Below are 87,308 nucleotides of genomic sequence, written 5' to 3' on the forward strand. Positions count from 1 at the left end.
CAAGAAGCGCGAATGCGAAGCATCGAGGAGCGTAGCGACTCCACCAGGCGATGCAGAGGCATCGGCGATGGAGCGCGACGCCGCAGCGGGTGGCCGTAGCCGGTCGCAGGCCGCGACTTTCGTTCACCAAACAGTTTCTTAGTCTCCGCCCCGTAGAACCCGCCTCTAGGTCCCCCGTACCACCGCCCCGCTTTCGACTCCGCCATGCCCTCTGTCGCCGCCACCGCCATCGGCTTTCCGCCGCACTTCTACTCGCAGGAGACCATCAGCGACGACCTGCAGATGCTCTGGCGCGAGTACGGCGTCAACGCCGAGCGCGTCGCGCGGATGCACGAGAACACGACCGTCGAGGGCCGCCACATCGCCGTCCCGAAGGAGGAGTACTACGACCTCCGCGGCTGGGAGGCCCCGAACGCGATCTTCGGCCGCGTCGCCTACGAACTCGGCCGCGAGACGCTGACCCGGCTCTTCGACGAGAGCGGCCTCGGGGCGGAGGACATGCGGATGCTCGCCTTCGCCACAACGACCGGCCTCGCTATCCCCACGATCGACGCGCTCCTGCTCAACCGGATGCCATTTCGGGCCGACACGAAGCGGATGCCTCTCTTCGGGCTGGGCTGCGTGGCGGGCGTCGCTGGGCTGGCCCGCGTCACCGACTACCTGCGCGGTCACCCTAGCGAAGCCGCCGTGCTACTTGCCGAAGAGTTCTGCTCGCTCACGATCCAGAAGCACGACGTCTCGATCGCCAACCTGATCGCGTGCGGGCTCTTCGGCGACGCCGCCGGGGCCGTGCTCCTCGTCGGCGACGAGCACCCGCGCGCCGGGCGCGGGCCGGAGATCGTGGCGACGCGCTCGGTGCTGTTCCCGGACTCGGAGCACTTCATGGGCTGGGAGATCAAGGAGTCGGGCATGCAGATCGTCCTCTCGGCCGACGTGCCGGACGCCGCGCGCGGACCGCTGAGCGACGAGATCGCCCGCTTCCTCGGCGACCACGGCCTGGCCGTCGGCGACGTTGGGCGGTGGCTCTGCCACCCCGGCGGGCCAAAGGTGATCGAGGCGCTCGAAGACGGCCTCGGGCTGAACGGGACGACGTTGGAGCGCAGCCGCGACGTACTGCGCGAGGTCGGCAACGTCTCGTCGGTCTCGGCGCTCCTCATCCTCGACGGCGTCCTCCGCGACGACCCGCCGCCCGCAGGCACGTGGGGCCTGATGCTCGCGATGGGCCCCGGCTTCGTTGCCGAACTGGTCTTGCTGAAGTGGTAAGGCAGGCGCTGCGGTCGCGCTTGGAACCGATGGCAATAGTTGCCAATTGGATGCAACTCATGTTGGGATAGCTGAACCGAAGTAATGGCAACGATGAACGTATCGCTACCGCCGAGTCTGGAGAGCTTCGTGAAAACGCTCGTCGAGACCGGGCGCTACAGCTCCGCGAGTGAGGTCTTTCGGGACGGCCTGCGCCTGCTTGAGGAGCGAGAGCACCGCCGCCGTTACACGCTGGAAGAGCTGCAGGACCTGATGCGGGAGGCTAAGCAGAGCGGTCCTTCGGTGCCACTCGATATGGAAGAGATCAAGCGCGAGGCCCGCCAGGCGTTCGAAGCACGTCGCCCCGGTACGTCCTGAACACCGCATGGGCCGCGTCCTTCAGACACCACCTGCTCGACGGGACATCACCGACATCTGGCTCTACCTGGCCGAACGATCCCCGGCAACGGCAGATAAAACCCTCGACCGCCTCAATGACGGTCTCGGCCTGCTGGCGACGCAGCCGTTCATGGGTCGAGCCAGACCGGAGATAGGTACAACGGTGCGGAGCTTCGTGATCGGCAGCTTCACTGCGTTCTACGAGCCGCTTGACGACGGCATCGAACTGCTACGCGTCATCCACGCAGCCCGAGACCTGAACCGAGCGTTTGACCTCGGCGACGAATAGCAGAGCGTGCCGATGCCAACCTCGACTCTATTGACTGAGTGGCTTTTCTTCGGCCTCGTCGCGCTCATCGCGGTGCAGCGCGTGGCGGAGCTTCGGCTGAGCAGGCGCAACGCAGAGGCGATCCGGGCGCAGGGCGGGGTCGAGGCGGGCGCGGGGCACATGCCGTGGATGAAAGCGATGCACACGGCGTGGTTTGTCGCCATGCTCGCCGAGGTGTTTCTGCTGGGCCGGCCCTTCGTCCCGTGGCTGGCCGTCGTCGGTTTCGTCGGGCTCGGGGTCGGGCAGGCGCTCCGCTACGCCGCGATCCGCACGCTCGGCCCACGCTGGACCACCAACATCATGATCCTGCCCGGTGCTCCGCCCGTCACGAGCGGACTCTACCGCCGCATCCGCCACCCGAACTATCTCGGCGTGATCCTCGAAATCGCCGCCGTCCCGCTCATCCACACGGCGTGGGGCACGGCGCTCGTGTTTACGGTCCTCAACGCGCTCGTCCTCCGCGTGCGGATCCGCGCCGAGGAAGCCGCGCTCCGCGAGGCGAATGCCTACGACGCGAGCGTCGGGCAGCGGCCTCGGTTTATTCCGAGCTGACCTCGCCGAGCGTCCGCCGCGCCATCCAGCGGTTGAGCGCGACGAAACAACCGAGCGCGACGGCCCACTGCACGAGGCAGGTCATCGGGCTGAATGGGTCGAGCGGGTTGTACCAGGTGTCGGGCGCGTAGACCGTCGCGGCGAGGCCGAGCCACCAGACGAGAAGGACGACCGCTTCGAGCGGGATCAGGTAGCGGATCATCCCGTCCCACGCCGGGTGGAGCCGCCAGTCTTCGGGCGTGGCGAGTTCGCTCCGCAGCCGCGCCGCGCCGTGGCGGATGACGGCGAAGGCAACGAACGCGCCCGATATCATCAGCGCCACGCCCCAGACGAAGTCCTGGTTGGCGAAGAAGTTGAGGTTCAGCGCACTGGGCACGCCGAGGACGAACCCGACGCCCGCGACGGTCCCCACGGCGCGGGTGCGCGGCAGCCCGAAGTCGACCAGGGCGCGGCTCGCCAGTTCGATCATCGAGATCAGCGACGAGAGCGCGGCGAACGAGAGTGCGAGGAAGAACAGCACGGCGAGCGCCTTGCCGAAGGCCATCTGCGCGAAGAGCTGCGGCATCCAGATGAACGTCAGCCCCGTCGAGGCTGGCCCGCTCGTCCGCATCACGTCGAGGATCTCGCCCCGGCTCATCTCGGCTCCGAGGACGGCGAAGACGGTCCCGAAGATCATCGTCGCCGCGAGGATGGAGACGGTGTTGTTGCCGATCCCGGTGAGGAAGGCGTTGCGGACGACGCCGTGCTCGCGCTTCATGTAGGCGGCGTAGGTCAGGATCAGGCCCCACCCGGCCCCGGTGTCCCACGCGTTCTGGGTCAGCGCCTCCAGCCACAGGCGAGGCTGGCTGAGCTGGCTCCACTCGGGCGTGAAGAGGTAGGCCAGCCCCGCGCCCGACCCCGGCAGCGTCAGCGCCCGCACGACCGCGAGCACGACGATCACGAGCAGCGTCGGGACGAGGACGCGGTTGACGCGCTCGATGGAGCGGACGCCCTGCCAGCACGCGAGCGCGCCGAAGACCATCGCCGCGGCGTGGAAGACGAGCGGCCACCCGCTCGACTGGAACCCGTCCCAGGCCGTCATGGCCGACTCGGTCGTGAGCGGCAGCCCGGCCAGGAGCGACTCGGTGGTGTAGTAGAAGCACCACCCGGCGACGACGGCGTAGTAGAACATGATCGCCGTGGCGACGAACCCGACGAAGGCCCCCATCCAGGCGAACCGCTCCCCCGCTAGCTTCGCAAACGTCCCGACGACCCCCTGCCGCCCGCGCTGCCCGAGGGCGTACTCGGCGATGATGAGCGGGACGCTCCAGACGAGCAGGAAGACGAGCCACGCGAAGAGGAACGCGCCGGCCCCGTCGTCCCCGCCGTTTTGCGCTGCGATGCGCGGGAAGCGCCAGATGTTGCCCGTCCCGACGGCAATGCCGAGCACGCTCAGCAGCAGCGCCCAGCGCGAGGAGAAGCGTTGCTCGGAGGCGTTCGACACAGAGTTTCTGGTTTGGCGTTTCTGGTTTCTAGTCTAGGGTTGCCTGTGGCGAGTCCTTGCGTTCTACTCGGTGCCCCCGTCGCCCTCAACCAACCGGAAACTAGGAACCACGAACGAGAAACGTTCCTACAGGCGGTTCAGCGTCATCCACATGCCGCCGCTCAGCATGCTGGGGTCCGGGTCCGAGGACAGCGTATTGGCCGGGGCCTGCGCAGGCTCAACCTGAGACGCCGGTGGGGCGCTGGCAGCCGCGCCGGGAAAGAGGTGGCGGTGCAGTTCGTCGGCGGCGTTGGCGTAGTCGCGCGCCCCGCGCGAGGCGATGTCGCGGTCGAAGACGGTCTCGCCGCCGTGCGTGCTCTCGGCAAGCGCCGCGCTCGTGCGGACCTCGGCGCCGAGCACCCGGTCGCCGTAGCTCTGGCGGACGTAGCGGCCGTAGCGGTCGTGGTCGCGCTTGCGGGCGTCGACCTGGGTCAGCAGGAAGAGGGGCTCGGCGAGCGACGGGTTGAGCTTGTCCTGGACGAGCTTGGCCGTGTCGTAGGTCTGCTCGGCCCCGACGACGGGCTGGTACTCGGGCGTCACCGGAATCAGCACGGCGTCGCTCGCCACGAGCGCGTTGAGGCTGAAGACCGTCATCGCGGCAGCGGTGTCGAGGAGGACGAGGTCGTAGTCGTGCCCCTGCTCGAGCGCCTCCTTGATCCAGAGCACGTCGGTCGGGCGGCTCAGCTTGCGCGCCGCCTTCGTCATGCTGTAGGAGGCCGGGAGCAGGTCAAAGCCGTGCAGCCGCGCCACCTCCAGGTCGCGGGGCTGCACCTCGGGGTCGAAGAGCGCGAGCGAGGACCGGGCCTCAGGCGGCTCGTCAACGCCGAGGAGGCGCGTGAGGAAGCCCTGCGGGTCGAGGTCTACGGCGAGGACGCGGTGCCCACTTAGCCCGAACGCTGCGGCCGTGTGGATCGTCGTCGTCGTCTTGCCCGTCCCGCCTTTGTGGTTGCAGATGCTGAGAACGGGCATGGGGAGCGTCGAGAGGAGAAGGTGAGCCGCCCGAAAGTACCCGCAAGGGCTTTCCGAATCAACCCGGCACCGCGTGAATCGGCCGCCCTTTAGTTCGGCGCTGGACTAACCGATACATGCCCAGTGGACTCCAGAGCTTGCCCCACCACTCCTCGGCAGGCTCTGGTCATTTTTGCCCTCCCTCGCCCCACCACGCTGCTTTGAACGCCCTCCCTCGCCACCGCTTCGTCGACCAGTTCAGCAGTTCGATCTGGGTGCTGATCTCGGGCGTGATGCTCGGGCTCAGCTTTCCACCGTTCCCTTTTTGGTGGCTGGCCTACGTGGCGCTCGTCCCCCTGCTGGTTCGCTGGAGCCGGCTGCCGCTCGGCTGGATGCTGCTGCGCGAAGCCTATTCCACGTTCCTCATCATGGCGGCGATCGCCGGGCACTGGGTGCTGTTCCACGAGCAGGTGCTGACGGCGCTCACCTCGGGCCTCGGCCTGCTGCTCCTGCCGGTCCCGATGACGCTGCCGGTCGTGGCGGCCGGCCTGGCGAAGCGGAGGTTCGGGTTCAACGCCGGCTTCGTCGTGCTCGTCACGTTCTGGCTGGCGATGGAGTTCGCGCTGATGCACGGCCCGGTGGCCATGCCCTGGCTGCTGCTGGGCAACACGCAGGCAGCGGCGACCCCGTTCAACCAGTTCGCCGACCTGACCGGCGTGGGCGGCCTGACGCTGTGGGTGTGGCTCGTCAACGGCTTCATCTTCTGGACGCTGGAGTCGCGGGTCGTGCTGGCGCGCGTGGGGCTGGCTGCGGTGGTCATCGCGCTCGTGGCGGCTCCGGTCGGCTACGGGTGGTGGCGCGTGGACAACCTGGAGACGTCCACGGCGTCGCTCGAAGTAGGTATCGTCCAGCCCGCCGTGTCACCCCGGAGTTGGTCGGACGTGACGAACGGGGCGCGCGTGGACCTCATGGCCTCGCTCTCGGTCCAGCAGCTCCAGGAGAGCGAGCGCGGCGCGCGGCGCCCGGGCCTGCTCGTCTGGCCGGAGACTTCGCTCCCGGTCTACGCTGACGCCCGGCGCCAGCGGGCGCTCTACAACCGCCTGAGCCGGTGGACGCTGCAGCACAACGTCGCGCTGCTGACGGGTGCCATCACCCGGTACGACTCGGCCCCTTCGCTGACCGTCGATGCGGTCGATGCCGAGAAGTTTGCCCAGGTCACGCCCTACTACAACAGCGCGCTGCTCTTCCAGGGGCACGGGCGCACCCAGCAGATCGACAAGATCCACATGGTTCCGTTCGCCGAGCGCGTGCCACTGGTAGAGTGGCGTCCGGCGCTCGCGGCGCTCGGCGTGGCCTCCGGCGGCGTCGGCGCTTACGGCCTCGGACGCCGCATCCGCACGATGGAGGCCGGCCCGACGCAGTTCGGCACGCTGATCTGCTACGAGTCGATCTTCGGCGACCACGCGCGGCAGTTGGCAAAGAAGGGGGCCGAGTTCCTCGCCGTGCTCTCGCAGGACGGGTGGTGGGGCCAGTCCGCGGGCTACCGCCAGCACTTCGAACTGTCGCGGCTCCGCGCGGTCGAGACCCGGCGCGCCGTCGTGCTCGGGGCCGTGACGGGCCAGAGCGGCCTCATCGGGCCCGACGGCGGCGTCCACGAGTCAACGGGGTGGATGGAGCAGACGGTGCAGCAGGTATCGGTCCCGCTGCTTCACGAGCAGACCTACTACACGCTCCACGGCGACTGGCTAGGGCGTGCTGCGCTCGTGCTCGCGCTCTTACTGACCGTCACCTGGGGGTTCGTGACGCTCTTTTTCCCGAGGTGGCGCGTGCCCTCGGAGCGGACCAAGCGGGCTCAGCCGCCACGGAAGGTCTTCGGATTCCGGCGCTCCCCGTCCTAGCGCCCGAGGCGCGGTGAGAAGGCCTATCTTGCGCCCTCGTCTCGGTCCCGCCGCTCGTGCTTCGTCTTCGCGTCCCGCTCGTCCTCGCCTCCCAGTCGCCCCGGCGGAGGCAACTTCTGGAGCGCCTCGGCCTCCCCTTCGTGGTCCATCCGAGCGATGCCGACGAGACGATTCCCCCGGGCACGGCACCCGCTGACGCCGTGGGGCTGCTCGCCGAGCGCAAAGCGCGCGCGGTCGCACCGCACCACGCCGGCGCGCTCGTCCTCGGAGCTGACACCCTCGTCGTGGTTGACGGCGACGTACTCGAGAAGCCGGCCGACGAGGCCGAGGCCATGGCGATGCTGGGCCGGCTGAGCGGGCGTTCGCACACGGTCTACACGGGCCTCGCCCTAGTCCGCGCCGAGCGTGCGGTGGCGGTGCGCGAGGCGACCGAGGTCACCTTCGCCGACCTCAGCCCCGAGGAGATCGCCGCCTACGTACAGACCGGCTCGCCGCTCGACAAGGCCGGGGGCTACGGCATCCAGGACGACCTGGGCGCGCTCTTCGTGGCCGGCGTCCGGGGCGACTACTACAACGTCGTGGGCCTGCCGCTGCACCGGCTCTACCGGACGCTTCGCACCTATTTCGCCGATCTTCTCGTCCCGCCCGGCGTTGAGGGCGCTTGACTCCTCCCCCCTCCCCGCCATGGCTCCCAGCTACGACCATCTCCGCGTCCGTCTCATCCAGGTCCGCGAGCGCCCTGCCGTCATCCAGGAGGAGCAGCAGACGTTCCTGGAGCGCTGCCACATCCGCCCCGAGCAGCTCCTGACGACGAGCGCGCTCGCCGAACCTCTCGAAGAATCTATTCTCGACGACGTGGACGCCGTCATGATCGGGGGGGCCGGGGCGTACTCTGTGACCCACACGTACCCCTGGACCGGCGACCTCATCCGGCTCGTCGAGGCGTGCTACGAGCGTCACCTGCCGCTCTTCGGGTCGTGCTGGGGGCACCAGTTCATCGCGCGGGCGTTCGGAGGCACGGTCATCAAGGACGTGGCGCGCAGCGAGATGGGCACGCAGGAGGTGAGCCTCACCGACGCCGGTGCGGACGACCCGCTGTTCCACGATTTCCCGCACCGCTTCTCCGCCCAGATGGGACACCAGGACCGCGTCAGCGTGCTGCCGGACCAGGCCGTGGAGCTTGCCCGGAACGACACGGCCCCTTTCCAGGCGTTCCGCATCAAGGGGCGTCCGATCTACGGCACGCAGTTTCACAGCGAGCTCGACGCGGAGCGCGAGCGGCAGCGCCTCGTGGCCTACCGGGCCTACTACACCGAGACCCAGAGCGAGGCCGAGTTCGAGCGGACCGTAGCCGAGCTCCGGGACACGCCGGAAGTGGACGGCCTCCTCTCGACGTTTCTCCGCCGCTTCGCCGTGGCCGAGCACGCGGTCTAGGGCGGTCGGGTTTCAGGCTCGCAGGCTGGCCACGCTGCGGAGCGCGTCGAAGAGGTCGTCCCTGACGAACGGCTTGCTGACGTAGCCCTCGAAGCCTGCGTCGAGGAAGTCCTCGCGGTCACCGGGCAAGGCGTAGGCCGTGCACGCGAGCGCAGGCAGGGTGCGGTGCTGCGGCATCGCGCGGATCGCCTCCAGCACGTCGATCCCCGTGCGCGACTCGCCGAGGTTGATGTCCAGCAGGGCCACGTCGAACGTGTTGGCTGCGGCGGCCTCCAGCGTCTCGTCCACCCCACCGGCGAGCGTGGCGTCGAACTCCTTGCGCAGCAGGTGGCTCAGCAGCAGCCTCGACTCGGTGTTGTCTTCCAGCACCAGAACGCGCACCCTCCCGGTCGAGGCCTGCGCGTCGTCGGCAGAAACGGCGGAAGGCGTGTCGCGCGGCTGGCGCATAGAAGCTGGGGGTGGGCGAAACAGAGCAAGGGGCACGCCTCGTCAGCGACGACGGGACTGCCCGGGCGACCAGTCTCTTTATCGGCGACATGCCCAATTTGTGTAAGCCGCACCGTGCTCGCTGCCTCTTCTCTCGGTGGACTTCGCCGACGAGCGGCACGCCGCCAGCGCCCCGCGAGCCCGGCTCCGAAAGAAGCGCGCCTGGCCTCCGATAGACCAGGCGCGCCTCTGCCAAGCGAGAGCCGGTGTGCCCTACTTGATCAGCACTACGCGCGTCGAGCCGCGCACCGAGACTCCTTCGAGCACGACGGTGTAAGTCCCGCTCGGCAGGCTGCGCCCGTCGATCTCGACCGACCGGAACTGGTCGGCGTCGACCGTGCCTTCGTAGAGCACGGCGACGCGCCGGCCGAGGGCATCGTAGAGCGCGACCGTCACGTCCTGCGCTTCGGCGACCTGGAAGCGGACGCTCGTCGTGGCGTCGAACGGGTTCGGGCGGGCTCCTTCGAGGACGTAGCCTTCGGGCAGCGTGCTCGCCTCAGCCGCGGCGCGGAGCGGAGCGGTCGACATGAACTCCTCGACCGTCGGCTCAGCGCCGGAGCGCGAGCGCCCGTCGTTGCGGAAGGGCTCCAGCGTGGGTCCGGCGACGTCGCACTGCCACGGGGTGCCTGCCTCCTTGCCCGCGCTGGCGCGGTACCAGAGCACGACGTCCTCGCCCACGAGCGATTCGCCGCTGACGAGCTGCGGCCGGTCCGGGTCGATGGCACACCCCGGGCTATCGTCGTCGAACTCGCCCGGCACGTATTTGACCGCCATCATGTCGAGCTTCGAGAAGCTATCGACCGGCAGCGCGAGGTCCGACGGCGACGGGATGATCTTGTACCCCGCCCGGAGGCTGGCGTCGCGCACGGCCCAGAAGACGCCGTCGGCCGGATCACCCCAGGTGCGCTGGGCCTCCTGCGCGAGGCGCTTGACCTGGTTGGTCGCCGGGTTGACCTCGTAGATCTGGTCCTCGCCGTTGTTCGGCTGCCCTTCGAGGAGGTCGAAGTCGAAGCGGTAGTAGACGTGGTGGCGGCGGCTCTGATCGGTGCAGACGGCGGACGCCGAGGCGAAGGAGTACTCCGGCCGGACGCGCCCGTCGCGGTAGAAGTGCCATTTCATCCGGTAGCGGTACCAGCCCGCGTTCATATGGGTCGTCAGCACGAGTTCGTCGTCGTACTCCTCGATGGCGACACCCCGGAAGCTGCCAGTGTCGCCGCCCATCCCGCCGTCCTGGTTGCTGTCGCAGGTGGTCTGGACGGTGCCGGGAGTGGCGTCGGCAAAGCAGCCCCCTGGACGGATGCCCGTCACGGCGAAGCCGGCCTCGGAGTAGTTCCAGTCCCGGAAGCAGCCGCACCCGCTCCCGTCGTACTCGACGTTGAGGATGGGGGTGTGGGCGCGCTTGAAGACGAGGTAACCCCGGTAGTACGCGTTGAGGATTTCCAGGCCCGAGCCGTCGGTGCCCGAGCTTTCGGTGGGCCGGACGTAGTCGAACGACCAGACCGGGTTGTCGGCAGGCCAGTCCACATGCCCCATGATGGGCGCGTTGCAGTCTGCCGTGGCGCTGTAGGTGGGAGGGGCGGAGAAGGTGAAGTCTTGGGCGTGCGCGGGTGCCGTGACGAGCAGGAGCCCCAGCGCCGCGATAAAGCCAGGTGATACGTGTCGCATGGTTGAATAGGTTGGCGTTGGGAAAGGGTTAGCGGCTGTCGGTACGCCGGTCGCGGTTGAACCGGGTCTCGTTGCTGTCCCGGGCCGGGTCGAAGTCGCGCGAGACGATCGTGTCCGTGCCGAGGTCGACGACGATGAACCGGATGCGCTCCGCGCTCCGGCCCTCGACGTCGTACATGTCGAACATGAGGCAGCGCGAGCCGGGGGCGCAGGCGTGGCCCTTTTCCCGCACCAGCACGAACCCGCCGGAGAGCGTCGGGTTGTCGGCCCGGTCGTAGAGCGCGCCAAGCTCAGCGTCGCCGAGGATCAGGGCGCGGGCGCGGGCAATCTCCTCGTCGCTCGGCGCGACGACGGCCGTGTCGGTGGTCGTCTGCTTGACGACGGCTCCCGACGCATCGGTAATCGTGCGGGTGTACAGGCCGCTCGACGCGTCGTAGACGATGGTGGTGGTCCACGCTGCCGTGGCTCCGTTGTCGAGCTTGACGTCGCTCGTCCACGAGCGAACGGTCTCCTGGGCGGCGGCGTCGGGCGCTCCTGCAGCCAGCGCGAGGAGGGCGAGGACGCACAGGCCACCGCGTAGGAAAGAAGAGGGTTGCATAGGGCAAACCGGTTTAGTGAGGGAAGAGGCCGAAGGTCGTATCGATACACGCTAAGCGCAAGTCTTCCGGTGCACGTATCCGAAACCCCAGGCGGTCACGTACCCGTTACAGACGCCGGCAGCGAGGCCGCGCGGCCTCGCGTTTGCCCCGGCTGCTGGGTAAGCACGCGGCCCTTTCGCCTCGTCTCTTTACTAATCCTCTGGACTGCCCGATACCTCTGCTACGGTCGGTCTCCTTCCGCCTTCGCCTTCCGTTCGCTATCGAGTCTCACACTATGGGTGCTCAACCACTCCGCTTCACGCTCGCGCACGACGCTACCCCCACACCGCCCGATCTGCCTGACAAGCGGCACGACCAGATCCAGGAGCGCCTAGACAGCGGCTTCTACCAGCGCCCCGACGTGCTGCTCGAGACCGCCGAACGCCTCTACGCTGACCTCATGGAAGGCGAGCCCCTCGACGAGATCGTCCATGCTGAAGCTCGCGATCAGCCTACCGGATACACACCGCAAACGGAACTCTCCTCACGGCTCCAGAAACGGGTACTCTAGCACAATTAATTGGTTGGGCACGTTGGGGACGACAAAGTCTTTACCTGGAACCCAAAACGCCTGTATTCCAGCCCCGTACCCCTCCATGTAGGCGAGCCCATCGATAGGCAAGTACCCTATCGGTCCTCCCCCTAGCTGGAATAAGGCATTGATCGTCGCTGTCGTTCCGTCATCGTAGTATGCGACTACCCTAGAGAAAGACCTACTATCAGTAGGTTCGTAAGCAAACAAAGCATACGACGACGAGACTTCCAGCATGACTTCGCGGTCTCGCCCACTGCTGAGATCGACTAGACCGGACCAGAGCACCTGCGGATCCGGCCTCGCAGCGTTCGGATAGAATCTAGCTGTAGCAGCCTCGTACGAAAGAGACTCTTGGCCTGCCTCTGAGTACATGAGAGTCTCATTACTGCTCAGGCGGACTGTTTGACCACCGTTGAGCACCACTTCTACCGTACTTCGGGCTGTGTTGACGATAGACACCCTGGAGACGTTTGCGATGTCCATGCTCACAGGCGCAGTGGAAGCCTCGTTGCCTACCCCGTCAAACGCTTTAACTGAGAGAAGCACCGTACCGTTATCGTAGTTCTTTGTGTCCCACGCGAGACTCCACGGAGCCTCTGGGTCTGTTGCTTCTAACGCTCCGTCAATCCAGAGTTCGATGCGTTCTACCCCACTCTCGTCCGTTGCGTCCACGTCAACAGTGACTGTGCTTTCTACCGTAGCCCCGGATAGAGGACTCAGCACTGTCACTTCCGGGGGCGTGGTGTCCACGGAAGAAGCGGGTGACTCTGGAGACCCGGCATCGCAGCCAGCCGTAATCAACGCTCCGAACACGAAGCAAGTAAGACGATGAATGACTGCTACGCGCATTTGTGAAATGAGCTTGGTCAAAGAGATAGTGTCCCGGGAGCTACTGACTGCCGCATCTGGACAACCCGCTAACGGCTAAGATACAGATTCCTCATCTCGTAGGGGCGTCTGAAAGGCAATGATCGGTGAGGTCGGCGACGAAGGCGGTGTCTGTAACTACGCCGCCTCAGCAGGCTCTCCATCGAAGTAAAGCCGATTCGCGGAGAGGTCAGGACCGGCAGCCCACTCGACGCCGCCGCCGCCTTCCACGATGCTGATTGCTGCAAAGGCATCGGGAACGGCAAGCTGCCGGAACACCCCTCGCGTCAGGAGCGGTGCTACATCGAAGGTCCGCACCTCAGCGTCTTCGAACGCAACACGAATCGTCGCGCCTCCAACCGCCGACACGGCGACAACACGCGGGGCCAGCGGCTCAGGGCCTACGACGACTTCTGGCTCAGTTTGGACTTCAGGCATGGTCAGCGAAGCGGTTCGATGGTTCCGGGAGGCTCCATGTTCAACGCGCGACTCCACGCCTGTTCCAGTTCGGCTTCGCGCAGGGCCGCCCACGCTTGCACGAGTCGCCGCTGTCGACGCGGAAGGGTGCCTGCTAGCAAGTCGCTGTCGGGAATGCTGAAGACGGCCCGGTGCTCGGCGTACTGCGCGTGAAAGTGCGGCTTGCTGTGCTGGCCCGCATCGTCGTAGTAGATCGCTATAACGATGCCGAAAAACTCGGAGATGCGCGGCACGGCGGCTACCGGCTGAGGTAGAGGTTGCGCATCTCGTAGGGGCGGCTGAAGTGCTCGTCGGTCAGGTCGGCGACGAAGGCGATGGCTTCGCCGGTCGACTTCATCTCGGGACCTAGCTCCTTCGCCACCTCGGGGAATTTGGTCCACGAGAAGACCGGCTCCTTGACGGCGTAGCCTTCGAGCGTGCTCTCGAGCTCGCCTCGCTCGCGGAACGTCGCCAGCTTCTCGCCGAGCATGACTTTCGTCCCAATCGCGGCGTAGGCGATGCCGGTCGCCTTGGCGATGAACGGGACCGTCCGACTGGCACGCGGGTTGGCCTCGATCACGTAGACCGTCTCGTCTCTGATGGCGAACTGGACGTTCATCAGGCCCTGGATCTCCAGACGCCGGGCGATGCGCTCGGCGTAGTCGCGGATCGTGGCCTGGACCTCGTCGGAGAGCGAGTACGGCGGGAGCACGGCCGTCGAGTCACCTGAGTGGACCCCGGCGGGCTCGATGTGCTGCAAGATGCCGCAGACTTCGAGCTCGTCGCCGTCGAAGATCACGTCGCAATCAACCTCGATGGCGTTCTCCAGGAAGAGGTCGAGGAGGATGTCGTTCTCGGGGAGCATCTGGAGGATGTCGGCGACGTAGCCCGAGACCTCTTCTTTGTTGATCGCGATCCGCATCCCCTGGCCGCCGAGGACGTAGCTCGGGCGGATCAGGATCGGGTAGCCGATCCCCTCGGCCACGTCGACCGCCTCGTCGACGGTCTGTGCCATGCCATATTCGGGGAATGGGACGCCCAGCTCTTCGAGGATTTCGGAGAACTTACCCCGGTCCTCGGCGAGGTCCATCTTGGGGTACGGCGTCCCGAAGATGTGGATGCCGTGCTCCTGGAACCCGCCCGCGAGCTTGAGCGCGGTCTGCCCGCCGAGCTGGAGGATGACACCCTCGGGCCGCTCGTGCTCGATCACGTCGAGGACGCGCTCCCAAAAAACGGGCTCGAAGTAGAGCTTGTCGGCCACGTCGAAGTCGGTCGAGACGGTCTCGGGGTTGCAGTTGATCATGATGGCCTCGTAGCCGAGCTCGCGCGCGGCGAGGACGCCGTGGACGCACGAGTAGTCGAACTCGATGCCCTGCCCGATCCGGTTCGGGCCGGAGCCGAGGATGAGGACTTTCCGGCGGTCCGTCGCCTCGCTCTCGGTCTCGCCCTGGTCATAGGTCGAGTAGAAGTACGGCGTCTCGGCGGCGAACTCGCCCGCGCAGGTATCGACGACCCGGTAGGTCGGCGTGAGGCCAAGCTCCTTGCGATGCGCCCGCACGTCGTCTTCGGTGACCTCGTCTTTGAGGAGGAAGGCAATCTGGCGGTCGGAGAAACCGTGCTGCTTGACGCGCAGCAACAGGTTGGCCTCGAGTTCGTGGAGGGCGAGGGTGCTGATCTCGCGCTCGGTCTCGACGAGGGCCTTGATCTGGTGGAGGAACCAGGGGTCGACGCGGGTGATGTCGGCGATCTCCTCGACGCTCGCGCCGTGGGTGAAGGCGTTGCGGATCTGGAGCGTCCGGTCCCAATACGACTTCTTGAGCCGCTCGCGGACCCTCGTCCGGTGGTCCGGGTCGCGGTCGGCCCCGAGGCCGGCGTAGCCGAGTTCGAGACTCTGCCAGGCTTTCTGGAGGCTTTCGGTGAACGTCCGCCCGATTGCCATCGCCTCGCCGACGGCCTTCATCTGGGTCGTCAGTTCCTCGTCGACGCCCTCGAACTTCTCGAAGTTGAAGCGCGGGACTTTGGTGACGACGTAGTCGAGGGCCGGCTCGAAGCACGCGCTCGTCGTGCCGGTAACTTCGTTCGGCAGTTCGTCGAGCGTGTAGCCGACGGCGAGGCGGGCGGCGACTTTGGCAATCGGGTAGCCCGTCGCCTTCGACGCGAGCGCCGAACTCCGGGACACGCGCGGGTTGATCTCGATGACGACCATGCGCCCGGTCGCGGGGTCGAAGGCGAACTGGATGTTGCACCCGCCGGCGAAGGTGCCGATCGAGCGCATTGCCCGGATCGCGGCGTCGCGCATCTGCTGGAACTGCTTGTCGGTGAGGGTCTGCTGCGGGGCGATGGTCACCGAGTCGCCCGTGTGGACCCCCATCGGGTCCAGGTTCTCGATCGAGCAGATGATGATGACGTTCTCGGCCGCGTCGCGGAGAAGTTCGAGCTCGTACTCTTTCCACCCGAAGAGGCACTCCTCGATCAACACCTCGTGGATGGGCGAGAGCTCGAGCCCGCGCGTGACCTTGCGGTCGAACTCGTCGGCCGACCACACGATGCCGCCGCCGGCCCCGCCCATCGTGAAGCTCGGCCGGATGACGATGGGCTGGAAGCCGAGCCCGCCGCCTAGCTCCTGGGCGATCTCGTTGGCTTCGAGGAGCGACTTCGCCACACGGCTCCGCGCCTGGTCGAGGCCGATCGACTCCATGAGGTCGCGGAAGCGCTGGCGGTCCTCGGTGATGCGGATCGCGTCGATGTCGACCCCGATCACGTCGACGCCCATTGTCTTCCAGTACGCCTCCTCGTGGAGCACCTCGGCGAGGTTGAGCGCTGTCTGCCCCCCCATCGTCGGAAGCACGGCGTCGGGCCGTTCTTTTTCGACGATCTCTTTGATTGACTTCGGCGTCAGCTCCTGGAGGTAGACCGTGTCGGCCATGACCGGGTCGGTCATGATGGTCGCCGGGTTGGAATTGACGAGGACGACCTCGTAGCCCTCGGCGCGGAGCGCCTTCGAGGCCTGGCTGCCGGAGTAGTCGAACTCGCACGCCTGCCCGATCACAATCGGGCCGGAGCCGATGAGGAGGATTTTGTTGATGTCGGTGCGTTTGGGCACGGCGGTGTGGGTGAAGCGTAGCGGTGGCGCAGACGTGGGGGCGGGTCTGAGACCCGCCCGTACAGAGCGTTGCTCCGGTTGCTCTCGTCAGCTGCCGAAGCCGCTGACGGTGTAGTCCTTCGGCCGTTCGAGGACGACGAGCGCGGCGTACCCGGCGCGGGGCGCGAGGTCGGAGTCGATGCCGGTCGAGGCCCCGCCCATCGCGGCGACGTGGAGCGGGAGCCAGCCGTCGCCGAGGAGGTCGTTGAGCGCGGCGAGCGAGGCGGACTCGCCCTCGGCGTCGGGGTCGTAGTAGACGATGTGTGCTTTGCGTTCGGTAGCCATCAGGAGGCCGGAGGAAGGAGTTTAGGAGGAGGCGGACGACCGACACGCTTGCGAACGTGTCCATCGGGGTTGGGTGGGAGGAGGCCGAGCGCCTTCATCTCGCAGCGCAGCCGCCACGCGACTTCCATCGGCGGGCGCGGTACGGCGCGTCCGACAACGCGGCGGATGCGAGCGCGAGGGTCAGCCATCGGTCAGGCGGTTTCGGGGTGGGTCTCGGCGATGAGGTCGAGGAACTGGTCGAAGAGGTAGGCACTGTCGTGCGGGCCGGGCGACGCCTCGGGGTGGTACTGCACTGAGAGCCCGGGGAAGGCGACGAAGCGCAGGCCCTCGACGGTCCCGTCGTTGAGGTTGCGGTGGGTCACGCGGGCAACGGCATCGGTGACCGAGTCTTCCTCAACGGCGAAGCCGTGGTTCTGGGTCGAGATCTCGACGTCGCCTCGGTCGAGGTTCTTGACGGGCTGGTTCGCGCCGCGGTGGCCAACCTTCATCTTGTAGACCTCGATCCCGTGCGCGAGGCCCATGAGCTGGTGGCCGAGGCAGATGCCGAAGGTCGGCAGCCCGCTCTCGGAGGCGGCCTTCGCGGTCTCGACGGCGTCCGGCATCGCGCGCGGGTCGCCGGGGCCGTTGGATAGGAAGAGGCCGTCGGGGTTCCAGTCGAGGACCGTTGCGAGCGGGGTCGATGCGGGGAAGACGCGGACGGTGCAGCCGCGCCGGGCAAACGAGCGGAGGATGTTGCGCTTGACGCCGTAGTCGTAGACCGCGACCCGAGGGCCCTCCCCTTCGGCGAAGTCGTAGGCCTCGCTGGTGGTGACGCGGCTGGCGAGTTCGAGCCCGGCCATGCTCGGGTGCGCCTTCGCTTTCGCCACGAGGCTGTCGTCGTCGAGGTCCACCGACGAGATGACGGCGTTCAGGACGCCGCCCTGTCGGATGCGCCGGACGAGCCGCCGCGTGTCGACCCCGGTGATGCCGACGAGTTCGTGCCGCCGCATCCAGGCCTCGAAGCTCTCGTCGGCAAGCGTATTGGAATACTGATCGACGAAGGCGCGCGTGACGAGGCCGGCGACCATCGGGCGGTCGGCTTCGAGGTCGGCCTCGGCCGCGCCGTAGTTGCCGATGTGCGGGTAGGTCATCATCATGATTTGCCCGACGTAGCTCGGGTCGGTCATGATCTCTTGGTAGCCGGACATGCTCGTGTTGAAGCACAGCTCGCCGGCCGTCTCGCCGAGGTGGCCGACGGCCAGGCCGGTGACGACGGTCCCGTCTTCGAGGGCGAGCTTCGCCGGGGCGCGGTCAGAGGTAGAGTCAGGCGTCATGGAAAGCAGGGGCCAATGGAGACTGACGTATCGTCGGGCGTGGAGGGTCGATATAAAAAAAGCCTCCCCAAAACGGGAAGGCTAGGGAGCGAGTCGGCTCCGGTCAGGGTCGGGCAGAACGAGGCGTGCGTCGGGCACAGGTAGTGGAGGCAGGGTGCGCAGCAGACGGAAGCTACGCCGCGCGCCGAGGTCCGGGCAAGCCGTGCGCGCCGGCCCAGGCGCGGCGACTCGCCTTTGTGCCTCTTTTCACACCCGACCCCGCGCTATACTTCCACCCCGACACGCTGCGTTTCTCCCTCGTGCCCGAGCCCACCTCCCCGCATCCCCGACGTCTCCGCTCCGAAGGCCACAACCAGGCCTACCGGGCGCGCATCCTGGGCGCGCTCGCGCTGAGCCTGCTCGTGCTGACGCTGGCCTTCCGGCTCTGGCCCGCCGAGCGGCCGGCTCCCGAGCGGCGCTACGTCGCCACGCCGCAGGAGCGGATCGAGCTCGAACTGATCGAGCCGACGGCGCAGACGCGCCGGGCCGCCCCGCCCCCGCCGCCGACGCTCCCGCCCGTCGAGGTGCCGGACGACGTGGAAATCCCCGAGGAGGTGATCGAACTCGACGTGCCCGACCTTAGCCCGGACGTCGCGCCCGTCGAGATCGACGCGCCGCCGGGCTTGGAGGAACTCGACGGCGAACCCGAAGGGCCGGTCTTCGTCGAGCGCGCCGACCGCCGGCCGCGCACGGTGACGCCAGTCTTCCCAGACTACCCGCGCGAGGCTGAGCGACGCGACATCCGCGCCCGCGTCCGCATCCGCGCCCTGATCGACGAGCGCGGCCGGGTGCAGGAGACGGTCATCCTCGAACGGGTGCTGCTCGACAAGCGCGACCGCGAGGAGCGGGTCGCCGAGATCGGCTACGGCGTCGAGGAGGCTGTGCTCGACGCGGCCCGCCGCACACGCTTCCGCCCCGGCCGCCACGGCGGTCGCCCCGTGCAGACGTACACGACGCTGACGCTCAGCGTCGGCGTTTGAGGCTGCTGTGCGCCCGTACGACCAGATCGCCGACTGGTACGCCTTAGCGCGCGACCCCGAGGCCGGCCTGGATGATCTCGCGGCGTTCGCCTGCCCCCTCCCGGCCGGCGCGGCCGTCCTCGACCTCGGCTGCGGCAACGGCGTCCCGGTCTCCCGCTTCCTGCTCCAACAAGGCTTCGCCGTGACCGGGCTGGACTCGTCCCCAGCGATGCTGGCGAGGTACCGCACGCACTTCCCCGCCGTGCCCGCCCGCTGCGAGCGCGCCCAGGACGCCCGCTTCGAACCGGAAACCTTCGACGCCGTCGTCGCCTGGGGCGTGCTGTTTCACCTGTCAGAGACCGAGCAGGCCGCCGTGATCGGGAAGGTGGCACGGTGGCTCCGACCCGGCGGGCGCTTCGTGTTTACCTCGGGCGAGGCGAAGGGCGTGACGGAGAGCAAGATGGACGGCGTGACGTTTGGCTACACCTCGCTCGGCCGCGATGCGTACCGCCGTCTCGCCGAGGCGTCGGGCATGCGCTGGGTCCGGGACTACACGAACGCCTGGGACAACCACGTCTACGCCGTCCAGAAACGCCCTCTCCAAAATGAGTTGCTGCGGCTAGCTACCTAACGCATTCCGGTACAGAGGAAAGTCGCACCCTCTCCTCGATGAGCGCTCGACGGAGGTGGCAACCAAAGCGGGTGGCTGGCCCAGCCTCAGTCGCTGCTCCAGCTGCGGCCAGCACTGGCAGATCGACATCGGCATATCTGGGTGGGATGCGAGGCATAGGGTGCAAGGCGTCGTGTATTGCCCGGTTCACCTCCACGAAATAGGTGCCCGGCGCTTCCCGGCCCGTACCCGCGAGAAGGTACTCGGAGAGTCCCGCGCTCGCAGGCCAACGTCGGGCTGAACGGCTCCGCGTTCGCCGTGCTACCGCCAGTCGCTATCTTCGACCGGAACGCTCCGTCCCCGGCACGGCTGAAGCGCCGCTCCGTTGTGCCGCACTCGCGCCGTTGATGCCGCTCAACCAAGTTCTCTCCTTTACCGACCGTATCACCCGCTCCCCTTCCGTCGTGCCCCTACTCCTGGCCCTCGCAGCAGGCTTTGGCCTCGTTCGACATCCCGAGTGGGCGATGTCGGCCCCGTTCGCAGCGTCAGGGCGCTGCCCGAGTAGAGAGGATGGTCGGACCGCTCTCGCTCGGGGCGCGGCATAGCCGCACGCTGTTCTACCGCACTCCTGGTTCTCCGTACTCCCCCGCTATGTCTAGGAAGCTCGATCATGCAAAGGCTCTCTACCTCGAGGGCATCCGGGATGGACGCGCACGAGAAGCCGTCACTCGCTACACAGGCGACCGCTATACCCAGCACTCGACCGGTGTACGCGACGGTGTCGAGGGCTTCGTCGCCTTCTTCGAGCCATTCATTCAGCGAAACCCGATCCGAGACATCGAGATCGTTCGCGGCATCGAGGACGGTCGCTACGTCTTCGTCCACGCCTATCAGAGCCTGAACAACGGTGCGGCCGAATGGGTCACGACGGATTTTTTCGATACTGACTCCGACGACCTAATCGTCGAGCATTGGGACGTGATCGCACCGTACGTCGCGGAGACGCCGTCGGGCCACACGTCGGTCGACGGGCCAACGGAGATCGAGGACTTGGATCAAACCGAAGCCAACAAAGCCCTCGTCCGGTCCATGACCGAGGACTTGTTGACACCGGGTGAGCGTTCCCCGAGGGCAGCAGACTACATCGCGCAGGACATCGTGCAGCACGATGCAGACCTAGCAGACGGTCTCGACGCTTTCCGGGCGATGCTCCGCTCTCCCGACCGCTTGCAGTACCACGAGATCTTTCTGCTTGTCGGCCAGGGCAATTTCGTGGCGACGCTCTGCCGCGCGTCGCGGGGAGACCAGGAGGTCGCGCAGGTGGATCTGTACCGGATCGATGGCGGGATGGTCGCCGAGCGGTGGACCAACGCCGAGGACGTCCCGGCCGCAGCAGACTCCGTCAACGGCGGCAAGTTCTAGCCCAGCCCCAGGTGCGGCTGTACAGAGGCCGATCGCGTCGTAGCCGGAGCCGTCGACGGGGTCTTTCCTGACCTCGATGCGGACGGGGAAGAAACTTATGGGGCACACCAATGTTTAGCACTATACTATGACCACTCGCTCGCTCCCCGTCCGTACGTGGCTCCGGCTCGTTCGCGTAGCCCAAAAGGTAGGCCGCGCGGCCGAAGGCCCACTCGCAGACCTCGACCTCACGGCGGGACAGTTCGCTCTGCTCGCGGCGGTCGGCGCAGCCGAAGGGGCGCTCCAAGATGACCTGGCCGGCCGGCTCGCCACCACGAAAGGGAACGTGAGCCAACTCCTCGCCAAGCTGGAAGCGAAGGAATACGTCCACCGGGTCCCCAACGGGCGGACGAAGGCGGTCCATCTCACGCAGGGTGGGCGTGCGCTGCTCGACCGCGAGGTCCCCGCCCACGACACCTTCATCGAAGACCGTCTCTCAGCCCTGTCCGCTGACGACCTCGACCGCCTCCACGGTCTCCTCGTCAAGCTCGACCGAAGCCTGGACTGACCCGTTACCCAGCCAACGGAAGGCGACCCCCTACTTACAGTTCACCACTAAACACTCACACTCATGAAGCTCATCCTCTTCGTCCTCACCGGCGCGGTCTTCGCTGCCTTCATCAACGCTCTCCTCTTCGCCATAGCCTCCGCGCTCGGCGGGTTCGGCCCCGGCGTAGTCGCCATCTCCGCCGGACAGCCCCTGACGCTCGCGCCCGTCGTCGTGGCGAGCGTGGGGGGCGTGGCCGGGGCTGGGCTCCTCCGGGCCGGGCTCGGCGTCGTCTTCCAGCGGTCGCGGGCGCGGTGGGTGTTCTTCGGGGTCGCGTTCGTGGTCCTGCTCCTCTCGTTCGCAACGCCACTCACTGGACTGGAAGGGGCGGGAGCTGCCGACGTCCTCGTTCTCGAACTGATGCACGTTCTGACGTTCTTGGCGGCTGTTGTGGCCGTCGAGCATGGAACCCGGCCGTCGTGGGGATGGGGACGCGAGGCCTACGCCGAGCGCGAGGTACCGGAGCCCAAAGCTGCCTTCGTGACGGGGGCAACGGGCGGGATCGGGGCCGAGGTCGCCACCCAGCTCGCAGAGCGGGGCTGGCGCGTCGTCGGGCTGGGGCGGAGCGAGGCGAAGGCTCGCGCTGTCGAGCGCCGTGCTGGCAGCTTACCGGGCCAGGTCACCGTCCTCACGGGCGACCTCTCGCTCGTAGCCGAGGCCGACCGGCTAGCAGCGGAGGCCAGCACGCTCGCTGGGACGGAAGGGTTCTCGGCCATCGTTCACGCGGTCGGCACGCTCAAGCCAGCGTCACGGCCGACGGCCGAAGGGATCGACGAGAACATCTCCACGTCGTGGCTCGCGCGCGTCGCCACGAACGAGAGCGTCGCTCTCGCGGACGGAGCCCGCGTCGTCAACGTCGCCGCAGCCGAGAGCGGACGCCTCCCAAGTCGTTTCGGAGCAGTCCCATCTGAGCCTGCCGACCTCGGGACCGGCATGGCGGCTCACGGCCAGGCCCAACTCACCAACGACCTGTGGGCGGCGGACCTCGCCCGGCGCGGCACCTCAGTGTGGGGCTACGGGCCGGGGGCGGTGGATACGGAGATCCGCCGAGAACTGCCCCCGCTCGTGCGCCGCCTCATGCGTCCTCTGTTCTGGGCCGAGACCCGTCCTCCAGGAGACGCTGCCGCCGACATCGTCCGGCTACTTCTCGACCGCTCGCTCCCGGCGTCTGGGTTCGCCAGCAGGACCGGACCGTTCGAGCACGCCCCCTTCATCCACGACGAAGCAAACCAGGAGGCCGTACGGCGGCTCGCGGGAAGACTCTTGTCGCAGGCCCGGGGTGCGGACCGTAGGGTAACAAAGTCGACCTGAGCCACCCCGATTGCCCCATGCACTTGAGCGCTTCCCTGCCAGACGCCGATCACGTCGTAGCCGGAGCCGTCAACGGGGTCTTTCCTGACCTCGATGCGGACGGTTCGACGGGCCGGATGTTGTAGGATGCCTCAACGTGATAGCGCAGAAATACCTCTTGCGCAACTTGGCAACGTTTTACTGTAGTCCGTCAGGCGAGTTACGTTGCGCTGCCCCGAAGCTCAGTTACCGGTCACTGCCTTCTCGCGATTCGCCCTTAGCCGAGCGATATCGCGGGTGGGAGGGGCACCGAAGAGGCGCCTGTATTCGCGGCTGAATTGGGACGGGCTGGCGTAGCCCACGCGGTACCCAGCCGTCGCAGCGGTCAGGCCCTCGCCCAGCATCTGCGCGCGCGCCTCGCGCAATCGCAGTTCTTTCTGGTACTGGAGCGGCGTCATCGCCGTCACGGCCTTGAAGTGGCGATGCAGCGCCGAGGCGCTCAGGCCCACCTCGCGCGTGAGCGCCTTCAGATCGTACCGCTCGGCGTAGTTCGCCTTGAGCCACGCGATTGCCTGCGCGACGGCCTGGAGCCGTGGGTTGGCCCTGGCGATCTGCCGTGCGAGTGCGCCGTGCGGCCCTGTCAAGAGCCGGTACTGGACTTCTTCGAGCACCAACGGCACAAGCGCACCGGCGTCGCGAGGAGATTGAAGGAGCCGCACCAGGCGCACGGTCGCATCGAGCAGCGTGTGGGTGACCGGACGGATAGACACGCCGCGATCCAACTCGGAGCCGCTGAGCGTAGCCTCTTCCAGGCCGTGCTTTGCCGTCGCCGCCGCTACCTCGGCCGGGTTCAGCGCGAGCGCTAAGCCTAAGCACGGCGCATCAGGGCTTGCTTCGAGCACCCGCACGATGACCGGGAGTTCGAACGACACCACGAGGCACTCGGCGGGGCCGTGCGCGAACGTCTCCTCGGCCAGGACGAGTTCTTTCCGGCCCTGCGCCAGGATCCAGAGCGCCACGCCCTGTTGCAGGTGTAGCGGACGAGTGGGCCGCGCGTACCGGATCAGCTTCAGCGGCTCGATGGTCGTAGCGTGGCTACCCTCAGCAGAGGCAAATCGTGCAATGAGGCTGGCCAACTCTGCCCGTTGCGTTGCCAGGCTAGGGTCCGTCGTGCTACTGTTCATAGCCATATCGCTTGTCTCCGAAACTCGAACTCCGATAGATACTGCCTCGCTGTCGCGCACGACACTGCTGCATCTTGGGACTCTGCAAGTTCGTTTACTGTGCCGCGGCCGGAGCGGCCACGAAAGCAGATAAGTAAGATCAGGCAAGAATTGCGTGATTCTGGGTCATCCGCTCGCGTGCCGGTCCGGTTGTATCCCCACGCTGCCTCGGCAGAACCGGACGCCAGGCGGCATTTGGCCGTTCTCCGCTTCAACATCGCCCCCCTATGCCTACGCAAGAGACTACCTCCGCAATCCCCACAGCGCGTGTTTTCGTGACCGGTGCCACCGGCTTCATCGGCTCCGCCATCACACGCCGCCTCCTGGACGACGGCTACGAGGTGACTGGCCTCGCCCGCAGTGATGCAGCCGCCGAGACCCTCCGCCAGCGAGGCATCGGCGTACACCGCGGCGACCTGACAGACCCCGCCAGCCTCGCCGCCGGCGCTCGGGCTGCCGACGGCGTCATCCACACGGCGTTCATCCACGATTTCTCCCGGTACGAGGAGAACAACCGGATCGACCGGCGCGCCGTTGAGGCGATAGCCGACGCGCTCGAAGGATCGGGCAAGCCGTTCGTGGCGACCTCGGCCACGACGGTGCTTGCCCCTGGCCGGCTCGGCACGGAAGAAGATGCGCCGGACCCGAACAACCCAGGGTCTGTGCGTGCGGCTTCGGAGGCGGCGTTGCCGGCGGCCCGGCGCGGCGTCCGCGCGAGCGTGGTGCGCCTCCCCCCCTCCGTGCACGGCCCCGGCGACACCGCCTTCGTGCCGGCGCTCATCGAGGCCGCGCGCCAGACCGGCGTCTCCGCCTTCGTCGGGGAAGGCGAGAACCGCTGGCCGGCGGTGCATCGCCTCGACGCCGCGCGGCTCTTCCGCCTGGCCTTCGAGAAGGCTGAGCCGGGGACCGTGCTGCACGGCGTGGCCGAGGAAGGCATCCCGATGCGCCGGATCGCTGAGGTCATCGGCGAGGGGCTAGGCGTCCCGGTGCGCGCGATTCCGGCCAGCGAGGCCCCCAGCCATTTCGGTTGGCTGGCAGGCTTCGTGCAGATCGACAACCCCATCTCCAGCGCCCTCACGCGCGAGTGGGCCGGTTGGCAGCCACAGGAGGCCGACCTACTGACCGACGTACGCGAGAACGGGTATTTCTCCCAAGAAACTGAGTGAGTCCGCCGGGAGGGCGAGCACCGCGTAGCCCTCAGACGCCGATCACGTCGTAGCCGGAGCCGTCGACGGGGTCTTTCTTGACCTCAATGCGGACGGGGAACGCCTCCTTTAGCTCGTCGAGGTGGGTGATGACGAGGATCTTGTCGAAGTCCTCGCGGATGGCCTGGATGGCCTCGACGAGACGCTCGATGCCCTGCTTGTCCTGCGTCCCGAAGCCCTCGTCGACGACGAGCGTGCGGATGCGGACGCCGCTGCGCTCGGCCAGCAGTTGTGCGAGGGCGATGCGGAGCGCGAAGTTGACCCGGAAGGCCTCGCCGCCGGAGAAGGTCTCGTAGGGGCGCGGCACGCCGCCGGCGTCGGTGATCTTGATGTCGAGCGTCTCTTTCGTCCCGCCGGTCTTTTTGTCCTTCAGCGTCTCCAGCGTGACGCGGGTGCGACCTTTGGCGAGGCGGTCGAGGAGCGCGTTCGCCCGGTCCTCGATCTCGGGCAGGGTCTCCTCGATGATAAGCGCCGGGATGCCGTTCTTGCCGAAGGCGTCGCGGAGGTGGCGGTAGAGCGTGCGGTCCCGCATGGCGTCGCGGTGCTCGGCGCGGACGGCCTTGAGCGCGTCGCGGTCGCGGGCGGCGCGCTCCAGGCGCTCGCGGATGCCGCCGAGGCGGGCCTGGGCGTCGCTGAGGCGGGTGGCGAGCCCGGCGCGGCGCTCGGTGTGGGTACGCTGCTGCTCGGCGAGGTCGGCGCGGGCAGCGAGGCCCGACTGCGCGGCCTCGACGGCGGCGCGGAGCGCACCGGTGTCTTCGTCGTTCTGGGCGACTTCGTCGGCAATCTGGGTACGACGGGCGGTCCAGTCGGCGAGCCGGTCGCGGGCGTTGAGGAGCGCCGAGCGGCGGTCGGGTGCCTCGGCGAGGGCGTCGCGGTCGCGGCGGACGGCGTCGTGGCGGGCGGCGTCGTAGCCGAGCGTGCCGAGCTGCTGCTGGAGCGCGTCGATCTGCCGCTGGACCGGCGCGAAGGCCTCGCCCGAGGCGAGCTGCTCGCGGAGCGCTGCTTCCTCGCGCTGTCCGGCTTCGATCTTCTGCGCGAGCGTGTCGCGCCGCCCCTCGACCTCGCCCAGGTCGCGCAGCGTGGCTTCGTGGCGGGCGCGCTGCGCGGCCTCGGCCTGCACCTGCTCGAACCGCTCGGGGTCGAACGGAAGCTCGCGGAGCCTGTCTTCGAGGTCGGTCCGCTCGGCGCGGAGGGCGGGGCTGAAGGCGTCGTCCCGAAGCTGCCGGTCGAGGTCGTCGGCGCGGGTCCGCCGCGCGGCGAGGTCGGCGACGGCCTCCTCGGCGGTGGCGATCCGGCCCTGCACCGCGGCGAGGGTGTCGGCCACGCCGTTCTGCTGCTCGATCCGTGCCTTGAGGTCGGCAAAGCGGCGGAGCAGGCCGGCGCGCTGCTCCTGCCGCTGCTGCACCTCGCCCTCGACGCGGGCGATCCCGGCTGCGAGCGCAGCCTTTTCTTCGGCATAGGTCTGCCCGACAGTCCGGCGGTGCTCGGGCGTGAGGTCGGTCCCGCAGGTCGGGCACGTCTCGGTGTCGAGGGCTCGCATCCGCTCGGCCTTCTCGTCCACCCGTTTCACCTCGCCCCGCAGGCGCTCGATCTCGCGCTGCAGCCCGTCGATCTCGGCCTTGACGCCGCTCCCCTGCTCGCGCACGGTCGCCTGCTCGGCCTTCACCGACTCGACTGTGGCGACGCGCTGCTCCAGGTCCGACGCCTGCTGCTTCAGACCGGGCAGGGCTTGGGCGTGGACGCTGGCCGACTTGATCTGCTCGCGCAGGCTGCGGATGCTGGCCTGGAGCGCCCCCCGCTCGCTCGCCAGCGACTTGTCGAGCGCCGTGATGCGGGCCTCGAACGCCTGCCGCTCGGTGCGGCGGGCACGCAGGGCTTCAAGCTCGCGCTCGGCGGTGCGGGCCGCATCCAGTCCGCGCTCGGCGATGGGCCGTTCGAGGAGGCGACGCTCGGCCTCGGCGTGCGCCTTCCGGTCGGCTTGCACCTCGGCGTCGAGTTTGCCGAGGCGCTTCTCGTGGTCCATCCGCTGCCGCTCCAGCTCCAGCTTCTTCTCGTTTAGCTGCTTCTCGACCCCGCGCCAGAGGTCGGCTTTCTGGCTGAGGTCGCGGTACTCCTTGTCGAGCGCGGTCCACCGCTCGTAGTCGCGCTCGATGGCGTCGCGCTGCGCGATCAGCGTCTCGGCCTGCGTGATCCGCCCGGCGAGGTCGGTCCGCTCGCGGTCGAGTTCCTGGCGGCGTGCGGCGAGGCGGGCGAGGCGGGCCTGCTGGCCTTCGACAGTCTGGGCTAGGCTGTCGAGTTCCGCGAGGCGCTCGGTGAGGCGCTTGCCCTCGGTGTCGGCGTCGGCCTGGTCTTGTTTTAGTTTTGCAATAACAGATTCAAGCTCCGCACCCTCCTCCTTCCACCGCCCCTCGTCTTCGAGCGCCCCCGTCAGCCGCTCGATCTCCAGGTCGGCCCGCTTGCCACGCTCGGTCGCCTCCGACAGCCGGCCGCGCGCGACGGCGGCGTATTTCTCGTAGCGGTCCAGCCCGAGGATCCGGCCGAGGATCTCCTTGCGCTCGCCGGATTTCTTCTTGGTGAACTCGTCGCTCCGCCCCTGGAGCAGGAACGCCGAGTTGATGAACGTCTCGTAGTCCAGCCCGAGCGTGTCGGTGATGACGGCCTGCGTGTCCTTGACCGAACCCTCAGTGAGCGCCCGGAAGTCGGTGCCGTCCCACGCCTGAAACTCCAGCCCCGGCTTCGAGGTCTTGCCGGAGGCCGAGCGCTGGAACGAGCGCACGACGCGGTAGCGCCCGCCTTCGAGGTCGAAGACGAGCTCGACCTGCATGTCGCGCGTGCCGATGCGGAGGAGGTCTTCGTCGGGCTTGCGGGCATCGCTCGACTTCCGCGCCTCGCCCCAGACGGCCCAGGTGATGGCGTCGAGCAGCGCCGACTTGCCCTGCCCGTTGCCGCCCGAGAGGCACGCGACGTGGAACTGCTCGAAGTCGAGCGGCTCGGCGTCGGTGCCGTACGAGAGAAAGTTGCGGAGCCTGAGGGAAACGGGAACCATGTCGAGTGACGAACGACGAGTGACGAATGGGACTCACAGGTCGTCAGTCATCATCGTCGAACTTGTCGAGGAGGGTGTCTTGCAGGCCGGGGGCGAGGGCACAGAAGAGGTCCCACGCGCTCGGGGCCAGGGTCTGGACGGGGGCGTAGAGGACCGACTGCTCCCGCGTCTCTTCGCCGACGAGGAGCGGCGCGCCGCCGGGGAGGGCGACGGCGCTCGTGACGAGGAGGAGCACGCTCAGGACGAGCGCGGCGCGCAGCCCGCCGAACCCGGCCCCGGCCAGTTTGTCGACCGCGCCGAGCTTGAGGAGCGCGAGCGCCCTGCGAACGAGAAAGGCGGCGAAGGTGAGCGCGCTGAGCACCGCCGCGAAGGTAACCCCGAACCCGAGCACCGGCGCGAGCCGATCCGACAGCCCGAGGCTCGCCACGACGAGGTCGCCCACCGGACCCATCGCCCCCGCCGCGAGCCACAGCGCGACGACGAGGCCGACGGTACCGACGAGTTGGCTAAGCGCACCGGCACGCACGCCGCGCCACACGCCGAGCGCGATCAGTCCAGCGAGGGCCAGATCGAGGGTGCCGGCGGACATTAGCAGTGCGCCTCGATTGTAGGTGAAGTCCCGCTCCAAGCCCCGACACTCGTCATCCCCGCGCAGGCGGGGACCCACAGGTATGCTGGCCGGTGGATCCCGGATCGGGGTCCGGGATGACCGGTGTTCGAGGAATGGAATCCGGCGAGAGCGAGACCACCGAAGTGGACGCGCGGAAACGACCGCGAACGCAAAAGCGGGGGGTCACACGCCAGCATCACGCGCTCAGCAACTCCTGCACGGCGACGCGGACGCGGTTGCCGTCGGCCTTGCCCTTAAGCGCGCTCATCGCCTCGCCCATCACGCGGCCCATGTCCTTCATCGTCGTCGCGCCGGTGCGGGCGACGATCTCGTGGACGACGCGCTGGATGTCCTCGTCGGTGAGTTGGGCAGGGAGGTACTCAGCGATGATGGTCAGTTCGTCGCGCTCGCGTTGGGCGAGGTCGTCGCGGCCGGCGTCTTCGTACTGCTGCATCGCGTCGCGGCGCTGCTTGGCCTGCTTCTGGACGATGGCGACGAGGTCGTCGTCGGTGAGTGAGCCGGAGCCGTCTTTCTGCTTTTCGATGACGGCGGAGCGGATCGCGCGAAGGGCGAGGAGCCGGGTCTTGTCCTTGGCCCGCATGGCGTCTTTGAGGTCGTGGTCGAGGCGGTCGAGCATGCGTCGGCGGGAGGTGCGTGAGGTATCGAGTAGGGACGTAGAAGCTACGCCCGTCGCCGGTCCACGTTTCGGCCCGCCGGACGCAGCCGCGACTCACCGACTCCTGACGCGGCTCGTCGATTTCGCCCCAACCTGGCACCGCAGGACCAGTAGACCGAACCGAACTCACAGCCATAGTCCGATGCGCTCGCCTCGAACTCCAAACCACCCTGCTCTCCAACATCTTGTCATCCCGGACCCCGATCCGGGATTCAGAGGTGCGGCCGAACCGGTGGATCCCCGTCCCACGCCTTCGCGGGGACAGGCTCTGCGCGGGGATGACGGCTGTACGGGAGAGGCATGCTGCGACAAAGCCGCGCATTGGTCCAACCTGACCCGCTCGCTCGTCCTCTTCTTCCTCGTCTCGTGCTCCGCTGCCGCGCAGCCCGCCGTCGTGACCGGCCGGGCCGTGGACGGCGACGGGCAGAGGCTCCCGCTCGTCAACGTCTGGCTCGACGGGTCGATGGCCGGCAGCGTGACGGACGGCGACGGGCGCTTCGCGTTTGCCGCGACGCAGACAGGCGAACAGACCGTCCGGGCGACGCTCCTCGGGCATGAGGATGCCGCCGCGCGCGTCGTGCTCGCTGCGGGCGACACGGTCCGCGTGACCCTCCGCCTGCCCGAGACGCTGGCCACGCTCGGCGAGGCGGTCGTCGAGGCGAGCGGCTTTTCGAGCGGCGACGCCGAGCGCGCCACGTTCCGCCCGCTCGACATCCTCACCACGCCCGGTGCCGCCGCCGACGTGTTCCGCGCCGTCCAGACGCTTCCCGGCGTGACGACGGTCGACGAGGGCGCGGGCCTCTTCGTGCGCGGCGGCGACGTGGGCGAGACGGCCGTCCTCCTCGACGGGGCGCGGCTCCAGCACCCGTACCGCTACGAGTCGCCGACGGGCGGCGTCTTCGGGTCGATCCCGCCGTTTTTCCTCAAGGGGACGGCGTTCTCGGCCGGCGGCTTCTCGGCGCGCTACGGCAACGCCCTCTCCGGGGTCCTCGCGCTCGAAACCCTCGACGAGCCGCAGCGCGACGCCCTCAACGCAAGTGCGGGCCTGGCCGGCGTCTCGCTCGGCGTCGACAAGCGCCTACTCGACGGGCGACTCGGGGTGCGGTTCTCAGGCAACCGCTCGTCGACGGGGCTGCTGTTCGGCGTCAACGGCATGGGCGGGGACTTCGTCGAAGCGCCGGAGAGCCGGGACGTCAACCTGAGCCTGTCGTACCGCTACGCGCCGGCGGGCCGGGTCAAGCTGTTCAGCTATGGCACCGGCACCCGCGTCGGGGCGCGCGAGCCGCAGCCGTCGTTCGAGGGTGTCTACCGGGCGCGCGAGCGAAACCGGCTCCACGTTCTCTCCTGGCAGGACCTCCGCGCCGGCTGGCTCCTCAAAGCCAACGCCTCGGCGGGGTCGTTCACCAGCACGCGTCGCTTCGGCAACCTCGACCTGGAGACAGCCGACGAACACCTCGGCCTCCGGCTCGATGCCGAGCGCGACCTCTCGCGCCGCCTCCGCCTTGCCGTGGGCGCGACCGCGAGCCGGGCCGTAGCCCGCTTCGGCGGATCGGTCCCGGTCCTCGGCGACGTGCTCGACCCCGAGGCCGAGACGACCACGCTCCGCGAACGCTACGCGGTGACGCGGGCCGGCGGCTACGGTCTCGTCGAGGCCCAGCTCGCCCGGCGGCTCTTCCTCCAGGCCGGCGTCCGCACCGACGGGCACTCCGTGGCCGATGCCGCCACGGTCGACCCGCGCTTCGCGCTGCGCTATCTCGTCGGGAAGCACGCGAGCCTCCGCCTCGCTACGGGCCGCTACAGCCAGTTCCCCGCGCCGGAGCAGTTCGGCGGTGAGAGCGGCAACGCCGCCCTCGGGCCGCAGCACGCCACCCACCTCATCGCCTCGGCCGAGTACGAGCGCGACCACACGCTCCTCCGTGCCGAAGCCTACCTCAAAGACTACGACCGGCTTGTCGTCCGCGCCCCCGCTGTCGGGGTGCCGGGCGGCCGCTACGAAAACGCAGGCACCGGCTGGGCGCGCGGAGTCGACCTCTTCGCCAAGTACGGCGCGTTCCTGCTGACGCGGGTCGACGGCTGGGCGTCGTACAGCTTCCTCCAGACGCGCCGCACCCAGACGCGCTCGCTCGGTGGCACCGTCGCGCTCGGCGACGGGCCGGCCCCGTTTGAGGCGACGCACCACCTGACCGTCGTCGGCAAGGCGCGGGTGTGGCGGTTCCTCGCTGTCGGCACCTCGCTGCGCGCCGCCTCGGGCCGCCCGCACACGCCGGTCGTGGATGCCGTCCCGCCGAGCGCGGACGAGGCTCCCTACTACCTCCCCATCGAGGGGCCGGTCGGGAGCGAGCGTCTGCCGGCGTTCGTCCGCGTGGACCTCAACGCGTCGTGGTACCAGCCGTTCGGCGATGGGCACAGCGCCACCTTCTTCGTCTCGGTCGGGAACGTGCTCGGGCGGGCCAACACGCTCGGCTACGACTACGCACTCGACTACAGCACCCGCACGCCGCGCGCGACCAGCTACGACCGCTTCGTCTTCGCAGGCGTCAGCCTGTCGCTCGTTCGCTGACGCTCCGCGTCTACCTCCGTATCCGCACGCCGTCTCTCCTCCAACCCCGTACCTTCAACCTCCGAACCCATGACACGCTTTCTCTCGATCCTCGTCTTCCTCGCCGCGCTCGTACCTGCGACCTACGCGCAGGACGCCGCCGCGCTCATACTCGACGCCAAGCAGGTGCTCCAGCAGGGCCTCGATGCGGGCAGCGAAGAGTCGATCCTCCGCGCCCGCGCCGCCTTCGAACGCGCCACCGGAACCGACGACGACCGCCTCGCGGCCCTCGCCCACTACTACGTCGCCCTGACCAACATCCGGGCGCAGGTTCTCCTCGACCGTGAGACGGAGAAAGAGCGCATGGTCGAGCTCGTGGACAACGCCATCGAACACCTCGAAGCCTCGATCGAGCGCGACCCGGCGCTCCCCGAGTCGCACGCGCTCCTCTCCAGCACCTACGGCCAGAAGCTCGGGCTCAAGCCGATGCTGACGATGTTCCTCGGGCCGAAGGTCAGCCGGACGATGGACAAGGCTAAGCAGCTCGGGCCGGACAACCCGCGCGTCGTCTTCACCGAGGCGCAGTCGCTCTACTTCACCCCGAAGATGTGGGGCGGCAGCCGCGAGCGCGCCCTCGAAGGCTTCGAGCGCGCCGCCGCGCTCTACGAGGCCGAGACCGACCGCGACCCGCTCCTCCCCGGCTGGGGCCACGACGAGGCCTACGCCTGGCAGGGCATCGCGCTCGACAGCTTCGACCGGACAGACGAGGCCCGCGCTGCCTTCGAGCGGGCGCTGGAGATCAACCCGAACTACGGGTGGGTGCGCTACGACCTCCTCCCCGGCCTCGCCTCCAACTGAGCGCGCACTGACCTACCTCGTGCCCGACATGTCCGTGCCCAGAGCCTCCGTCTTCATCGCCGTCAGCGTTGACGGGTACATCGCCCGCGAGGACGGAAGCCTGGACTGGCTTCACGGTCACGGCGAGAGCGACGAGGGTGACCACGGGTACGCCGACTTCATGGCCTCCATCGATACCCTCGTCATGGGCCGCAAGACGTTCGAGAAGGTCCTCACGTTCGGCGCGTGGCCGTACAGCGGCAAGCGAGTTGTCGTCCTGAGCAGCGGGTCGCCACTAGTGCCCGAGGAACTGGAGTCGGAGATCGAAGTGCTCGCGCTCGAACCCGAAGCGCTTCTCCGGCACCTCGGATCGACCGGTACGGAGAGCGTCTACGTGGATGGAGGTGTGACCGTTCAGCGTTTCCTGCGCGCCGGACTGGTTCAGGAGTTGATCGTCACGCGGGCACCTGTCCTGATCGGCTCTGGCACCCCGCTGTTCGGCAGTCTACCCGAAGATGTAAGACTGGAGCACGTCGAGACGCGGGCGTTCTCGAACGGCCTAGTCCAGAGTCGGTATCGCGTCCTCGGTGCCGCCGAGCTTTCTTCTGTCCACAAGTCAGACGAGCAAGCCCGTGCCTGACGTCCCTCCGACTCCCCCGCTGCCGCCGCCACGCCTGAGCGCCCGAGGGCTGGCGATTGCCGCCGGCCTCGGGGTGCTCTACGCGGTGGCGAGTGGGCTCGTCGTCGCCCAGCTCGACGGCAGCAACGGGTTCTACGACGCGCCCTACCCCGTCGCGATCGTCGGCGCCCTCGTCGAGTACGCGCTCGTCGGCGTGCTGATGCTCGGGGCGTGGGCGCTCGTGATCCGAGGCCTCGACGGTGCTGGCTGGGGCTGGAAGCTAGCAGCCCACCTTGTGCTCGCGCCCGTGTTTGCGGTCGCGTGGTACGCGCTCTACGCGCTCGTCGTCGGCGCGATGACGGGCGAGAACCTCCTGGACATCGCCGACATCTTCGTCGACGGGCGGTGGGGGCTGTTCTCGAAGCTGACGGAGTACGTGCTGATCGTGGCGGTGCTGCACACGGTGCGCGAGGTGAACCGGCTGCGCGCGCGCGAGGCGCAGGCGCGCGACCTCGCTGCGCTCGCACAGGAGCGGGAGCTGGCCGCGCTCAAGGCACAGCTCAACCCGCACTTCCTCTTCAACGCGCTCAACTCGATCAACGCCGCGCTCGCGGGGCGGCGCGAGGACGCCCGCTCGATGGTAGTCGGGCTGGGCGACCTGCTGCGCTACGCGCTCGCCGCCTCGGAGCGGGCCGAGGTCCCACTCGCCGAGGAGGTCGCAGCGGCCGAGGCCTACCTCGCCATCGAGCAGCACCGCTTCGCCGACCGGCTCCGGGTCGAGGTCGCCGTCGCGCCCGACGCGCTCGCCGTCCCGGTGCCGCCGCTCGTCGTGCAGCCGCTCCTGGAGAACGCCGTCCGCCACGGCCTCGCCCCAACCGAGCGCGGCGGTACGGTCCGCCTCACCGCCCGCCGCGACGGCGGGCACCTCCGCATCACCGTCGAAGACAACGGCACCGGTGCCTCCGACCTCGACCCGGCCGCGCTGCTCGATGCGGGCGTCGGGCTGCGCAACACCGACCGGCGGCTGCGGACGCGCTACGGCGAGGCGGCCGGGCTGCAGATCGACGCGCCGTCGGACGGAGGCTTTCGCGTCCGCTTCGCCATCCCGGCACCCGTCGCCGAATCGCCCCCCATCCTCGAACCGGCGGAGGCATCGGTATGAATCCCGTCCGCACGGTGATCGCCGACGACGAGCCGCCGGCGCGCGCGCTCGTCCGGGAGTACCTCGCGGGCGTGCCCGAGGTCGAGATCGTGGCCGAGGCGACGAGCGGGACCGAGGCCGTCGAGGTGCTGCGCCGCGAGCGGCCCGACCTCGTCTTTCTCGACGTGCAGATGCCGGGGGCGACGGGGTTCGAAGTGCTCGAACAGCTTGCCGCCGCCGGCGACCCACTCCCCGCCGTCGTCTTCTCGACGGCCTACGACCAGTACGCCCTCGGTGCCTTCGAGGTTAGCGCGGTCGACTACCTCCTCAAGCCCTACAGCGCCGAGCGCCTCCGCGCCGCCCTCGACCGCGCCCTCGACCGGCTCCGCGCCGCCGCGCCGTCGGACGATCTCGAACGGATCGCCCAGCTTCTCACGCACGACGCCGCGCGCTCGCCGTTCGCCGACCGGCTGTTTCTCCGCGTCGGGACCCGGATCGTGCCGGTGCGGACCGCAGATCTGGAGTGGGTTGAGGCGGCGGGCGACTACACGACGCTGCACGCCGCCGGCGAGACCTACACGGCGGGCCTCACGCTCTCGGCCCTCGCCGAGCAGCTCGACCCGGCGCGGTTCGTCCGCGTTCACCGATCGACCGTGATCGCGGTCGACGCGCTGCGGCACCTGGAGAGCGACGGCAGCGGCGGCTACGTCGCCACGCTCGACGGCGGGGCACGCGTCCGCGTCAGCCGCTCCTACGCCGGGGCCATCCGCGACCGCATCGCCTGACGTAGAGCACCGACCGCGCTCACCCTGAACCCATCGCCCTGCAGCGGGACGGGAGTGCCACTAGGTAGGGCGTGCTCGCCGGGCGCGCCGTCCTCCCCCGGCTGCGCCAAGCAGCAGCGGACGCCTCCCCGCGTCTCTACTGCAAGCGTCTCTACCGCAGCACGAGGCGGATCGCGAAGACGCCGATCCCGACTTGCATCGCGCCGAGGGCGACGGCCGAGTAGGTGTCGAAGCGCTCGAAGTCCTCGCGCAGCGCCGGGTCGCCGGAGCGAGCGTACTCGTCGAACTCCCGGTCGCCCTTGAACTTGAAGTGGGCCGCGAGCGCGCCCGCGCCGAGCGCGAGGCCGAGCGCCGCCGCGTCGATCCAGTAGTTGGGCCGCCGGCTCTCGGCGAGCGTGACCTCGCCGGCCCCAGCCTCGGCGAGCGTGATCGGGCGGAGGACGACGCTGTAGGTGTTGTCGAGCGCATCGCCCGGCACCTGGCGCACCTCGGTGTAGCCGGTCTTGCGAACGACGAGGGTGCCGCCGAGTGGTTCGTCGGCGAAGAGGTCGAGCGGGGTCTCGCCGAGGCGCTCGGTTGTCCCATCCTCCTGCTCTAGCACGACCGCCGCGCCGAAGGGGAAGCTCTCGACCCGGTAGCGGAGCGGCACGTCGAGCCGGACCCTCGTCGTCTCACCGGCGCGGACCTCGACCTCGGCCTCGGCCGAGCGGGGCTGCCACGACGCCGCGGTGGCCTCGCGGAGCACGAGGCGGTGCGCGCCTGGCGCGAGCTCAAATCCTGCTGGCGTCACGGGTCCGAGTAGGGCTTCGCCGTCGTAGAGCATCCCGTCCGGTAGGTTCGTCTCGACGATGACCGTGCCCGTCGATGGCAGTGCAGGAAGGAGGAACGCGCTAGCGTCAGCAGGCTGCGCGAGGGCAGCCGCCGGGGCCAGTGCGATCAGAAGGCAGAGGAGACGGGTCATCGTTCGTCGGTGCTGGCGACCGGCGAGGCGGGCCGGAAGGCGTGGATGTGGCGCGGCTCGGCGAGGACGAGGAGCGTGCCGTCGTGGAGGACCGGCGTCGTCTTGACGCGGCCGTCGAGGGCGGCGTCCCAGAGGACCTCGCCGGTCGCGCGGTCGAGGGCGTAGAGCATCTCGTCGTACGCGCCGGCGAAGACGACGTCGGCCGTGAGGAGCGGGGCCGAGCCGAAGTTGCCGTCGGCGCGGAAGCGCCAGCGCTCGGTGCCCGTGGCCGCGTCGAGCGCGCGGAGGATGCCGTCGCTCGCGCCGACCACGACGAGCCCGTTGTCGGCCGCAGGCGTGCTGAACCGTACCTCACCGTTGCCAGCCTCGACCGTCCAGGCCGCCGTGCCCGAGGCCGCGCCGAGCGCGACGAGCCGGCCCTGGGTCGTGGGGACGAGGAGCAGGTCGCCGCTGGAGGTGGGGGTCTCGTAGACCGCCCCCCCGAGTTCTTCAGTCCAGCGTACAGTGCCACTCGCGAGGTCGAGCGCCGTCACGCGGCCCCGGTCGTCGGCGACCGCGACCATGCCGGGCGCGAGCAGCGCGGGGGTAGCGAAGAAGCCGGCGGCGGAGTCAGGCACGGCGCTCCAGCGCACGGAGCCGTCGGCCGGGTCGAGGGCGCGGACGGTGCCGTCGGTCCCGGCGGCGACGAGCAGGTTGCCCGACGGCGTTTCCGCCAGCAGGAGCCCCGCCTCGTGCGGCCCGGCGCGGAGGCTCCACACCCGCTCGCCCTTGACGAAGTCGTACCCGAGGATCGTCCGCTTCCCGGCGGCCACGGTGGCGTAGAACCTCCGCCCGGTCAGCACGGCGGTTCCTTCCAGCGGCTCGCGGAAGTCGACCCCGGTCCTCTTGCGGCCCGTCTCGAGGTCCACGGCCCGCACCTCGCCCTTGCGCGTCGTCACGATCACCAGGCCGTCGGCCGCGAGCGCCGCCGCCGGCCCGAACGCCCCGTCGGCGTCGTGGCGCCAGGCCGCTTCGAGCGGGAGCGCGAGGCGCTGCTCGGTCGCGTTGCTCCGCGTTGCCGTGCCGCCCTCGGTCGCCCAGTCGTCCGCGCCGAGGCGCAGTGGCTCGCCGAGTTGAAAGACGGCGCAGGAACTGAGAACGGAAGCAAGGAGGAGCGGAAGCAGAGAAGCGTACGCGAGGCTGAACCTCGACATCACCCATCCTCCGCTCTTCCATTCTTTCGATCTTCCGCTCATCAACGTCAGAAGTTGTAGCCGAAGAAGAACTGCCGGAAGGGGTCGCGCTCGTCCCAGTCGAGGCCGTCGGTGAAGCGCCAGCCGACGTCGTAGCGGAGGACGAAGCCGCCGAAGATGTTCATCCGCAGCCCGAGGCCGAGCGCGCCGAGGTCGGTCCCGGCGAAGAGCTGGGGCTGGCGCTCGTTGTAGCCGCCGTTCCAGACGTGGGCCGCGTCGGCGAAGGCCGCGCCGCGGAGGTTCACGATCCCGAACGGCGCGAGGATCGGGAGGTAGGCGCTCGGGCGCTCCAGGATCGGGAAGCGGAGTTCGTGCGAGGTGAACCACATGTGCTGGCCGCGGACGCGGAAGAGCGGGAAGCCGCGCAGGTCCCAGCTCCCGCCGAGCAGGAACAGCCGCGCCTCGCGCCCGACGTTCGTCTGCGCCAGCCCCCACGAGGCGAACGTCACGCCGGGGACGATGCGGAGGTAGTGGCGGAGGTCGGCGCGGAGCGTGTAGTAACTCACGTTCGAGAAGCGCACGTCGGTCGTGTAGGCTGCCGTCGCCGTCGCCTTCCAGCCGTCGACCGGGCCGTTGAAGCCGTAGAGCGCGTTGTCGTGCGTCACCGAGAGTGCGTTCGAGAGGAGCACCGCCTCGCGGTCGACCTGCACGACGGGGATCTCCTTGCGGCTGTAGTTGAGCGAGGTCGAGACGTCGACGCGCTGGAACTTCGAGAGCGGGTAGCTCACGAGGCCCACGGCCCCGACGAGCTCCTCGAAGAAGACCGGGAACTCGCTGACCGCGTCGGGGTCGGTGAGGTCGAAGCGCTGGCCGCTGAAGCGGTAGGCCCCGTAGCCGTAGTTGGCCCGCCGCCCGAGGTGGATCCGCGTCACCGACGCGTTGAGGCCGTCGACGAACGAGCGGCCCGGCACGCGCGTCGAGTAGGCCGAGACGAAGATCTGGTCGTTGCCGAGGAGGTCGGAGAAGGCGAGGACGGCCCCGCCGTTCGTGCCCCAGACGGGGTTCGTCGAGAGCGCGCCCTGGGCGGCGTCGAGCGAGTACTTCTTGCGGTACGGCCGGCGGCGCTCGGGGTCCTCGACTTCGAGCCGGCCATAGCTCCACGGGCCGCGGGGCGGGCCGTCGGTCTCGCCTGCACCGTCGCGGTAGACGAGCCCGACGCGGGCCGTGCGGCGCGGCGCGGCGAGCAGCGAGTCGGCCGAGGTCTGACGGATCGTGAAGCGCGAGTCTTCGAGCGTCGAGAACAGCAGGCGGCCGTCGTCGGTCCAGACCGGGTCGAAGGCGGCCCCGGTGAAGTCCGTGAGCTGGGTGACGGTCGGGCCGGTGACCGGCGAGGCCGTCGGCTGCGAGGCCGCGGACAGGGAAGCCGTGGGCAGCGGGCGGCCCGAGGCGTCGGCGAGGGCGACGGGGCGGTCGCCGGTGAGGTCGGCCACCCAGAGGTTCTGGCCGCTGAACTTGCCGTCGGCCTCGCGGCGCGACGAGATGAAGACGAGGCGCTCGCCGTCGGGGCTCCAGTCCGGGGCGAGGTCCATCTGCGGCCCGCGCGTGACGTACTCGACCTGGCCGCCGGCGAGGTCGAGCGTGAAGAGGTTGTAGTGCCCCGTCTCGCCGAACTCGGTGCGGTCCGACGAGAAGGCGAGCACCGAGCCGTCGGGGCTCCACGCCGGGTCGCGGTCGTCGTAGGTGTCATTCGTGAGCTTGCGGAGGGCACCGGCGCGGGTGTCGTAGGTGTAGAGGTCCGAGAAGCCGGAGCGCTCGATGCCGGTGAAGGCGAGGCGCGTCCCAGTCGGGTCCCACGACGGCGAGTAGACCGCGACGAGGCCGGGGAAGCGGTAGGTCTCCCCCATCTGGTCTCGGGCGAGGTCGTAGACGTGGACTACGTCGGCGTCGCCGCTCTTGGTGACGAAGGCGAGCTGCCCTGAGCCGCTCACGTCGAGCTGGCTCTCGAAGAAGTGGAACGCCTCGAAGCGCGCGTTCCGCTCGCCCCGGACGAGCACGCGGGGCTCGGCCGTCGGCGTCCCCGCCGCGTCGACCTCGACGGCGTAGAGGCTGGTGTACCCGTCGCGGTTGGCGACGAAGGCGATCTCGCGGCGGCCGTCGGCGTGGCGGAAGAACGTCGGCTTGCCGTTGAAGCCGCGCGCGGCGACGGCGTCCGAGACGAGCGTCGGCGGCGTGGCCTCGTCGAGCTTCGGGAGGTACTGCGCGTGGACCCATGCCGTCCAGCGGTCCGCGATCGCGCGGTAGTCCTCCCGGAGGACGTGCTCCATCACCTTGCGGAAGTCGGGGTCGCGCCAAATCTCCTCGAAGAGCCGGAGCAGCTTGTCCTCGCCGTAGGTCTCGGCGATGAAGCGGCAGACGGCCTCGCCCTCCTTGTACATCAGGTACGTCCCGAAAATCCGGTCGAGGTCGTCGAGCGGGACGAAGTAGTTGCTCGCCACGGCGTCGCGGAGGACCATCTCGTGCTGGAAGTCCGGCTCGCCGCTCCAGTACTCGGCGATGCCCTCGGTGAACCACAAGGGCGGCGGCGCGGTGAACGGGCGGCGGTGGTCCCGCATCACGCGCGTCAGCTTGGAGTAGGTGAAGACGTGGACCAGCTCGTGCCGGATCACCCGGCGGAAGCGGTGGAGGTTGCCGTTGGCCGGGATCACGACGCGGCCTTTGAGGAACTCGAAGAACCCGCCGACGCCGTCGGGGATGAAGCCCGGCGTGACGTTGGTCTGCTTGAAGTGGAGGTTCGACGAGTAGAAGATCATCGGGACGCGGTGCCCGAGCGAGAAGTTGAAGCGGTTCTCGAGCTCCTCGTAGCTCTCCTCGGCGAAGTGCGCCCCGTGCTCGGCGAGCGCCTGCATCTCGGGGTAGTAGTAGATGTCGAAGTGGTCCGTCTGGAGGACGTGCCAGTCGAAGGCGTCGTACTGGACCTTGTTGCGCCCAAAGTAGAAGTGGTACTGGGCCGCCGCCGGGAGGGCGGGCAGCAGCAGGCCGACCACAAGGAGCGCGGAGGCGAGGCGGAAGCGTCGGGGCATGGAACCGGAGGCGAGACGAGGAACGATAGGACTATCGGCCGCCCCCGTCAAGGGCTTTCGCCGCGCCCCTTTGCTGTTTCCCGGTGCGCATGCTTGCACCTTTGCCGCCTGCACCGTATTCTCAGGCGCTTCCGGCTCGCTCCGCCGTCGTGTCCCGTCATGTTCGCTGCGCTCGATGAAGGTCCGCCAGACGCTCCGCCCCCGCCAGCCCGGAACGCGGCGCTTCGCCGCCCGCTACGCCGACCGGCTCGTCTGCGTCCGCTACCGCTAAGACGCCGATCAGCAGCGGCGGATGACGACCGTGGAGTTGATCGTGGACGAGGGAGCCTGGGTGCCGAGGCCGGGGACGGTAGTAGGCGTCCGGGTGGTGTGGGGCGAGAAGCACCTCGCTAGGCAGATCAAGCGCGCGGCCGGGCGCTGGGACGCCGAGCGGAAGCTGTGGCTTCTCCCGTACCGGACCGTGCAGCGTCTGGGACTGGGAGAGCGCGTCGTCCGGCTCGACGGTCACTAGAACTAGAGATGCCTCTCTACATGTAGTGATCGATCACCACATGTAGAGATTCTCCCATCCGCATAATCATTGGTTATACAGAATCAGCCGAGAGGCAGACCGAGAGTTGGCTGATCCGGTCCTCCTCGTGCATCGCCTTCCCGCCATACAGGCGTTGCCATCTTCAGATCGCGGATGCGCTCGGCCTGTGCCTGAAGGATGCGCCCCAAGTTAGCCGGACTCTCCCGGATCGCCTCAAAGTCCGCCCGATCCAGTAGGAAGATCGTCACCGACGAGTTCTGCATGATCGCGTCGGCGTAGCGCCGGGCGTCACGGGTGAACGGCGCGTTTGCCAGCACGAGAATGTGCGTTACCCGCGTGAGCGGGATCAGCCCGACCTCCTTCGCCACGTCCTCCAACCGGACCTGCCCCGACGGTATGTTCTTGCACTGCACCTGCCATGTCGTGGGCACCGCCCCGAACAGCCCGGCCATCAGCACGTCCACTTCGCTGTACCCGGTTTCCTCAGCCCGGCGTCGCCAGCCGACGAACCGGAGTCCGAGCAGACGCATCACCATCACGGCGAACGCTTCCAACGCCTGACCCTTCTCGTGCTTGTCCTTCGAGCCGAGCGAAGTGTAAATGTCGGCAGGCCGCTTGCGGTAGTAGGCCGTCAGCGCCGGGTCGAGGTCCTTCAGCGTCCGCTCCAGAAACGGTTCCAGCACCTCAGCCCGGAACGCCTCCGTCGTCCGCAACTCCGAAGTCTTTCCGCTGCTGGTGCCACCCGTGCGGTACTCGATAAGCCTTGCGGCTTCCAGCGGACGGAGCACTTCGTTGGGTAGCGATCCGCGACCGATCCGCACGCCCTCGGCAGCTTCGGCAAGGTCCCGTACCTCGGCTGCCGGTGTCCAGCCGTCCGGGTCGAGACGGGCAAGCGCTTTCGCAAAGGCGATCTGTTCGGGTGTCAACGCCGCCAGCGCCGCGATAGCGTCGTCGTCCATCCCCACGAGCTGTTCCTTCACCGCCGGGTCTGGTCGCCATGCTCCGGCTCCGCGCCCGCTCTCCGGGAGCAGCCCCGCTTTCGCCAGCCACATCCGCATCGTGTTGATTGCGGTGTTGTGGACGGAGACGCGGAAGCCCTGATCCGAGAGGTACTGCGCGAGCGAGTCGCCGGTGATCTTGCGCCCGTCAAGGTGCATTTCTTGCGCTCCCTCCACAACGCGAAGGCCGCCGAGGTTCAGAACGACGTGCCGCGCAAACGCTCGGTACAGATTGTCCTCGTTCAGCTCAGCAAGCCTCTGCGTGAGATCGGTTGCTTCGTAGGTCCCTGGCATGAGCAGCCCGTACTGTGCTCCCGCTTCCATCGGGTGGCGGCGGGTGCGCCGGGTCGTCCTCAGCTTCTTTCCAATCCACACCGGCGGTGTGTTGAGCGCTTCTTCCAGCGCGTCCAAGTCCCCGCTGTGCTGAACGGCAGCGCGAACGTAGTCCGGCAGGCTTACCAAGTCGGGGCTGAAGCCTGTGCCGACGGGAATCTGACTTTCCTTGCTTGCTGTCCCCACGCTACGCCCTCGTTTCGTCTTCGGTCTCATCAGCGGCGGGGGGACGTCCGCCCTTGTCCGGTTCGTACTGCACCACGTCTTCCCGCAGCACGAGTGTTCGGCCCGCCACCTCGTAGGTGCGGAAGCGGCCCTTCTGAACGAGTTGATGAATCGCCTGCCGCGAGACGCCACGGATGTCCGCCGCCTCCGACTGCGAGACCCAATCGTCGAGCTTTCTTGTTTGCCGAGTCGTTCCGATCTTGAGGGTCACCCAACACTCTACCTCAGAACACCTCGCCCGTTGACGACAGGACGATTCATCAAGCACCTCGGCCGCGGCTGGGGCCACCATCTTGCTCAATTGCTCGGAGCAGCAGAGTCGAGTCTTACTATCTCGTCGGCCTACGTCACGAAGACTGGAGTGGACTACCTCGTAAAGCACGCCGCGCCACGGGTACTGAAGCGGGGACAGGTCACCATACTTACAGACCTGTCGCCGGAGCACACAGCACAAGGATCAACAGACCCCGAGGCGCTCAGTCGGCTGTACGACCATTCCGCGAGCTTTCGCCTTGTCCACCTTCCCCGCCTCCACAGCAAGGTTTACGTCGCGGACGACCAGCAAGCCATCGTGACGTCCGGCAACCTCACGGCGGGTGGCCTCCGCCTGAACTACGAGTACGGTCTACACCTGCTCAACGCACAGCTAGCGGCTGAGGTAAGGCGTGACGTGCTGGACTACGCCGCGCTCGGGGCGAGCCTAGACCTAACCACCTTGAACGAGTTCTGCGCCCACGCTCGCAAAGCGAAGGACGCGTTGGCGGAGGCAACCACACCGACACCGGCGCAGGAGCGATTCCGCGAGGCCGTGCGCCAAGCCAAAGACGTACTCGTTCGAGGCTACACTAGCGGCGAACCGATCCATACGGTGTTCGAGCGAACGGTCCTCTACGTGCTTCGGCGTGAGGGACCAATGACCACAACCGACCTCCACGAACACGTCCGCCAGATTCACCCTGACCTCTGCGACGACGAGAACCGCATCATTGATGGGGAGAACTTCGGGCGGAAGTGGAAGCATGCCGTCCGTACAGCGCAGCAGCACCTGAAGCGCCGGGATGCAATTCGCAGATCTGAGGACGGCCGCTGGCACCCTCTTTCCAGCAATGGATGATCCTCGACGACAACTCAGCATGACGGCGATCCGAAAGATCAGACGTGCCTTTGTGGATCTCAGCGATGAGCAAGCTGACCGCGTAGCCGTTCTTCTCGCCGAGCGTGGGCCGCTCTCAGGGGCGTTGAACCCGCCGTGGGAAGAACGCATACCGCAGACGTGCGACGAAGTGGAGGCGCTGGTAGTTGCCGTTTTCGATCAGCATGTCTTCGAAGCGACAGAGCCGAGGCGCGAAGACTTCGACCTCGCCATGCTTTGGGAGGCTGTAGCTGAGGTGAAGCGCGAGGGCTGAGCTGTTTGCGCTCCCGAAGTCCATAAGGAGCCATCGAGCTGATTTGCGCTCCCTTCCGCTCTCATGAGGACGGCCTCCCCGAGTGGGTGAAGAACGCCTCCGACATGTATCGGCGGCGGGGAGCGCTCCCCGAGGATAGCGTGATCCTGGTGCTGTTCAAGAACGGCTCGAAGTCCGCAGGGGAGCCATCCCTCGTGGGGTGCCTCGACTTCGGCGGCATGAGCGTCGAGGACATCGAAGGCAAGTTCCGGCGGTGGGCCGATCCCGACGCTTCGGGAGATGCGGCAGGCGTGCAGGGCGGCCACGGCAACGGTGGGAAGTGCTACATGACCCAGATGTTTGAGGCGCACTCATATGCCCACACCCTCAAGAATGGGCGCGCCAGCCGCTACGGCTTTCAAAGCGGCTCTCTGACGCCTGGCTACTTCGGCCAGCGCGATGACACGGTAGAGGACCCTGACGCCGAACTCAACCAGGCGCTGGTCGACTTCGGCTTAACCATCAGCGACCTCCCGGAGGCGGCACGCACGGCGTGGGAGTCGAGTCGCGGCTTCACCCTCTTGAAGGGCGTGAGCGCCAAGGACACCGAGAGCCCGCACGGCATGAAATACGTCGTAGACGGCGACCTCCCGACTCCGAGCGGTCATAGCGTGCGGGTGCGGACAGTCTGGATCGTGGACCCAACGGACCCCCGCCCGCGTCTCATTACCGCTTACTCCGCTTGACCTACCGAGAACAGCTATGATCCGAGAACACGATACCATTGTGCTGAGGCGTGACCTCCCGGCCCTGGGTCTGGAACGAGGGGACGTCGGGGCTGTCGTCCATATCTACGGCGACGGGGCTGCCGTGGAGGTGGAGTTCGTTTCTGGAGCCGGGACAACGGTTGGCGTGGAGACGCTGGAACTGGGGGATGTCCGTCCGCTCGGTCGGGATGAGATCCTACACGCAAGAGCCATAGCCGCCTAACTGTTCTGCGGCCTCCGACTTGACAGCCATGTTCTACTGGAGGAAAAGCATGATCGACGCCCTCCGCAAGACGGCTTCCGACGCGACCGGGGACGCCGCCCTCGATTTGTACGCGACGTACTGCCAGCTTCGCGAGCAAGGCCTCAGGAAGCAGGCGCTGGTTCACGTCACAGAACTCGCTGACGAACTGGCGACTGAGCCATTTCAGCGACGCCAGCGTTTCGTTGGCTGGGTGCTTCGCCGGTCAGTCGAGGGCAAGCACGCATCAGACGGAACGCTTCTCCTCCCGCATCCATTGGTCCGCCGCTTGGTCGAGCCGACGCTGGTCGATTGGACGCGCTGGGAGCCCGAGGACCCCGAGCCGCACTTTTGGCTCGGTATGCTGTCGTCGGGGCACGGGACGAACGCCGTGTTTGCCACAGCTGCCGAGCAGAATTTCCGGGACGCGCTGTCGAGAGATCCAGCTTACGAGCCAGCGCTACAAGGCTTGATCGACCTTGAGCAATGGTTCGGTTCGCTCGGAGACTGACCTGCCTTTGGGCCGCAGAACCCCCATAACAAGGTGGGTTGTCAAGAGGCGGCTTTCGATTTCACAAAGGCACACCGAAGCAGGCGGCGCGCAGGGCACGACGCCGAGATCAAGAGCACGGCACCACCCGCTCAGATCTCGTACGGTCTCCGCCGCCGCTTCCATTCCGCACCGTAGACGGTGCGCGGAGCGTGGCGGGCCAGACCCCCATACGGGCTCGCACGACCGCTACGGTCGCTGACACAGGTCATGCTCGACCTCACCTCGGCCCAGATCTGCTTCGGTGGCTGGGACCCTGTGGTCCCCCTCCTGCCTTCCCATTCCCGCGCGAGGAACTCGGGCTACGGTCCAGTTATGCTGGTCGGGCTTGGCAGCGCGGATGCCCGATCCGCGTAAGGCCACTGCTCTTGCTTGACGCGACTCAGGACAGCGCCCTTGAACCGGCCGTTGAAGTCTTCCTGCTTGCGCAGGACGTGGTAGGCGATCCGGGCGAGCTCCTTCGCCACCAGCGCCCGCGCTACCGGACCGGGCTTCTTCCGACGCTTGCGCCGGTACCACTCGCGGACCTCGGGGTAGTACTGGACCGCGCGCACGGCGGCGTGGCTGAAGGCCAGCTTCAAGTAGCGGTTACCCTCGCGTGAGCGCTTGTGCCGAACCCGCTCACCGGAGTTGTCCGCCCCCGGCACGAGGCGGCAGTACGAGAAGAACGAGCGGTCGGAGGCGAAGCGGGCGATGTCGTCGATCTCCAGCTTCAGCGTGAAGGCGCACACCTTGCCCACGCCCGGAATGCGCAAGAGTCGCGGCACGTCTTCGTCGGGCACGAGGTGCGGGTGCAGCGCCCGCTCCAGCTCCTTGATCTGTCGTTGCAGCAGGTCCACCTGATCGAGGTGGCACCGTGCCTGGAGCTGCATCAACTCCGGGAGGTCAGCGATGTCCTGCACGTTCACCTTCTCCAGCAAGCGGGCGACGGAGTTGAGCGCCCCGACGCGGCGCTCGACCAGCGTGAGTCGGGTGCGGAGCACGTCGCGGAGCGGGCGGAGGTCGCCTGAGATCCCGTGAGCCTCGGGCAGAAGGTTGACCCGTAGGAGTTGGGCCAAGGTACGGGCGTCGTGCGCGTCCGTCTTGACCTTTGCACCCGTGATAGCCTTGACGCCTTTGGCATGAGCAAGGCGGAAGTCGACGCCGAGCGCGGCGAGGGCGTCTTGGACCCAGTACCAGCCGTTGGTGGCTTCGGCGACGGCGCGGTGCTCCCCTTCGGGCCCAGCCGGAAGCTCCGCGAAGTAGAGGGCGAGGGAGTCGGCGCGGGCGGGGAGCTTCTTCCGGGCGACCTCCCGGCCGGAGGCGTCGACGGTGAGAGCGAGGACGGAACGCTTGTGGAGGTCGAGGCCGGTAAAGAGCGTGGTGGACGAGGCAGACATGGCAGCGGGCGTCAGGTGGGCGGTTCGTTCCAGTGGATACGCTGAAGTACCTTGTTGGAAAGATCCCGCCGCAGGCCGACAAAGGGCGTCAGCGCTCTCGGCTCGTCCGAGCGTTGGTGTCTACATTGTCTCGTACAACCATCGTGCTGCTTGCCCTTTGCGGCTGAAGCGCCAGACTGTTCTGCTGCATACCTCCGGAGAAGAATGCGTCGAGTCTTGGTGATCGGTTCCGGCGGTGCCGGGAAGTCCACCGTCGCGGCTCGGATCAGCCAGCGGCTCGGCCTCCCGGTCATCCATCTCGATGCGCTCTACTGGCAGCCGGGGTGGGTCGAGACCCCGGCGGATGAGTGGGAGCAAATCGTCCGGCAACTCCTCCCGCGTGAGGCTTGGGTGATGGACGGCAACTACGGAGGCACACTCGACCTCCGCCTCGCCGCTGCCGACGCCGTCGTCTTCCTCGACACGCCGCGCCTGCTTTGCCTCTGGCGCGTTGTCAAGCGCTGGGCACAGTTCTACGGTCGGTCTCGTCCCGACATGGCGCGAGATTGCCCGGAGCGTCTGACGGAGGATTTTGTCCGCTGGATCTGGCGGTATCCGCAGGAGCAGCGGCCTCGCATCCTTGATAAGCTGCGAGCGGTCGAGCAGGAGAAGCGGGTCGTCGTACTCGCTTCAACAACCGAGGTCTGCCACTTTCTAGATCGTCTACCTTCCTGTGCTGCATAGCCCACACTGCGGGCCGACAGCACATGCGAGCGTTCTTGCTTCGTCCGAGCGTCGGTGTCTGGCCGCGTCCGCCCAGCCCGTCGTCAGCGTGCTCCGGCTGAGCACCACACTGTTGGGCACAGCCTTCACTCTAGTGCTGCGACAAGCTCCCGTTGACAGGTAGGCCATCCTGAACGTGGTTCAGACCGCGCAGCAGCGGCGCAGCCCATCTACGGGCCACGCCTCAGATCCCGGATCGAGGTCCGGGATGACAAAGAAGAAAGTCTGTCCGTCTCAACGTGCCAGAGGACTAGGCTCTGTCTGGATGTTCAGCTGACTCGTCCCGCGACTGAGCTTGTTCGTTAGCTGAGCCTCTGAACCCTCCCGCTCGTGCCGCTCGAGACCTGGCTTGCTTTCACCGCGACGCTCGTCGCCGTCGTTCTCGTGCCCGGCCCCGCCGTGCCCCTCGTCGTCTCCCACGGGATGTCCGGCGACCGGCTTGCAGGCTTCCTGGCAAGCCTCGAGATCGCAGGGTCGGGTGCAGGCTTCCTCCTCCTCACGGCCGCTGGGCTCTCCGCCGTCCTTCTCGCATCGGCCACGGCGTTCGAGGGCGTCCGGTGGTGCGGTGTTGCCTATTTGGCTTGGAGCGGTGCCCAGATGGTCCTTGGTGCTCGCGGTGCAGCACGGACTGAGGTGGACGGCCACAATGCTTTCGGCTACCGCCTCTTTGTCCACGCGTTCGTTCTCCAGTCCGGGAGCCCTAACGCGGTCGCGCTCTTTGCGGCGCTCCTCCTCAGTTCATCGACCCTGCCGGCAGCGCGTCGCTCCAATTTCTCATCCTCGGCACCACCTCCGTGGTAGTCGAGGTCATGGTCCTCGGGCCGTGCACGGTCCTCGCGCAGTGGGTCTGCCGCACGTTCGACACGCCGGCCGCCCTCGTTTGGCAACGGCGTATCAGCGGCGTGATCCTCCTCACGTCGGCACTCGGACTCGCGCTGACGAGGCGTCGCTAGGCGCTGGTCCAGCTATCCCACCGCCGGCGCAAGGCACCGGGCCCGTCTGAGTGGTCGTGTCTACGCCGACTTCCTCGGCCCGACCGTCGCCGCCGACCCGCTCATCCGCGACCTCTCGCTCGGGAACGCGGGCAAGGTCGGGATCGTGGGCGCGCTGCTGCCCGCGCCGCGCCTCGTCGTGCTCGACGAGCCGTTCGCCAACCTCGACCCCCGCGCCCGGCTCCAGCTCGAAGCCCTCCTCCGGGCCGAGCGCGAGCGCGGCGCGACCCTCCTCGTCTCCAGTCACGCCCTCGACCACGTCGTCGACGTGTACTCGCGCGTGCTCGTCCTCGCCGGCGGCCGCGTCGTGCGCGACACGCCCTCGACCGGGCGCACCCTCGGCGAACTCCGCTCCTTCTTCGCCCCGACCGGCCACGGTCCGGCTGAGGTCTGACTCAGGGTTCAGACTCCCGCACTTCGACGCCGTCGCGGGGACCGAACCGGGCGAACGCGTGCGCGTACCCGGAGCCTCGCGCTGTCCATGCTGCCCCAACCCGTTATGAACCCGCTCGCCTCACTGCTGCTGCTGCTGATCCTGGGCATGGCGCTCGGATGCGACCCAGTCGCCGAGCCACCATCCTCGGTGCCCGACTCGGCCCTGGCGATCCCGGTCGTGGACGCCTCTGCACACGACCCGTCGGGCATTCGCGAGATCGCACCCGGCGTTCTCAGCCTGTTCGCGTCCTCGCACCCCGAATTCGGCGGACGGCTCCGCCAGTTCGTCCTCGACACGAACGAGCCGGAGCCGGCGTGGACGCTTGTGGAGCATTGGCCGACGCTCACGCCCCGCGCCGACATGGCCTGGCACGTTGCCTGGATGGAGGCATACGGTTACGACGCCGACACCCAGATCGAGCACACTGAACTCGCCGCCGTCGCGCCGACGCTCGTCGACGCCGGCACGGTCTACTTCCACCTCTACAACCCGCCCGGCCGGGCGTGGGCGACCGCCAACGGCGAGGAGCCCGCGATGTTCGCCGCGCTCTACCGCGCCACGGCGATGGGCACCTATCCCACGCAAATCTGGTCGATGGACCCGGTGCCGGTCTACTACTCCGACGACACCACCTGGGCCCGAGGCGGTCCACGCGCCGTCGATGCACAGGTCTGGGATGACGCCGACGGCCAGCGCTACCTCACCTTCGGCTCGTGGGATCCGGCGCAGCGGAACGTCATCGCCATCGCCGACCTGGACGAGGCGACGGGCCGCATCGTGGGCTTCGACGCAGATCAGCCGGGCTACTACCCCGAGGGGGGGCATCCGTCCATCCATCCCATCGCCACGTTCGGTGAGGGGGCCTACAGCTTCTACCGCGACGGCTACTACTACCTCTTCCTCAACCTCGGCGGGTGCTGCAGCGGCCTCGACAGCACCTACGAGATCGTCGTCGGGCGCTCGCGCTCGGTCTACGGCCCGTACGTGGACGACCGGGGGCACAGCTTCATGGGCCGCTACGAAAACCGCGATGGCCCCAACACCGAGGTCTTCCCCGGCAGGTCCGTCCTGGCTGGCCTGAGGGGGCAGACGCGCTTCATCGGGCCGGGGCATGCGGGTCTTTTCCAGCCCGAACCGAACCCGCAGGCGGAAAGCCCCCTCTGCCTCTCGTTCCACTTCTACGACGGTGAGGATGACGGGCGTCCCAAATCGGCCACGCGCCCGCTCGCCTTCGACGGGGAGGGCTGGCCCTACGTCGTCGCCGACGAGGCGTGCACCCTGGGCGTCTGACGGCCCCGCGCATCTCGGCGGCTTCGATCCAACCGTCCCGGAGAGGCATCTGTCAGCGTCCGGTCTCCACCACCTCCCCTCGGCCCGCCGTCGCGTCGACGAACGCGGCGCGCAGGGCGTCCGCCTCGGAGCGGCGCACGCTGAACGTACCCCTTGAGGGACGTGTCGTCGTCATCGGGGCCGGAGCCACACGTCCGCCGAAATGGGCGATATTCAGGACCTCCGCTGCGCTTGACATGTCCTCTCCTTCCCCCCACATACGCATCGGAACGCTCGCGTTCGCGCTCGACAGCCCGCGCTGCGGCGTCCCACCGCACGGCGGTGGTCTCAGCGTCGAACTCGTCGCTCGGGCGGCCGACCCGGAGGCAGCGCACGCGGCGGGCCTGGTCCACGACTACAACCGAGGGTCGGACGGCGGCCTTCTCCGCTTTCGCCTCACCGCGCGCAGCGTCTACGGGCCGGGCGGCGTACCGGCGGGCCACTTCGAGATCGAGCGCGGCCGGACACAGGACCCCTACGCCCGGTTCCAGGTCGAAGGTGCGGACTACCCGCTCGGCTTCAACGGGGCCGTCGCCCTCGCCGAGGGCCGCGCTACTGTCCGAGGGCAGTTCGCCTGCTCCTACGACACGAGAGCCCCCAGCTTCGACGTGGACATCGAGGTGACACTCGATGTGGAAACCATCGACTGGTCGGGGTACGTTTTCGGCAGCCTCGACGAGATCGCCCGGGCACCGCAGGCGACCGTCCAGCGCGCGACCCTCGCCTTCCCCGAGTTCGAGACGCTACCGCCCGAGATCACGCGCCTCGGCGCGCTTAGGTCGCTGACGCTTGAGAACCGGCAGGCCCACGGGTTCACGCTCCCGCTCCGCGACCTGACACCCGAGATCGGCCGGCTCCGCTCGCTCGAAGCGCTCGCCATCAACGGAGCCGCCCTCGCCGACCTGCCACCCGAGATCGGCCAGCTAGAGAACCTGGAGGCGCTGACCGTCGGGACGTGCGACCTCACGAGTGTGCCAGACGCGGTGTGGCACCTCCCCCGCCTCAAGCAGCTGTCGCTCGCCGGTAACCGGCTCGGGTCTATCCCTGCCGACCTAGATCTGCCTGCGCTGACGTCGCTGAACCTGAGCCGGAACGCGCTCCGCACCGTCCCGGCTGCCCTCGCGGATCTACCGGCGCTCGACCACCTCGCACTCGAAGGAAACCCGCTGGAGGCACTCCCGGACGCGCTCCGGTCGGTCCCGAGGCTGAAGCTGACCATCGAGGAACGGCAGCGGCTGCTTCCGGTCGCGTACCCGGGCGCGGACGACGGCTACCCAGAGGCGGTGTACCGCATCGACGGCTGGCCGGAGCGCAAGCAGCAACTCGACGCCCTTCTCGAGGCAGCCGGGGCAGACCTCGACGCCCGGGTGCGGACGTTCGCGGAGCAGACCGCGCGGCCGAGCATCGGCTTCCAGCAGGTCGAGACGGCATCCAGCGACCGCCTCGGCCGGAGCCGGTTCGGTGGGATGCCCGACCTGCCGGAGGGCTGGGACTATCCCCGCTTCGGTTCCAGCGAATCGGACCTCGCGTACGAGTTCATCGCGCAGATCGACTGCGAGGCCCTCGCGCCGCTCCAGGACTACCTTCCGCGCGCGGGCGTGCTCTACGTCTTCCTCTCGACGATCCATGACGTCTACGGACGGGGCACAGCGTACCCCATCGTCCTCGTCCGCCACTACGACGGGCCGCGGGCGGCGCTCCGGCCCGGCTCCCGGTTCGCCCTCACGCGGGACGACTATTTCGAGATGCTCGACCCGGAGTACGAGCCGATGGAGGTGGCGGCCGCCGCGAGGGTGAGCCTGCCGCCCTCGTACCCGCTACGCCAAAACACGTACCTCTTCCGCAACGCCCTGGCAGCAGTCGGTGGCGACGAAGATGATTTTATCGATGCCTACCAGGGCGTCGACGAAGACGTGGGCGAGCAGGAATTCAACCACGAACTCGGCGGCTACGGGTTCAGCCAGCACGAGCTTCCCGAGATCGAGGTAGCCCTCGCTGCCGGCGGCGACCCGGCCGACTGGTTCACCCTCCTCACGGTGCAGAGCCGCGGCAGCATGCAGTGGGGCGACGCGGGCGACCTCTACGTCGTGATCCACAAAGCCGACCTCGCCCGGAGCGACTTCTCCCGCGTCCAGGCAACGATGTACAGCAGCTAGTGCATCCTCGGGGGGCGCGCCCCGTAGCCTCGGGGCAGTACGACTCCTCCCCGCGCTCCGCGTACGACCCCGACCAGAACGGACCATGCTTCACCTCACCCTGACCGAATGGCTGGCCTCCCTCGTCGCGGGCGGGGCCGTCGTACTCGGCGTCGCCGTTGGCGGGGTGCTGCTGGCGCGGCGGCCAGGGAGCCGGACGGCGAACCGGGCGATGGGCTGGCTTCTCTTCGCAGCCGCTGCCGCCGTCCTCCTTGAGCTTGTCGTCAACGTGCGCCCGCCGGACGCCGCGTGGTCGATTGTCTTCCTGCCCCTCTCCTACACGTACGCGCTCGGGCCGCTGCTCTACCTCTACGTCCGCATCAAACTGGGCCGCACGGGCCGGCTGCCGGTCTGGCACTGGGTGCTGCCCGCGCTGCAGGCTGCGCTCACCGTAGGCGTCGCCCTCGCGCCCACGGCGCTCCAGGTGGCGTACATGAACGAGGTCTACGCCCCCTGGTATGGTGCGCTGGAGGACGTTGTTTTCGCGGCAAGCCTCGGCGGCTACCTCATGCTGAGCTACCACGTCCTCAACCGCGCCGAAGCGTCGGAGCGCTTCGACTGGGAGCGCAGCAACCGGGTCTGGCTGCGCCGCCTCCTCGCCGGAAGCGGCCTCGCTTTCGCCGTCAGCCTGGGGTTCAACGTCGCGGGTCCGCTCGCGTGGTACGTCTGGTCGTTCAACATCTACGCCTTTGAGGGCGCTGCCTTCGCCGAGAACGTAGCCTACAGCGCGCTGCTCTACTGGATCGCCGTCAACGGGTTCGTCCAGGCCGTCCCGCAGGCGCGCGCGATCCTCCGCAGGCCAGCACCGGACCCCAGGACGTCCGACCGCAAGGCCCACTACAACCTCAGCCCGGACCTCGTGGTCGAGCACGTCCGTGCTCTCAACCGACTCGTCGCCAGCGAGCGTCCCCACCTCAACCCCGACCTGACGCTGCCCGTGCTGGCCGACCAGCTTGGCGTGACCGACAAGGTGCTCTCCTACGTACTCAATGAGGGCATGGGGACGACCTACACGGACTACGTCAACGGCCTCCGCGTGGACGAGGCCAAAGCGCGGCTCGCCGCGCCCGAGGCGGAGCACCTGACCGTCCTCGGCATCGGGCTCGACGCCGGGTTCCGCTCGAAGGCGACCTTCAACCGGGCCTTCAAGCGGGCGACCGGGCAGACACCGTCGGCGTTCCGGGCGGCGGGCCGTCTCAGTGGGTCGTGAGACGCATGTTCCGAGTCCCGAAGATTCCCTGAGGCGCACCGAGGCAGCTAGAGGCGGTTTTTTGCGGCACGTCTCATCCGACCTCTGCTGCCATGCGCCGTTTTCTCGACTTCGTCTTTTCCAGGGCTCAGACCCATTCCCTGCCGACCGATCTCGGCATCGCACTGCTCCGCGTCGCGACCGGCCTCGCGCTGGCGCTCATCTTCGAGAAGGTGCTGCCGCGGGACGGCGTCTGGGGGCCCCAGGCGTGGTTTGTCTCCGACGTGGCCGAGATGGGGTTTCCGTTCCCGGCGTTCTTCGCCTGGGCGGCGGTCCTGTCGGAGTTCGTCGGCGGCATCCTGCTCGTCGCCGGGCTGGCGGCGCGGCCGGCAGCGCTACTCAACGCCATCGTCCTGTTCGTAGCGGCGTTCGTCCACCACGGCGGTGACGTCAGCATGGACGGGCTGATGGCGACCACCTTTCTCGTCATGACGACGACGCTGCTCCTGACCGGGCCGGGGCGCTTCAGCCTCGACCACCTCGTGGCCTCCCGGCTCGGGGCGCGCCGCTCGTCCGCTCTCATCGGAGGAACTGCATGATGACCTACCTCTTCGCTCGCCAACCCCTCGCGGCCACCCGACTCCTCGCACTCTGGTGCGCTGCCGCCCTCGCCCTCACCGGCTGCGGGGCCACCAACTCGACCGTCAACATCGAGCCCGGCGAGCAGTTCGTCCTCGGGGGCGGCAGCGGCAGTGCCTTCCGCGTCCAGGTCCAGAACCTCGGTCCGGGGCCGATCACCGTCCGCAGCCGCTCGGCAGGCGGCGAGGTGTCCGACCTCGCAGTGCTCGAACCGGATGAGCAGGAGACGGTGCGCTTCCCGGCCCGGGCATCGGCCCTGCTCTCGAACGCGTCGGAGTTTGCCACCCAGGTCGCCGTCCGCATCTGGAGCGTCGGGAGGCTTGGGATGGGCTACGACCCTGTCGAGTGACCGGACCTGTCGCGTGGCCGGAGCCGGACGCGCTACACTTCGCCCTTGCGGAAGATGAAGCGGACGGTGGCGGCCGGGCCCTGGTGGAACGGGCCTTCGTTGAGCGTCACGTCCGTCGGCTCGCACAGGAGGATGTCGCCCCAGATGAAGTGCTGCCGGAGTTCGCGCGGCTTCACCATCAGGTCGAGCGTGGGCGGGCCGCCCGAGGTGTAGCCGTCGGTGCGCTGCTCGGGGCGGAACCACTCGGCGACGAGGAGCGCGCCGGGCTTGAGCGCGGCCTGGATGGCGGTAAAGAGCCGGAGCCGCTCGCTCATCCGGAGGTGGACGAAGGTGCAGACCACGCCGTCCCACTGCCGCTTCGGCATCCAGAAGCCGAGGTCGGCGTGCTCGGTGGCGACCGTCACGCCGCGCTCGGCGGCGAGGGCGCGGGTCTTCTCGAGGCCGGCCTCGGCGTAGTCGATGGCGGTCACGCCGAAGCCCTGCCCGGCCAGCCAGACGGCGTTCCGGCCCTCGCCGCAGCCGAGGTCCAGGAGGTCGGCCCCGGCCGGGAAGCGGGGGGTCTCGGCGGCGATGAACGTGTTGGGGCGGGTGCCGTAGGTGTAGACTTCGCTGCCGAAGCGGGCGTCCCAGAAGGCGGAGCGCTCGGCGATCGGCGCGGGCGGCGGGGTGGTGTCGTCTAGCAACGCGGTGCGGGGTCAGTCCAGGGTGAGCGACGGTGCAAGCATAGGACATTATGCAGCGAGCCGCAACCCCCTTTTCTGACGTTTTTTCCCAGAGGATGCCACGGACCGGTTGCGCTCACGACGTCTTCTGCCAGGCCGAAGACCGCAGACGGCTGACCACAGACCGCTGGGTCGAGCCGTTTCCCGCCGTCTGCGGTCCGTCGTCGGCGGTCTCCGCACTTGCTGCCGCCTCTAGAGCGCTTGCTGCTGCGCTGAAGTCCATAGCACGTTCTAGCGATCTGCGATTTTGCTCGCTGCGGCCTCCGCCTCGTCGATCAGCGTCTCGATGGCCCCGAGCCCCTGCTGCCAGAAGGCCGGGTCCTGCAGGTCGATGCCGAGCCGCCCGACGAGGACGTGCGGCCAGTCCGAGCCGCCGGCCCGGAGCAGGCCGAGGTAGGCGTCGGCAAAACCATCTTGACCGTCGCGGTAGCGGGCGTAGAGCGCGAGCACGAGGAGTTCGCCGAAGGCGTAAGCGTAGACGTAGCCCGGCGTGTGGACGAAGTGCGGGATGTAGCTCCACCAGCGCCGGTAGTGCTCGCCGAGCGTCACGGTCTCGCCGTACATCCGCCGCTGCGTGGTCATCCAGTGCTCGGCGAAGTCGTCCGCCGTCAGCTCACCCTGCTCGCGCCGGTGGGTGTGGACCGCCTCTTCGAAGCGGTTCATCGTGACCTGCCGGAAGACCGTCGCCATCGAGTCGTCGATCTTCTGGACGAGCATTGCGAGGCGTGCCTGAGGGTCCGTCTCGGCCCCGAGAAGGCGCTGGAAGACCAGCATCTCGCCGAAGACCGAGGCGGTCTCGGCGGTCGTTAGCGGCGTGTCGGCGTGGAAGACGCCCTGCTCGCGGGCGAGGTACTGGTGGACGCCGTGGCCGAGTTCGTGGGCGAGCGTCTGCACGTCGCGGACCTTGCCGGTGAAGTTCATCAGGATGTATGGGTGCACGCTCGGGACGGCCCCGTGGCTGAAGGCGCCGCCGCGCTTGCCCTCCGCCACCGGCGCGTCGATCCAGCGCCCGTCGAAGAACCGCTCGGTGATGGTCCCCATCTCCGGGTGGAACGCTGCGTAGGCGTCGAGGACGGTGTCGCGCGCCTCGTCCCAGGCAACGTGCCGGTCGGCCTCGCCGATGGGCGCGTAGCGGTCGTAGTCCATCATCTCGCGGAGCCCGAGGAGCCGCCGCTTGAGGCTGTAGAACCGCTCCGAGAGGTCGTACCGGCTCGTGACGGCGTCGACGAGCGCCTCGACCGAAGCGTCGGCGATCTCGTTGTCGAGGTTGCGCGCGGCGATCCAGTGCTCGTAGCCGCGCAGCCGGTCGGTCGAGGCCTTGTCGGCCAGGACCGTGTTGAAGACGTAGGTGAGCGGCCGGCTGAGGTCGGCCAGTCCGCCGGTGAGCGCCAGCGCGGCGTCGCGGCGGAGGCTGCGGTCGGCGTCGTGGAGTTTCGAGAGGACGACCTGCTCGGTGAGCGTCTCGCCGCGGAGCTCGAAGCGCGCCGCGCCGAGCGTCTCGTCGAAGAACCGGTTCCACGCGGCCCGGCCCGTCACCGATTTCTCGGAAAGCACCCGCTCCTCGCCCTCGGAGAGGACGTGCGCGCGGCGCAGGTGGAGGAGGTCGAGGTGGTGCCGGTAGCGCGCCAGCGCCGGGTTTTCGACGAGGCGCTTCGCCCGGTCTTCGTCCAGCCCCGCCCACTCGACGTCGAAGAAGATGAGTCGCTGGCCGGCCTGCGTGTAGCGCTCCCGCACGCGCTGGAGCAGCGCCCCACGCTCGGCGTCCTCGGTGTCCGTGGACCAGTTCAGGTAGGCGTAGGTGTAGGCGCGCCCAAGCCGTTCGTGGACCGCTTCGAGCGCCTCCATCGCTCCGGCCAGCGCGGCCGCACCGAGGTCGGCGACGCGCCCCCGGTAGCGCTCGGCGAAGGCGTTGGCCTCAGCATCGGACCGGTCGAGGTCCGCGCCGAGCGCGTCGGTGTCAGCGTAGAGGTCGGCGAGGTTCCAGCGGACGGCTTCGGCGCCGGCCGAGGGCGCGAGGGTATCGGGCATGAGACAGAGGACGGTGAGACGGAGGACGGTGAGACGGAGGACGGAAGGTAGGCGCGAAGCGCGAGGGTCTCGTTAACTTTTCCGGTTTTTATTCCCATTCCTCCCATTCCTCCCATTCCTCCCATTCCTCCCATTCCTCCCATTCCTCCCATTCCCTCTCGTCCCTGCAACCTTGCCGGGGCGGGCGAGTTGAGAAGCGCGATGCCTTTCTTCCCCTTCACCTCCCGTCGCCTCATGGCTAAGGTCAAAGAACTCCACGTCCCCGCTGACTTCGACGCGCTCCTCGACGCCTCGCACGAACAGCCCGTCGCCCTGCTGAAGCACTCCATTTCGTGCCCGATCTCGGCCGGCGGCCAGAAAGAGTTCGTCAAGCTAGAAGGCGACGACGATCCGCCGCTCTACGGCCTCGTCGTCCAGTATGTCCGCGAGCTCTCGAACGAGATCGCCGAGCGGCTAGATGTGCAGCACGAGACCCCTCAGGCACTCCTCATCTCGGGCGGCGAGGTGGTCTACCATGCCAGCCACTACGACATCTCCGCCGACGCGCTCCGGGACGCCGCCCGCCAGGCCAGGCAAACGTCCTGAGGCTGAACAAACAAACCTACACACATTGAAATCATAGTGGAAACCCCCATAGTCAAAAAGCCCACAGGCGCACGTCGATAGTTCCTCATTTGAGCCCACCCCACGCCGGCCTACTCTTATACTTATTCTACTAGAGAGCCCGCGTCGGTACCTCAGCAGGCGCTCTACTGCTCAGGGACCGATGATACCGTCAGGTCTGTTTCCGTTCATCCCAACTAGGTGATCCTATGAAGAAGTACATGGCACCCTCCGTCACCGACTACGGCGACGTGGCCGCGATCACGGCGACGCTGGGCGACCCCTTCACGGGCGACCAGTCGTTCGACGTGGACGGCAACGTGATCGAGGAAGGACTCAACTCGATCAACCAGTGCCCGACCACTGAGTTTGAACTCTGCGAGTTCAACGACGGCGGCAAGCCGTAGACACGTCCGGTCCTCGCGACCGGACCGTCGGCACTGCAGGCTCCGAGGCAGACGCTTCGGGGCCTGCATTCGTTTGGGCTCGGCCCAGACAGCCTGAGAGCATGTTATGGACTCGGTTAGGTCTCAGCGTTCTCCTGCCTGCGCGTCGAGGATGTCGAGGTCTTCGGTCGGGTTGTTCTGCGGGGTCCCGGAGCGCGCCGTGAGCGGGCTGCTCTCCAGGCTGAGCACTGTCCGCTTCGGCAGGTTCGGCTCGGTGAGGGTTTCGATCTCGGTGGGGAGCGCGCCGCGACACCGAGGACGGCGGCGCTCCAGACGCGTGACACGGCAGCACGGGACGTTGGCGGGTGACGCCCCGATGGCTACGCCGCCCGGCACGCCGCAACGCTTACCTCAGATCCGTCGCAGTCCGTTGGTGCGCGGCATCTCCGTCTCGCGCATCACGCTGTCCGTCATCCAGCACTCATCGTAGTCACCGCCGCTCTGCTTCGAGAGGCCGAATACGTAGCTCACCCGCCGCCCGTCGGGCTGCACGAGCGTGACGCGCTGCGCGGCTTGGTCTTCCTCCACCCGCATCTCGCCGTACTCCGCGCGGTCGAAGCCGAGCATGGCGCCGTACGCCGGTCCTTTCACCATCGCGGCGAACCGCCCGATGGGGCCGGTGGCGCGGCGGTTGGCGGGCGACGCGAAGCGGAACGCCGCCTCGATGCCCGCGTCGGGGTGCGGCTCGTCGTTGTGCTGCAGCGCCTCGACCTGCAGGCGGACGACCTCTTCGGGCGAGAGGTCGGGGCTGGGCTGCGGTTCATCGGACGGGTCAGGAGCAGCAGCGAAGAGAAGCACGGCGAGAAGGGCGAGCGCGGACATGGCAGCGAGCGTCGATGTGGACGACTTCCACGACCCAAGCGTGCTCAGAGATCCGCCTTCTAGGACGCGTCGAGGATGTCGAGGTCTTCGATCAGGTTGTTCTGCGGCGTTCCGAAGCGCGCCGTGAGCGGGCCGCTCTCCAGGCTGAGTACGCCGCGCGGGCACACCGCCGAGCAGACGCCGCACCCGACACAGCTCGCCCGGACGATGTTCTGCCCGCGCTGCGCGTACCACCGCACGTCGATCCCCATCTCGCAGTAGGTCGAGCAGTTGCCGCACGAGATGCACTGGCTGCCGTTGGTGGTGATGCGGAAGCGCGAGAAGAACCGCTGCTGCAAGCCCAAGATCGCCGCCATCGGGCACCCGAACCGGCACCACACCCGGCTCCCGAAAACCGGGTAGAACCCGACCCCGATCACGCCGGCGAACATCAGCCCGATGAAGAACACGTACCACTTCTTGAAGCCCTCGGCGACGGGCCCGAGCACGCCCCACTGCGCATTCGCCCACAGGATGAGCGTCGTCAGGACGATGAACGCGAGCACGCCGTGGATCATCCAGCGCTCGATGCGCCAGGCGCGGAGGCTCTTGTCGGAGAGGTGCCGGTAGGGGTCGCCGGCGGTCTCGGCGAGGCCGCCGCAGCCGCACACCCAGGAGCAGTACCACCGCTTGCCGAAGAAGTACGTCAGGACGGGCGTGCCGATGAAAATCATGGCTGCGCCGAAGATGAGCGCCGCCAGCGGCATCCACCCGAACGTGTCGGGCCAGAGGCCGTCGTAGTCGAGCGGCCAGAAGTAGTGCAGGTACAGCTCCGGCTGGCCGAAGAACACGAGGAGGTACGGGAGCGAGTACCCGAAGACGAGCTGGCAGAACATCACGCTCGCCGTGCGGATCCGCTGGTAGCGGACGTGGCGGTACTTCAGCATCGCCCGGACGCCCATCGTCGCCACGGCGAGGGTGTAGAACGAGCCGTACATCACCCACTGCCGCGAACCCTCCGGGTAGCCGAGCAGGTTCGAGATGGGGTCGAAGACGGCCACGAGGCCGGCGAGGTACTGCGGGAACCAGTAGACGAGCACGTAGAGGCCGGTCAGGAGAATCCCCCAGAGCCAGCCGGCGTGGCCGCGCGCCTGCTGCGCGCTGAACATGATGCCGTGGTTGTGGGTGCCCGCATGCCCACGGCCATACGTCAGCCACGCGTAGGCCACCCCACCGCCGCCGAACCCGAGCACGACGACCGCCATCAGCAGGCCGCTGAAGCCGGTCCCACTCGCCCACCCGGCCAGGCACGCGAGCGCCGCGAGGCCGACCGCCGCGAGGGCCACCTTCTGCCCAGCTGACGGGTGGTAGGCCGGGTTTCCCGTTAGCGACAGCGACGGGTCGTAGGTCGGCACCTGGTCGAACGAGGGCCGGTCGGCGCTCAGCGGGAACGGGGCCTGGGCGGTCCGTTCGGCGCGCGGTCGGTCTAGGGTTTGGGTCGTCATGAGCATCTCGGTTGCATGTCCTGCGCCTGCCGCTACGAGCCGGCCAGCACGTCCAGCCGCTGCCGCCAGCCGCGCCGGCGCTTGAGCGTGAGCGAGCGGCCCGTCTGGCGGTTATACTGCGCGACGAAGTCGGCCTCGTGCTGCGGGGTGAACTCCGGGTCGAAGTTGGCCGCGCCGAGGTTCTGAAGCACGGTCTCGATGCCGGTCCCCTCGGTGATCCAGTGAGTGCACACGTCGTGGCGGTAGCGGATGCCCATCACGTTGACGGCCGTGAGCCGGGGCACCGCGGCCCCGTCGCCCGACGTGTCGGCGGCGAAGGCGTAGTTGAGGCGAATCGCCTTCTCGGCCGTCGGGTGCTGCCAGTAGAGCGTGCGCTCGTGCTCGGGGAGCGTGGTCTGGAGGCGGCCGTAGACCTGCCACTCGAGGTCGAAGAACTTGGCCGAGTTGAAGAACACGCCCGGCGCGTAAGGCCGCACCCGGTCCGTGATCCCGAAGGCGGCCGTCGCGCCCTGCTCGCGGCCCGCGTACCACAGCGGTTCGAGCGGCGGCCGCTCGGGCGGCGGCGTCCGGTGCTGTGCGCAGTCGCCGGCGGCGAACACGCCCGGCACGTTCGTCTCCATGTACCGGTCGACGAGGATGCCCCGGTCAGTCTCGATCCCGGAGCCTTCGAGAAACCTGATGTTCGGGGCCACGCCGATCGCGATGCCGACCCACTGCGCCCCGACCTCGTCGCCGTGATTGGTGCGCACGGCGCGGACGCGGCCCGCGTCGTCCGTCAGCACCTCGGCCAGTTCGGTCTTCAGCCGGAGGTCGATCCCGCGCGCGCGGATGTGGTCGTTCACCATCCGCCCTTCCTCTTCGGGAAGCGCCGCCGGGAGGTACCAGTCGCTGCGTACGAGCAGCGTCACGCCGATCTCGCGCGTGTGGAGCATCTCCGCCAGTTCGACGCCGATCAGCCCGCCGCCGACCACAACCGCGTGCTGCACCCCGGCCGTGTCGGCCTCCATCCGGTCGAGGTCCTGCATGCTGTAGAAGCCCTGCACGCCGCGCGCGTCCTCGCCCGGCCAGCCCGCGAAGCGCGGCACCGAACCCGTCGCCAGGAGCAGCTTGTCGAAGCGCAGCGTGCCGCCGGACCGGAGATGCAGGCACCTAGCGTCGGTATCGACCCGCTCGACGTAGTCGCGGAGCAGGTCGATCCGGTTCTTTTTCCAGAACCCGTCTTCGTAGGGCTTAGTGTGGGTGTAGGTCATGTCGCCCATGTAGATGTACATGAGCGCCGTGCGCGAGTAGAAGTGGTCGGTCTCGGCGGAGATGACCGTGATCCGGGCCCCGGCGTCCAGCTTGCGCACATGGCGCGCCGCAGTGATTCCGGCGATTCCGTTCCCGATGATGACGAGGTCCATAAGCAGGCAACGCGCGGTGGGTGATGCTTCTGCGGAGCATACTGTCTTTAGCCTAACATACACCAGCGCACCTCCTTAGGGTATCACGAACGCATCAAGGGACGTCACGAAGAGGTCAAGTCGCCCGGCCGCGGACCTCATTATCATCGGTCAGCCGCCTCCCGCATCTAGCGAGGGGCTGCCGAACCAGAGCCGCCTGCTGCCTATCTTCGGCTCCCGACTCTCGACCCCGGACTTCCGCCTCTCATGGTCTATGGCATCACCGGCAACACGAACAAGGAGAAGCTCTGGCAGCCCGCTGCCGACCTGATCCGCTGGCTCCAGAGCGAGGGCCTCCCCTTCTGCCTCGACCGGCGCGTCGCAGCCGGCCTCGCCGAGCGCGGCCTGATCGCCTCAGCCACCGCCGGGGCGTGCCGCACCGACGACCTCGCCGAGACCTCTGACCTCGTCCTCTCGTTCGGGGGCGACGGGACGCTGCTCAATGCGGCCCACCAGATTGGCACGCGCGAGACGCCGGTCCTCGGGGTCAACATCGGGCGGCTCGGGTTTCTGACGAGCGCCGAGGTGGCGGAGGCCGAGCAGGCCATCCGGCAGATCGAGGCCGGGCTGCACGAGGTCGAGGAGCGCGAGGTGCTGGAAGCGACGGTCGACGGCCGGGCGGACCCGCCGCGCTGGGCGCTCAACGACTTCGTCGTCGCCAAGAGCGGCTCTGCCTCGATGATCGACGTGCAGGTCCACGTCGACGGCTACTACCTCAACGACTACTGGGCCGACGGCCTCATCGTCGCCACGCCGACCGGCTCGACGGCCTACTCGCTCGCCGCGGGCGGCCCGCTCCTCGCACCCGACTCCGGCGCGCTCGTCCTCACCCCGATTGCCCCGCACACGCTCACCACACGGCCCATCGTTTTCCCCGGCCGCGTCGAGGTCACCCTCCGCGTCACCTCCCGCGCCGCGTCGTTCCTCCTCGCCCACGACGGCACGAGCGACCTCATCGAGTGCCCCGAGGCCGGCGAGGGCGGCGTCGAGATCACCGTGCGCCAGGCCGCTCACCGCGTCCGGCTCGTCCGGCTGCCAGGGCGGGGCTACTTCCAGACGATCCGCGACAAGCTCTCCTGGGGCCAGCGCTGAGCTGCTCCGCGAACGAGCACACCACGGGAAAGCGGCGGCCGGGGAGGTCCCCAACCGCCGCTCCAGGCTTCGACGCCTTCGGTGCTGCGTCTAGCGCGTCAGGCTGAGCTGGCCCGAGGTCAGCTGCGTGCCGGCCCGGAGCTGCCACACGTAGACACCCGAGGCGAGGTCCCGCGCGTCGAACGTCGCTGTGTGCACGCCGGCCTCCTGCGTGCCTTCGGCGAGCGTGGCGATCTGACGGCCGCGCATGTCGTAGATGACGAGGCGCACGTCGGTGGCCTCATCGAGGGTGTAGCTGATGCGTGCTTCGTCGGGCGTCGGGTTCGGGTAGACCGAGACACCGAGCGCTTCGGCCGTGGCGGCGGCTTCGAGGCGGGACGCCTCCGTCATGCCGGCCGTAGCCGGGCCGTTGGGCACCGGCTCACCTGGACGCGCCAGCGGGCACGGCCCCGACGTAAGCGAGCCGGTGAAGCCGCCCGTAGTGCCGGCGCTGCTGACCCAGTCGCCGCTGTAGGTGAACGGGAACGACCCACCCGCGACGTTTCCGTTGTACACGAACCAGTCCGTTCCGCCCTGCGACGCGTCGAGGTTGATCGCCGTCAGGACGTGGTGCCGGATCGTTGTGTTGCTCTGCCCACGACCGCCGGCAACGACTCCACCAGCAGCGTAGACATTGTCGATAGTGCCCACGATGAGGTCAGTCGCGTTGTTGTTGACGACGATCTCCCACTGGTAGTTGAAGTTGTCGACGAAGCAGAAGGTGCCGGTCTGCGCTGTGGCGCTCGTGCCCGCGAGGGCGAACGCGGCAGCGAACAGGAAGAGGTAAAACGTTTTCATGAGTACGGGAAGTTGAGGTAAAAGAGGTTGCGAGCTAGACGGCGGAGCTTCCTAGCGGTCGCTGGTGAGCGTTGCCGGAGCCGACGCCGGGCCGCCGGGGACAGGCTCCGCCTGGCGCGCGAACGGGCACGGGCCCTGCACGAGTGGGCCGCTGAAGGTGCCCGTCGAGCCGATGCTGTTGGTCCAGTCGCCGCTGAAGGTGAACGGGAACGAGCCGCCCGTCACCGTACCGTTGTAGGTGAACCAGTCCACGTTGCCGTTGCCGTCGGTGTCTCCGGGGTCATCGGCGAGGTCAGGGTTGATCGCTGTCAGGTTGTGGTGCCGAATCGTCGAGCTGGCCTGCCCGCGACCGCCAACGGAGGCATACAGCTGGCCGTTGAAGTCGCCCACCGACGCCTCGCCGACAATGAGGTCGGTGGCGTTGTTGTTGACGACCACCTCCCACTGGTAGCCGAAGTTGTCGGAGAAGCAGAACGTCCCGGTCTGTGCCTGCGCGCCGGGGGCCGCCGCGAACGCGAACGCTGCGGCAACGATGAAGAGATAGAACGTCTTCATGGGTTGAAGGGGGTCTGGGTGTATGAAGGAAAAAGCGGAAGCCTCGAAGTCTCGTTCCCGCATCCACGGCCACACTGCTTGCCCCGAGCACCCCGCTACCTACTATTCGAAATTTTGGGGCCTAGAGGGTCATTCCGGTAAATTTTTTTTCTATAGGGTCCTATTTTCGCTACGTCTCAGGCCTATAAATATCAAATACAGCCATGAGGCGGTCTTACGGGACATGTCGGCACAGAGCAAAAAAGCCGAAGCGCCTTGCGTGATCCTTCCGCAAGGCGCTTCGGCTGTTCCCTGGAGTGCCTGCCACACAGGCACCTACGCTCTAGCCTGGGCGGTCCGGACGGGACTCGAACCCGCGACCTCCGGCGTGACAGGCCGGCGTTCTAACCAACTGAACTACCGGACCGGCTCGGGCACCTTGCTGCGCGGCCCGAAGACGACTAAAGCGACTGCGTAGTATACCCCTCCCGACCGAACCGGAGCAAGAGCGGCCCACCTGCTCACACGATTTTTATGGACCCGCTCGTCCCCACGCAACGCGGGCTCCGAGGGTGGTCCCCGGAGCCCGCGTCACATCTGGAGGCTGCGTGCACACTACGGCTTGCCGCCGTCGTTGAACTCGCAGAGTTCAAACTCAGTGGTCGGGCACTGGTTGATCGAGTTGAGCCCTTCCTCGATCACGTTGCCGTCCACGTCGAACGACTGGTCGCCCGTGAAGGGGTCGCCCAGCGTCGCCGTGATCGCGGCCACGTCGCCGTACTCGGTGAGCTTGGGTGCGCTGTAGGTCTTCATGAAGAGGTACCTCGTAAAGGGTTGATGTAAGCGTGCTGCGAAGCCCTGCTCTACCAGAAGTCCACCCAACGCACCCCCGACCTCATTGACGGGCTGCATTGTCGCAGCAACGTTACACGCGCCGCCCCAACGTCCGCTTTCTCAGCAGAAAACGGCTGTTCCCCGCGCGGTGTCTCACAACGTGCGGCCCGCTATCTCACGATGGTAGACCGCGCTACCCCGAGAACATTATACCGCCTCTGAGGATTGTTGCCTCACTCTCATGTCATGCCCGCGCAGGCGGGCATCCATCAGGCGGCGGCGCTTCACACAGGGGAGTGCATGGGTCCCCGCCTGCGCGGGGACGACCTCGTGTAGGTGAGACACTATCCTGAAGAACTGGTATTATTAACCTGTTACTGCCGCGCCTCGAGCGCCTGCTGCTGCGGCAACGTCCACGCCACCCCCTAGAGCCGCGTGAAGTCATTGAAGATCACGAACGCCATGAACGCCAGCAGCAGCACGAAACCAATCTGCTGCACCACCACTCGGACCCGGACCGAGGGTTCTCGGCGGGTGATGCCCTCGTAGAGCAAGAACACCAGGTGCCCGCCGTCGAGCACCGGGATTGGCAGGATGTTGAACACGGCGAGCGCGATCGAAAGGTTGGCGACGAGAAACCAGAACTGCTCCATGCCGGCATCGGCGGCCTGCTTGGTGGCCTGGGCGATCATCACCGGGCCGCCGACGCTCTCGCGCACGTCGTCCTTGCCGGTGAAGAGGCGGCTGATGAGGCGGCCGTAGAGCGAGATCCAGTTCCACGCCTCGGCGCTGCCCGCCACGACGGCCTCGCCGAGCCCGTAGCTCCGCTGCCGGAGCCCGAAGACCGCCTCCAGCATCTCGCCGCCCGGGGGGTACACGCCGAGCACGAACCGCTCTGGCCCGCCGTCCTGGCCGTCGGTGCGGTTGGGCGTCAGCGGCGCTTCGTAGATGGCCTCCCCTGCCCGCGACTCGACCGGCTCTAGGTCCGCGTCCTCGGCGGCGAGCGAGTCGGGACGAGCCCAGCGGACGGCGACGGGCTGGCCCTCCGTCCGCTGGATCAGGTCGGCCATCTGCTCCCAGAACGCGACGGACTCGTCGCCGATGGTGAGGATGCGGTCGCCGCGCTGGAGCCCGGCCTCGGCGGCGGGGCCGCCCGGGACCACGTCGCCGACGAGCGCAGGGAGCGCGGTCACCCCGAACCGGCCCTTCGCCGCGTTGAGGCGCGAGGCGAAGTCCTCGGGGGCCGTCACGGTCACGGGCTCGCCTGCGCGCTCGACGGTGAAGGTCGCCCGGTCGGCTGCGAGGGCTTCGATCCCGCCCGTCGGGTTGAACGCCTCCACCGGGTCACCGTTGACGGCCACGAGCCGGTCGCCCGTCTCGAGCCCGATCTCGGCCGCGAGCGAGCCGTCCTGGACGTAGATCGCCTCGACGTTGTCGTTCGGGATGTAGGTCTCGCCGTAGCCCCACTTGATCCCGATGAAGATGGCGAAGGCCAGGACGATGTTGAAGACGACGCCGGCGATGATGACCACGATCCGCTGCCACACCGGCTTGGCGCGGAACTCCCACGGCTCCGGCTCGCGGTCGGCGAAGTCGGTGTCCATCGACTCGTCCACCATCCCGGAGATCTTGACGTAGCCGCCGAGCGGCACGGCTCCGATCCGGTACTCGGTCTCGCCGACGGTCTTGCTGACGATGCGCGGCGGAAAGCCGATCGAGAACTGCTCGACCCGCATCTTGAAGAGCTTAGCTGCGAGGAAGTGGCCCAGCTCGTGGATGAAGACGAGGATGCCGAGCGCGAGGCCGACCCAGAAGATGTACTGGAAAATGGTGACGACGAGGTCCATCGGCGGGGTCTTGGTCAGTGGTCAGGTGCTGCCGTGTGCCAACGGGCAGCCAACCGGCGAGCGTACCCGAGGCTCCGGCTAGACCGTGAGGCTTCCGTGGAGTTCCCGCACGCGGGCGCGGGCCTCGCGGTCTACGGCCTCGAGCGCGCCGAGCGAGTCCGGCCGGCTGGTGCCTGCCTGTTCGAGGGCGGCTTCGACGAGGCGGGGGATGTCGGTGAAGCCGATCTGCTCCTCCAGGAAGAGGGCGACGGCGACTTCGTTGGCGGCGTTGAGCACAGCGGGCGCGGTGCCGCCCGCGTCGAGCGCGTCGAAGGCGAGGCGGAGGCACGGGAAGCGGGCGAGGTCCGGCTCCTCGAAATCGAGCCGGGCGAGGTCGGACCAGTCGATGCGGGGGTGCGGGGCGGGCCAGCGGTCGGGGAACGAGAGGGCGTACTGGATCGGGACGCGCATGTCGGGCACGCCGAGCTGCGCCTTCGCTGAGCCGTCGTTGAAGGTGACGAAGGAATGGATAATCGACTGCGGGTGGACGAGGACGCGGATCTGCTCTGGCCCGAGGTCGAACATCCACCGCGCCTCGATCACCTCCAGACCCTTGTTCATTAGCGTGGCCGAGTCGATCGTGATCTTGGCCCCCATGTCCCAGTTGGGATGGTCGAGCGCTTCCGCCTTCGTGATCGCCTCGAACGTCCCGGCTGGGCGCGTGCGGAACGGCCCGCCCGAGGCCGTCAGCGTGAGCGTCTCGACCGACCCCGGCGGCTCGCCGACGAGGCACTGGAAGAGCGCCGAGTGCTCGCTGTCGACCGGCAGCACGGCCGTGTCGTGCCGCGCCGCGAGGTCGCGCACCAGCTCGCCGGCCACAACGAGCGTCTCCTTGTTGGCGAGGGCGATCCGCTTCCCAGCCCGGATCGCGGCCAGCGTAGGCCGCATCCCCGCGAACCCGACGACGGCCGAGACGACCGTGTCGGCCTCGCCTGCTCGCCCGACGGCCTCCATCCCCTCGTCGCCCGTCAGCACCTCGACGCCGGTCCCGGCGAGGGCATCGCGGAGGCCGGGGGCCCGCGCCGCGTCGCGGAGGGCGACGAACTGCGGCCGGAACGCCCGCGCCTGCTCGGCCAGGAGGTCGGCGTTGGTGTGGGCAGAGAGCGCGACCACGCGGAACCGCTCGGGGAAGAGGCGGACGACCTCCAGCGTCTGCGTGCCGATCGAGCCGGTGGAGCCGAGGATGGCGAGGCCGCGGGGGCCGGCAGCGGGCAGCCGGACGGGCGCGTCGAGGCGAGGCAGCATGGGAAGCGGCGGGTGTCGAGGGTCGGGCACCGAGAGTGCGGGCGCGCGGCGCTGAGAAACAACAAGCGGCGAAACATACGCGTTGAGGCTCCATACCACAACGCCGCGCTCCCGGCTCACCATGCACGTTCGCTTTTTTACCGCTCTCTTCGTCGCGCTGCTTGCCACGCCGGTTCTCCCCGCGCTCGCGCAGCAAAACAACGGATGGACGATCCAGCGCCGGGGCGGTGAGGAGCAGGGCAAATTCCGGCTCGCCGACGCCTACCTCCGCGCCGGGCAGACCGACCGCGCCCTGGCGATGCTCGAGGACCTCCTCGCCGCCGAGCCTAACTCGTTCCCGGTCTACGACAAACTCAAGGAGGCCTACGTCACCGCCAAGCGCTACGGCGACGCACTCGCGCTCATCGAGAGCCGCATGGAGCAGACGGCCGCGACCCCGAACCTCCTCGCCGAGCAGGGCCGCCTGCACTTCCTGAACGACGACCCGGAGGCCGCCGCCGCCGCGTGGCAAGCGGCCTTCGACTCCGCCCCGGCGCGCGCCTCGACCTACCAGCAGGTCGCCACGGCGCAGATCACCGTACGGCTCTACGACGACGCCGTCGCCACGCTCCTCCAGGGCCGCGCCCGCACCGGCGACCCGGCGCGCTACCGCATCCGCTTGGCCGACCTCTACGGCCGAACGGGCAAGCAGGAGCAGGCCTTCGAGGAGTACGCCGCACTCCTCGGCGGCGACCCGCAGCGGCTCAGCTTCGTGCAGTCGCGCATCGGGCAGATGTTGGAGCAGGACGGGGCCGACGCGGCGTTCACAGCCGCGCTCGAACGGCTCATCCGGCGCGAGCCGCTCGTCCTCCCCTACCGCGAGCTCGCGGCCTGGCTCTACGCCGAGACCGGCGACTTCGGCGCCGCGCTCGACGCCGTCCGCGCCCTCGACCGGCTGCGCAGCGAGCAGGGCCAGAGCCTCTTCGTCTTCGCTGAGTCCGCCCTCAGCGCCGAGGCCTTCGACGAAGCGCTCGCCGCCTACCAGATCGTCCTCGACCGCCACGCCGACGGGCCGATGGCTCCGTTCGCGCTCCTCGGCACGGCCTTGCTCCACGAGCGCCGCGCCGAGGCAGGCGGCGAGCGCGCCTTCGACGCCGGCGGCAACCGCATCCCGGCGACCGACTACGACGCCGCGCTCGCCCGCTACGAGCAGTTTCTCCGCGAGCACCCGACGCACCCGAGCCAGCCGGTCGCGCTCCGCCGCCTCGCGGGCCTGCAGAAAGACGTGCTCCGGGACTACGGCCAGGCCGAGGCGCTCCTGCGCGACATCCTGCGCCGCTACCCGGACGGCGAGGTCGCCGCCGAGGCCCGGCTCGATCTCGGCGAGGTGGCGATTCTGCGCGACGACCTCGTGGCAGCGCGCACCGCGTTCGCGGGCGTGGAAGAGGGCGAGCGGATCGGCGAGGCGGCGGAGCGGGCGCGGCTCGAACTCGCCCGGCTCGCGTTCTACGAGGGCCAGTTCGAAACGGCCAAGCTGCGCACCCAGGCGATGAACCGCAACACCGCCACCGACGTCGCCAACGACGCCATCGAACTCAAGCTGCTCGTCTCCGAGAACACCGGGCCGGACTCGACAAACGCCCCGCTCCGCGCGTTTGCCCGCGCCCGGCTGCTCCAGCGCCAGCAGCGCCCCGCCCTCGCCCTCGACGCCGTGGACAGCCTCCTCGCCGCCGCGCCCGGCCACAAGCTCTCCGACGAAGCCCACTTCCTCCGCGCCGACCTGCTCCGCGCCCTCGGCCGCTTCGACGAGGCCCTCGACGCGCTCGACGCCTTCCCCGGCCAGTTCGGGGACAGCCACCTCGCCGACCACGCCGTCTTCACCGCCGCCGAACTCCAGGAACGGGACCTCGCCGACCCGCAAGCCGCCATCGCCGGCTATGCCGACCTCCTCGCCCGCTACCCCGGCTCCCTCCTCGCCCCCGAAGCCCGCGCCCGCATCCGCCGTTTGAGAGGAGACGGAGTATGAGCCTGTCGGAAGGATTGAGGGACTTGAGGACTAGGAGATTGAGGTCTCGCTGTCTAGCTTCAAATAGTCATCCCCGCGAAGGCGGGGATCCAGAAGCGTAGCCAAACCGGTAGATTCCCGCCTTCGCGGGAATGACGAGACATAGACTTTACGGCTGGCCGCATGCGAATCTTCTTAGTCCTGCTCCTCATGCTTCTCGTCGCTGGATGCGACGCTGTCATCGGTGACCCCATCTGCACTGGCGAGTTCGTACCGGGGTTGAGGGTCTCGGTGCGAGATGCCGACACCGGAGAACCCGCCGCCTTCGAGGCTCTCGGCATCGCCCGTGACGCTGGCTTCGCCGACACGCTCGGCACGTACGACGAGGTGCCCCCAGAGCCGGGTGACCTCGATCTGCTCGGTGCGTGGGAGCGCGCGGGGCGCTATGACGTCACGATCAGCAAGGCTGGATACCAGACCTGGCGACGCGAGAACGTCCGCGTCACCGAAGACGAGTGCCACGTCCGCACTGTCGAACTCGAAGCTCTACTCGAACGGGAATAGGACCGACCCTTTCTTCCCGCTCTCCCTGTTCTTACCGCTCCAACTCGCTATGCGACTCCTCAACCTCCTCGCCGTGCTCCTGCTGCTCCCAGTCCAGGCCAGCGGCCAGGACCTCCTCATCCCAATGGACGAGCGGCAGAGCGACCATCTCAAAGCGTACGGCGCGGTCTACTGGGCGCTCGACCGGGGGATGAGCGTCGAGTGGCTGCTGAACTACCGGGGCGGGTCGTTCCTCGCAGCGGGCACGGACGTGCTCCAGCAGGAGCTCCGCATCCGCGGCGTGAGCTTCGAGCCCCTCGGCGGCGGGCAGGCCGCGCAGGTCATCGCCGAGGTCGAGAGTCCCGGCTCCAACACGAGCGTGGTGCGGCTGGAAAAGGCCCCGCAGATCGCCGTCTACGCGCCCAAGCAGTCGCTCCCCTGGGACGACGCCGTGACGCTCGCCCTCACCTACGCCGAGGTGCCGTACGACCTCGTCTACGACCCCGACGTGCTCGACGACAAGCTCAGCGAGTACGACTGGCTGCACCTCCACCACGAGGACTTCACCGGGCAGTACGGCAAGTTCTTCGCCTCCTACCGCAACGCGGCGTGGTACCGCGAGCAGGTACGCGACGCCGAGGCCAGCGCCCGCGCCTACGGGTTCAGTAAGGTCAGCGAACTCAAGCTCGCCGTCGCCGAGAAGATCCGCGCCTACGTCGCGGGCGGCGGCTTCCTCTTCGCGATGTGCTCCGGCACCGACACCTTCGACATCGCCCTCGCCGCCCGGGGGCTCGACATCGTCCCGCAGGAGCTCGACGGCGACACGTTCGACCCCGACGCCGCCGGCCGCCTCGACTATTCGCGGACGCTCGCCTTCCAGAACTTCCGCCCGAGCTTCAACGCCCTCGAGTACGAGCACTCCGACATCGACGTGACGCCGCCGCCGCAGCTCCGCAACCCGGCCGTGGACTACTTCACCCTCTTCGACTTCTCCGCCAAGTGGGACCCCGTCCCGACGATGCTCACCCAGAACCACGTCGCCACCGTCAAGGGCTTCATGGGGCAGACGACCAACTTCCGCAAGCACCTCGTCAAGCCCGGCGTGGTCGTCCTCGCCGAGGCACCGGGGCGCGGCGAGGTGCGCTACCTCTACGGCCCGCTCGGGCAGGGTTTCTTCGCCTTCTACGGCGGCCACGACCCCGAGGACTACCAGCACTTCGTCGGCGACCCGCCGACGGACCTCGCCCTCCACAAGCACTCGCCCGGCTACCGGCTGATCCTGAACAACGTCCTCTTCCCGGCCGCCAAAAAGCAGAAGCGCAAGACGTGATCCGACTCTTCTTCCTCGTCCTCCTCGCAGCTAGTGCCGCGCCCGCTGCGGCGCAGTTCGGCATCGGCGGGCAGGTCGGCGACCCGACGGGCCTCGCGCTCCGCTTCGGGGCCGGCCCGAGCGCGTTCGACCTCGCCGCCGGGTGGGACCTCGACGATGACCGTCTCTTCGTACAGGGGCACCTGCTGCTGCGCGAGCGCCGCGTCCCCGGCGCGGCGGCCGACCTCCGCTACTTCTACGGCCCCGGTGCCTTCCTCAGCGCCGCCGACGACCGGGACACCGGCGTCGGCTTCAGCTTCAACGCCGGACTGGGATTTCACACCGGCCCCATCGAGATTTTCGGCCAGCTCACCCCGCGTCTCGCTCTCGCGCCGGACACCGACTTCGACCTCGGCGGCGCGCTCGGCCTGCGCTACTATCCGTGACCGGGTGGGTGCCGTTTGCTCCTGTGGTCACGGAGGTGAAGCGAGTGCCGTAGTTTTGCCTCGTGGCGCCGCTGCCCCACTCACCCAATCGCCGGTTCAATCAATCACCCAATGGAATCCCGTCCGATCCGCGTACTCATGGCCAAGATCGGCCTCGACGGGCACGACCGAGGTGCGAAGGTCGTGGCCGCCGCGCTGCGCGACGCGGGGATGGAGGTGATCTACACCGGACTGCGCAAGACGCCGGAGCAGGTCGTCTCGGCGGCGCTGCAGGAGGACGTGGACGTGATCGGCGTCTCGATCCTCTCAGGCGCGCACGGGACCGTCTTCCGCAAGCTCCGCGACGGGCTGGAGGCCGAAGGCATGGGCGACGTGGTGGTGATCGGCGGCGGGGTGATCCCGGGCGAGGATATCCCTGAGCTGGAGGCGATGGGCGTCGGCAAGGTCTTCACGCCGGGGACGCCGCTGGCCGAGATCGTAGCGTACCTTCGAGAGGCGGTCGTGCACGAGGCGTGATGGGCGAGGGTACCCGCCGAAACGTGGGATACTGAAATCACGCATCACGTCTCCAGGCACTCTCTCGAAACCGGCTCAACGCTACCCACCCCCGTGCCTCCCCTTTACCAGCGCGTCCTCCTCACCGGTGCCAACGGCCTCGTCGGGCAGGCGCTCGTCGAGCGGCTCAGCGCCGAGCCCGAGGTGGACCTGCTAGCGACGGGCCGCGACCCCCGGCCGCGCTTCACGGCCGGCTCGTGCGGCTACACGCCACTCGACATCACCGACGCCGAGGCGGTCCGGCGGCTGTTCGTGGACTTCGCGCCGGGCGTGGTCATCAACTGCGCGGCGGTGACGAAGGTGGAGGACGGCGAGGCCAACCGCGACGCCTGCTGGACGGTCAACGTCGACGCCGTGGCCGCGCTCGGCGAGCGCTGCAAGGCGCACGGGGCCCGCCTCGTCCAGCTCTCGACCGACTTCGTCTTCGACGGCACCGCCGGTCCCTACGACGAGCGCGGCCGGCCCGACCCGATCAACTTCTACGGACGCTCCAAGTGGGCCAGCGAGAACGCCGTCCGCGCCGCCGGCCTCCGCCGTTGGACCGTCGTCCGCACCGCGCTCGGCTTCGGGACGGGCGCGGCGCTCCGCCGGTCCAACTTCGGCCTCTGGCTCACCGACCGTCTCCAGCGCAGCGTCCCGACTGAGGTCTGCACCGACCAGCTCCGCACGCCGACCTACATCCCCGACCTCGCCGACGGGATCGCCCGCGCCGTCCGCCTCGGCAAGAACGGGCTCTACCACCTCGCCGGGCGCGAGATCATCTCGGTCTTCGACTTTGCCCGCCGCCTCGCCGAGCGGTTCGACCTCGACCCGGCGCTCCTCACCCCGACGACGACCGACGTGCTGCACCCGGACGCACCGCGCCCGCTCCGCACCGGGCTGCTGATCCTCAAAGCCGAGACCGAACTCGGCTACAAGCCGCGCGCGCTCGACGACGCGCTCGACCACTTCGGCCGGCGGCTCGGGATTCCGGTAACGCAGTAGACGGTCAGACGGTGGCGCGGAGCGCGGCGGCCTTGCTAGCTTAATCGGTTTTCGTCCACTGTCCCACTGTCCCACTGTCCCACTGTCCCACTGTCCCACTGTCACTCGGCCTCGAAGCGGAAGATGCTCAGTGCGTCGTCGCGGTCGGCGATGAGGAGGAGACCGTCGTCGGAGAGCGAGAAGGCCACACGGTCGGCAGCCCCGAGGCGCGGGCCGAGGTCGAGCATGCTGGGGCACGCCCGCTCGGTGCAGCCCAGGAGGCTGAAGTCGAGTTCGTTGCTGGCGCGTCCGATGCGCCCCTCGCACCGGTTGCAGGACTCGATCTCGACGGCGGTGTCGCTCGTGAACCGAATCGACGCCGGTGCCAGCGCCGTGCTGTCGCCCGGCGGCAGCGCGATCTCGCGGAGCGCCCACCCTACGCCGACGAGGTCGTTTTCGAGGTTCTCGTCGTCGCAGCCGGTTGCACTGAGCGCGAGGGCCAGAAGGAACAGGCGGAGGAGCATCGGGTCGGCGGGAGGCGGAGAGACAAAGGTAGCGTGAACATCGGCAGCCGCGCCGGCAAATCAACGTGACGCACGGCGGGCGGTGATATTTTGACGGTCTCTTTTTTTACCTTGCAATAACAGCCATGCTCGACCTTCAGACCCTCCGCGGCGACCCCGAGCGCGTCCGCCAAGCCATGCGCGACAAAAACCTCGGCGACCCGGCCAGCGTCGACCGCGTGCTCGACGTAGCCGAGCGGCGCCGCGCTGCCCAGACCGAGCTGCAAGAGGCCCAGACCGAACTCAACGCCTCGTCGAAGCAGATCGGTCAGCTCATGGGGGCCGGCAAGCGCGACGAAGCGCAGGCCCTCATCCAGCGGACGGGCGAGTTGAAGGAGCGCGTCAAGGAACTGGAGGACGAACCTCGGCGGCTGGAAGACGAGCAGCGCCGCCTCCTGCTCGACATCCCCAACCTCCCTCACCCCAGCGTTCCCGTCGGCGGGGAGGACGCGAACGTGATCGACGCCGAGGTCGGCGACAAGCCCGCCTTCGAGTTCGCGCCGAAGCCGCACTGGGAGCTCGCCGAGCAGCACGGCGGGACCGCGAGCGGTCCCATCGTCGACTTCGAGCGCGGGGCGAAGGTGACGGGCGCGGGCTTCCCGTTCTACGTTGGCCGGGGCGCGCGCCTGCAACGGGCACTCATCCAGCTTTTCCTCAACCTCGCCACGGAGGCAGGCTACACCGAAGTCCAGCCGCCGCTTCTCGTCAACGAAGCCTCCGGCATCGGGACGGGCCAGCTTCCCGACAAGGAAGGGCAGATGTACCAGGTTGAGCTAGACAGCCTCTTCCTCGTCCCGACCTCCGAGGTCGCGCTCGTCAACTACCGCCGGGGCGAAATCCTCGACGCGTCCGACCTGCCGGTCCGGTACACGGCTTACACGCCGTGCTTCCGGCGCGAGGCCGGGAGCTACGGCAAGGACGTGCGCGGCCTCAACCGGCTCCACCAGTTTGACAAGGTCGAACTCGTCGAGTTCTGCCACCCGGACGAGAGCTATGACCGACTGGAGGTGCTCCGCAAGGTCGCCGAGCGCGCGGTCCAGACGCTCGGCCTTCCCTACCGCCGCCTGGTCCTCGCCACCGGCGACATGGGGATGACCCAGACCAAGACGTACGACCTCGAGGTGTGGAGCGCCGGCCAGGAGCGCTGGCTCGAAGTCTCGTCGGTCAGCAACATCGAGGCCTACCAGGCGCGGCGGGCGAATATCCGGTTCCGCGACGAGAATGGCAAGCCACAGTTCGTCCACACGCTCAACGCGAGCGCCCTCGCTCTTCCCCGCATCGTCGCTGCTCTCCTGGAAAACAACCAGCAGGCCGACGGCTCGGTCGCGATCCCCGAAGCGCTGCGCGCCTACACGGGCTTCGACCAGATCGGATGAAGCGGACCGCGTAGGGGTGACCGGCCGGTCGCCCCCACCGTGGACGATCAGGCGGTATCGGGCTGCTTGAGGAGGTCTCGGATCTCGGTCAGCAGTTGCTGGTCGGCGGTCAGTTCCGGCGCGGCCGGCTCCTCGGCGACCTCTTCCTCGGCCTCGCGCTTGAGGTTGTTGACCCACTTGACGAAGATGAATACCGCGAAGGCGACGATCAGGAACGAGATGACAGTGTTGATGAACACGCCCCAGCTCATCGTGACAGCGCCGGCGGCGGTGGCCGCTTCGAGCGTGGCGTAAGGGCCGGCGGGGTCGCCCTGTTTCAGCACGGTAAAGATATTGGCGAAGTCGACGTCGCCGAGGAGCAGGCCGAGCGGCGGCATGAGGATGCCATCGACGAGGGCCTTGACGATCGTCCCGAAGGCTGCGCCGATGATGATGCCGACGGCCATGTCGACGACGTTGCCCTTGACGGCGAACTCTTTGAACTCGTTCCACATAGGAGGTTAGGGGCTGAGGTGGGTGATAGACAGCGCAGCGGGCACGCTACCCTTCCGACGCAGCAAGGTATTGATCTACTGTCACTTCTTCAAGGGGGCCGGGTATTTCGAAACGCGGGGGTCTTTAGCGCTTGCGGGGTGTCGTGCTGGCTGGCGATAGTCTCCGCCTATTAGACCGTGACTTTTCTACCGGGCGGCAGCACCCGAAACAGGACTCAGCCCGGGTCTCGCTCGGGCGAATGCTTCCTCTGGGATTGCCTGCACGCCTGCATGAATCGTCGCCGTTTCCTTTCGCTACCTACCGTTTCCGCATCGCCGGCGTTGGCCGAGGCGTCTGCGACGGCTGCGGGTGCGCCGCCGCCGGTCGCGGGCGGGCTGGAACCATTCGTTCCGTCCGCATCCGCACCCTGGGACGAGCGGAGGGCCTCTCACCTCCTGCGCCGCCTCGCCTTCGGGGTCGGCGTGCCGGACCTGAACGAGGCGCTCTTTCGCAGCCCGTCCGATGCCGTCGCCTTCTTCGTCCAGCAGGCGCTCGACCGGCCGCTGCCCGACACGCCGCCGTGGTACGACTCGGTCCCGAGCGGCAACCAAAACATCGACTGGCTCTACGAGTGGCAGGAGGGCTGGTACGCCGAGATGCGCGCCGGCGGCCTCCGCGAGAAGATGACCCTCTTCTGGCACGACCACTTCGCCACCGAGTCGAACGTCTACGGCCTCGCGCCCTACGCCTACCAGTACGTCACCCACCTCCGCGCCCACGCCCTCGGCAGCTTCCGCACGCTCCTGGACGGCGTAGGCACGCTGCCCGCGATGCTGATCTACCTCGACGGGCGCTACAACGTGGCCGCCGATCCGAACGAGAACTACGCCCGCGAGCTGTGCGAGCTGTTCACGATGGGGATCGGGCACTACACGCAGGACGACATCGCCGAACTCGCGCGGGCGCTCACCGGCTGGCGCGTCAACGAGTCGACGCTCTCCTCCTACTTCGACGCGGCGCGCCACGACGACGGCCAGAAAACGATCTTCGGGCAGACCGGGCGGTGGGACTACGCCGGTGCCCTCGACCTCATCTTTGCGCAGCGCGCACTCGAAACGGCCCGCCGCCTGTGCCGCAAGCTCTACGCGTGGTTCGTCTACGGCGTCCCGAACGAGTCGATCGTCAACCAACTCGCTGACCAACTGATCGCCGGGAGTTGGCAGATCGCGCCCGTCGTGCAGCGCCTGCTCTCGAGCGCGCACTTCTTCGACGAGGTGTTTATCGGAGCGCGGATCAAGGACCCGAGCGAGTTCCTCGTCGGGCTCGTGCGGGAACTGGACATCCAGCCCTCGGACGCGGTCTGGTCGTCCTACCGCGAGCTGGGGTTCGCGCTCGGCCAGGAGCTACTCAATCCGCCGAACGTGGCCGGCTGGACTGGCTACCGGACGTGGATCACAACCGGCACCGTCCCCGAGCGGCAGCTCGTTTCGAGCCGCGCCCTCTTCGGCGGCGGCCCCTTCGACGAGTACGACCCGCTTCCGCTCCTCGACCAGATCACGGACGCGACGAACGTCTACTCCATCGCCGACGACCTGCCAGCGTTCCTTCTGCCCGCCGCCGACTTCAGCGGCGAGGACCGCGACTACCACGTCGAGCTGCTCCTCGTCGGCGCGCCCTACTACGAGTGGCCGTTCCTGCTGCAGACCACGCCGGAGATCGCGCGCGAGCGCCTGCGGACGCTCCTCAACCACCTCGTTTCGCTCCCCGAGTTTCAACTGACGTAATGAGGCACCGCGGTGCTTCGTCTGCCCGCCGCCTTGCGCGCAGCATACGGCCATCCTCGTTTCCTGACCGGTTCTACCTACTTCATGTGTGATCACCACAGCCACCCTGCCCCTCCGACGCCGGCCGAGCGCGCGATTGCCCTCGAGCATGGGCGCGCCCACGACCGCGACCACGCTGCGTGGAGCCGCCGCGACTTCCTGACGCGGACCAGCGTCGCTGCCGGGGCCGCGCCGTTCCTGCTCGGCGGGCGGCAGGTGCAAGCGTTTGGGCATGCGCCGCTGCTGCAGCGCCTCGCTCGGCTGACGGGCAACCGTTCGCTCGTGATCGTCCAGATGGCAGGCGGCAACGACGGGCTCAACATGATCGTTCCCGTCACGAACGACCGCTACTACCAGCTCCGCCCGACGATTGCGCTCTCCCGCGACGAGACTGTCGCCCTCGACAGCGAGACCGGACTGCACCCGGCGATGGGCAGCCTCGAATCGCTCTGGGGCGACGGAAAGATGGCCGTCGTCCAGACCGTCGGCTACCCGTCGCACAACCTCTCGCACTTCCGCTCAACCGACATCTGGGCCTCCGGCAGCAGCGCCGACGACCAGGTCCGCACCGGGTGGACGGGCCGCTACTTCGACCAGCGGTATCCCAACTACGCCTTCGAGCCGCCCGACTTCCCGGTAGCGATCCGCATCGGCGGGGCCACGTCCACGCTCACGCGCGGGGCGGACCTCTCGATGGGCATGAGCCTCTCGAGCGCCCGCCAACTCTCCGACCTGGCCGAGGGCGGCGTGCTCTACGACGAGGCGGCGGTACCCCCCACCGCGCACGGCGACGAGCTGAGTTTCATCCGCTCCATCTTCAACGCCTCGTTCCGCTACCGCGACGCCGTTGTGGAGGCGTCCGAGGCCGGTGCCAACCGCGTCGAGTACCCAGACGACTCGTTCGCCGAGACGCTCGCGGTGATCGCCCGGCTCATCAAAGGCAACCTCGGAGCGCGGCTCTACGTGCTCCAGATCGGCGGCTTCGACACGCACTCGAACCAGCTCGAACGCCACCAGGTCATCCTCGGCCGCCTCGCCGAGGGCATGACGGCGTTCTACGCTGACCTCGCCGCCGACAGCGCGGCGGACGACGTGCTCGCGATGACGTTCTCCGAGTTCGGGCGGCGCGTCGACCAGAATGGCTCGGCCGGGACCGACCACGGGACAGCAGCCCCGATGATGCTCTTCGGCGGCGGCGTCAACGGCGGCTTCTACGGCGACGCGCCCGACCTCCTCGACCTCGACAACGCTGGCAACCTGAAGCTCTCGGTCGATTACCGGCAGGTCTACGCGACGCTGCTCTCCCACTGGTTCGGGCTGACGTCGAGCGAGGCGAGTCAGGTGCTCTTCGACGACTTCGACACTCTGCCCTTCGTGGCCAACCCCGTCGACACAGAGAACGCGCCGGCCGCCCCCGACTTCGTGGTCGAGGGCAACTACCCGAACCCGTTCACCGCGCACACCACGATCCGCTTCCGCCTCGCCGAGGCCGGGCCGGTGCGCCTCCGCGTGCTCGACGTGCGCGGCCGGACGGTCGGCACGCTTGCCGACGGCCCTCACGCGGCAGGCGCTCACGCCCTGCGGTTCGACGCCCGCGACCTCCCGAGCGGGACCTACTTCTACCACCTCGACACGCGGCGCGGCGCGCAGAGCCGCCCGATGACTCTCGTCCGCTGACCGGCAGCCACAACTGATTCTCGCCATGTCCAAACGCCTGAGCACCTCACTCCTTTTCGCCGCCCTCCTTGTCGCCGGGTGCGACGCCGTCGGAGACGGAGACAGTCCCGACACTCCCATCGCCGGTGAGCCGATTTCCGAGGCTGCGGGCTATCCCGTGGTGGTGGACGAAGTGTGGGGCTTCGTCGATGCCCGCGGTAGCCTCCTCGTCCAGCCTCAGTTCGACTCGGCCGATGACTTCGCGGGCGGGTTCGCCGCCGTGCGCATCGGCCCGTTCTGGGGGTTCGTGAACGAAGGCGGCGCCGTCGTCGTCGAGCCGCAGTTCGACTTCGCCGGGCGCTTCGGCGACGGGCTGGCTCCTGTCCGCACGGTGGACGGCTGGGGCTTCATCGACGCCACCGGCGCGTTCGTCGTGGAGCCGCGGTACGACAACGCCCGGTCGTTCGCCGAGGGGCGCGCTGCCGTGCGCGACGGGCTCCGCTGGGGGTACATCGACGCCACCGGTGCCGTCGTCGTGGAGCCGCAGTTCGCTTCGGCCGGCGACTTCTCCGAGGGGCTCGCGCCGGTCGAGACGCTCGACGGCTGGGGCTACGTCGACCCGGCCGGGAGCCTGGTGATCGCCGCCACCTACGGCGAAGCCGGTGCCTTCAGCAACGGGCGCGCGCCCGTCCTGATCGGCGACGGATGGGGCTTTGTGGACACCCAGGGCAGCGTCCTCGTCAACCCCCGGTTCGACGCGGCCGGCTCGTTCGGCGGAGGCATCGCGCCGGTGCGCGTGGACGGGCGCTTCGGCTATGTGGACACGGCGGGCGACCTCACGATCACCCCCCAGTTCGACGAGGCCACGCCGTGCCAGCAGGGCCGCGCCGCCGTGCTCCTTGGCTCGCGGTGGAGCTACATCGACTGCGCCACCGGCCTCATCATCACCACGCCGCGCTTCTCGGCGGCCTTCCCGTTTCAGGGCATCGCCCGCGTCGAACTCGACCAGCGGATCGGCTACATCGACCGCAACGGAGACTACGTCTGGCAGCCCACCGAATGATAAGCGATTCGTCCTTGACGGCCGACAGCTACCCCAACCTCTCAACCGCTATGAAACACTCCCTCTGGCTTTTGCTTTTCTTCCTGCCGCTCTGGACGGCGTGCGACTCTGCTGAGTCGGGCGACGCCGGGCCGGACATGCCGATCGGCGCAGACGCGGCCCCCAGCCTCTTCCCCATCGAACGCAGCGACCGCTGGGGCTACATCGACGCCGAAGGGCAGATCGTTGTGCAGCCCGAGTACTTCGCCGCCCTCGACTTCATCGGTGAAGTCGGACCGGTTCGGGGCCGCAGCAACGGCAGCAACTTCTGGGGCTACATCGACGCCGAGGGCACGCTCCGCTTCGACCTGCCCGTAGACGAGGCATTCCCCTTCGCCGAGGGCCTCGCGCGCGTGCGCATCGGCGGGCGGCACGGGTTCGTCGACACCGAGGGGCGCTATGCGATCAACCCGTACTTTGAGCAGGCGGACGACTTCTCCGGCGGCCTCGCCCGGGTCCGGCTGGGCGGACGCTACGGCTACATCGACCGCACCGGTGGCCTCGTGATCGAGCCCGAGTACTTGCAGGCCGAACCCTTCGCCGAAGGTCTCGCTCTGTTCGAGCAGGGCGACGAGTTCGGCTACCTCAGCCCCGACGGCGCGACGGCGATCGAGCCGCAGTTCGACCAGGCTCGCTCGTTCTCCGGTGGACTGGCCGCCGTCAAAGTCGGGGACAACTGGGGCTTCATCGACGACACCGGCAGCTTCCTGATCGACCCGCAGTTCATCAGCGCGGGTGACTTCGGCGACGGGCTTGCGCCGGTCCGCACGGAGAACCAGTGGGAGTACGTCGACTCGCAGGGGCAGCGCGTCCTCGGCCCTGCGTACGACGAGGCGCGTCCCTTCGCCGAAGGCCGCGCCGCCGTGGCGGTAGAGGGCCAGTGGGGCTTTATCGACACCGCCGGCACGTTCGTCCGCAACCCTACCTTCGACGAGGTGGACGCGTTCCGGGGCGGCGTGGCCCGCGTGTGGATAGGCGAGCGGATGGGCTACATCGGACTGGACGGAGCCTACATCTGGCTCCCCGAGTAGCACACCCCGGATAGCAGACGCTACGCAACGAGAAGGGGGGTGCCTTGGCCAAGGCACCCCCCTTTTTCGTGTCTAGAGCCTTCGCTTACGCCTTCTCGGGCGAGGGTGTGCTCTCCGGGTTCAGCGTCGCAGCCGCACCGTCGCCCGCGCTGCCGTCGCCTCCGGCGTAAGCGTCGCCGGGGAACTGCTTGACCGACTCGGCCTGGACGGCCCGGCCGGTGCCTTTGGCCTCGGGAGCAGACTCGTGGATGTAGTAGTCGGCGTTGGGCTCGGTGTCGGTCAGCGCGTACTGGGCCTGCGCGGCCTCGACCATCGAGACGTCGGCGTTGCGGCTGAGGCCGCGGACGTTCTCGCGGATCTGGAGGTCGGCGAGGCGGAGGAAGTGGAGCGCCGCCGCCTTGTCGCGCTCGAAGGCGGCCCCGCGCTCGCCGGCCCGGAGCTGGCCGTCGAGCTTCGAGAGAACGCAGGCCCAGGCGTACATCAGCATCGCGTTGTCGGCGAGGCGCGCCTGCATCACCTGGCGCGTGACGATGGTTTCCTCCAGCCGCTTCGAGGTCAGCTTGAACTCGCGGCTGTGGGTCTGGACGTGCCGGGCGAGGAGGTCGGCCTGGCCCTGGAGCGCTGGGTGGAGCCGCTGCACGTTCGCCTTCGGGCGCTTCTTGCCGATGAAGATCTCAGCGGCCAGGGGCGTCCCCTTCTTGACGATGTCCGGGTTGACGGCGCTGGCCACGATCCGCTTGATGTTGTCGAGCGCGCCCGACTCCTCGTCCCACTCGACCGCGTTGAGCACGCCGAGCATGTACTCCGCGAGCTGCTTGCCGCCGTAGGCGAAGACACACGACTGCATCACCTCGTTCGATCCTTCGACGATGCGGTGGATGCGGTTGTCGCGCCAGAGGCGGTCGTACTCGTTCTCGGTCACGTAGGCCTCGCCGCCCATGATCTGCATCCCGGCGTCGATGACCTCCCAGCCGTAGTGCGAGCAGAACACCTTGCACGCGGCGGTCTCGACCATGATGTCCTTGTCGTGCCGGTCGAGGAAGCCGCACGTCATGTAGAGCATCGCGTCCATCGCGTAGCAGAGCGCGGCCATCTTGGCCACGTTCTGCTGGACGAGTTCGAACTCCGAGATCGGGCGGTTGAACTGGTAGCGCGTGCGGACCCACTTCGCGGCCTGGTCGCGCGCCTGCTTGGCTGCGCCCGTGACGCCTGCCGAGAGCGTGCAGCGCCCGTAGTTGAGGCACGTCAGCGCGACCTTCAGGCCCTGCCCCTCCTTGTGCATCCGCCGGGCGACGGGTACCTTCACGTCGTTGAAGCGGATGCGCGCCTGCCACGTCCCGCGGATGCCCGTCTTGGAGCGGTTCTTCTGGAAGATGTCTACGCCTTCCATGTCCGGCGTGACGATGAGCGCGGTGACGCCGGTCTTCGTCTTGCCCGTTTTGGGGTCGGTGAGTTCCTGCTTGGTCATCACGGTGAAGAGGCCCGCGAGCGCGCCCGACGTGGACCACTTCTTCTCCCCGTTCAGGATGTAGTGCGTGCCGTCCTCGCTGAGCCGGCAGTAGGTCTCCTGGCCTGCGGCGTCGGAGCCGACCTGGGGCTCGGAGAGGCAGAACGCGGAGAGCTTCTCGCGCGCCACGAGGGGAAGGAGGTCCTTCTTCTGCTCCTCCGTCCCGAAGAGCATCAGCGCCTTGCAGCCGATCGACTGGTGCGCCGAGACGACGACAGCCGTCGAGCCGCACGTCCGCCCGATCCGCTCCAGGATGCGGTTGTAGCTCGCCACGCCGAGGCCGAGGCCACCGTACTCCTCCGGGATCGTCATGCCGAGCACGCCGAGGTCGAAGAGCCTTGCGATGGCCCACTCGGGGATCTCCTCTTCCTGGTCGATCTGGACTGTGGGGTGCTCGTTCTCGAGGTACTCGTCGAGCCGGGCCAGGAGGGCGTCACACGTAGCCTTCTCGTCTGCCGGGACCTGGGGGTAGGGGAAGACGAGGTCTTCGCGGATGCGGCCCCAGAACATGTTCTTGATGAAGCCCATCTCTTCGGGCTCCGGCCCCATCATGGTCTCGGCCTCCTGGATCATCTGCTGATCTTTGGCGGAGACGCCCTTCATCTGGGAAAGAATAGACATGGTGCGGTTCGGTAGGTGATAGCGTAAGGAAAGCGCAGGAGGTACGCAGTGCCCGGAAGCGCTTCTGCCTCGAACGAGCGTGGCCCCCGTCGGGTCCAGCGGCGAAGAGAAATATCGTGTGAACGGGAACAGAGATACGACGGTGGGGAAGGTTGGTTCGGCGAGGAGCGCGCACGCGGCTGTCGGTCCCGCTGGATTCTCCGCCGTGCGGGAGGCCAGCCCTGTTCCTCTCGTTCTACTCATTCTCTCTATTCCTCACTTCCTCGCCCTCCGCTTCCTTCGCGCCGGCAACACCCGTCCCCCGCCGTACCGTCTTTTTTCGTTAATTACCGGTGTCCGTTCCGCTCATCCCCCCGAGGCTTCTCTATGCGCTTCGCGCTCATCCTCTCCCTCCTCGTCGCTATCATCGCCGTCGTGTTCGCCTTCCAGAACCCGGAGCAGGTAGACGTCGAGTTTCTGACCTTCCAAAGCGTCCCGGTCCCGCTCGCGCTCGTCATCATCGTCTCGCTCCTGGTCGGCGTGCTGCTCGGCTCCGTGGGCTCGATTCCCAGCCGGCTGCGCGCGCGCGGGCAGATCAAGACGCTGAAGCGGCAGCTCGCCGAGCGCGACGCGCCGCCGGCCGCTGCGAAGCCGACGCCGGTGGTCGACACGCACCCGCCCGCGCTCTCGAACGCGCCCGCCGCGTCGGGCGGTGCAGCCGAGACGGAGCGCATCGCTGCCGAGACCCGGCGCATGGCCGAGGACGCGCAGCGGCGCGCCGCCGAGGCGGAGCGCCGCGCCGACGGTAACCTCTAGCATGGCGTCGGATCCCACCTCGGACAATCTCTTCCGGCAGGCGCAGCGGCAGACCCGGCGCCTGGAAGCACTAGGGCGCGGCCTCGGGCGCGAGATCGTCCGCCTGCCGCTCCGCACGATCGGCCTGATCGAGCATCCGGCCTCCCCTCGCCGCGTCGGCCAGGTTCCGGGGGCGCTACCTGAACTGCCCGAGGACCAGCGCGTTGCCTCGCGCATCTCGGTCACCCACTACACCGAGGACCAGATCGACGAGGCCAGCGGCGTGACAGTCGCCGAGGCGGCGGCCCGGAGCCAGAAGCCGGGTGTGGCGTGGATCGACGTCGTCGGCGTGCGCGACCCGCAGACGATCCGCGCACTCGGCGAGGCGTTCGGGCTGCACCCGCTCGTGCAGGAGGACCTCGTCAACACGACGCAGCGGCCCAAGCTGGAGACCTACGACGACCAGCTCTTCATCGTCGCCAAGATGATCCAGGCCGGGACGCTGGGGACTCCGGACGGCGAGGCGGCGCGGCAGGAGGCGCGCGTCGAGCAGGTCGGGATCGTCCTCGGGCCGGGCTACGTGATCTCGTTCCAGGAGCGCGAGGGCGACGTGTTCGAGCCCGTCCGCGAGCGCCTCCGCGCCTCGGCCGGCCGCATCCGCTCGGTCGGGGCGGACTACCTCGCCTACGCGCTCCTCGACGTCATCATCGACCACTACTTCGTTGTAATCGAGGGCATCGGCGAGCACATCGAAGTGCTGGAGGAGGTCGTCCTCAACAACCCGCAGCCGGAGGTGCAGGCCGAGATCAACGGCCTCCGCCGCGAGGCCATCTTCCTGCGCCGCTCGATCTGGCCGCTCCGCGAGGTCCTGAGCGCACTCCTGCGCGACGAGTCGCCGCTCGTCGAGGAGCGGACCAAGCTGTTCCTCCGCGACGCCTACGACCACACGATCCAGGTGGTCGACCTCATCGAGTCGTTTCGCGACGTGCTGTCGAGCCTCGTGGACCTCTACCTCTCGTCGCTCAGCCACAAGATGAACGAGGTGATGAAGGTGCTCACCGTCATTGGCTCGATCTTCATCCCGCTCTCGTTCCTGACCGGGCTCTACGGGATGAACTTCGCCTACATCCCCGAACTCCAGGTCGAGAACGGCTACTTCTACTTCCTCGGCGCGATCGGCCTCCTGCTCGTCGGGATGCTGGCCTACTTCAAACGCAAGGACTGGCTGTAGGGAGCTTCGAGGGGCGAGTGTCGAATGGCGAGTGGGACTTTAGGCGTTGCGGCGTGCCGTCTTCTTGGAAGCTACCGTGATGGCGAGCAGTTCCTCTGCCTCTTGGTGCAGCCGCGCACGCTGGGCGGCATCGACTTGGTCGTCGCCGAGCGCTTGGATGACTTCGAGCCAGTACGCAGACTCGTCGGCTTCCTCTTCCACAATGGATAGTTTGGCGATGAAGTCGCGGCGAGAGCGGGCACGGCAGGCTGCCCGGTAGTTCGCTCCCACTGACGACGCGCTCCGCATGAGCTGCCGCCCGATGACCCCGTACTCGTCCTTCGGAGGTAGGCTTGAACAAAACCTGATGACGGCCACGGCAAACTGCTTCGTGCGATCCTTGAGCGGCTGCATGTCGAGTGTCTGTTGAGTAGAAGCACCCACCTAGAGCTTGTTAGCAACTTGAGAGGCCCTGATGGCGCAGAAACGCTGTTCTGCTACTGTTACCTCCTCACATCGAGTCATTCCCGACCCTGATCGGGAATCCAGAAGGCGTACTACAAGCTCTGGATTCCCGCCTGCGCG

Annotated in this window: 86 protein-coding genes and 1 tRNA gene; 50 read left to right on the top strand and 37 right to left on the bottom strand. The window is 68.2% G+C overall.

Features of this window, described 5'->3' with window-relative positions:
* Positions 1-204 precede the first annotated feature (204 nt).
* From AAGI91_04860 to AAGI91_04875, 4 genes are all read left to right on the top strand, one after another.
* Positions 205-1,263, top strand: a complete 1,059-nt coding sequence (locus AAGI91_04860; GenBank protein MEM1041940.1) for a 3-oxoacyl-[acyl-carrier-protein] synthase III C-terminal domain-containing protein — start codon at positions 205-207, stop codon at positions 1,261-1,263.
* A 93-nt stretch (positions 1,264-1,356) separates the two neighbouring features.
* On the top strand, positions 1,357-1,620 hold the full coding sequence (locus AAGI91_04865) for a type II toxin-antitoxin system ParD family antitoxin (protein ID MEM1041941.1): 264 nt from the start codon (positions 1,357-1,359) through the stop codon (positions 1,618-1,620).
* A gap of 7 nt (positions 1,621-1,627) precedes the next feature.
* On the top strand, positions 1,628-1,930 hold the full coding sequence (locus AAGI91_04870) for a type II toxin-antitoxin system RelE/ParE family toxin (protein MEM1041942.1): 303 nt from the start codon (positions 1,628-1,630) through the stop codon (positions 1,928-1,930).
* A 30-nt stretch (positions 1,931-1,960) separates the two neighbouring features.
* Positions 1,961-2,521: an isoprenylcysteine carboxylmethyltransferase family protein gene (locus AAGI91_04875; protein MEM1041943.1), complete on the top strand. Its 561-nt coding sequence runs from the start codon at positions 1,961-1,963 to the stop codon at positions 2,519-2,521.
* Here the strand turns inward: AAGI91_04875 and AAGI91_04880 are convergent.
* Together AAGI91_04880 and AAGI91_04885 are read right to left on the bottom strand one after the other, a co-directional pair.
* Positions 2,508-4,004 carry a sodium-dependent transporter gene (locus tag AAGI91_04880; GenBank protein ID MEM1041944.1) on the bottom strand — a complete coding sequence of 499 codons (1,497 nt, stop codon included), beginning with the start codon at positions 4,002-4,004 and terminating at the stop codon, positions 2,508-2,510. The genes AAGI91_04875 and AAGI91_04880 overlap by 14 nt on opposite strands.
* 126 nt (positions 4,005-4,130) lie before the next feature.
* Positions 4,131-5,012, bottom strand: coding sequence for a ParA family protein (locus AAGI91_04885; protein ID MEM1041945.1), 882 nt, complete (start codon positions 5,010-5,012; stop codon positions 4,131-4,133).
* Between the two features lie 200 nt (positions 5,013-5,212).
* Here AAGI91_04885 and lnt point away from each other — a divergent pair, with 200 nt between their 5' ends.
* The 3 genes from lnt to AAGI91_04900 are packed head-to-tail and all read left to right on the top strand — an operon-like array spanning position 5,213 to position 8,323.
* Complete coding sequence (gene lnt / locus AAGI91_04890; GenBank protein ID MEM1041946.1) at positions 5,213-6,889, top strand: apolipoprotein N-acyltransferase; 1,677 nt, start codon at positions 5,213-5,215, stop codon at positions 6,887-6,889.
* Between the two features lie 56 nt (positions 6,890-6,945).
* Complete coding sequence (locus tag AAGI91_04895; protein ID MEM1041947.1) at positions 6,946-7,554, top strand: Maf family protein; 609 nt, start codon at positions 6,946-6,948, stop codon at positions 7,552-7,554.
* Positions 7,555-7,573: 19 nt separating this feature from the next.
* On the top strand, positions 7,574-8,323 hold the full coding sequence (locus tag AAGI91_04900) for a type 1 glutamine amidotransferase (protein ID MEM1041948.1): 750 nt from the start codon (positions 7,574-7,576) through the stop codon (positions 8,321-8,323).
* Positions 8,324-8,335: 12 nt separating this feature from the next.
* On the opposite strand, the gene AAGI91_04905 is transcribed toward AAGI91_04900, so the two are convergent.
* The 3 genes from AAGI91_04905 to AAGI91_04915 form a co-directional block, all read right to left on the bottom strand.
* The gene (locus tag AAGI91_04905; GenBank protein ID MEM1041949.1) at positions 8,336-8,770 is read right to left on the bottom strand and encodes a response regulator; all 435 of its coding nucleotides are present in this window, start codon (positions 8,768-8,770) and stop codon (positions 8,336-8,338) included.
* A 252-nt stretch (positions 8,771-9,022) separates the two neighbouring features.
* Positions 9,023-10,474 (bottom strand): T9SS type A sorting domain-containing protein, encoded by a 1,452-nt coding sequence (locus tag AAGI91_04910; protein ID MEM1041950.1) that lies wholly within the window; start codon positions 10,472-10,474, stop codon positions 9,023-9,025.
* A gap of 28 nt (positions 10,475-10,502) precedes the next feature.
* The gene (locus AAGI91_04915; GenBank protein ID MEM1041951.1) at positions 10,503-11,072 is read right to left on the bottom strand and encodes a hypothetical protein; all 570 of its coding nucleotides are present in this window, start codon (positions 11,070-11,072) and stop codon (positions 10,503-10,505) included.
* Positions 11,073-11,347: 275 nt separating this feature from the next.
* On the opposite strand from AAGI91_04915, the gene AAGI91_04920 reads away from it, so the two are divergent.
* A complete protein-coding gene (locus tag AAGI91_04920) occupies positions 11,348-11,623 on the top strand; it encodes a hypothetical protein (protein ID MEM1041952.1) in 276 nt (91 codons plus the stop codon).
* On the opposite strand, the gene AAGI91_04925 is transcribed toward AAGI91_04920, so the two are convergent.
* The 6 genes from AAGI91_04925 to carA form a co-directional block, all read right to left on the bottom strand.
* Positions 11,597-12,397: an Ig-like domain-containing protein gene (locus AAGI91_04925; GenBank protein MEM1041953.1), complete on the bottom strand. Its 801-nt coding sequence runs from the start codon at positions 12,395-12,397 to the stop codon at positions 11,597-11,599. The two genes, AAGI91_04920 and AAGI91_04925, sit on opposite strands and share 27 nt — an antisense overlap.
* A 255-nt stretch (positions 12,398-12,652) precedes the next feature.
* Complete coding sequence (locus tag AAGI91_04930; protein MEM1041954.1) at positions 12,653-12,952, bottom strand: DUF2442 domain-containing protein; 300 nt, start codon at positions 12,950-12,952, stop codon at positions 12,653-12,655.
* A 2-nt stretch (positions 12,953-12,954) separates the two neighbouring features.
* A complete protein-coding gene (locus AAGI91_04935) occupies positions 12,955-13,224 on the bottom strand; it encodes a DUF4160 domain-containing protein (GenBank protein MEM1041955.1) in 270 nt (89 codons plus the stop codon).
* Between the two features lie 5 nt (positions 13,225-13,229).
* Entirely contained in the window at positions 13,230-16,073 is a 2,844-nt protein-coding gene (carB, locus tag AAGI91_04940; GenBank protein ID MEM1041956.1) for a carbamoyl-phosphate synthase large subunit, read from the bottom strand.
* An 87-nt stretch (positions 16,074-16,160) separates the two neighbouring features.
* The gene (locus AAGI91_04945; GenBank protein ID MEM1041957.1) at positions 16,161-16,397 is read right to left on the bottom strand and encodes a hypothetical protein; all 237 of its coding nucleotides are present in this window, start codon (positions 16,395-16,397) and stop codon (positions 16,161-16,163) included.
* A gap of 191 nt (positions 16,398-16,588) precedes the next feature.
* A complete protein-coding gene (gene carA / locus AAGI91_04950) occupies positions 16,589-17,710 on the bottom strand; it encodes a glutamine-hydrolyzing carbamoyl-phosphate synthase small subunit (protein MEM1041958.1) in 1,122 nt (373 codons plus the stop codon).
* 299 nt (positions 17,711-18,009) lie between these two features.
* Here carA and AAGI91_04955 point away from each other — a divergent pair, with 299 nt between their 5' ends.
* From AAGI91_04955 to AAGI91_04975, 5 genes are all read left to right on the top strand, one after another.
* Positions 18,010-18,729: a hypothetical protein gene (locus tag AAGI91_04955; protein MEM1041959.1), complete on the top strand. Its 720-nt coding sequence runs from the start codon at positions 18,010-18,012 to the stop codon at positions 18,727-18,729.
* 7 nt (positions 18,730-18,736) lie between these two features.
* Positions 18,737-19,339, top strand: a complete 603-nt coding sequence (locus AAGI91_04960; GenBank protein ID MEM1041960.1) for a class I SAM-dependent methyltransferase — start codon at positions 18,737-18,739, stop codon at positions 19,337-19,339.
* Positions 19,340-19,969: 630 nt separating this feature from the next.
* A complete protein-coding gene (locus AAGI91_04965) occupies positions 19,970-20,740 on the top strand; it encodes a nuclear transport factor 2 family protein (GenBank protein MEM1041961.1) in 771 nt (256 codons plus the stop codon).
* 127 nt (positions 20,741-20,867) lie between these two features.
* Entirely contained in the window at positions 20,868-21,287 is a 420-nt protein-coding gene (locus tag AAGI91_04970) for a MarR family transcriptional regulator (GenBank protein ID MEM1041962.1), read from the top strand.
* 63 nt (positions 21,288-21,350) lie between these two features.
* Positions 21,351-22,637: an SDR family NAD(P)-dependent oxidoreductase gene (locus tag AAGI91_04975; protein MEM1041963.1), complete on the top strand. Its 1,287-nt coding sequence runs from the start codon at positions 21,351-21,353 to the stop codon at positions 22,635-22,637.
* Between the two features lie 221 nt (positions 22,638-22,858).
* On the opposite strand, the gene AAGI91_04980 is transcribed toward AAGI91_04975, so the two are convergent.
* Positions 22,859-23,806: an AraC family transcriptional regulator gene (locus AAGI91_04980; protein MEM1041964.1), complete on the bottom strand. Its 948-nt coding sequence runs from the start codon at positions 23,804-23,806 to the stop codon at positions 22,859-22,861.
* A 260-nt stretch (positions 23,807-24,066) separates the two neighbouring features.
* Here AAGI91_04980 and AAGI91_04985 point away from each other — a divergent pair, with 260 nt between their 5' ends.
* On the top strand, positions 24,067-25,005 hold the full coding sequence (locus AAGI91_04985; protein ID MEM1041965.1) for an SDR family oxidoreductase: 939 nt from the start codon (positions 24,067-24,069) through the stop codon (positions 25,003-25,005).
* 31 nt (positions 25,006-25,036) lie between these two features.
* On the opposite strand, the gene AAGI91_04990 is transcribed toward AAGI91_04985, so the two are convergent.
* From AAGI91_04990 to AAGI91_05000, 3 genes are all read right to left on the bottom strand, one after another.
* Positions 25,037-28,090 carry an SMC family ATPase gene (locus AAGI91_04990; GenBank protein ID MEM1041966.1) on the bottom strand — a complete coding sequence of 1,018 codons (3,054 nt, stop codon included), beginning with the start codon at positions 28,088-28,090 and terminating at the stop codon, positions 25,037-25,039.
* Between the two features lie 43 nt (positions 28,091-28,133).
* The gene (locus tag AAGI91_04995) at positions 28,134-28,679 is read right to left on the bottom strand and encodes a CvpA family protein (GenBank protein ID MEM1041967.1); all 546 of its coding nucleotides are present in this window, start codon (positions 28,677-28,679) and stop codon (positions 28,134-28,136) included.
* A gap of 217 nt (positions 28,680-28,896) precedes the next feature.
* Positions 28,897-29,337, bottom strand: coding sequence for a GatB/YqeY domain-containing protein (locus tag AAGI91_05000; GenBank protein MEM1041968.1), 441 nt, complete (start codon positions 29,335-29,337; stop codon positions 28,897-28,899).
* A 271-nt stretch (positions 29,338-29,608) separates the two neighbouring features.
* On the opposite strand from AAGI91_05000, the gene AAGI91_05005 reads away from it, so the two are divergent.
* The 5 genes from AAGI91_05005 (at position 29,609) to AAGI91_05025 (ending at position 35,297) form a co-directional block, all read left to right on the top strand.
* On the top strand, positions 29,609-31,936 hold the full coding sequence (locus AAGI91_05005) for a TonB-dependent receptor (GenBank protein ID MEM1041969.1): 2,328 nt from the start codon (positions 29,609-29,611) through the stop codon (positions 31,934-31,936).
* A gap of 69 nt (positions 31,937-32,005) precedes the next feature.
* Positions 32,006-32,773: a tetratricopeptide repeat protein gene (locus AAGI91_05010; protein ID MEM1041970.1), complete on the top strand. Its 768-nt coding sequence runs from the start codon at positions 32,006-32,008 to the stop codon at positions 32,771-32,773.
* Between the two features lie 28 nt (positions 32,774-32,801).
* On the top strand, positions 32,802-33,392 hold the full coding sequence (locus AAGI91_05015; GenBank protein ID MEM1041971.1) for a dihydrofolate reductase family protein: 591 nt from the start codon (positions 32,802-32,804) through the stop codon (positions 33,390-33,392).
* Positions 33,385-34,533, top strand: coding sequence for a histidine kinase (locus AAGI91_05020; GenBank protein ID MEM1041972.1), 1,149 nt, complete (start codon positions 33,385-33,387; stop codon positions 34,531-34,533). The genes AAGI91_05015 and AAGI91_05020 overlap by 8 nt, the downstream gene beginning before the upstream one ends.
* Complete coding sequence (locus AAGI91_05025; protein ID MEM1041973.1) at positions 34,530-35,297, top strand: LytTR family DNA-binding domain-containing protein; 768 nt, start codon at positions 34,530-34,532, stop codon at positions 35,295-35,297. The genes AAGI91_05020 and AAGI91_05025 overlap by 4 nt, the downstream gene beginning before the upstream one ends.
* Positions 35,298-35,448: 151 nt before the next feature.
* Here the strand turns inward: AAGI91_05025 and AAGI91_05030 are convergent, their stop codons facing one another.
* Genes AAGI91_05030 through AAGI91_05040 form a run of 3 tightly spaced genes read right to left on the bottom strand, consistent with a single transcriptional unit; the run spans position 35,449 to position 40,510 of the window.
* Positions 35,449-36,258: a hypothetical protein gene (locus tag AAGI91_05030; protein ID MEM1041974.1), complete on the bottom strand. Its 810-nt coding sequence runs from the start codon at positions 36,256-36,258 to the stop codon at positions 35,449-35,451.
* On the bottom strand, positions 36,255-37,493 hold the full coding sequence (locus AAGI91_05035) for a PQQ-binding-like beta-propeller repeat protein (protein ID MEM1041975.1): 1,239 nt from the start codon (positions 37,491-37,493) through the stop codon (positions 36,255-36,257). Before AAGI91_05035 ends, AAGI91_05030 begins: the two co-directional genes overlap by 4 nt.
* A gap of 5 nt (positions 37,494-37,498) precedes the next feature.
* The gene (locus AAGI91_05040) at positions 37,499-40,510 is read right to left on the bottom strand and encodes a BamA/TamA family outer membrane protein (GenBank protein MEM1041976.1); all 3,012 of its coding nucleotides are present in this window, start codon (positions 40,508-40,510) and stop codon (positions 37,499-37,501) included.
* Between the two features lie 292 nt (positions 40,511-40,802).
* Here AAGI91_05040 and AAGI91_05045 point away from each other — a divergent pair, with 292 nt between their 5' ends.
* Positions 40,803-41,021, top strand: a complete 219-nt coding sequence (locus tag AAGI91_05045; GenBank protein MEM1041977.1) for a hypothetical protein — start codon at positions 40,803-40,805, stop codon at positions 41,019-41,021.
* 83 nt (positions 41,022-41,104) lie between these two features.
* Here AAGI91_05045 and AAGI91_05050 read toward each other — a convergent pair whose 3' ends face one another.
* Positions 41,105-42,451: a restriction endonuclease gene (locus AAGI91_05050; protein ID MEM1041978.1), complete on the bottom strand. Its 1,347-nt coding sequence runs from the start codon at positions 42,449-42,451 to the stop codon at positions 41,105-41,107.
* A gap of 109 nt (positions 42,452-42,560) precedes the next feature.
* On the bottom strand, positions 42,561-42,809 hold the full coding sequence (locus tag AAGI91_05055; GenBank protein ID MEM1041979.1) for a helix-turn-helix domain-containing protein: 249 nt from the start codon (positions 42,807-42,809) through the stop codon (positions 42,561-42,563).
* Here AAGI91_05055 and AAGI91_05060 point away from each other — a divergent pair.
* The 5 genes from AAGI91_05060 to AAGI91_05080 all read left to right on the top strand — a co-directional run bounded on the left by AAGI91_05060 (position 42,705) and on the right by AAGI91_05080 (position 45,502).
* Positions 42,705-43,712, top strand: coding sequence for a phospholipase D family protein (locus AAGI91_05060; protein ID MEM1041980.1), 1,008 nt, complete (start codon positions 42,705-42,707; stop codon positions 43,710-43,712). The two genes, AAGI91_05055 and AAGI91_05060, sit on opposite strands and share 105 nt — an antisense overlap.
* Positions 43,713-43,731: 19 nt before the next feature.
* Entirely contained in the window at positions 43,732-44,004 is a 273-nt protein-coding gene (locus AAGI91_05065; protein ID MEM1041981.1) for a hypothetical protein, read from the top strand.
* An 86-nt stretch (positions 44,005-44,090) separates the two neighbouring features.
* On the top strand, positions 44,091-44,729 hold the full coding sequence (locus AAGI91_05070) for a DUF6883 domain-containing protein (protein MEM1041982.1): 639 nt from the start codon (positions 44,091-44,093) through the stop codon (positions 44,727-44,729).
* A gap of 16 nt (positions 44,730-44,745) precedes the next feature.
* Positions 44,746-44,973: a DUF4926 domain-containing protein gene (locus AAGI91_05075; GenBank protein ID MEM1041983.1), complete on the top strand. Its 228-nt coding sequence runs from the start codon at positions 44,746-44,748 to the stop codon at positions 44,971-44,973.
* A 49-nt stretch (positions 44,974-45,022) separates the two neighbouring features.
* A complete protein-coding gene (locus tag AAGI91_05080) occupies positions 45,023-45,502 on the top strand; it encodes a hypothetical protein (protein MEM1041984.1) in 480 nt (159 codons plus the stop codon).
* Between the two features lie 341 nt (positions 45,503-45,843).
* On the opposite strand, the gene AAGI91_05085 is transcribed toward AAGI91_05080, so the two are convergent.
* Positions 45,844-46,920 carry an IS110 family transposase gene (locus tag AAGI91_05085; protein MEM1041985.1) on the bottom strand — a complete coding sequence of 359 codons (1,077 nt, stop codon included), beginning with the start codon at positions 46,918-46,920 and terminating at the stop codon, positions 45,844-45,846.
* A 204-nt stretch (positions 46,921-47,124) separates the two neighbouring features.
* Between AAGI91_05085 and AAGI91_05090 the strand changes: the two genes are divergently transcribed.
* The 9 genes from AAGI91_05090 to AAGI91_05130 all read left to right on the top strand — a co-directional run bounded on the left by AAGI91_05090 (position 47,125) and on the right by AAGI91_05130 (position 54,811).
* Positions 47,125-47,643 (top strand): DNA topology modulation protein, encoded by a 519-nt coding sequence (locus AAGI91_05090; GenBank protein ID MEM1041986.1) that lies wholly within the window; start codon positions 47,125-47,127, stop codon positions 47,641-47,643.
* A gap of 369 nt (positions 47,644-48,012) precedes the next feature.
* Positions 48,013-48,483, top strand: a complete 471-nt coding sequence (locus tag AAGI91_05095; GenBank protein MEM1041987.1) for a LysE family transporter — start codon at positions 48,013-48,015, stop codon at positions 48,481-48,483.
* Positions 48,477-48,635 (top strand): SPW repeat protein, encoded by a 159-nt coding sequence (locus tag AAGI91_05100; protein MEM1041988.1) that lies wholly within the window; start codon positions 48,477-48,479, stop codon positions 48,633-48,635. Before AAGI91_05095 ends, AAGI91_05100 begins: the two co-directional genes overlap by 7 nt.
* A gap of 145 nt (positions 48,636-48,780) precedes the next feature.
* Positions 48,781-49,068 (top strand): hypothetical protein, encoded by a 288-nt coding sequence (locus AAGI91_05105; protein ID MEM1041989.1) that lies wholly within the window; start codon positions 48,781-48,783, stop codon positions 49,066-49,068.
* 105 nt (positions 49,069-49,173) lie between these two features.
* Complete coding sequence (locus AAGI91_05110; protein MEM1041990.1) at positions 49,174-50,400, top strand: family 43 glycosylhydrolase; 1,227 nt, start codon at positions 49,174-49,176, stop codon at positions 50,398-50,400.
* Between the two features lie 236 nt (positions 50,401-50,636).
* Positions 50,637-52,595, top strand: a complete 1,959-nt coding sequence (locus AAGI91_05115; protein ID MEM1041991.1) for a DUF1963 domain-containing protein — start codon at positions 50,637-50,639, stop codon at positions 52,593-52,595.
* An 85-nt stretch (positions 52,596-52,680) separates the two neighbouring features.
* The gene (locus AAGI91_05120; protein MEM1041992.1) at positions 52,681-53,844 is read left to right on the top strand and encodes an AraC family transcriptional regulator; all 1,164 of its coding nucleotides are present in this window, start codon (positions 52,681-52,683) and stop codon (positions 53,842-53,844) included.
* A gap of 92 nt (positions 53,845-53,936) precedes the next feature.
* Positions 53,937-54,422: a DoxX family protein gene (locus tag AAGI91_05125; protein MEM1041993.1), complete on the top strand. Its 486-nt coding sequence runs from the start codon at positions 53,937-53,939 to the stop codon at positions 54,420-54,422.
* Entirely contained in the window at positions 54,419-54,811 is a 393-nt protein-coding gene (locus AAGI91_05130) for a hypothetical protein (protein ID MEM1041994.1), read from the top strand. Before AAGI91_05125 ends, AAGI91_05130 begins: the two co-directional genes overlap by 4 nt.
* A 32-nt stretch (positions 54,812-54,843) precedes the next feature.
* On the opposite strand, the gene AAGI91_05135 is transcribed toward AAGI91_05130, so the two are convergent.
* Together AAGI91_05135 and AAGI91_05140 are read right to left on the bottom strand one after the other, a co-directional pair.
* On the bottom strand, positions 54,844-55,494 hold the full coding sequence (locus AAGI91_05135; GenBank protein ID MEM1041995.1) for a class I SAM-dependent methyltransferase: 651 nt from the start codon (positions 55,492-55,494) through the stop codon (positions 54,844-54,846).
* A gap of 270 nt (positions 55,495-55,764) precedes the next feature.
* A complete protein-coding gene (locus tag AAGI91_05140) occupies positions 55,765-57,561 on the bottom strand; it encodes a M3 family oligoendopeptidase (GenBank protein MEM1041996.1) in 1,797 nt (598 codons plus the stop codon).
* Between the two features lie 234 nt (positions 57,562-57,795).
* Here AAGI91_05140 and ytxJ point away from each other — a divergent pair, with 234 nt between their 5' ends.
* Positions 57,796-58,146: a bacillithiol system redox-active protein YtxJ gene (ytxJ, locus tag AAGI91_05145; protein MEM1041997.1), complete on the top strand. Its 351-nt coding sequence runs from the start codon at positions 57,796-57,798 to the stop codon at positions 58,144-58,146.
* 227 nt (positions 58,147-58,373) lie between these two features.
* The gene (locus tag AAGI91_05150; protein MEM1041998.1) at positions 58,374-58,571 is read left to right on the top strand and encodes a hypothetical protein; all 198 of its coding nucleotides are present in this window, start codon (positions 58,374-58,376) and stop codon (positions 58,569-58,571) included.
* Between the two features lie 123 nt (positions 58,572-58,694).
* Here AAGI91_05150 and AAGI91_05155 read toward each other — a convergent pair whose 3' ends face one another.
* Genes AAGI91_05155 through AAGI91_05170 form a run of 4 tightly spaced genes read right to left on the bottom strand, consistent with a single transcriptional unit; the run spans position 58,695 to position 62,319 of the window.
* Positions 58,695-58,946: a hypothetical protein gene (locus AAGI91_05155; GenBank protein ID MEM1041999.1), complete on the bottom strand. Its 252-nt coding sequence runs from the start codon at positions 58,944-58,946 to the stop codon at positions 58,695-58,697.
* Between the two features lie 15 nt (positions 58,947-58,961).
* Positions 58,962-59,432 carry a DUF4864 domain-containing protein gene (locus AAGI91_05160; protein ID MEM1042000.1) on the bottom strand — a complete coding sequence of 157 codons (471 nt, stop codon included), beginning with the start codon at positions 59,430-59,432 and terminating at the stop codon, positions 58,962-58,964.
* Positions 59,433-59,491: 59 nt separating this feature from the next.
* A complete protein-coding gene (locus AAGI91_05165; protein ID MEM1042001.1) occupies positions 59,492-60,916 on the bottom strand; it encodes a 4Fe-4S dicluster domain-containing protein in 1,425 nt (474 codons plus the stop codon).
* Between the two features lie 32 nt (positions 60,917-60,948).
* Entirely contained in the window at positions 60,949-62,319 is a 1,371-nt protein-coding gene (locus AAGI91_05170; protein MEM1042002.1) for an FAD-dependent oxidoreductase, read from the bottom strand.
* Between the two features lie 246 nt (positions 62,320-62,565).
* Here AAGI91_05170 and AAGI91_05175 point away from each other — a divergent pair, with 246 nt between their 5' ends.
* Positions 62,566-63,450 (top strand): NAD(+)/NADH kinase, encoded by an 885-nt coding sequence (locus tag AAGI91_05175; protein MEM1042003.1) that lies wholly within the window; start codon positions 62,566-62,568, stop codon positions 63,448-63,450.
* Positions 63,451-63,540: 90 nt separating this feature from the next.
* On the opposite strand, the gene AAGI91_05180 is transcribed toward AAGI91_05175, so the two are convergent.
* The 6 genes from AAGI91_05180 to AAGI91_05205 form a co-directional block, all read right to left on the bottom strand.
* Positions 63,541-64,287: a T9SS type A sorting domain-containing protein gene (locus AAGI91_05180; GenBank protein ID MEM1042004.1), complete on the bottom strand. Its 747-nt coding sequence runs from the start codon at positions 64,285-64,287 to the stop codon at positions 63,541-63,543.
* A 51-nt stretch (positions 64,288-64,338) separates the two neighbouring features.
* Positions 64,339-64,842 carry a hypothetical protein gene (locus AAGI91_05185; protein MEM1042005.1) on the bottom strand — a complete coding sequence of 168 codons (504 nt, stop codon included), beginning with the start codon at positions 64,840-64,842 and terminating at the stop codon, positions 64,339-64,341.
* A gap of 332 nt (positions 64,843-65,174) precedes the next feature.
* Positions 65,175-65,248, bottom strand: a tRNA-Asp gene (locus AAGI91_05190).
* A 188-nt stretch (positions 65,249-65,436) separates the two neighbouring features.
* A complete protein-coding gene (locus tag AAGI91_05195; GenBank protein MEM1042006.1) occupies positions 65,437-65,634 on the bottom strand; it encodes a lasso peptide in 198 nt (65 codons plus the stop codon).
* A gap of 446 nt (positions 65,635-66,080) precedes the next feature.
* The gene (gene rseP / locus AAGI91_05200) at positions 66,081-67,502 is read right to left on the bottom strand and encodes an RIP metalloprotease RseP (GenBank protein ID MEM1042007.1); all 1,422 of its coding nucleotides are present in this window, start codon (positions 67,500-67,502) and stop codon (positions 66,081-66,083) included.
* 78 nt (positions 67,503-67,580) lie between these two features.
* On the bottom strand, positions 67,581-68,786 hold the full coding sequence (locus AAGI91_05205; protein MEM1042008.1) for a 1-deoxy-D-xylulose-5-phosphate reductoisomerase: 1,206 nt from the start codon (positions 68,784-68,786) through the stop codon (positions 67,581-67,583).
* Positions 68,787-68,907: 121 nt separating this feature from the next.
* Here AAGI91_05205 and AAGI91_05210 point away from each other — a divergent pair, with 121 nt between their 5' ends.
* The 6 genes from AAGI91_05210 to AAGI91_05235 all read left to right on the top strand — a co-directional run bounded on the left by AAGI91_05210 (position 68,908) and on the right by AAGI91_05235 (position 74,607).
* Positions 68,908-70,791 carry a tetratricopeptide repeat protein gene (locus tag AAGI91_05210; GenBank protein ID MEM1042009.1) on the top strand — a complete coding sequence of 628 codons (1,884 nt, stop codon included), beginning with the start codon at positions 68,908-68,910 and terminating at the stop codon, positions 70,789-70,791.
* A 162-nt stretch (positions 70,792-70,953) separates the two neighbouring features.
* On the top strand, positions 70,954-71,334 hold the full coding sequence (locus AAGI91_05215; GenBank protein ID MEM1042010.1) for a carboxypeptidase-like regulatory domain-containing protein: 381 nt from the start codon (positions 70,954-70,956) through the stop codon (positions 71,332-71,334).
* Positions 71,335-71,383: 49 nt separating this feature from the next.
* Positions 71,384-72,643, top strand: coding sequence for an asparagine synthetase B (locus AAGI91_05220; GenBank protein MEM1042011.1), 1,260 nt, complete (start codon positions 71,384-71,386; stop codon positions 72,641-72,643).
* Positions 72,640-73,068: a hypothetical protein gene (locus AAGI91_05225; protein ID MEM1042012.1), complete on the top strand. Its 429-nt coding sequence runs from the start codon at positions 72,640-72,642 to the stop codon at positions 73,066-73,068. The genes AAGI91_05220 and AAGI91_05225 overlap by 4 nt, the downstream gene beginning before the upstream one ends.
* Before the next feature lie 111 nt (positions 73,069-73,179).
* Entirely contained in the window at positions 73,180-73,584 is a 405-nt protein-coding gene (locus tag AAGI91_05230) for a cobalamin B12-binding domain-containing protein (GenBank protein MEM1042013.1), read from the top strand.
* Between the two features lie 93 nt (positions 73,585-73,677).
* Positions 73,678-74,607: an NAD(P)-dependent oxidoreductase gene (locus tag AAGI91_05235; GenBank protein MEM1042014.1), complete on the top strand. Its 930-nt coding sequence runs from the start codon at positions 73,678-73,680 to the stop codon at positions 74,605-74,607.
* Positions 74,608-74,708: 101 nt separating this feature from the next.
* Here AAGI91_05235 and AAGI91_05240 read toward each other — a convergent pair whose 3' ends face one another.
* Positions 74,709-75,110, bottom strand: a complete 402-nt coding sequence (locus AAGI91_05240) for an META domain-containing protein (GenBank protein MEM1042015.1) — start codon at positions 75,108-75,110, stop codon at positions 74,709-74,711.
* A 125-nt stretch (positions 75,111-75,235) separates the two neighbouring features.
* On the opposite strand from AAGI91_05240, the gene serS reads away from it, so the two are divergent.
* On the top strand, positions 75,236-76,525 hold the full coding sequence (gene serS, locus AAGI91_05245; GenBank protein ID MEM1042016.1) for a serine--tRNA ligase: 1,290 nt from the start codon (positions 75,236-75,238) through the stop codon (positions 76,523-76,525).
* 47 nt (positions 76,526-76,572) lie between these two features.
* Here serS and mscL read toward each other — a convergent pair whose 3' ends face one another.
* Positions 76,573-77,019: a large-conductance mechanosensitive channel protein MscL gene (mscL, locus tag AAGI91_05250; GenBank protein ID MEM1042017.1), complete on the bottom strand. Its 447-nt coding sequence runs from the start codon at positions 77,017-77,019 to the stop codon at positions 76,573-76,575.
* A gap of 321 nt (positions 77,020-77,340) precedes the next feature.
* On the opposite strand from mscL, the gene AAGI91_05255 reads away from it, so the two are divergent.
* The 4 genes from AAGI91_05255 (at position 77,341) to AAGI91_05270 (ending at position 82,611) form a co-directional block, all read left to right on the top strand.
* The gene (locus tag AAGI91_05255; protein ID MEM1042018.1) at positions 77,341-78,783 is read left to right on the top strand and encodes a DUF1800 domain-containing protein; all 1,443 of its coding nucleotides are present in this window, start codon (positions 77,341-77,343) and stop codon (positions 78,781-78,783) included.
* Positions 78,784-78,867: 84 nt separating this feature from the next.
* Entirely contained in the window at positions 78,868-80,499 is a 1,632-nt protein-coding gene (locus AAGI91_05260) for a DUF1501 domain-containing protein (protein MEM1042019.1), read from the top strand.
* A gap of 25 nt (positions 80,500-80,524) precedes the next feature.
* Positions 80,525-81,541: a WG repeat-containing protein gene (locus AAGI91_05265; GenBank protein MEM1042020.1), complete on the top strand. Its 1,017-nt coding sequence runs from the start codon at positions 80,525-80,527 to the stop codon at positions 81,539-81,541.
* A 50-nt stretch (positions 81,542-81,591) separates the two neighbouring features.
* Entirely contained in the window at positions 81,592-82,611 is a 1,020-nt protein-coding gene (locus AAGI91_05270; GenBank protein ID MEM1042021.1) for a WG repeat-containing protein, read from the top strand.
* Positions 82,612-82,696: 85 nt separating this feature from the next.
* Here the strand turns inward: AAGI91_05270 and AAGI91_05275 are convergent, their stop codons facing one another.
* Positions 82,697-84,739: an acyl-CoA dehydrogenase family protein gene (locus tag AAGI91_05275; protein ID MEM1042022.1), complete on the bottom strand. Its 2,043-nt coding sequence runs from the start codon at positions 84,737-84,739 to the stop codon at positions 82,697-82,699.
* Between the two features lie 366 nt (positions 84,740-85,105).
* Between AAGI91_05275 and AAGI91_05280 the strand changes: the two genes are divergently transcribed.
* Together AAGI91_05280 and corA are read left to right on the top strand one after the other, a co-directional pair.
* The gene (locus AAGI91_05280) at positions 85,106-85,534 is read left to right on the top strand and encodes a LapA family protein (GenBank protein ID MEM1042023.1); all 429 of its coding nucleotides are present in this window, start codon (positions 85,106-85,108) and stop codon (positions 85,532-85,534) included.
* A 1-nt stretch (position 85,535) separates the two neighbouring features.
* The gene (corA, locus tag AAGI91_05285) at positions 85,536-86,744 is read left to right on the top strand and encodes a magnesium/cobalt transporter CorA (protein MEM1042024.1); all 1,209 of its coding nucleotides are present in this window, start codon (positions 85,536-85,538) and stop codon (positions 86,742-86,744) included.
* A 39-nt stretch (positions 86,745-86,783) separates the two neighbouring features.
* Here the strand turns inward: corA and AAGI91_05290 are convergent, their stop codons facing one another.
* Positions 86,784-87,137, bottom strand: coding sequence for a four helix bundle protein (locus tag AAGI91_05290; GenBank protein MEM1042025.1), 354 nt, complete (start codon positions 87,135-87,137; stop codon positions 86,784-86,786).
* Positions 87,138-87,308: the final 171 nt, after the last annotated feature.

This window comes from Bacteroidota bacterium (genome assembly GCA_038746285.1).
Classification (GTDB): domain Bacteria; phylum Bacteroidota; class Rhodothermia; order Rhodothermales; family JANQRZ01; genus JANQRZ01.

Coding starts and splice junctions, on each gene's coding strand:
- AAGI91_05040 (MEM1041976.1), bottom strand. CDS start 40,510: ATGCCCCGACGCTTCCGCCTCGCCTCCGCGCTCCTTGTGGTCGGCCTG.
- AAGI91_05165 (MEM1042001.1), bottom strand. CDS start 60,916: ATGACGACCCAAACCCTAGACCGACCGCGCGCCGAACGGACCGCCCAG.
- AAGI91_05170 (MEM1042002.1), bottom strand. CDS start 62,319: ATGGACCTCGTCATCATCGGGAACGGAATCGCCGGAATCACTGCGGCG.
- AAGI91_04865 (MEM1041941.1), top strand. CDS start 1,357: ATGAACGTATCGCTACCGCCGAGTCTGGAGAGCTTCGTGAAAACGCTC.
- AAGI91_05160 (MEM1042000.1), bottom strand. CDS start 59,432: ATGTCCGCGCTCGCCCTTCTCGCCGTGCTTCTCTTCGCTGCTGCTCCT.
- AAGI91_05265 (MEM1042020.1), top strand. CDS start 80,525: ATGTCCAAACGCCTGAGCACCTCACTCCTTTTCGCCGCCCTCCTTGTC.
- AAGI91_05075 (MEM1041983.1), top strand. CDS start 44,746: ATGATCCGAGAACACGATACCATTGTGCTGAGGCGTGACCTCCCGGCC.
- AAGI91_04905 (MEM1041949.1), bottom strand. CDS start 8,770: ATGCGCCAGCCGCGCGACACGCCTTCCGCCGTTTCTGCCGACGACGCG.
- AAGI91_04860 (MEM1041940.1), top strand. CDS start 205: ATGCCCTCTGTCGCCGCCACCGCCATCGGCTTTCCGCCGCACTTCTAC.
- AAGI91_04995 (MEM1041967.1), bottom strand. CDS start 28,679: ATGTCCGCCGGCACCCTCGATCTGGCCCTCGCTGGACTGATCGCGCTC.
- AAGI91_05060 (MEM1041980.1), top strand. CDS start 42,705: ATGAATCGCCTGCCGCGAGACGCCACGGATGTCCGCCGCCTCCGACTG.
- AAGI91_05030 (MEM1041974.1), bottom strand. CDS start 36,258: ATGACCCGTCTCCTCTGCCTTCTGATCGCACTGGCCCCGGCGGCTGCC.
- corA (MEM1042024.1), top strand. CDS start 85,536: ATGGCGTCGGATCCCACCTCGGACAATCTCTTCCGGCAGGCGCAGCGG.
- AAGI91_05110 (MEM1041990.1), top strand. CDS start 49,174: ATGAACCCGCTCGCCTCACTGCTGCTGCTGCTGATCCTGGGCATGGCG.
- rseP (MEM1042007.1), bottom strand. CDS start 67,502: ATGGACCTCGTCGTCACCATTTTCCAGTACATCTTCTGGGTCGGCCTC.
- AAGI91_05175 (MEM1042003.1), top strand. CDS start 62,566: ATGGTCTATGGCATCACCGGCAACACGAACAAGGAGAAGCTCTGGCAG.
- AAGI91_05215 (MEM1042010.1), top strand. CDS start 70,954: ATGCGAATCTTCTTAGTCCTGCTCCTCATGCTTCTCGTCGCTGGATGC.
- AAGI91_05090 (MEM1041986.1), top strand. CDS start 47,125: ATGCGTCGAGTCTTGGTGATCGGTTCCGGCGGTGCCGGGAAGTCCACC.
- AAGI91_05085 (MEM1041985.1), bottom strand. CDS start 46,920: ATGTCTGCCTCGTCCACCACGCTCTTTACCGGCCTCGACCTCCACAAG.
- ytxJ (MEM1041997.1), top strand. CDS start 57,796: ATGGCTAAGGTCAAAGAACTCCACGTCCCCGCTGACTTCGACGCGCTC.
- AAGI91_04930 (MEM1041954.1), bottom strand. CDS start 12,952: ATGCCTGAAGTCCAAACTGAGCCAGAAGTCGTCGTAGGCCCTGAGCCG.
- AAGI91_05290 (MEM1042025.1), bottom strand. CDS start 87,137: ATGCAGCCGCTCAAGGATCGCACGAAGCAGTTTGCCGTGGCCGTCATC.
- AAGI91_04990 (MEM1041966.1), bottom strand. CDS start 28,090: ATGGTTCCCGTTTCCCTCAGGCTCCGCAACTTTCTCTCGTACGGCACC.
- AAGI91_04920 (MEM1041952.1), top strand. CDS start 11,348: ATGGGTGCTCAACCACTCCGCTTCACGCTCGCGCACGACGCTACCCCC.
- AAGI91_05045 (MEM1041977.1), top strand. CDS start 40,803: ATGACGACCGTGGAGTTGATCGTGGACGAGGGAGCCTGGGTGCCGAGG.
- serS (MEM1042016.1), top strand. CDS start 75,236: ATGCTCGACCTTCAGACCCTCCGCGGCGACCCCGAGCGCGTCCGCCAA.
- AAGI91_05015 (MEM1041971.1), top strand. CDS start 32,802: ATGTCCGTGCCCAGAGCCTCCGTCTTCATCGCCGTCAGCGTTGACGGG.
- carA (MEM1041958.1), bottom strand. CDS start 17,710: ATGACGCCTGACTCTACCTCTGACCGCGCCCCGGCGAAGCTCGCCCTC.
- AAGI91_05220 (MEM1042011.1), top strand. CDS start 71,384: ATGCGACTCCTCAACCTCCTCGCCGTGCTCCTGCTGCTCCCAGTCCAG.
- AAGI91_05120 (MEM1041992.1), top strand. CDS start 52,681: ATGCTTCACCTCACCCTGACCGAATGGCTGGCCTCCCTCGTCGCGGGC.
- AAGI91_04965 (MEM1041961.1), top strand. CDS start 19,970: ATGTCTAGGAAGCTCGATCATGCAAAGGCTCTCTACCTCGAGGGCATC.
- mscL (MEM1042017.1), bottom strand. CDS start 77,019: ATGTGGAACGAGTTCAAAGAGTTCGCCGTCAAGGGCAACGTCGTCGAC.
- AAGI91_05000 (MEM1041968.1), bottom strand. CDS start 29,337: ATGCTCGACCGCCTCGACCACGACCTCAAAGACGCCATGCGGGCCAAG.
- AAGI91_04915 (MEM1041951.1), bottom strand. CDS start 11,072: ATGCAACCCTCTTCTTTCCTACGCGGTGGCCTGTGCGTCCTCGCCCTC.
- AAGI91_05280 (MEM1042023.1), top strand. CDS start 85,106: ATGCGCTTCGCGCTCATCCTCTCCCTCCTCGTCGCTATCATCGCCGTC.
- AAGI91_05260 (MEM1042019.1), top strand. CDS start 78,868: ATGTGTGATCACCACAGCCACCCTGCCCCTCCGACGCCGGCCGAGCGC.
- AAGI91_05270 (MEM1042021.1), top strand. CDS start 81,592: ATGAAACACTCCCTCTGGCTTTTGCTTTTCTTCCTGCCGCTCTGGACG.
- AAGI91_05210 (MEM1042009.1), top strand. CDS start 68,908: ATGCACGTTCGCTTTTTTACCGCTCTCTTCGTCGCGCTGCTTGCCACG.
- AAGI91_05275 (MEM1042022.1), bottom strand. CDS start 84,739: ATGTCTATTCTTTCCCAGATGAAGGGCGTCTCCGCCAAAGATCAGCAG.
- AAGI91_05195 (MEM1042006.1), bottom strand. CDS start 65,634: ATGAAGACCTACAGCGCACCCAAGCTCACCGAGTACGGCGACGTGGCC.
- AAGI91_05240 (MEM1042015.1), bottom strand. CDS start 75,110: ATGCTCCTCCGCCTGTTCCTTCTGGCCCTCGCGCTCAGTGCAACCGGC.
- AAGI91_05230 (MEM1042013.1), top strand. CDS start 73,180: ATGGAATCCCGTCCGATCCGCGTACTCATGGCCAAGATCGGCCTCGAC.
- AAGI91_04910 (MEM1041950.1), bottom strand. CDS start 10,474: ATGCGACACGTATCACCTGGCTTTATCGCGGCGCTGGGGCTCCTGCTC.
- AAGI91_05140 (MEM1041996.1), bottom strand. CDS start 57,561: ATGCCCGATACCCTCGCGCCCTCGGCCGGCGCCGAAGCCGTCCGCTGG.
- AAGI91_04900 (MEM1041948.1), top strand. CDS start 7,574: ATGGCTCCCAGCTACGACCATCTCCGCGTCCGTCTCATCCAGGTCCGC.
- AAGI91_05065 (MEM1041981.1), top strand. CDS start 43,732: ATGACGGCGATCCGAAAGATCAGACGTGCCTTTGTGGATCTCAGCGAT.
- AAGI91_04945 (MEM1041957.1), bottom strand. CDS start 16,397: ATGGCTACCGAACGCAAAGCACACATCGTCTACTACGACCCCGACGCC.
- AAGI91_04980 (MEM1041964.1), bottom strand. CDS start 23,806: ATGGCTATGAACAGTAGCACGACGGACCCTAGCCTGGCAACGCAACGG.
- AAGI91_05025 (MEM1041973.1), top strand. CDS start 34,530: ATGAATCCCGTCCGCACGGTGATCGCCGACGACGAGCCGCCGGCGCGC.
- AAGI91_04970 (MEM1041962.1), top strand. CDS start 20,868: ATGACCACTCGCTCGCTCCCCGTCCGTACGTGGCTCCGGCTCGTTCGC.
- AAGI91_05185 (MEM1042005.1), bottom strand. CDS start 64,842: ATGAAGACGTTCTATCTCTTCATCGTTGCCGCAGCGTTCGCGTTCGCG.
- AAGI91_05010 (MEM1041970.1), top strand. CDS start 32,006: ATGACACGCTTTCTCTCGATCCTCGTCTTCCTCGCCGCGCTCGTACCT.
- AAGI91_04870 (MEM1041942.1), top strand. CDS start 1,628: ATGGGCCGCGTCCTTCAGACACCACCTGCTCGACGGGACATCACCGAC.
- AAGI91_05125 (MEM1041993.1), top strand. CDS start 53,937: ATGCGCCGTTTTCTCGACTTCGTCTTTTCCAGGGCTCAGACCCATTCC.
- AAGI91_05035 (MEM1041975.1), bottom strand. CDS start 37,493: ATGAGCGGAAGATCGAAAGAATGGAAGAGCGGAGGATGGGTGATGTCG.
- AAGI91_05130 (MEM1041994.1), top strand. CDS start 54,419: ATGATGACCTACCTCTTCGCTCGCCAACCCCTCGCGGCCACCCGACTC.
- AAGI91_05115 (MEM1041991.1), top strand. CDS start 50,637: ATGTCCTCTCCTTCCCCCCACATACGCATCGGAACGCTCGCGTTCGCG.
- AAGI91_05205 (MEM1042008.1), bottom strand. CDS start 68,786: ATGCTGCCTCGCCTCGACGCGCCCGTCCGGCTGCCCGCTGCCGGCCCC.
- AAGI91_05180 (MEM1042004.1), bottom strand. CDS start 64,287: ATGAAAACGTTTTACCTCTTCCTGTTCGCTGCCGCGTTCGCCCTCGCG.
- AAGI91_04985 (MEM1041965.1), top strand. CDS start 24,067: ATGCCTACGCAAGAGACTACCTCCGCAATCCCCACAGCGCGTGTTTTC.
- AAGI91_04975 (MEM1041963.1), top strand. CDS start 21,351: ATGAAGCTCATCCTCTTCGTCCTCACCGGCGCGGTCTTCGCTGCCTTC.
- AAGI91_05080 (MEM1041984.1), top strand. CDS start 45,023: ATGATCGACGCCCTCCGCAAGACGGCTTCCGACGCGACCGGGGACGCC.
- AAGI91_04885 (MEM1041945.1), bottom strand. CDS start 5,012: ATGCCCGTTCTCAGCATCTGCAACCACAAAGGCGGGACGGGCAAGACG.
- AAGI91_05150 (MEM1041998.1), top strand. CDS start 58,374: ATGAAGAAGTACATGGCACCCTCCGTCACCGACTACGGCGACGTGGCC.